This is a genomic window from Pseudomonas sp. E1BtOHC1 (assembly GCF_058744285.1).
This window is the reverse complement of the sequence record NZ_CP196023.1, coordinates 6,132,516-6,243,137: the sequence shown is the minus strand read 5'-3', so window position 1 is coordinate 6,243,137 and position 110,622 is coordinate 6,132,516. Positions and strand designations below refer to the sequence as shown.

Here is a 110,622-nt window from a genome sequence, read left to right as displayed (position 1 = left end):
AAATGGCCGCCGCCCGGAAGATCACGTTCTGCAATTGCCGTACGTTGCCCGGCCAACGGTTGCCCAGCAGGGCGGGGTAGGTGCCCGGGGTCAGGCGACACACTGGGCGCTGGATCTGCGCGCAGGCCTGCTGCATGAAGTAGCGGGCCAGCAGCAGGATGTCCTGGCCGCGTTCGCGCAGCGGCGGCACTTCGACATTCAATACGTTGAGGCGATAGAACAGGTCTTCGCGGAAGCTGCCTTCGCCGACCATCTTTTCCAGGTCACGATGGGTAGCGCTGAGGATGCGCACATTGACCTTGATCTCGCGATCGCCACCGACCCGACGAAAGCTGCCGTCGTTGAGAAAACGCAGCAGCTTGGCCTGCAGGTAAGGCGACATCTCGCCGATTTCATCGAGAAACACCGTGCCCTGGTTGGCCAGCTCCATCAGCCCCGGCTTGCCGCCGCGCTGGGCCCCGGTAAAGGCCCCGGGGGCGTAGCCGAACAGTTCACTCTCGGCGAGGTTTTCCGGCAGCGCCGCGCAGTTCAGGGCCAGGAAGGGCGCGCTGTGCCGGGTGCTGATGGCGTGGCAGGCACGAGCCACCAGCTCTTTGCCGGTGCCGGTTTCCCCCTGGATCAACAGCGGTGCATCCAGGGCCGCGACCCGTTGGGCCCGAGCCTTGAGCGTGCGAATTGCCGGGGATTCGCCGAGCAGCGCATCGAAGCCTTCGGCATGATCGTGGTGCAGGGCCGAGAGTCGCTCACCGATGCGGTTGGGTTGATACAGGGTCAGCAGCGCGCCGGCGTCGGTAATGGGGGTGGCGTCCAGCAGCAGTGTCTGTCCGTTGACCATGATTTCCCGCAGCGGCAGGCGAAAGCCGTTTTCCAGCAGGGCCTCCAGCAGCGCGGCATCGGCAAACAGTTCGGCGACGCTTTCTCCCGCCGGTTCACGGCCATACAGGGCAATCAGCGCCGGGTTGGCCAGCAATACCTTGCCGGCGCTGTCCAGGGCCAGCACCGGATCGGTCATGGCCGCCAGCAAGGCGTCCAACTGCAAGTGGCGACGCTGGCCGGGCAGGATGTCGACCACCGTTACCGCCTGCACGCCCTGTACGTTGAACAGCGCATCGCGCAACTCTTCCAGTACCTGGGGGCTCAGGGTCGGGGCGTCGATATAGACGTTGGGCGGCACCATTTCCACCGCATCCAGGTTGAGATTGCGTCCGCCCAGCAGGGCCAGGACTTCCTGGGTAATGCCGACGCGGTCGATGAAGCTGACGTGGATACGCATGGGGAGGCAGAGGCTTCTGGAACACTGAAGGGCGCCAGTATGCCTTGGGCGATGGCCTTAGTCGAAATCGGTGGGGCTGTTGTAGGAGCCGGCCTGACGGCGAAGGCGGACCAGATCCCCAGGCATGGCGCTGGTCATTTCGCCGGCAAGCTGGCTCCTACAGAAGGGGGGAGGTCATGCCAGGTGTTCGGGGTTTATCGGGTCGCCGGGCTTGACGTTCAGTTGCTTGCGTACGTCTTCGAACATCTCGTCGTAGTACTTGTGCATGGAGGCAATACTGGCGCTCTTGGGCAAGCCGTACTGTTGGGCGATGCGGGTCGCGTGACGGGCGAAGTCAAAGGCCAGGTCCTTGGCCAGGAAGAACTGCTCTTTCAAGGATTTGTCTTCAATGGTGCCGTGCAGGGTGAACAGCATGCCATGACCCTCCTTGGGGTCCTGGGCCAGTTCGTAGTCGATGCACAGGTTGTAGCTGAAGTCGTCCTTGCTCAGCGCATGGCGCTCTATATGCAGGTGACCGGGCTCAAACATGGCCATAGGCGTCTCTCCTCCAGGGCTTTGAATGAGGGCAGGCACCGGGCCCGCCCCGTGTTCTCACAGCAAGCGTCTTACAGGTAGCTGATGCCGGTTTTTGCCGTGCTGATGCGGGTGCCGGCCTTGCCCTGGACGATCGCTTCGATGTCCGAGAGTGAACCGATCACCGCGACTTTGCCAGTGTGCCGGGCAAATTCGCAGGCGGCCTGGACCTTCGGTCCCATGGAGCCGGCGGCAAAGCCCAGCTTCTCCAATTCATCCGGATGGGCCTGGGCAATGGCCTTCTGGGTGGGTTTTCCGAAGTCGATGAATGCTGCGTTGACGTCGGTGGCGATCACCAGCAAATCGGCTTCGAGTTGCTCGGCCAGCAGCGCAGAACACAGGTCCTTGTCGATCACCGCCTCGATGCCCTTGAGCTTGCCGTCCTCGCCGTACATCGTCGGAATGCCGCCACCGCCGGCGCAGATCACGATGCTGCTTTTTTCCAGCAGCCACTTGATCGGGCGGATTTCGAAAATGCGCTTGGGCTTGGGACTGGCCACCACTCGACGGTACTTGTCGCCGTCCGGGGCAATGGCCCAGCCTTTTTCCTTGGCCAGCTTCTCGGCTTCTTCCTGGCTGTAGACCGGGCCGATGGGCTTGGTCGGGTTCTTGAAGGCCGGGTCCTTGGCGTCCACTTCCACCTGGGTCAGCAAGGTGGCAAAGGGCACCTCGAAGTCCAGCAGGTTGCCCAGTTCCTGTTCGATGATGTAGCCGATCATGCCTTCGGTCTCGGCGCCGAGCACGTCCAGCGGGTAGGGCGAAACCTGGGTATAGGCGGCTGCCTGCAACGACAGCAGGCCCACTTGTGGGCCATTGCCGTGAGCGATCACCAACTGGTTGCCGGGATGGATCTTGGCGATCTGTTCAGTGGCGATGCGGATGTTGGCGCGTTGGTTGTCCGCAGTCATGGGTTCACCACGGCGGAGCAGGGCGTTACCGCCCAGTGCAACGACGATACGCATAATGCAGTCCTTCTAGAGGCTCTGTAGGAGCCGGCTTGCCGGCGAACAGCAGTTCGCTGGCAAGTCAGCCCCGGCAGGGGGAGGCGAGTTAGAGGTCGGCCAGGGTCGAAACCAGGATCGCCTTGATGGTGTGCATGCGGTTCTCCGCTTGCTCGAAGGCGATGCAGGCCGGGGACTCAAACACGTCGTCGGTGACTTCGATGCCGTTGGCCAGATGCGGATACTGCTCGGCGATCTGTTTGCCCACCTTGGTGTCGCTGTTGTGGAAGGCCGGCAGGCAGTGCATGAACTTGGTCCGAGGGTTGCCGGTGGCTTTCATCAGTTGGGTGTTGACCTGATACGGCAGCAGTTGCTCGATGCGCTCGGCCCAGGCTTCCACCGGTTCGCCCATGGAGACCCAGACGTCGGTGTGGATGAAGTCCACGCCTTTGACTGCGGCCTTCGGATCTTCGGTGAGGGTGATGCGGGCACCGCTTTCTTCGGCGTATTGCTTGCAGCGCTGCACCAGGTCGTCATGGGGCCATAGGGCCTTGGGCGCGCAGATGCGCACGTCCATGCCGAGCTTGGCGCCCACCAGCAGCAGCGAGTTGCCCATGTTGTTGCGGGCGTCCCCCAGGTAGGCGTAGCTGATCTCGTGGATCGGCTTGTCGGCGTGTTCACGCATGGTCAGCACGTCGGCGATCATCTGGGTTGGGTGGTATTCGTCGGTCAGGCCGTTGAACACCGGAACCCCGGCGAACTTCGCCAGTTCTTCGACGATTTCCTGCTTGAAGCCGCGGTACTCGATGGCGTCGTACATGCGCCCCAGCACTCGGGCGGTGTCCTTCATGCTTTCCTTGTGGCCGATCTGCGACGAGTTGGGGTCGATGTAAGTGACGTTGGCGCCCTGGTCATAGGCGGCCACTTCGAAGGCGCAGCGGGTACGGGTGGAGGTCTTTTCGAAGATCAGCGCGATGTTGTTGCCCTTGAGGTGCTGCTGCTCGGTGCCGGTGTACTTGGCGCGCTTGAGGTCGCGGGACAGGTCCAGCAGGTAGCGCAGTTCGCGTGGGGTGTGGTGTTCCAGGCTCAGCAGGTTACGGTTGTGGATGTTGAACGCCATGATTATTTTCCTCGGATTCGGTAATCGGTCCGACCGGCGCCGGGTAGGCGCGGTCGGAGAGCGTGTCGTCTAAAGGCTTAGTAGTCGATCGGATCGCGAATGATCGGGCAGGTCATGCAGTGGCCGCCGCCGCGGCCCCGGCCCAGTTCGCCGGCGCTGATGGTGATGACCTCGACCCCAGCCTTGCGCAGTAGGGTATTGGTGTAGGTGTTGCGGTCGTAGCCGATGACCACGCCCGGTTCCACGGCCACCACGTTGTTGCCGTCGTCCCATTGCTCGCGTTCGGCGGCGAAGCTGTTGCCGCCGGTTTCCACCACGCGCAGGGCCTTGAGGTTGAGGGCCTTGGCCACGGTATCGAGGAAGCTGGCTTCTTCGCGGCGCACATCGATGCCGCCCGGTTTGCTTTCGTCAGGGCGCAGGCTGAAGGCGACGATCTGACTCACCACTTCCGGGAAGATCGTGACCAGATCGCGGTCGCAGAAGCTGAATACGGTATCCAGGTGCATGGCCGCGCGGGACTTCGGCAGGCCGGCGACGATCACACGCTCCACGGCCTTGTGCTTGAACAGGTTCAGTGCCAGTTGACCGATGGCCTGGCGCGACGAGCGTTCACCCATGCCGATCAGGACCACGCCATTGCCGATAGGCATCACGTCGCCGCCTTCCAGGGTGGCATTGCCGTGCTCCTGATCCGGGTCGCCGTACCAGATCTGGAAGTCGGCGTTGGTGAACTCGGGGTGGAATTTGTAGATGGCGGTGGTCAGCAGGGTTTCCTGACGTCGCGCCGGCCAGTACATCGGGTTCAGGGTCACGCCGCCATAAATCCAGCAAGTGGTGTCGCGGGTGAACTGAGTATTGGGCAGCGGCGGCAGGATGAAGCTGGAGTGGCCGAGGAAGTCGCGGAACATCTCGATGGTCTTGCCGCCGAAGCTGCTGGGCAGGTCGTCGGCTGAGACGCCGCCGATGAGGAATTCGGCAACCTTGCGTGGCTCCAGGCTGCGCAGCCACGAGCCGACTTCGTTGACCAGGCCCAGGCCCACCTGATTGGCGGTGATCTTGCGCTCCAGGATCCAGTCCAGGGCTTCGGGGATGGCAACGATGTCGGTCAGCAGGTTGTGCATTTCCAGCACATCAATGTCCCGCTCGCGCATCTTGGTGACGAAGTCGAAATGGTCGCGTTTGGCCTGGGCCACCCACAGCACATCATCGAACAGCAGTTCGTCGCAGTTGTTCGGGGTCAGCCGCTGGTGGGCCAGGCCTGGGGAGCAAACCATGACTTTGCGCAGTTTACCGGCTTCGGAATGGACGCCGTACTTAACTTTTTCCGTGGTCATTACTGTGATCCTCCAGAGACAAAACAATCAGGGGTGTTGCTTGAAAGGCGGTGTTACAGGGTCAGGAAGCCGTCGTAGAGACCGTAGGCCGCCACCAGGGCGCCTATGACCACTGCGGCAAAAATCAGCTTCTCGACGTTGGTGAAAATCGGTTTGTGCAGTTCCATCTTGGCCTTGGCGAAGAGCACCACGCCGGGGGCATAGAGCAGGGCTGACAGCAGCAGGTACTTGACCCCGCCGGCGTACAGCAGCCAGATCGCGTAGAGCAGGGCGATGCCGCCGATGATCAGGTCCTTCTTGCGTTCGGCCAGGGCCTGTTCGTAGCTTTCGCCGCGCACTGCCAGCAGGACCGCGTAGGCCGCCGACCACAGGTAGGGCACCAGGATCATCGAGGTGGCGAGATAGATCAGCGACAGGTAGGTGCTGGCCGAGAACAGGGTGATGACCAGGAAGATCTGCACCATGGCATTGGTCAGCCACAGGGCGTTGGCCGGTACGTGGTTGGCGTTTTCCCGGCGCAGGAACTCCGGCATGGTGTGGTCCTTGGCTGCGGCGAACATGATCTCCGCACACAGCAGTACCCACGACAGCAGCGCCCCCAGCAGCGAGATGATCAGGCCGACGCTGATCAGCACCGCGCCCCAGTGGCCCACCACATGTTCCAGTACCGCCGCCATGGAGGGGTTCTGCAGCTTGGCCAGTTCCGGCTGGGTCATGATCCCCAGGGACAGCACGTTCACCAGCACCAGGAACAGCAGTACGGTGATGAAGCCAATGACGGTGGCCTTGCCCACGTCCGAGCGTTTTTCCGCCCGAGAGGAGAAAATGCTCGCGCCCTCGATGCCGATGAACACCCAGACGGTGACCAGCATCATGTTGCGCACCTGGTTCATCACGCTGCCCAGGTCCGGGTTCTTCACCCCCCAGATATCAGCGGTGAAGATATCCAGCTTGAAGGCGAACAGCGCGATCAGCACGAACAGCAGCAGCGGCACCACTTTGGCAACCGTGGTCACCAGGTTGATGAAGGCGGCTTCCTTGATCCCGCGCAGTACCAGAAAGTGCACGGCCCAGAGCAGGATCGAGGCACCGATCACCGCGGCCGGGGTGTTGCCCTCGCCGAAGATCGGGAAAAAATAACCCAGGGTGCTGAACAGCAGGACGAAGTAGCCGACGTTGCCCAGCCAGGCGCTGATCCAGTAGCCCCAGGCCGAAGAAAAGCCCATGTAGTCGCCGAATCCGGCCTTGGCGTAGGCATATACACCACCGTCCAGATCAGGTTTGCGATTGGCCAGGGTCTGGAAGACAAATGCCAGGGTCAACATGCCGACAGCGGTAATTGCCCAACCAATAAGAACTGCACCGACATCGGCACTGGCTGCCATGTTTTGCGGTAAGGAAAAGATCCCGCCGCCAATCATGGAACCCACTACCAGGGCGACTAAGGCGCCCAGTCTTAGTTTACCGGGGGATTCAGACATTGCATGACTCCAATGCAGGAGAAGAGAGACGTCAGAGTAAATCTGCTTGCAATCCGAACAGCTGACTTAGATCAGTTCATCGCTGCATTCCGTTGTGAATGAATGACTTAAGATTTATTGCGAGAGGTAGAATGCTGCCCTGAGAGGGCCATTCCAGAGGCTTTTTGATCTCCTGATCAATAGGGATTCTCATTGCCAGCGACGTTTGAAGCTAGACCGTTTTGAAGAATGTGCAAATCTTCACGCGTGTTCGATTAATCACTTGGTAGTGATGGCACTTAGTACATTTACATAACAAAACAGTCGGTTATTCAGTGCCTTCTGCAGGGTATCTAAAGCCTGTGCGGATAAAGGATGATTAATTGACTGTTACTGTTAGACGCACATTTGTAGACGTTATTTAATAAACTGTAGGTTTATCGCCAGATCGACTCACTGAGGCAGAGGTAGGAATGACACAACCGGCGCAGAAGCTTCAACTCGGTGCACTGATCGCTCTAGTCGTGGGCTCGATGATTGGCGGTGGGATTTTTTCCCTGCCACAGAACATGGCCGCCCGTGCCGATGCCGGTGCGGTGCTGATCGGCTGGGGGATCACTGCGGTGGGCATGCTGACCCTGGCGTTCGTTTTCCAGACCCTGGCCAACCGCAAGCCGGAGCTGGATTCCGGAGTCTATGCCTATGCCAAGGCGGGGTTCGGCGACTACATGGGCTTCTCGTCCGCCTGGGGCTACTGGATCAGTGCCTGGCTGGGCAACGTCGGCTACTTCGTCCTGCTGTTCAGCACCCTGGGCTATTTCTTCCCGGTGTTCGGCCAGGGCAATACCCCGGTGGCCATCGGTTGTGCGTCATTGCTGCTGTGGGCCGTGCATTTTCTGGTGCTGCGCGGGATCAAGGAGGCGGCGTTCATCAACCAATTGACCACGGTGGCGAAGATTGTGCCGCTGGTGATGTTCATCGTCATTGCTGCCGTGGCGTTCAAAGCCGACATCTTCACCCGCGATATCTGGGGACGCAGCAATCCGAATTTTGGCGGGGTGATGGATCAGGTGCGCAACATGATGCTGGTCACGGTGTTCGTGTTCATCGGCATCGAGGGCGCCAGCGTGTATTCGGCTCGGGCGCAGAAGCGCGCGGATGTCGGGCGGGCCACGGTGATCGGCTTCCTCGGAGTGCTGGCGTTGCTGGTGCTGGTGAACGTGCTGTCTCTGGGGATCATGAGCCAGCCGGAATTGGCCACGCTGCAGAACCCCTCCCTGGCGGCGGTGCTGGAACACATCGTCGGCCCCTGGGGCGCCTTGCTGATCAGCATCGGCCTGGCGATTTCCCTGTTGGGGGCGCTGTTGTCCTGGGCCCTGCTGTGCGCGGAGATTCTCTATGCGACGGCCCGGGACCGGACCATGCCGGCTTTCCTGAAGAAGGAGAACGCCAACCATGTGCCGGTCAATGCCCTGTGGCTGACCAACGTGATGATCCAGATCTTCCTGTTGATCACCCTGTTTTCCGCGGGCACCTATACCAGCCTGATCTATTTGGCATCGTCGATGATCCTGGTGCCCTACCTGTGGTCGGCGGCCTACGCGGTGTTGCTCAGCGGCCGTGGGGAAACCTACGAGCAAGCCTCTCGGGAGCGGATGAAGGACCTGTTCGTCGCCGTCGTGGCCCTGAGCTACGCCATCTGGCTGCTGTACGCCGGCGGCTTGAAGTACCTGCTGCTGTCGGCCCTGTTGTATGCGCCCGGGGTGATTCTGTTCGCCAAGGCCAAGCGCGAGCAGGGCGAGCCGTTGTTCACGGCGCTGGAGAAGCTGATCTTCACGGCGGTGCTCATGGGGGCGTCGCTGGCGGCTTACGGGCTGTACAGCGGCTTGCTGAAGTTGTGATTCAACAGTCGCGGTATCGATAATCTGTGGTGATCGGCAGCGCCTCTGACCGATGTCGCGAGGTCAGAGGCCTGCTGGGTGTTACACCCGGAACTGATCCATCAGTTTCATCTGCTGAGTCGCCAGGGCGTTCAGTTGGCTGCTCACCTGAGCCGATTCGCTGGCCTGTTCGGTGAGGGTTTCGGTCACGCTGCGGATCGCCGAGACGTTGCGGTTGACCTCTTCGGCCACCGCGCTCTGTTGCTCGGCGGCGCTGGCGATCTGCAGGTTCATGTCGCTGATTACGGTGACCGCGTCGCTGATCTTGCCCAGGGCCTGGACCGCCTGCTGGATCTGTCCGGCGTTGTTCTGCGCCTGGCTCTGGCTGGCGTGCATGGTGGTCACCACGTCACGGGTGCCGCTCTGGATGCGTTCGATCACCACGCGAATTTCTTCCACCGAGTCCTGGGTGCGCTTGGCCAGGTTGCGCACTTCATCGGCCACCACCGCAAAGCCGCGACCGCTTTCGCCGGCACGGGCCGCTTCGATGGCCGCATTGAGGGCCAGCAAGTTGGTTTGCTCGGCGATGCTGCGGATCACTTCCAGCACCGAACCGATCTGCTCGCTGCTCACCGCCAGGGCTTCGACTTCACCCACCGCCTTGCTCACCTCGTCGGCCAGCAGGCTGATATCCCGGGTGCTGCGTTCGATGATGGTCATGCCTTCCTTGGCCGACTGGTCGGCGCCACGGGCGGCCTGCGCGGCATTGGAGGCACTGTTGGCGACATCGTGGGCGGTGGCGCTCATTTCGTTGGACGCGGTGGCCACCTGGTCGATCTCGCGGAACTGCACTTGCATGCCTTCGCTGGTCTGGCGGGCGATTTCCGAAGACTGGTCGGCGGTGCCGCGGGCCTCGGTGATGCTTTGCTTGATCTGGGCAATGGTCGGTTGCAGCTTGTCGAGGAAGCGGTTGAACCAACTCACCAACTCGCCCAGTTCATCTTTCTTGCTGTAGTTCAGGCGCTGGGTCAGGTCGCCGTCGCCGCTGGCGATGGCCTTGAGCATCTCGGCTACGCTGTTGATCGGCCGGGTCACGCCGGAAGCGCTGAGCCACATCAGCAGCAGGCCCAGCAGGCCGGCACCGACGGCGACCAGCAGGGTCTTCAGGGTGCCGCTGGTCTGGGCTTGATCCAGCAGGGTCTGCAGTTTGACCGAGTCCGCCAGCAGCACCTGTTGTGGTAGGTCGATGGTCACGCCCCAGGCCTTGGCATCGGCAATCGGACTGAAGGGATAGACCGCGCGGATCAAGTCGCCTTGCTGCAGGACTTTCGATTGGCTGCCGGCGAGCGTCGCGAGGATGTCCTTGCCCTGGGCACCAAAGGTTTCATTGATGTTCTTGCCGACCTGGCCGGCATCAGCGCCGACAGCGGCCAGCAGCCCACTGCCGGCCAGGATCATCATGTGCCCGGCCCCGTCGAACAGGTCCCGCTGGGCCTCGACAGCGGCGGCTTGCAGGGCGTCCAGGGCGATGTCGACGCCAATCACGCCCAGCACCTTGCCGTCCACCAGCAGTGGCAGGGAGATGGTGGTCATCAGCACTTGCTTCTTGTCCTGGCCGATGGTGTCGGCATAGGGATCGAGCAGGCAGATGCGTCGGCTGTCCCGGGGGCAGGTGTACCAGATGTTGTAGGGCGTGCCGCTGAGGTTGAGGGTGGTCTTGGTCATGTCCTCCTCAGCCATCACGGTATTGAGTTGCTGGCCGCCGGCGCGACTCCAGTAGGTGGCGAAACGTCCGCGTTCGTTGGAGGCGCGGGTGGCGTCGTTGGCGAACTCGCTGTCCTTGCCGTCCAGGGCGTTGGGCTCGTAGGCGAGCCAGATGCCGAGCACCTTGGGGTTGCGCTCGAAGGCGGTTTTCAGGCTGCGGTTGAGTTCTTCACGCAGGGCCGGGGCATCCAGGCCGCGCTTGTTGGCCAGGTCTCGCAGGTCCCGGACTTGATCCGCCAGGGCGGTGATCACCAGCTGGCTTTCGCCGAAGGTTTTCTGAATGCGCGCGGCTTGTTCGGCTGCCTTGGCCTGCAGCAGGTCCTCGACTCCGGCTGTCAGCATCCGCGTGCTGGACGTGTTCACCAGTTGGTTGTTCTGCTGGCTCTGATAGAGGTTCATGCCGACGATCAGCGCCACCACGCCCAACAGGCACAGTCCGGACAACAGCACGATTTTCAGGCGGATGGAGAGAGAGTCGAACATGGGGCGATCTCGCGAAAGGACGGATGGAAAGCACGGAATCGGCTGATTCCGGTCGCCAAGTCCATTCAGCGCCATGTCCGGAACATCGGCTTGGCCTGCTTTTGCGTGAGTTTTAGCCGACGAACGGTAGGGCGCAGGCCTTCGTCGTGCAGGCGCCGGCTTGCCGGCGAAGAGGGCCGCCAAGTTGATGCATATTCTCAGGTGGCTTTCGCCGGCAAGCCGGCTGCTACAGGGGCGGGGGGCAGGTTTGCGGCAAGGCTTCGGGGCGCGACCAGATCCACAGGTTGCCCAGGGTCATGCCGGCGATGGCGGCGTACATCGTCCAGTGATGGTTGAGCAGGGTCAGCATCAGGCCGGCACACAGCAGCATGCTGAGGGTGGCGCTGATTTTGGCCTTGCGGCTGACAATCCGGCCGTTGCGCCAGTTGCTCAGGATCGGGCCGAACAGCCGGTGGCTCTCCATCCAGGCACTCAGGCGTGGCGAACTCTTGGTAGCGGCCCAGGCGGCCAGGAGGATGAATTCGGTGGTGGGCAGACCCGGTACGACGATGGCGATCAGGCCGATAGCCAGGCTGATGTAAGCCAGCGCGCCAAACAGCAGGCGGGATATTTTCGACGAGGAGGGGCGAGTGGGGGTCATGGCTTCGATGATGAGGTAACGCGCCGTACGGCTCAATCCGGGAATGGCAGTGGCCGACAAAATACCGCTGCAGGCAGGGGGCACGCCTGGCGCGCCACCTGCTCGCAACTACAGGAGGTCAGGCCGGTTGTGCAGCGCTGGAGTAAGCCTGTTCCAGCAGTACGGTGAAGCGGTTGAAGGCATCCAGGGCGCCTTTCTCCGCTGCGGCTTCTTCTTCGGCGGTGAATTCCAGGCCGTCGAGGATGCGGGTGAAGGTCTTCCAGCCTTCGGCACGACCGCCAGCCGGCTCGCCCAGGTGCCGGGCACCGAAGGTTTCGCTCAGGCCCAGGCCCACGGCGCGCTTGATCAGGAATGCGGCGCCGAGCTTGGAGCCTTCGGAGACGAAGATCCAGCCCAGGGCTTCGGCCTTGCTCGGGTTGCGCACTGCGCCGGCTACCGGTGCCGGGACCTCGGTGTCCAGGTCTGCCAGGTCGGCCTTGGCCGCTTCGGCGCGGCAGCGCTCGGCCAGATCGGGGACGATCTTGATCAGCTCGGCATCGTTGTACAGCTCCACCAGCTCCGACTGGAACAGGTACTGGGCTACCACGAAGCGAGCGAAGGCACCCTGGGTTTCAAACGGTGCGTGGGCCTTGACCAGGGCGTCGAGCTTGGAATGGGGCTCGTGGGTGATCTGGTTCAGACGCTGGGAGCGCAGATGATGACGCTGGGAGGAATCCTGGGAGGTCATGCAGATGTCCTTGAGAATGAGAGGCACTTAGTGACTAGACGAACAAGAAGACGCGACACAGTAAAAAATCCTCACTGCCCTGGATGAAAAAGAGCAGTGAGGCGGTTTGGCGTCAGATATCCCACACCAGGTTGACCGAGAAGTTGCGGCCGGGCTGGGTCAGGCGGTCGAGGTTGGCGGGTGCGGTCTGCCCGGCTTCACCGACACTGTCGTAGCCGCGCACGTCATCCCAGTTCCAGTATTTCTTGTCGGTCAGGTTGTACAGGCCGGCGTTCACGGTCAGGTCGTCGGTGACCTTGTAGAAACCGCTGAGGTCGAGGATGCCGTAGCCCGGTGTCTTGAACTGGCCGCTGGTGGTGCGGCCATCCGGGGCCTTGAAGGTGCTGTTGTCGACCCGGTCCTTGCGTTTGACCAGGGTCCAGCTCAGCAGCGCGCCATAGTTGTCCTGGTCGTAGCCGAGGCCAAACACGCCCTTGAGCGGGTTGACGCTGTTGATCGGCTCGCCGTTGTCATTGTTGCGACCGTAGGCGTAGGCCAGCGAGCCGATGCTGTACAGGCCCTGTGGTGCACCGAAGGCATCGAGGTTGAGACGGCCCCTGGCTTCGGCGCCCTTGATGGTGGCGTGTTTGATGTTGTTGCTCTGGATCACCGATTGCAGTGCGCCGGCGGTGATGGCGTCTTCGTTGATGAAGTCGCGGTACTGGTTGTAGAACACCGAGACATCGAAGGAGCCGGCGTCGAAATTGCCTCGCAGGCCGGTTTCGTAACCTTTGCTGGTTTCTGGCTTGAGGTTGGAGTTGGGCTCGACGATGTACCCGGTGGTGATGTTTTCAAAGCGGCCGTAGAGCGCCTTGGCCGACGGCGTGCGGAAGCCCTCGGAGTACTGGCCGTAGGCGGTGTAGTGCTCGTCGAAGCTGTAGGTCAGGCCGAACTTGGGCGAAACCCGATGCCAGGTCTTCTTGTCGTCGCTGACCGGAAAGTTGCCGGTGGGGTTGGCGACATTGAGGAACTCCTGCGTCAGTTTCGGCTTGAGCTGGGTGTAGTCGTAGCGCAGGCCAGGGGTGAAGGTCCAGGCGTTCCAGCTGATCTGGTCCTGGGCGAACAGGCTGTAGGTGTTGATGGTCGGGTCCGGGAAGTCGCTGGACTTCTTTACGCTGTCGCCGGCGGAAGGGCTCGGCGCGCCAACCGCGGTGCAGCCGGCACCGACGGCCAGGCAGCTGGCGGTGCCATAGCGCGAGCCTGTGACTTTCTGCTGCTTGAGAGTGGTGCCGTAGGTCAACTGGTGATCGGTTTCACCCAGGGCGAAGGCCTTGTCCAACTGAGCGTCGAACACCCATTGTTTTTCCTGGTACAGGGTTTTCCGCTCGCGCTGCACGTCACGGGCCACCGGGCTGAAAATCGACACCGGGTTATAGCGTTCGGAGGTGGTCTGGTCGGTCTTGGCGATCTGGTAGTTCAGGCTCCACTTGATCCGATCGGCGATGGGCGACTCCAGGGCAAAGCTGTTTTCCAGGCCGAAGCGTTCGCGGCTGATGGTGTCGTTGCCGACGCGCGAGCGATACCAGTTCTGGCCAACACCATTGAGGAACAGGCCGCCCACCGCACTTTTCTGGTTGGTGTCGCGGTCGTCCTTGTACTTCTCGTAGGTCAGGCCCAGGCGTGCGTCGTCCGCATAGTTCCAGCCGAGCTTAGCCAGGACGTTGGTGGTGCGGGCGTCTTCCGGGTTGGCGGCAGTGCGGTTCAGACCGGTGCCGTTGTTGCTGCCATAGGACTCGGTTTCGTGGCCGTCGCGCTGGCTCAGGTGCAACAGGCCGTCGAAATCGCTGGCCCGGCCGGCGACGGTGGCGGATTTCAGCCAGCTTTCGTCCGCCGAGCTGTAGCCGGTCTTCAGGCGCGCACCAAAATCCTGGCCGGGCTTGATGATGTCGTCGGCGTCCAGGGTGTAGTAGCTGACCGCGCCACCGATGGCGCTGCTGCCGTAGAGCACCGAGGCCGGGCCACGGAGGATTTCCACGCGCTTGACGATTTCCGGGTCGACGTAGTTGCGGTTGGTCTTGGCATAAGGGCCGCTGAAGAAGTGATCCGGCACTTCCACGCCGTCCACCTGGGTGAGAATCCGGTCGCTGTCGATACCTCGGATGTTGTAGCCGCTGATACCGGCGCGCTGGCCTGCACCGCCCACCGAAACACCAGGCTCGTAACGCACCAGCTCCTTGATCGTGTTGACGTTCTGGCGGTCGAGTTCTTCCCGGGTCTGCACGCTCACGGTGCTGGGTACCGAGCTGATGTCCTGTTCCTGGCGGGTGGCGCTGATGGTCACTTGCTGCAGGTTCACCACGTTGGCGCCGCTGCGTTTCTCCAGAACGATGCTGTTGTTGCCCAGCTTGCGGTAGCTCAGGTTGGTGCCGCCGAGCAGCCGATCCAGGGCCTTTTCCGGCGGCAGCGAGCCGCGTACGCCGGGGGAGGCAACGCCGGCAGCCAGCTCGGCGGGCAGGCCCACTTGCCAGCCGGTGACTGCGGTAAAGGCATTGAGCGCCGAGACCAGCGGTTGTTGGGCAATGGCGAAGTTGTAGTTGCCCATGCGCTGGCTGGAAGGCGCCGGGGCATCGGCCGCCATGACAGGAGTGGCGTGAGCGCCGGCCAGCAGGATCGCCGCGGTGAGCAGCGACAGGGTGCAGTTCTGCAGGCGGGTACAGGGAACAGAGGATCGGCTGTTGAGGCGAGGGGACATCGAGAGCGCTCCGGGTCGCACGAATCTTATAGGTGCAGATACGCATTCAAAATGCGAATCAGTTGCATTGGCTATAACGAGACGTATGACCCCTGGCTATCGCGTAAAAATAATTATTCTCAGTTGAGAATCACCAGCGCCGGGAATTCCGAGAGCTGCGCCGAGGTGATATGGGCCAGGGAGCGCAACACATCCAGGGGCTGGTCCAGGCGGTAGTTGCCGGTGACGGCAACATTCGCCAGCTGCTCGTTGTTATTGACGATCCAGCCCGGGTAATAACGTCGCAGTTCCGCCAGCACCTGGTTGAGGGGGCAGTTCTCGAACACCAGGCGACCCTCGACCCAGGCCAGGTCCTTGCCGGCATCGAGCTTGGCCGGGTGCTCAAAACCCTGAGGGCCAACGCGTACGCTTTCTCCGGCCTTCAGGCGAATGCGCTGGTCGGCATGGGTCGCCCGCAGGTCGATATCGCCGCGCTGCACCTGGACCTGGGCGACGCCGTCCAGATAGCGCACGGCAAAGGCGGTGTCGCGCACGCTGGCCCGGACCGGACCAGCGTCCAGTTCCAGGGGCAGGCCGAGCGTGGCCGGGATCTCAAAGAAGGCTTCGCCCTGGTACAGCCGGGCCACACGCTGGTGATCGTCGATCTGGCTGGAAAACGCCGAGTTGGTGTTGAGCAGGACCTTCGAGCCGTCTTCCAGTTGCAGGCGCTGGCGTTCACCGACCAGGGTCAGGTGGTCGGCCTGCAGGCGCAGGGGCAGGTTGCTGAAGCTGAACAGCCCCAGCACCAGCACCGCGGCAGTGGCCAGTGGCTTCCAATGAGGGCGCAGGCGGGCCAGGCGTGAAACCTTCGGCGCGGGGGTGGCCAGGGCCTGGGCACAGAGTGCCACTTGGGGGCCGTTCCAGATGGCCTGGGCCTTCTCGAAGGCCTGGGCATTGAGCGGTGAAGCCGCCAGCCACTGGTGAAACTGGCGCACTTGTTCCTCGTTCGGATGTTCCAGCTCGATCAGCCAATCCAGCGCCTGATCCATGGCAAGGGTGCTTGAGTGCGAGCCGGCAGGGTTGGGCGGCTCGGCGCTGTGAAAATCCGTCACGGGTGTTCCTCGGCGGCGTCTGTGCGCAGCTGTTTTTTCAAGAGAGAGCGAAAGCCGGCCAAGGTTAACAAAGGCCTGGGGCTGACGCAGTCATTCTGCTCAGCGGTTGAAACTCACTGGCCGTCGAGACGTTCGGCGACGCCGATGCAGATGGCCATGATCAGTTTCAATTCCTTTTGCACCGTGCTCAGCGAAACCCCGAGCTCATCGGCGATCTCCTGATAGCTGTGGCCGTGCAGGCGGCTGAGGATGAAGATCTGCTGCTGGCGCGGGCTGAGCTGGCCGAGGCTGAGGTTCAGGCGCTCCAGCAATTGTTCGGCGTGGGCGGCGTCTTCGGCGCTGCTGACGGGCGCGGCGACGTTCTCCACCACCTCCGCCGGCACATCTTCCATAAGGGTGCGGCCCTGGATGCGTCGCGCCCGCAGGTGGTCGAGCGCCAGGTTGCGTGCGGTCTGGAACACGAAAGGCTCAAGGTGGGTGATCGGTCGCTCGCTGAGCGCGCGGGTCACTCGCAGATAGGTTTCCTGCAGTAGGTCTTCGGCGGTGCTGTGGTTGTTGACCATCCGCTCCAGCGTTCGCAGCAGAGAAATTCGTTGAGTGAGGAAGACGTGGTTGAAGTGCGATTGACTCACAGCAAGGCCTGATCCATTTTTTGCAGCAGATGATAATGATTGTCATCTACGTCAATGGTCAAGCCTTGTGTGATTTTATCCCCGAGCGGCCAGGTACGCCTGGTAGTCGGGAATCCGGTGTTCGTGGGCCTGGCTCATCAGTGGGCTGCTGAGCAGGTAGTCGGCGCTGCACTCGTTGCAGGCCACGGGAATGTTCCATACCGCCGCCACGCGCAGCAGGGCTTTGATATCCGGATCGTGAGGCTGGGGTTCGAAGGGGTCCCAGAAGAACACCAGCAGGTCGACCCGCTGTTCGGCGATCTGCGCGCCCAACTGCTGATCGCCGCCCAGAGGGCCGCTGATCATGCTTTCCACCGGCAGTCCCAGGCGTTTGCTCAGCAGCAGCCCGGTGGTGCCGGTGGCCAGCAGTTCATGTTCGACCAGTCGTGACTTCTGTCGCTCGGCCCAGTCCAGCAGAAAGACCTTGCAGTGGTCGTGAGCGACCAGGGCGATGCGCTTGCGCGCCGCCATGGTCTTTTGCGTGAAACTGATACCGATCATCGACGAATATCCGTTTTATTCCGCGTTGCACAGGGCCAGGCAGTTATCCAGCATACGGTTGGAGAAGCCCCACTCGTTGTCGTACCAGGCCAGTACCTTGAGCAAGCGACCGCCGCTGACCTTGGTGTGGTTGGCGTCGAAGATCGACGACAGCGGGTTGTGATTGAAGTCGCTGGAGACCAGCGGCAGGGTGTTGTAGCCGAGGATCTTCGAATGCTGGCTGGCACTCTTGAGCAGGGCGTTGACCTCTTCGGCCGTGGTGTCGCGCTTGAGGGTCACGGTCAGGTCCACCAGGGATACGTTGATCACCGGTACCCGTACCGCCATGCCGGTCAGCTTGCCCGCCAGTTCCGGCAGTACCAGGCCGACGGCTTCAGCGGCGCCGGTCTTGCTCGGGATCATGTTCTGGGTGGCCGAGCGGGCGCGATAGGGGTCGCTGTGATAGACGTCGGTGAGGTTCTGGTCGTTGGTGTAGGCGTGGATGGTGGTCATCAGGCCGTTGTCGATCCCCAGCTCGCGATGCAGCACCTGGGCCACCGGGGCCAGGCAGTTGGTGGTGCACGAAGCGTTGGAAATGACCTGGTGCGACTGGCGCAGAATGTCGTGGTTGACCCCATAGACCACGGTGGCGTCGGCGCCTTTGGCCGGGGCCGAGATGATCACTTTGCGCGCGCCGGCAGTAAGATGGGCGGCAGCCTTGGCACGGTCGGTGAACAGGCCGGTGCATTCGAAGACCACGTCGATCTTTTCCGCGGCCCAGGGCAGTTCGGCCGGGTTGCGGATGGCGCTGACGGCGATGCGGTCGCCGTTGACGGTCAGGCTTTCCTGGTCGTGCTGGACTTCGGCGTCGAAAGTGCCGTGGACGGTGTCGTATTTCAGCAGGTGGGCATTGATCGCGCTGTCTCCCAGATCGTTGATGGCGACGATCTGCAGATCCTGACGATAGCCTTGGGTATAGAGTGCGCGCAGGACGTTACGGCCAATACGGCCAAAACCATTGATTGCGATTCGAAGAGTCATGTGCAAACGCCTGTCGTTAAATTTGTTGTTGGAATTACAAGATTATTCGCATAGAAATAGAAAACAAGCCTTTTTAGTGGCAATATTTTGTCTTATCTACAACGAGTGACCTGAATCAACTGGTCCAAATGGTCAGGAAAGTCCTCCGCCGTCCCTGGTTGGCGACGCTTCTGATCAGCATAGACAAACAGGTCGCCACATCCGTTAGCCTGGAGTTCTACACATGCATCCCCGCGTTCTTGAGGTCACCGAACGGCTTATTGCCCGCAGTCGCGCCACTCGCCAGGCCTATCTCGCTTTGATCCGGGGCGCCGCCAGCGACGGCCCGCAGCGGGGCAAGCTGCAGTGTGCGAACTTCGCCCATGGCGTGGCCGGTTGTGGCGCCGACGACAAACACAGCCTGCGGATGATGAACGCGGCCAATGTGGCAATTGTTTCGTCATATAACGACATGTTGTCGGCCCACCAGCCTTACGAACATTTCCCCGAGCAGATCAAGAAAGCCCTGCGGGAGATCGGTTCGGTGGGCCAGTTCGCTGGCGGCACCCCGGCCATGTGCGATGGCGTGACCCAGGGCGAGGCGGGCATGGAACTGAGCCTGCCGAGCCGTGAGGTGATTGCGCTGTCTACCGCAGTGGCGCTGTCCCACAACATGTTCGACGCCGCGCTGATGCTGGGGATCTGCGACAAGATCGTCCCGGGCCTGATGATGGGGGCCCTGCGCTTCGGTCATCTGCCGATGGTCTTCGTTCCGGGCGGGCCGATGGTGTCGGGGATTTCCAACAAGCAGAAGGCCGATGTGCGCCAGCGTTATGCCGAAGGCAAGGCCAGCCGCGAGGAGCTGCTGGAGTCGGAAATGAAGTCCTACCACAGTCCGGGCACCTGCACTTTCTACGGCACCGCCAACACCAACCAGTTGCTGATGGAAGTCATGGGCCTGCACTTGCCGGGCGCCTCGTTCATCAACCCCAACACGCCGTTGCGTGATGCGCTGACTTACGAAGCTGCGCAGCAGGTCACGCGCCTGACCAAGCAGAGCGGCAGCTTCATGCCCATCGGCGAAATCGTCGACGAGCGTTGCTTGGTCAACTCCATCGTTGCCCTGCACGCAACGGGCGGTTCCACCAACCACACTCTGCACATGCCAGCCATCGCCCAGGCGGCAGGTATCCAGTTGACCTGGCAGGACATGGCCGACCTGTCCGAGGTGGTGCCGACCCTGTCCCACGTCTATCCCAACGGCAAGGCCGACATCAACCACTTCCAGGCAGCGGGCGGCATGTCGTTCCTGATCCGCGAGCTGCTGGAAGCCGGCCTGCTCCACGAGGACGTCAATACCGTGGCCGGCCCCGGCCTGAGCCGCTACACCCAGGAGCCGTTCCTCGATAACGGCAAACTGGTATGGCGCGACGGCCCGATCGAAAGCCTCGACGAAAACATCCTGCGGCCGGTGGCTCGGGCCTTCTCCCCGGAAGGCGGCTTGCGGGTCATGGAAGGCAACCTCGGCCGCGGGGTGATGAAAGTCTCCGCGGTGGCTCCCGAGCATCAGGTCGTCGAAGCCCCGGCCGTGGTGTTCCAGGACCAGCAGGACCTGGCCGATGCCTTCAAGGCCGGACTGCTGGAGAAAGATTTCGTCGCGGTGATGCGCTTCCAGGGCCCGCGCTCCAACGGCATGCCCGAGCTGCACAAGATGACGCCCTTCCTCGGTGTGCTGCAGGACCGAGGCTTCAAGGTCGCGCTGGTCACCGACGGGCGTATGTCCGGCGCCTCGGGCAAGATCCCGGCGGCGATCCATGTCAGCCCGGAAGCCCAGGTGGGTGGGGCCCTGGCTCGGGTGCTGGATGGCGATATCATTCGTGTGGATGGCGTCAAGGGCACCCTTGAGCTTAAGGTGGACGCCGCAGAATTCGCAGCTCGCGAGCCGGCCAAGGGCCTGTTGGGCAACAACGTCGGTACCGGCCGCGAACTCTTCGCTTTCATGCGCATGGCCTTCAGCTCGGCAGAGCAGGGCGCCAGCGCCTTTACCTCTGCTCTGGAGACGCTTAATTGAAACTGGCCCTGGTCGGTGACATCGGTGGCACCAACGCGCGGTTCGCGTTGTGGAAGGACCAGCAACTGGACGCGATCCAGGTCCACGCAACGGCGGACTATCGCTGCCCGGAAGACGCCATCAAGGCGTACCTGCAAGACCAGGGCCTGGCCCTGGGTTCCATCGGTTCGGTATGCCTGTCGGTGGCCGGTCCGGTCAGCGGCGACGAGTTCCGCTTTACCAACAATCACTGGCGCCTGAGCCGCCAGGCGTTCTGCCAGACCTTGCAGGTGGAGCAGTTGCTGCTGGTCAACGACTTCTCGGCCATGGCCCTGGGCATGACCCGCTTGCAGCCCGATGAGTTTCGTGTGGTCTGCGAAGGAGTCGCCGAACCCTTGCGTCCGGCGGTGGTGATAGGGCCGGGCACTGGCCTCGGGGTGGGCACCCTGCTGAATTTCGGTGACGGCCGCTACATGGCCTTGCCGGGGGAGGGCGGCCATGTCGACCTGCCCTTGAGCAGCCCGCGAGAAACCCAACTGTGGCAGCACATTCACGATGAGATTGGCCATGTCAGCGCCGAGACCGCTCTGAGCGGCAGTGGATTGCCTCGGGTGTACCGGGCGATCTGCGCGGTGGACGGCCATGAGCCGCGCCTCGATACCCCGGAAGCCATCACCGCTGCCGGGCTGGCCGGCGACCCGATTGCCCGGGAAGTGCTGGAGCAGTTCAGCTGCTGGCTGGGGCGGGTGGCGGGCAACAATGTACTGACCACGGGCGCTCGGGGCGGGGTGTATATCGTCGGCGGGGTGATTCCCCGTTTCGCCGACTTCTTCATCCACAGCGGCTTTGCCAAGAGTTTTGCCGACAAGGGCTGCATGAGCGATTACTTCAAGGGCATCCCGGTGTGGCTGGTGACCGCGCCCTATTCCGGGCTGACCGGCGCCGGCGTGGCGTTGGAACAGGCCCAGGGTTGACGCCTGGCAGCAGGGTGTAGGAGCCGGCTTGCCGGCGAAGAGGCCGTAACAGGCCTCCCACCATCAGGCATAATCGCGCTCCCTGCCTAACAATAAGGACGGCCCCGGTGAGTTCAGTCAGTAAGTCGATTTTGTTGGTTGACGACGATCAGGAAATTCGCGAGCTGCTGGACACCTACCTCAGCCGCTGCGGTTTCCAGGTGCGCACCACCGCCGATGGCGCCGGCTTTCGCCAGGCCCTGAGCGAGGCGCCCAGCGACCTGGTGATCCTCGACGTGATGCTGCCCGACGAAGACGGCTTCAGCCTGTGCCGCTGGATTCGCCAGCATCCACGGCGCAGCCAGGTGCCGATCATCATGCTCACCGCCAGTTCCGACGAGGCCGACCGGGTCATCGGCCTGGAGCTGGGGGCCGACGACTATCTGGGCAAACCCTTCAGCCCCCGCGAACTGCAGGCACGGATCAAGGCCCTGCTGCGCCGCGCCCAGTTCGCTCAGGAGCGGGTTGCCGGCGAAGTGTTGTGCTTCGACGAGTGGCGCCTGGATGTGATCAGTCATCGGTTGTTTCATAACGACGGCGAGGAGGTGATCCTCTCCGGCGCCGACTTCGCCCTGCTCAAGCTGTTCCTCGACCACCCCCAGGAAATCCTCGATCGCGACACCATCGGCAACGCCACCCGCGGGCGCGACCTGATGCCCCTGGACCGCATCGTCGACATGGCCGTCAGCCGCCTGCGCCAGCGTCTGCGGGACACGGAAAAGCCGCCGCGGCTGATCCGTACCGTGCGTGGCAGTGGCTATCAATTGGCAGCCAATGTGGTTGCCGGCAATGGTCACTGAGGCGTTGCGCGGGGTATTGCGACGGGTGCCGATGCCCCGCTCTCTACTGGGGCGCATGCTCCTGCTGACCTTGCTGGCGGTGTTGTTTGCCCAGGCCCTGTCCAGCGTGATCTGGGTTTCACAATTGCGCGCCACCCAGCTCGAGGGCCTGGTGACCAGCGCCCGCAGCCTGGCGCACTCGATGACCGCCAGCGTCAGCTACCTGCGTTCGCTGCCGGTGGCTTATCGCCCCTTGGTGCTCGACCAGTTGCGCAGCATGGGCGGTACTCGTTTTGTCGTGACCCTCAATGACAAGCCCCTGGGCATGCAGGTGCTGCCCGCCACCCCGCGTAAAGAGGCGGTATTGCAGGCGGTGGAGCAAGTGTTGCGCCAGTCCCTGGGCAACGACGCGGACATTTCCGTGACCTTTGTCAGCCCCGATGATCTGCGGATCTTCAATGGCGGCCTCAAACTCGACGAACTGCCCCGCTCCTGGGCCCATTACGCCCTGACCCTTGAGCCGGTGAACCCACCGGTGCTGGTGACCCAGATCCAGATGGCCCCGGGAGAATGGCTGTACATCGCCTCGCTCCTGCCCGAACCCTACACCAGCCTCGAAGAACAGGGCCTGCCGGCGCAGCAAGTGTGGTTCATCCTTCTTACCAGCGGTTTTCTGCTGCTGTTCATCGGCCTGCTGGTGCACTGGCAGAGTCGGCCCCTCAAGCGCCTGGCCCGGGCGGCTCGGGACATGTCCCTGGGGGCGGATGTCGAGCCGGTAGCGGAGGGCGGCGGCAGTGAAGTGGTGGAGGTGGGCCGGGCCTTCAACAGCATGCGCGAACGCATCAGTCGCTACCTGACCGAGCGCAGCCAGCTGTTCAGCGCCATCTCCCATGACCTGCGCACCCCCATTACCCGCCTGCGCCTGCGGGTGGAACTGCTGGAGGACGAGCAACTGCAAACCAAGTTCGGTCGCGACCTGGACGAACTGGAGCTGCTGGTCAAAGGCGCGCTGCAATGCGTCAAGGACACCGACATCCACGAGAACATCGAACCGGTGGACCTCAATCAGGTACTCGACTGCCTGGTAGAGCCTTATCTGGCACCCAACGGCAATGGCCGCGTGACCCAGCAGGGCCGGGCCCTGGCCAGCTACCCGGGCAAGCCCCTGGCGCTCAAGCGCTGCATGGGTAACCTGATCGACAATGCCCTGAAGTACGGACAGAACGCTCACCTGCACATCGAAGACGACGACAGCGGCTTTGTCCTGCATGTCGACGACGAAGGCCCCGGCGTACCGGAGCAACGTCTGGAGCAAGTCTTCGAACCGCACTTCCGTCTTGCCGGCCAGCAGCAGGGCTACGGCCTGGGCCTGGGTATTGCGCGCAACATTGCCCACAGCCATGGCGGCGAAGTCAGCCTGCAGAACCTGCGCGAAGGCGGCCTGCGGGTAACCCTGTACCTGCCCCGGACCTTCGACTGACCTACCGGCCGGTGTAAGTGCTGGCTTGTGTAGGAGCTGGCTTGCCAGCGAAGGCGTCCTCAAGGGCGCTACAGCACTCAAGGGCCTTTTCGCCGGCAAGCCGGCTCCTACGGGACGGAGGGTAATGTCACCGTTTGGTGACATTGTGCGGGCCCTTCGTTACCTGCGGTTGCCGGCGGCTTGATTAGACTCAAGCCTTCGATAAAAACAACAACAGGTCACCCATGGACTCTCTTCCCCTGCCGCTGCGCAGTTGGCTGAACGCGCCCGCTCACCATTCCTGGCTCGCCGCCGAAGGCCTGCGCCTGCTGGATTTCGCCAAGGTTTCACGGCTCGCCGAAGGCTTCGGCAACCTCGATGCCCAGGGCTGCCTGCCCGTCGGCGCCCTGGCCGAAACCATGAACACCGCGCGCATGACCCACAGTTTTGCCATGGCCCATATCCAGGGCTTGCCGGGTTACGCCGGGCTGGTGGACCACGGCATCGCCGCCCTCATGGGCCCGTTGCGTGATGCCGAGCACGGTGGCTGGTTCGCCGTGGCCGGTCACGCGGATGGCAACAGCACCAAGGCTGCCTATCTGCATGCCTTTGTCGCCCTGGCCGCCAGCTCCGCAGTGGTGGCGCGGCGGCCCGGTGCCGAAGCCCTGCTCGCGGAGGCGATCCGGGTCATTGACGGGCATTTCTGGAGCGAGGAGGAGGGCGCCATGGGCGAGTCCTTCAACCGCGACTGGAGCGAGCAGGAAGCCTATCGCGGCGCCAACAGCAACATGCACGCCACCGAGGCCTTCCTGGCCCTGGCCGATGTCACCCAGGACCCGCGCTGGCTCAACCGCGCGCTGCGCATCGTCGAACGGCTGATCCATCAGCACGCCGCAGCCAATGACTTCATGGTGATCGAGCATTTCGATCCGTCCTGGCAGCCTGTGCGGGACTACAACCAGGCCTGCCCCGCCGACGGTTTCCGTCCCTTCGGCACCACGCCGGGCCACGGTTTCGAGTGGGCGCGCCTGCTGTTGCACCTGGAGGCATCGCGGGTCCAGGCCGGCATGTTGACTCCGGGTTGGCTGGCGCTGGATGCGCAGCGCTTGTTCGAGAGTAACTGTCGCTACGGCTGGGACGTGGACGGTGCCCCGGGCATTGTCTACACCCTGGACTGGGACAACCGGCCGGTGGTTCGCCAGCGTCTGCACTGGACTCACGCCGAGGCCAGCGCCGCCGCCAGCGCCTTGCTCAGGCGCACCGGCCAAGAGCAGTACGAGACCTGGTACCGGCTTTTCTGGGAGTTCTGCGAAGCGCACTTCATCGATCGCCAACAGGGTAGCTGGCATCACGAACTGGGCAGCGACAACCGCCCGGCCGCCGAAATCTGGGGCGGCAAGCCGGACCTCTATCACGCCTGGCAAGCCGTGCTGATTCCGCGTCTGCCCCTGGCGCCGAGCATGGCCTCGGCTTTGGCCCAAGCGTCTGTTCCGGGCCTTGTGTAACCATGTCGTGACATTTCCCCGTCGCTTCGTTACCCGAACGTTCGACTAGGCTGTTTAGACTCGTGTGCAGCGCAAGCACCAGACTTGCATGCATAACAACAAGAAAGGTACTTCAAATGAATGCGATTTCTCGCCTCGCCACTGTCATTTCCCTTGCCTCTCTGTTTCCCCTGAGTGCCCTCGCCGCCGATTCCAAAGGTTCCGTGGAAGTCGTCCACTGGTGGACTTCGGGTGGTGAAAAAGCCGCCGTCGATGTGCTCAAGGCCCAAGTGGAAAAAGACGGTTTCACCTGGAAGGACGGCGCCGTCGCCGGTGGTGGCGGTTCGACCGCGATGACCGTGCTGAAAAGCCGCGCCGTGGCCGGCAACCCACCGGGTGTGGCACAGATCAAGGGCCCGGACATCCAGGAGTGGGGCAGCACCGGCTTGCTCAGCACCGACACCCTCAAGGACGTGGCCAAGGCGGAAAACTGGGACGGCCTGCTGTCGTCCAAGGTGGCCAATACCGTCAAGTACGAAGGTGACTACGTCGCGGTGCCGGTGAACATCCACCGGGTCAACTGGCTGTGGATCAACCCTGAAGTGTTCAAGAAGGCCGGGATCGACAAGGCTCCGACCACCCTCGAAGAGTTCTATGCCGCTGGCGACAAGCTCAAGGCTGCGGGCTTCATTGCCCTGGCCCACGGAGGTCAGCCGTGGCAGGACAGCACCGTATTCGAAGATGTGGTGCTGTCGGTGATGGGCCCTGAGGGCTACAAGAAAGCCCTGGTGGACCTGGACCAGAAAACCCTCTCCGGCGCGCAAATGACCAAGGCCTTCACCGAGCTGAAGAAGATCACCGGCTACATGGACCCCAACCGCGCCGGGCGTGACTGGAACATCGCTGCCGCTGACGTGATCGGCGGCAAGGCCGGCATGCAGATGATGGGCGACTGGGCCAAGAGTGAATGGACGGCGGCGAAGAAAGTCGCCGGCAAGGACTATCAGTGCGTGCCGTTCCCGGGCACCGACAAGGCTTTCACCTACAACATCGACTCCCTGGCGGTGTTCAAGCTCAAGGCCGATCGCAAAGGTGATATCGCCGCTCAGCAAGACCTGGCCAAGGTCGCCCTGGGCAAGGACTTCCAGAAGGTCTTCAGCATCAACAAGGGCTCGATCCCGGTACGTACCGACATGCTCAATGCCATGAGTACCGAGGGCTTCGACTCCTGTGCGCAAGCCGCGGCCAAGGATTTCCTGGCCGACGAGAAGACCGGCGGCCTGCAGCCGAGCATGGCGCACAACATGGCCACTTCCCTGGCGGTGCAGGGCGCGATCTTCGACGTGGTGACCAACTTCATGAACGACAAGGATGCGGACCCGGCCAAGGCCAGTGCGCAACTGGCCTCGGCGGTCAAGGCCGCGCAGTAAGGTCTGGCGCCGCAGGTTCGCCTGCGGCCCGTTGTCCACCTCTCCCTGTGTAGGAGCCGGCTCGCCGGCGAAGCGCCGTGCCCGGTACATCGTGTCGTGCCGTTCGCTGGCGAGCCGGTTCCTGCAGGCAGAGGTTCCATTTCTTCAACCGGGTTATTGCGATGAGCTCTGTGGCGGTTTTCAGCAAGGCCTCACCCCTGGACGCACTGCAGCGCTGGCTGCCCAAGCTGGTGCTGGCGCCAAGCATGGTGATCGTGCTGGTGGGGTTCTATGGCTACATCATCTGGACGTTCATTCTGTCCTTTACCAATTCCAGCTTCATGCCGAGCTACAAGTGGGTCGGCCTGCAGCAGTACCTGCGCTTGATGGACAACGACCGCTGGTGGGTGGCGAGCAAGAACCTCGCGCTCTTTGGCGGCATGTTCATCGCCATCAGCCTGGTGCTGGGGGTGTTCCTGGCGGTGTTGCTGGACCAGCGCATCCGCAAGGAAGGCTTCATTCGCACCGTGTACCTGTACCCCATGGCACTGTCGATGATTGTTACCGGCACCGCCTGGAAGTGGCTGCTCAACCCTGGCCTGGGTCTGGACAAGATGCTCCGTGACTGGGGCTGGGAAGGCTTTCGCCTGGACTGGCTGGTGGATCAGGACCGGGTGGTCTATTGCCTGGTGATCGCTGCCGTGTGGCAGGCCTCGGGCTTTGTCATGGCGATGTTCCTGGCCGGCCTGCGGGGTGTCGACCAGTCGATCATCCGCGCTGCCCAGGTGGACGGTGCGAGCCTGCCGACCATCTACCTGAGGATCGTCCTGCCGAGCCTGCGCCCGGTGTTCTTCAGTGCCTTCATGATCCTCGCCCACATCGCCATCAAGAGCTTCGATCTGGTGGCGGCGATGACCGCGGGTGGCCCGGGTTACTCCTCCGATTTGCCGGCGATGTTCATGTATTCCTTTACCTTCAGCCGTGGCCAGATGGGCATCGGTTCCGCCAGTGCCATGCTGATGCTGGGGGCCGTGCTGACCATTCTGGTGCCGTACCTGTACTCCGAACTGCGAGGCAAGCGCCATGAATAACTCCCTCGCCAAGCCAACCCTGAATTTCAGTCGGATCGCCATCTACGCCACGCTGTTGCTGGCGGCGGCGGTGTACCTGATTCCGTTGGTGGTGATGCTGCTCACCAGCTTCAAGACCCCGGAAGACATCCGCACCGGCAACCTGCTGAGCTGGCCTCAGGTGGTGGACGGCATCGGCTGGATCAAGGCCTGGGACACCGTGGGCGGCTACTTCTGGAATTCGGTGAAGATCACCGTGCCGGCGGTACTGATCTCCACGTTCATCGGTGCAATGAACGGCTACGTGCTGTCGATGTGGCGTTTTCGCGGCTCCCAGCTGTTCTTCGGCCTGCTGCTGTTCGGCTGCTTTCTGCCGTTCCAGACTGTGCTGCTGCCGGCCTCGTTCACCCTTGGCAAGTTCGGCCTGGCCAACACCACCACCGGTCTGGTGCTGGTGCACGTGGTCTACGGCCTGGCCTTCACCACGCTGTTTTTCCGCAACTACTACGTGAGCATCCCCGATGCCCTGGTCAAGGCGGCGCGCCTGGACGGCGCCGGGTTCTTCACCATCTTCGGCAAGATCCTGCTGCCGATGTCGGTGCCGATCATCATGGTCTGCCTGATCTGGCAGTTCACCCAGATCTGGAACGACTTCCTGTTCGGCGTGGTGTTTGCCAGCGGCGACGCGCAACCGATCACCGTGGCCCTGAACAACCTGGTGAACACCAGCACTGGGGCCAAGGAATACAACGTTGATATGGCGGCGGCGATGATCGCCGGGCTGCCGACACTGCTGGTCTACATCTTCGCCGGCAAGTATTTCCTGCGCGGGCTGACGTCCGGCGCGGTCAAGGGGTAAAGCATGGCAACTCTCGAATTACGCAACGTCAACAAGACCTACGGTGCCGGCCTGCCGGACACCCTGAAGAACATCGAGCTGAAGATCGACGACGGTGAGTTCCTGATCCTCGTCGGCCCGTCCGGCTGCGGTAAATCCACCCTGATGAACTGCATCGCCGGGCTGGAGAACATCAGCGGCGGGGCGATCCTGGTGGATGATGCCGACATCAGCGGCATGAGCCCCAAGGACCGTGACATCGCCATGGTGTTCCAGTCCTACGCGCTGTACCCGACCATGAGCGTGCGCGACAACATCGCCTTCGGCCTGAAGATCCGCAAGATGCCCAGCGCCGAGATCGACGCGGAGGTGGCGCGGGTGGCCAAGCTGCTGCAGATCGAGCACCTGCTGACCCGCAAGCCGGGCCAGCTCTCCGGTGGCCAGCAGCAGCGGGTGGCCATGGGCCGGGCGCTGGCGCGGCGGCCGAAGATCTACCTGTTCGACGAACCGCTGTCCAACCTCGACGCCAAGCTGCGGGTCGAGATGCGCACCGAAATGAAACTGATGCACCAGCGCCTGAAGACCACCACGGTCTACGTCACCCACGATCAGATCGAAGCCATGACCCTGGGTGACAAGGTGGCGGTGATGAAGGACGGGATCATCCAGCAGTTCGGGACCCCGAAGCAGATCTACAACGACCCGGCCAACCTGTTCGTGGCGAGCTTTATCGGTTCGCCGCCGATGAACTTCATCCCCCTGCGCCTGCAACGCAAGGAAGGCCGCCTGCTGGCCCTGCTGGACAGTGGCCAGGCCCGTTGCGAGCTGCCTCTGGGCATGCAGGACGCGGGGCTTGAAGACCGTGAAGTGATCCTCGGCATTCGTCCGGAGCAGATTTCCCTGGCTCCCGCCGAAGCCAACGGTTTGCCGACCCTGCGCGCCGAGGTCCAGGTGATCGAGCCCACCGGTCCCGACACCCTGGTGTTCGTCACGCTCAATGGCACCAAGGTCTGCTGCCGCCTGGCTCCGGATCAGGCGCCCGAGGCCGGGGAAACCCTGACACTGCAGTTCGATCCGGCCCGAGTGCTGCTGTTCGATGCCCAGAGTGGCGAGCGCCTGGGAACGGCCGGCGCGCCTGTGTCCGAGTCCCGTAGCGGCAACGTGGCGCAGTTCAAGGGACGTTGAATCCGTGGCGGATGGCCTGTCATCCGTCGCACCCGCTGTAAACCGCGTTGGATAAATCGTTAATAACAATAAAGACGAGGATGTAGGGATGAAAAAGCAACACAGCAATACCCGGCTGCTTTGCCAGTTGTCAGCGGCTGCGGCATTGGTCCTGTCGGCCCATGCCATGGCTGACGAGGCGTTCAGCGCCGACTCCAAGTGGATGACCGGCGACTGGGGCGGTGAGCGCACCAAGCTGATCGAACAGGGGATCGACATCAAGGCCGACTACGTCGGTGAAATGGGCGCTAACCTGCATGGCGGCTACAACGACGACAAGACCGGGCGCTACAGCGACCAGTTCGGCCTCGGCGTGGCGTTCGATCTGCAGAAACTGCTGGGTTGGGACAACACCCAGGCCAAGATCCAACTGACCAACCGTAACGGTCAGAACATTTCCAACGACCGCATCGGCGACCCGCGTGCCGGCACCCTGAGCTCTTCCCAGGAGGTTTACGGTCGTGGCCATATGGTCCGTCTGACCCAACTGTGGATTCAGCACCAGTTCCTCGACGGCAAGCTGGACGTCAAGGCCGGTTACTTCGGCGAAGGCGAAGACTTCAACACCTTTCCCTGCGATTTCCAGAACCTGGCCTTCTGTGGCTCCCAGGTGGGCAACTGGGCCACCGGCATCTGGTACAACTGGCCGGTCAGCCAGGCGGCCCTGCGCATCAAGTACCACATCACTCCCGAGCTGTACGCGCAGATCGGCGCCTACAACCAGAACCCGTCGCAGTTGGAGCACGGCAACGGCTTCAAGCTCAGCGGCAGTGGTACCAAGGGCACCGTATTGCCGGTGGAACTGGTCTGGTCGCCCAAGCTCAACAGCCTGCCGGGCGAGTACCGCGTCGGTTACTACAAGAGCACGGCCGATGCCAATGATGTGCGCAAGGACGTCAACGGTCAGGATGCCGCGGACACGGGTGATGCCTATCGCGTGCACAACAGCAAGCACGGCTACTGGTTCGTCGGGCAGCAGCAACTCACCACGCACAATGGTGATGCTTCCCGTGGTCTGAACATCGCCGCCAACGCCACTTTCCATGACAAGGACACCAACGTCGTCGACAACTACCAGTCGTTGATGTTCGTGTACAAGGGGCCGTTCGATGCGCGTCCGAAGGATGACGTGGGCATCGGTTTTGCGCGTATCCACGTCAATGACGATGTGCGCAAGAACGCCCAGTTGATCAACGAGGACAACGGCATCAGCAACTATGACAATGCGCTGTACATGCCGCTGCGCGACACGGAATACAACTACGAGATCAACTACGGTTTCCACGTCACCAACTGGCTGACCGTGCGCCCCAACCTGCAGTACATCACTCACCCGGGCGGTGTGGATGAAGTGGATAACGCGTTGGTGGCCGGTCTGAAAATTCAGTCGGTGTTCTAGGGCTGTTGCGATAAGCTCCTTCTCTATGTGCGCATTTTGCGGATGGCCTGGGCCGTCCGCTTTTTTTTGTGGGGATGGCGCAGTCCCCCTGATGAATATCGAGACAGCAGTGATTTTCAGGACCGCGGCCCATGCATGAGCATCCGCTACAACGCTTTTTCAAATCCTTGCGCGAACGCCCGGTGTTCGCCTGGGAGCGCTATCAGCTGCGCGATGTGCTGGTGATCGATCATCCGCTGTGCCAGGCGGTGTTCAGTCGCCAGGGCGCACAGCTGCTGCACTTTCAGCCGGCCGGGCAGAAGCCCTGGCTGTGGTGCGCTGCGAAGTGGCCGCAAGTGGGGGCAATTCGCGGTGGGGTGCCGGTCTGCTGGCCCTGGTACGGGCGCCATCCCAGCGAAAATGCCTGGCCGTCCCACGGTTGGGCGCGGCTGTTGGACTGGAAGTTGCTGGACAGCAGCAGCGCTGACGACGGTGTGCGCCTGCACTGGCAATTGCAGTTGTGCGACTGGAAGGTCGACCTGCACGCGCACTTGGGGCAAAGCATGGATCTGCGTCTGAGCACCGAGCATCAGGACAGTGAACCTTGTCAGTTGAGTCAGGCTTTGCACGCCTACTGGCGTATTGGTGATGTCGGCGAGGTAGCGCTGTCTGGGCTTGATGGTGCCCAGGGGTACGACCAGTTGAACCGCCAGGTCTGTCAGCAGCAGGGCGAGTTGCGGGTCGAGGGCGGGTGCCAGCGGGTGTTCCAGCACGAAGGGGAGTTGCAGCTCAAGGATCACGCCTGGCAGCGTGAGTTATGCATTGATACCGGTGACGATGCCGACACCGTGGTCTGGCATCCCGGCACTCGGCCCTTGCTGGGGGTGAGCTGGAACGAGGTGTCGCGGTTCGTCTGTGTCGAAGCGGCTGCCGGGGGCACCGACAGCCTATGCCTGGCGCCGGGGGAGCAGGCGCACCTGAGTCTGCAGGCGCGCGCTGCGGTGTAGGAGCCGGCGAACGGAACTACCTCAATTGAACTCGTCGCCCACCGGATAGCGGCTGGCGTTGAGGCTTTCCTTGATCTTGCGCAGGTGCGGCTGGAAGTCCACGCCGCGGCGCAGGGTCATGCCGGTGGCCAGCACATCAAGCACGGTGAGCTGGATGATCCGCGACGTCATCGGCATGTAGATGTCGGTGTCTTCCGGTAGCGGAATGTTCAGGCTCAAGGTACTGGCCTTGGCCAGCGGCGAGTTTTCCGCGGTCAGCCCCAGCACCGAAGCGCCGTTTTCTCGGGCAATGCGCGCCACTTCCACCAACTCTCGGGTACGGCCGGTGTAGGAAATGATCACGAACAATTCGCCGGTGTGGGCCACCGAGGCGATCATGCGCTGCATCAATACGTCGGCATGGGCCGTCACTGCCAGGTTGAAGCGGAAAAATTTGTGCAGTGCATCCATGGCCACCGGGGCCGAGGCACCGAGGCCGAAGAAGTGGATCTGCCGAGCCTGAATCAACAGGTCAACGGCCTTGCTGATCAGGTTCGGGTCCAGGGCCTGGCAGGCGCTGTCCAGGGAGGCGATGGCACTGCCGAAGATCTTTTGTGTGTAGGCTTCCGGGTTGTCGTCGGCCTCTACGGCGCGGCTGACGTACGCGGCGCCGCTGGCCAGGCTCTGGGCCAGTTGCAGCTTGAGTTCCGGGTAACCGCTGACACCGAAGGAGCGGCAGAAGCGATTGACCGTCGGCTCGCTGACCGAGGCGGCCTGGGCCAGCGCAGCGATGCTGAAGCGAGTCGCCTGCTGCGGGTTGAGCAGGATGACTTCAGCGACTTTACGTTCCGCCTTGTTCAGTTCTTCAAGGCGGTTCTGGATCTGCTCCAGAAGATTTCGCACTCGGTCCATTAAAGTTTCCTAGATCGGCTAGTCAGGCGCAGCGGCAGAGCCGCGACAAGCGCCTGCAATGCGAAGTTGAGAGGTGGCCTATCCTACTGATGGCCTGGATCGACCACCACCTGGAATCTGTATTTTGTAAAAATGTTGTGTTTATTACTACATTTTTCCTTGAGTGATGCCTTGAAAAAAGGTATTTGTAGCTTAACTTGATAAAAGAACAAACATCATGCCTTCGATAACGGTTGAACCCTGCACTTTTGCCTTGTTCGGCGCGCTGGGCGATCTGGCGCTGCGTAAGCTGTTTCCTGCCTTGTACCAACTCGATGCCGCCGGTCTGTTGCATGACGACACGCGGATTCTGGCCCTGGCCCGTGAGCCGGGCACCGAGCAAGAGCACCTGGCGAATATCGAAACCGAGCTGCGCAAGTACGTCGGCGACAAGGACATCGATAGCGCCGTCCTGCAGACTTTTCTCGCTCGCCTGAGCTACCTGCATGTGGACTTCCTCAAGGCCGAGGACTACGTGGCCCTGGCCGAGCGCGCTGGCAGCGAACAGCGCCTGATCGCCTACTTCGCCACCCCGGCGGCGGTGTATGGCGCGATCTGCGAGAACCTGTCCAGGGTCGGGCTCAACCAGCACACTCGCGTGGTCCTGGAAAAGCCCATTGGTTCAGACCTGGATTCGTCGCGCAAGGTCAACGACGCGGTGGCCCAGTTCTTCCCGGAAAATCGCATCTATCGGATCGACCACTATCTGGGCAAGGAGACGGTGCAGAACCTGATCGCCCTGCGTTTCGCCAACAGCCTGTTCGAAACCCAGTGGAACCAGAACTACATCTCCCACGTGGAAATCACCGTGGCCGAGAAGGTTGGCATCGAAGGCCGTTGGGGCTATTTCGACAAGGCCGGCCAGCTGCGGGACATGATCCAGAACCACTTGCTGCAGTTGCTGTGCCTGATCGCCATGGACCCGCCGGCCGACCTGTCCGCCGACAGCATCCGTGACGAGAAGGTCAAGGTGCTCAAGGCCCTGGCGCCCATCAGCCCGGAAGGCCTGACCACCCAGGTGGTGCGTGGCCAGTACATTGCCGGTCACAGCGAGGGCCAATCGGTTCCGGGTTACCTGGAGGAAGAAAACTCCAACACCCAGAGCGACACCGAAACCTTCGTTGCCCTGCGAGCCGATATCCGCAACTGGCGTTGGGCCGGAGTGCCGTTCTACCTGCGCACCGGCAAGCGCATGCCGCAGAAGTTGTCGCAGATCGTCATCCACTTCAAAGAGCCTTCGCACTATATCTTCGCCCCCGAGCAGCGCCTGCAGATCAGCAACAAGCTGATCATCCGCCTGCAACCGGACGAAGGTATTTCCCTGCGGGTGATGACCAAGGAACAAGGCCTGGACAAGGGCATGCAACTGCGCAGCGGTCCGTTGCAGCTGAATTTTTCCGATACCTATCGCAGTGCGCGGATTCCCGATGCCTACGAGCGGTTGTTGCTGGAAGTGATGCGCGGCAATCAGAACCTGTTTGTCCGCAAAGATGAAATCGAAGCCGCGTGGAAGTGGTGTGACCAGTTGATCGCCGGGTGGAAGAAATCCGGTGATGCACCCAAGCCCTATGCGGCCGGGTCCTGGGGGCCGATGAGCTCCATTGCACTGATCACGCGGGACGGGAGGTCTTGGTATGGCGATATCTGATTTGCAACTGCCGGCGGGTGTAGCAACCCACGAATTCCGCAGCCCGACCCTGTTGGCTGAAGGCCAGGCACTGAGAGTGGCCGAGCTGCTGCGCGAGGCTATTGCCGTCCGTGGCAACGCGACCCTGGTGGTGTCCGGTGGCCGTAGCCCGGTGGGTTTTTTCCAGGCCCTGGTGAAGCAGGAGCTGGACTGGTCCAAGGTGCTGATTACTCTGGCGGACGAGCGTTGGGTGCCGGTGGAACATGCCGACAGCAATGCCGGCCTGCTCAAGCGCTATCTGCTCCAGGGGCCGGTGGCCAAGGCCAACTTCCTCAGCCTCTATAGCGCTGCGGCCAACCTGGAAGAAGCGGCGCGGCAGGCGGATCGTCTGTTGTCCGAGTTGCCGGGTATCGATGTGCTGGTGCTGGGCATGGGCGATGACGGTCATACCGCCTCGCTGTTCCCCAACAGCCCGAACCTGGCCGAAGCGCTTCTGGTCGATGGCACCCGTCGCTGCTGGCCAATGCTGGCACCGACCGTGCCCCATCAGCGCCTGAGCATGAGCCGGGCCTTGCTGGCGTCGGCCCGCAATCAGCTGTTGTCGATTTCCGGTCAGTCCAAGCTGACCACCCTGAGTGCCGCACTGGCCGGTGACGCTGTTGCCGAAATGCCGATTCGCGCCTTCCTGCAAACCCCGTTAGAGATTTACTGGTGCCCATGAGCCAAGGATCAGCCGCTATGACAAACCTACCCCCGACCGTTTCCATGGCGGACAAAGTTGCCCTGATCGACAGCCTCTGCGCCAAGGCGCGGATTCTGCCGGTGATCACCATTGCCCGTGAGCAGGATGTGCTGCCACTGGCAGACGCCCTGGCGGCAGGCGGCCTGACGGCCCTGGAAGTGACTCTGCGTTCGCAGTTCGGCCTCAAGGCCATCCAGATCCTGCGCGAGCAGCGTCCGGAACTGGTGACCGGTGCCGGCACCGTGCTCGATCCGCAGATGCTGGCAGCGGCCGAAGCGGCGGGTTCGCAGTTCATCGTCACCCCGGGCATCACCCGTGACCTGTTGCAGGCCAGTGTGGCCAGCCCGATCCCGCTGTTGCCGGGGATCAGCAATGCTTCCGGGATCATGGAGGGGTATGCCCTGGGTTATCGCCGCTTCAAGCTGTTCCCGGCTGAAGTCAGCGGTGGCGTGGCGGCGATCAAGGCCCTGGGCGGTCCGTTCGGCGAGGTGAAATTCTGCCCGACAGGCGGCGTCGGCCCGGCCAATATCAAGAGCTACATGGCCTTGAAGAATGTGATGTGCGTGGGCGGTAGCTGGATGCTCGATCCCGAGTGGATCAAGAACGGCGACTGGGCACGGATTCAAGAGTGCACGGCCGAGGCCCTGTCTCTGCTGGACTGAAGTCTTTACCCGATTCGTTGGTGTGTTCTACGGCTTTACGGTGCGCTTGGTCGGTGCACCGTTTTTTTTTGCCTGGAGAAAAACTCCCCCCTTCGCGCAAGGGGGAAGAGTCATGGGTTGGCCAATTCGCCCAGGGCTTCGATCAAGTGCTGGATATGCTCAATAGGTGTCACCAGCCCCGGGGTGATGCGGATGCAGGGGCCAAAACCGGCACCGGTGCGGGTCACGGCGAACAGGTTGTAGTCGCGCAGCAGGCGCTCCACCAGGGCTTGCTGGTTGGTGTGGCGGGTAAAGCGCAGGGCGCTGATGGCGCAGCACAGGCGCGGATCTTGCGGGGTCAGGATTTCGATCCCTGGCGTCTCGCGGACTGCTTCGGTCCAGGTCGCGCGCAGGTAGTTCAGGCGTGCGCCCTTGGCCGCGGAACCGCCCATGGCTCGATGTTCCTCGAACACCAGGGGCAAGGTCATCAGCGCCGGGATGTTGGGTGTGCTGTAGGGCGTTCGAGCCCGGATGTCGTCGGCGGGGAAGTGGAACTCACCCATGTCCGGGTCGATATCCTCCAGGCGTTCCGGGTGGATATAGATAAAGCCCAGGCTCAGTGGCGCACCGATCCATTTGTGCAGGTTGAAGCCGGCAAAGGCGATGCCCAGCCGGGGCAGGTCGAATTCGATCTGCCCCAGGGCATGGGCACCGTCGAGAATGATGTCGACCTGGTGTTCCCAGGCGGCGGCGGCAATGGCCTGGACTGGCATGACCAGTCCGCTGCGATGGGTGACATAGGTCAGCGGCATCAGCTTGAGTCGCGGGTAACGTTCGAACGCGCTTTTATAGGTGTCGAGCAGGCTGTCAAAACTGGCAGGGTGCTGGTGCTCGATCTCTATCACTTCCACACCCCGGTGACGGGCCAGCCAGCGCATCGCGCTTTTCACCGTGTCGTACTCCAGGTCGCTGAGCAGCACCTGGTCGCCGGGTTGCAGGCGGTTGTAGTTGCGGATCAAGGATTGCAGGGCGTCGGAAGCACAGCGGGTGAGGGCCACGGCATTCTCCGGGGCTTCCAGTAGGTCTGCCAGTTGGCTACGGATCTGCAGGGCCTCGATCTGTTCGAAGCGCTGACGGACATGCACCGAGTTGCTGCGGTTCACCCACTGGATATTGTGTTGATACTCCTCGGCCACCTTGCGAGTCATGCGCCCGAAATAGCCGTTCTCCAGATTGATCGGTCCGGGGTCGATGTCGAATTGCCGGGCGATCGCGCGCCAATGGTCTTCGTCGTGGGCAAGCGTTGCTGCAGTCCTTGGCATGGTGGGCTCTTTTTCAGTGACGGGGCTTGGGTTTGCCGTGTTTGGCGCGCAGCGGGTCCAGCAGGTCGGACAGGCCGTTGTGATCGATCTCCTGCATCAGGGCCAGCAGGCCGCCAAGCTCGCCCTTGGGAAAGCCTTCGCGGGCGAACCAATTCAGATAGGGGCCGGGCAGGTCGGCCAGGATGCGGCCCTTGTACTTGCCGAAGGGCATTTCCCGGGTGATCAGCAGTTCAAGTGTCTCGGGGGTCATGGCGCAACTTTCGTGTGATTCGAACGCCTTGGAAAATACAGGCATTCTGCATGCAGGCCAAATGACAGATCATGCAAATAACGCGGATACAGATTTTTCAATAAAAATTAAGTTATTGAAAATTAAGTAAAAAATATAAATTCAAAGTCTGGCATGGCGGGTGCAACGGTTAGCTCAGCAGTTAACTCAGTAGTTGACTCAACTCTCCTAACCCGCAAGGAACCAGAAAATGACTGACTTGAATAAAGAAGCAATTTCGGTGCTCAACAGCCTGATCGAGACCAGTAAGGATGGTCAGGAGGGGTTCAAGACCTGTGCCGAAGACATCAAGCACCCAGAACTCAAGGCGCTGTTCATCAAGCGCTCCACCGATTGCGCTACAGCCGCGGCAGAACTGCAGTCCGTGGTGCGTTCCATGGGCGGCGATCCGGAAACCTCCACCAGCGTCAGCGGCGATCTGCACCGTCGTTGGGTCGACCTCAAGTCACTGGTGACCGGCAAGGACGAGGAGTCGGTGCTCAACGAGGCCGAGCGTGGTGAAGACCATGCCTTGAAGTCCTATAAAGAGGCGCTGGAGAAAATCAGCAAGCACAACCTGGTGGGTATTCGTGATGTGGTGGAGCGCCAGTACCACGGCGTGCAACGCAATCATGATCAGGTCAAAGCCTTGCGCAACCAGGCCCGTGCCCGTTCGTAACCGTTAAAGCCTGTCAAAAACGCCAGCCAGTCTGGCGTTTTTTTATGCCCACGATTTAGTGCTGGACGTGAATTAGTTAGCTAGCTAATAATTAGCTCGCGCCCACTCGTGGCGATCCCGACTATGGTTATTCAGTCCCACCGAGAGTCCTTGTTCGTGCCCATTACCTTGCAGGCCTTGCTTGCTCCCAGCCTTGCTGCCGTGCAGTTCGCGATCAAGACTCTGCTTGGTGGCGGCCTGGCGCTGTGGCTGGCGTTGCGTTGGGGCCTGGAGCAGCCGGCCTGGGCCCTGATGACTGCCTTCATCGTTGCCCAGCCGTTGTCCGGGATGGTGCTGCAGAAGGGCCTGGCACGGCTGCTGGGAACCCTGATTGGCACCCTCATGTCGGTGCTGTTCATGGGGCTGTTCGCCCAGACTCCCTGGCTGTTTCTGCTGGCCCTGGCGTTGTGGCTGGGCGTGTGCACCGCCAGTTCGACCCTGTTGCGCAGTGCCTGGTCCTACTCCTTTGTGCTGGCCGGCTACACCGTGGCGATCATTGCCTTGCCTGCCATCAGTCATCCTTTGGGGGTGTTCGATCAGGCGGTGGCCCGTTGCACGGAGATCTCCCTGGGGATCATCTGCGCCACTGCCAGCAGTGCCCTGATCTGGCCGATGCGGGTAGAGCGCCAACTGGCCGAGCAGGCCCGCAGCGCCTGGCAGAGTGGCATGCAGGCAGCCCGCGCGACCCTGGCCGGCGATGCCCTGGCGCGCAAGGGCCTGCTGGAAATTCTCGGGCGCATCGTCGCCGTGGATTCCCAGCGTGAACACGCCTGGTTCGAAGGCCCTTTGGGGCGACAGCGCGCTCGGGCCATCAGCGGCCTGAGCCAGAAGCTGCTGATGCTGTTGCGGATTTCCCGTTCGGTGCGGCGCCAGTGGAAACAACTGGACGCCGACGAAGCCCGGCAACTCCAGCCCTGGATGGATCAGGTTCAGCAGGCCCTGGCGGCGGCCGACAAAGCTGATCTACAGGCGCTGCGTCCACGCCTGCAGGAGGCTTCCCATGATCTTCAGGTCAGTCCGGCGCAGAGCTTTTGCCTGGCGCGTTTTGCCTTGTTGCTGGACACCGCCCTGGCGGCAACCCATGCCCTGGACGCGGTGCAGGAGGGGCGGGCGCCGGTGGAGCAACCGGCAACCCTGACTCCCCATCGTGATCTGTCGCTGGCCCTGGTATTCGGTGCCCGCAGTGCCTTGGCGTTTCTCACGGTGGCCAGCTTCTGGATGGCCACTGCCTGGCCTGCAGCCTCCGGGGCCATGCTCCTGACGTGCGTGGTCTGCAGCCTGTTCGCCAGCCGTGAGAACGGCGCGCAGATTGGCATGAGCTTCATGCGCGGAATCTTCCTGGCGATTCCGGCGGCGTTCCTGGTAGGGCAGATCCTCCTGCCTCAATGGAGCGGCTTTGCGATGTTGGCCATGGCCATGGGCGTGCCGCTGTTCTTCGGCACCTTGGGCATGGCCAAGCCACAGATAGGCGCCACTGCCACTTCGTTCTGCCTGCATTTCATCGTGTTGATTTCGCCGATGAACCGCATGAGTTTCGATGTCGCCAGCTTCTTCAATAACGCCCAGGCCATGGTGCTGGGGGTGGGCGCTGCGGTCCTGGCCTTCCACCTGTTGATCCTGCGTAACCCGGCCTGGCATGGCCGGCGCCTGCTGGCGGCGACCCTGAGTGATCTGGTGCGTTTGACCCGGCGCAACCTGCGAGGCGCGGAAAGCTGGTTCGGCGGGCGCATGGCCGATCGCCTGCTGCAACTGGCCCGGCATTACCCGGAGTTGCCGGAGCCGGCCCGCAGTCGCTGGGACGATGGTCTGTTAGGCCTGGACATCGGCGATGAACTGATGCATTTGCGCCTGAGCCTGGCGGTGGCCCAGGTGCCGGTGAGTGCGGCGCAACGGGAGTATTTCGAGCAGTTGCAACGCATCCTCGAAGAGGGCCCGGCCGGTCGGCGCCAGGAAGCCCTGGCGGCGCCCAGTGCGGCCTTGCTCGAGGCTTTGGACCGGCAGCCACCCAGTGACGCGCTGAAGCTGGCCAAGGGTGCGGTGCTGCAATTGCAAAACAGCTGGCGCAGTTGGTGCCGGCAGCAGGAGGACAGTCATGGGGCTGCGTGAGTGGTCGTTGGGCGGGGTGCTGCTCAGCCCGTTCCTGATTTATGTGGTGCTGGCGCTGGTGGTCACTGGCGTCCTGCGGGTGCTGGTGCGGGTCACTGGGCTGGGGCGCTGGATCTGGCATGAAGCACTGTTCGATTGTGCCCTTTACGTCTGTGTGTTGACGGTGATCACTGTGGTCCTGGGACCTTTATGAGGAGTTGATTATGCGTACACCTGTACGTGTCGTGTTTACCCTGTGCCTGGTGGCGGTGGCGATCTTCGCCGGTTATCACCTGTGGCAGTACTACATGCTTACGCCCTGGACCCGGGATGCGCGGATTCACGCCGACGTGGTGATCGTGGCCCCGGACGTATCCGGCTGGGTGCGCGAGCTCAAGGTGGCGGACAACCAGCAGGTGAAGGCCGGAGACTTGTTGTTGAGCATCGACCGCGACCGGTTCGAGGCGGCCCTGGAAAAGGCCCAGGCCGTGGTTCAGACCCGTCAGCAGCAGTTGAGTCTGCGCGAGCACGAGGCCAGTCGCCGTGCAGCCCTTGGTCCGCAGGCCATCAGCGCCGAGCTGCGGGAGAACGCCCAGATCAACGCCGGCATTGCCCGGGGTGAACTGCGTCAGGCCCAGGCCGAGGCCAAGGTCGCAGAACTCAATCTGGCCCGCAGTCAGGTGCACGCGCCCCGTAACGGACATATCACCAACCTGCGCCTGGCCGAGGGCAACTACGTCAATGCCGGGCAGCCAGTGATGGCACTGATCGATGATTCGACGTTCTACGTCCAGGCGTATTTCGAGGAAACCAAACTGCCGCGAATCCAGGTCGGCGACCCGGTAAAGGTCTGGCTGATGAGTGCCGGCGATGCCCTGCAGGGCCATGTGGAAAGCGTCAGCCGGGGGATCACCGACCGCAACGCCACCCCTGACGGGCAACTGCTGGCGGAAGTGGAGCCGACCTTCAACTGGGTGCGCCTGGCCCAGCGGATCCCGGTGCGGATCAAACTGGACAAGGTGCCTGAAGGCATCAACCTGAGCGCCGGCATGACCGCCAGCGTGCAGGTCGAGGAGGGCAGCAAACGGTAGGAGCTGGCTTGCCGGCGAATGTACTGGCAAGCCATGACACGAGCAAAGCCTTCGCCGGCAAACCGACTCCTGCGGGATTGCGTGGGGCGGGGTTTAGCCGATGGTGATGGCCGGCAGGGTCGGCAGGGTCACGGTCTGTTGCTTGCGTGGGGCGAGGATCTCGGCTTCGCCGTCCACCACCAGCTCGTCGCGCTGGTTGAACACGCGGGTGGCGATGCGTACACGGAATTTCGGCAGTTTCTCGAGGATTTCCAGGCGTACGGTCAGGGTATCGCCAATCTTCACCGGCTTCTGGAAGCTCATCTGCTGGCCGATGTAGATGGTGCCCGGGCCAGGCAGTTCGCAGGCCACGGCGGCACTGATCAGGGCGCCACTGAACATGCCGTGGGCAATGCGCTCCTTGAACATGGTGGCGGCGGCGAACTCGGGATCCAGGTGCACCGGGTTGTGGTCGCCGGACATGGCGGCGAACAGCTGGATGTCACGCTCCTCGACGGTCTTGCTGTACTGGGCGGTCTGACCGACTTCCAGGGCTTCGTAAGGGGTGTTGGTAACCTGGGTCATGTTGCTGAAATCCTCTGACAGGTAGATGAACGCACTGACCGCGCCGTCGCTTACTCCGACCGGGGAGGCCGGCGGTGTTGCAGCGCTTGGTCCAGCCAGGCCAGTACGTCGTGGGTCACTTGATCACGGTTGCTTTCGTTGAACAGCTCATGACGTGCCTGCGGGTAGATATTGAGCTGCAGGCACTGGCTGCCGGCCTCGCGCAATGCGTTGGCCAGATCCTTGAGACGCTTGCCATCGCTCACCGGATCACATTCTCCACCCATGACCAACAATGGCAGGCCGGGATCGATCTGCGTCAGATTGGAAATCTTGCTGATTTGCTGCAGGCCACCCAACAGGTCGATCCACAGCTGGTTGGTGCAGCGATAGCCGCACAGCGGGTCGTTCACGTACTTGTCGACTTCGTCCGGATCGCGGCTGAGCCAGTCGAAGGCCGTGCGATTGGGTTTGAAGGCCTTGTTGAAGGAGCCGAACGACAGCCACTCGATCAGTGCGCTGCGTCCCTGGCCGCCCTGGCGCCAGCGTTCGAGCCGCGCGATCAGGTTGGCGGCGCGGTACAGGGCCACCGGCTGGAAGTTCGAGCCGCTGAGAATCGCCCCGTGGAGGCTGGCGCTGTGATGTTGCAGGTAGGCCTGGGCGATGTAGCTGCCCATGCTGTGGCCCAGCAATACGATGGGCGTGCCGGGGTGTTGCTGGCCGATGTGCTGGTTGAGACTGGCCAGGTCGCCGACCACCTTGCTCCAGCCACCCTGGTCCGCATAGTGGCCGAGGACGCCGTGTTCCGCGGTTTTACCGTGGCCGCGCTGATCCGGGGCATAGATTCCATAACCCTCGGCGCACAGGGCAGTGGCCAGGCGGGCATAACGCCCGCTGTGCTCGGCCATGCCGTGGGACAGCAGGATCACCGCCTTGAGCGGACTCTCGGGCAGCCATAGGTTGACGAAGAGGCGTTGGTGATCACTCGTGGTCAACCAGAACGTGTCGTGGGTCATGGCGATTCCTTTGCACGAAGACGCTGCACTTTATAGCGTATCGCCGCGTGTGCGTCTGATTCGCCGGCCTGTTGGAAGCAAGATTCACAAAATTAATGACACACTTGCGCATATTTGCCTGAATCGCCATAGCTGCTAACGTCCGAGGAGCCCCGCCGCTGACAGCGTTACAGAGGCGGCCCGGACCGTTCAGGTAATGAGAGGACAAGAATAATGCAACCTGATTTCTGGAATGATAAACGCCCCGCCGGCGTCCCCAACGAGATTGACCTGGGGGCCTTCAAGTCGGTGATCGAGGTGTTTGAGCGTTCCTGCAAGAAATTTGCTGATCGCCCGGCCTTCAGCAATATGGGGGTGACCCTGACCTACGCCGAGCTGGAACGCTACAGCGCGGCCTTTGCCGGATATCTGCAAAGCCATACCGATCTGGTTCCGGGGGATCGTATTGCGGTGCAGATGCCCAACGTCCTGCAGTACCCGATCGCGGTCTTCGGTGCCCTGCGGGCCGGTCTGGTGGTGGTCAACACCAACCCGCTGTACACCGCCCGTGAGATGCGTCATCAGTTCAAGGATTCAGGAGCCCGGGCCCTGGTCTATCTGAATGTCTTCGGGCAGAAGGTCCAGGAAGTCCTGGGGGATACCGAGATCCAGTTCCTGATCGAGGCCAAGATGGGTGACCTGATGCCCACCGCCAAGGGCTGGTTGGTCAATACAGTGGTGGACAAGGTCAAGAAGATGGTTCCGGCCTATCACCTGCCTCAGGCCATTTCCTTCAAGAGTGCCCTGCGTCTGGTGCGTGGCCAGGGAATCAAGCCGCTGCAGGTGGGGCTCGATGATGTCGCCGTGCTGCAGTACACCGGCGGTACCACCGGTCTGGCCAAAGGCGCGATGCTGACCCACGGCAACCTGGTGGCCAACATGCAGCAGGCCCGGGCCTGCCTCGGCCAGCACGGGCCCGACGGTCATACCCAGTGGCGTGAAGGGCAGGAAGTGATGATCGCGCCGCTGCCGCTGTACCACATCTATGCCTTCACCGCGAACTGCATGTGCATGATGGTCACGGGCAACCACAACGTGCTGATCAGCAATCCGCGGGATATCGGTGCCTTTATCAAGGAACTGAAGAACTGGCGTTTTTCCGCCTTGCTGGGGCTCAACACGCTGTTCGTGGCCTTGATGGATCATCCGGAGTTCAAGAACCTGGACTTCTCCAACCTCAAGCTGACCAACTCCGGTGGCACCGCGCTGGTCAAGGCCACGGCTGAGCGCTGGCAGAAACTCACCGGCTGCCGGATCACCGAAGGTTACGGTCTTACCGAGACCTCGCCGGTAGCTTGTACCAACCCCTATGGCGACCGATCGCGCCTGGGCACCGTGGGCCTACCCGTTCCGGGTACTACCCTGAAAGTCATCGACGACCAAGGGGTGGAGCAGCCGCTTGGCGAGCGTGGTGAGCTGTGCATCAAGGGGCCACAGATCATGAAGGGCTACTGGAACAAGCCGGAAGCCACGGCCGAAGTGCTGGATGCCGAGGGTTGGTTCAAGTCCGGCGATATTGCGGTGATCGATCCCGATGGTTTCGTGCGCATCGTCGATCGCAAGAAGGACATGATCATCGTCTCGGGTTTCAACGTTTACCCCAACGAGATCGAGGATGTGGTCATGGCTCACCCCAAGGTCGCCAACTGTGCGGTGATCGGGGTGCCGGACGAGCGTTCCGGCGAGGCGGTGAAGCTGTTTGTGGTGCCCCGTGAGGCGGGGGTCAGCCTTGAAGAGCTCAAGGCCTATTGCAAGGAGAATTTCACGGGTTACAAAGTGCCCAAGCACATCGTCCTGCGTGAGTCTCTGCCGATGACGCCTGTGGGCAAGATCCTGCGTCGCGAGCTGCGCGACATCGCCTGACCCTGGATTTCTACATCGCGGGCAAGCCTGTTGGCTCAACGGGCTTGCCCGCGATGCATTCATGGGGCGCAAAGCCCCGTGCCAGAGCGGAATTCAAGGTTGTAGAATTTTTACTCTAAAAATGACTATTAAATGGTCTTGAGTCAAAAATGTGACTATTCAGGCCTTCTTTGGCTCTAGGCGGCCTTTTCCAAAGCTGCTACTCTCGGCGCGCTTTGTGACTTCTCGGCCTAAGTAAAAGCCAGACTCACCAACAATAGACACCAATAAAAAACACAGACAAATAATAATCGCATCAAATGCGGTGATGAATTCGCGTTGCTGAGGAGTGGGCTTCCATGATCGAAGACTTTTGGAAGGATAAGTACCCAGCTGGGATTGCTGCCGATATCAATCCTGACGAGTATCCGAATATTCAGGCGGTGTTGAAGCAATCCTGCCAACGTTTCGCTAACAAACCGGCCTTTAGCAACCTCGGCAAGACAATCACTTACGGTGAGCTGTACGAACTGTCCGGGTCCTTTGCCGCGTACCTGCAACAGCATACCGATTTGCAGCCTGGCGATCGAATCGCCCTGCAATTGCCCAATCTGTTGCAATACCCGATTGCGGTATTCGGTGCTATCCGCGCCGGCCTGATCGTGGTCAACACCAACCCGCTGTATACCGCGCGGGAGATGGAGCACCAGTTCAACGACTCCGGAGCCAAAGCCCTGGTCTGCCTGGCCAACATGGCTCACCTGGCAGAGACCGTGGTCCCCAAGACCGGGGTCAAGCACGTGATCGTCACCGAAGTGGCGGACCTTTTGCCGACCTTCAAGCGTGTGCTGATCAACAGTGTGGTCAAGTACGTGAAGAAGATGGTACCGGCTTATCACCTGCCTCAGGCCGTCAAGTTCAATGATGTGCTGAGCAAGGGCCACGGCCAGCCAGTACAGGAAGCCAACCCTGCCAGCGGCGACGTGGCGGTTCTGCAATACACCGGCGGCACCACCGGCGTGGCCAAGGGCGCGATGCTGACCCACCGCAATCTGGTGGCCAACATGCTGCAGTGCAAGGCGCTGATGGGCTCCAACCTCAATGAAGGTTGCGAGATCCTCATCACTCCGCTGCCGCTGTACCACATCTATGCGTTCACCTTCCATTGCATGGCCATCATGCTCATGGGCAACCACAACATCCTGATCAGCAACCCGCGGGACCTGCCGGCGATGGTCAAGGAACTGTCGAAGTGGAAGTTCAGCGGTTTTGTCGGTCTTAACACGCTGTTCGTTGCCCTGTGCAACAACGAAGCGTTCCGTAAGCTGGATTTTTCCGCGCTCAAAGTCACCCTGTCCGGGGGCATGGCCCTGCAACTGGCGGCCGCCGAGCGTTGGAAGTCGGTCACCAATTGCCCGATCTGCGAAGGCTACGGCATGACCGAGACCAGTCCGGTGGCCACGGTCAACCCGATCCAGAACATCCAGATCGGTACCATCGGTATTCCGGTGCCTTCAACCCTGTGTCGGGTGATCAACGACGCCGGCGACGAGCTGCCCCTGGGGGAAGTGGGTGAACTGTGCGTGAAGGGCCCGCAGGTAATGAAGGGCTACTGGCAGCGTCAGGACGCCACTGACGAAGTCCTCAGCGAAGGCTGGTTGAAGACCGGTGACATCGCCCTGATTCAGCCGGATGGCTATATCCGCATCGTCGACCGCAAGAAGGACATGATCCTGGTCTCGGGTTTCAACGTGTACCCCAACGAGCTGGAAGACGTGTTGGCTTCCCTGCCGGGCGTCCTGCAGTGCGCGGCGATCGGCGTACCGGACGAAAAGTCCGGCGAGACCATCAAGATCTTCATTGTCGCCAAGCCAGGGGTCACCTTGACCAAGGAGCAGGTGATGGAACATATGCGCGCCAATGTCACCGGTTACAAGGTGCCCAAGGCGGTGGAGTTCCGCGATGCCCTGCCGACCACCAACGTCGGCAAGATCCTGCGTCGCGAGCTGCGGGATGAAGAGTTGAAGAAGCTCGGCTTGAAGAAATAATTCTCAGCCCCCATGAAAAAGCCCCGCCAGTGCGGGGCTTTTTCATGGGGCGTGAGTTGCGCCGGCTTACTGTTGGAACTGGGAGAAGTCCACGCCGGTGCCGGCCGGGCGCACGTCCTTGAGGAAGGAGTCCTTGTCGGCACTCAACTCCAGGCTCAGGGCGGCCTTGCGCTTGCCTTCATTGCGGATCACCAGGCCTTCCATCTTTTCCCGCAGGAATACGGTCGGCACTTTCAGGTGCAGCAACTGGTTGGTGTCCGGGGTGTGCAGGAGCAGGTGCACCCATTCGTACTGACCAATGGCCAGGCGGGTCACCAGGATATCGAACCACCAGATATTGCGATTGCGGTTCAGCTCCGCGAAATGGCAGTTGTTGACGCCCAGCACCGCACCGCCCAGTTCCTGGTTTCTACGGGCAATGGCCTGCTTTTTATCGAGTTTCATAACATTCCTACGGGGATTGGATCTTCAGTGCTTGGCCTGAACAGGTCGAGCATTCTCCCGGGTTGCCCGACAAACATAAAGGGCAACCTCGGGCCTGGGATGAAATGCCCGACGAAAAATAATTGAAACTCTGCGCAACGGCCACGAGTCAACCTTGGGTAACGACGTAAATCCTCTTTGTTCGATCAATGAATGTTCTACGGAGAAATACCATGGGCAGCACAGCGGATAAGGCAAAAGGTCTGGCCAACGAAGCCATCGGCAACGTCAAGCAAGGTGTCGGCAAGGCCACCGACAACACCAAGCTGCAGGCAGAGGGCAAGCTGCAGGAGAAGAAAGGCGAAGCCCAGCAAGCCCTTGGCAAGACCAAGGATGCAGTGAAAAAGACCATCGACAAGGCCTGAGTACGAGGCCCACGATGATGCACCGCAGCGGCCATCCACGGATGGCCGTTTTCATGTGTGCGCTGCTGTCGAGAACCCGTAATCAGCCCGTCCGAATGGTTGCGGTTCGCCAACTAGGCTAATTTGTTGTAGAAAACGCCCCCTGAGTCGCTATCGACTTCAACCTTTTTGCGGCGAAAGGAGACGCTATGATTTTTCCGGACCTCAAAGGTTTGCCCTTGCACCGTGTGCTGATCCGCACGGTCAATGAATTCATCGCGGACGAGATGTCCACCTATGCCTCGGCGCTGGCCTACCAGATGCTGTTCTCGCTGTTCCCCTTCATCCTGTTTCTTATTGCCCTGATCGGTTTCCTGCATCTGCCGGACTTCTTTACCTGGCTGCGCCTGCAATCGGAGCTGGTGCTGCCGCCCCAGGCCCTGGAGCAGGTGAATCCGGTGATCGATCAACTGCAACAGTCCAAGGGCGGATTACTCTCCGTGGGTATCGTCATCGCCCTGTGGACCGCCTCGGCGGGCGTGCGCCTGATGATGAGCGCAATGAACGCTGCCTACGATGTGGTCGAGGGCCGGCCGATCTGGAAGCGCTTCCCGCTGTCGGTGTTCTACACCGTGGGCATTGCCGGCATGCTTCTGGCCGCTGCGGCCCTGATGGTACTGGGGCCCCAGGTGATGACCTGGCTGGCCGGGCAGGTGGGCCTGGAAGAGTTCATCGTCACCTTGTGGACCATCCTGCGCTGGCCGGTGATCGTGCTGCTGATGATGGTGGCGGTGGCCCTGATGTATTACGTGATGCCCGATGTGAAGCAGAAGTTTCGCTTCATCACGCCGGGCTCGGTGCTGGCGGTGGTGGTATGGATTGTCGCGTCCCTGGGCTTTGCCTACTACGTGAAAACCTTCGCTAACTACAACGCCATGTATGGCAGTATCGGCGCGATCATCGTGTTGCTGCTGTACTTCTACATCTCTGCTGCTGTGCTGTTGCTGGGGGCGGAGATGAACGCGGTGATCGAACACATGTCGGCCGAAGGCAAGGAACCTGGCGAAAAGGACTTTGACGGGCCCGGCGATAAACAACACGTATCGGGACTGGGCCGGGACCACTCGCTCCATCCGACCACTGACGAAGCCTGAACATGATCCGTGAAATCCTCAAAATGGGCGATGAACGCCTACTGCGTATTGCGCCCCCGGTGCCGCCCGAGATGTTCGACAGCCCGGAGTTGTGGCAACTGATCGACGATATGTTCCAGACCATGGAAAGTGTCGGTGGCGTTGGCCTGGCAGCACCGCAGATCGGTGTCGATCTGCAACTGGTGATCTTCGGCTTCGAGCACAGCGAACGTTATCCGGAGGCGGAGGCAGTGCCTCAGACCATCCTCATCAATCCCTTGATCACGCCCTTGAGTCCGCAACTGGAAGAGGGCTGGGAGGGCTGTCTCTCGGTGCCAGGGCTGCGGGGCGCGGTGCAGCGCTACCAGCATATTCGCTATGAAGGCTTCAGCCCCAAGGGCGAGCCTATCGTGCGTGTGGCCTCGGGCTTTCATGCCCGGGTGGTGCAGCATGAATGCGATCACTTGATCGGGCGGTTGTACCCGTCGCGGATCACTGATTTCAGCAAGTTCGGTTTCACCGAGGTGCTGTTTCCCGAGCTCGATCCCAACACTGACGAGTAACGCCCAAGCCTACGGGCCCAGGCGGCCGCTGTCGGTCCCCATGGCCAGCAGCGGTTTGCTGCGTTGGTAGCGAGCCAGTCGTTCGGCCAGGGGCTGGGGTAATCGGGTATCGGTGGAAAAACTCATGCGCTGATACAAAGTTTCCAGGTCCGGGTGGCAGAACAGCCAGACCGGTCCTTCGACCTGCCTCAGGGCCTGCTCCACCAACTGCCCGGCCAGCCCTTGGCCGCGTCGCTCGGGGGCGACGAACAAACCCGTCAGCCAATGCCCCTGGGCCACCGGGGTCAGGCTCATCCCGGCGACGATCCCATCGTTCTTGACCACCCAGAGCTGACCTGCGGACGAGGCCCGCATGGGCGACTGGTGCTGGCGATAGAACTTGTTCAGCAAGGGGCGCGCGGCCTCGGCAAGGCGGCTGATCTGGAGGCTGGACATGGGCTTTCCGGGTTTGCAACAGGGAGCGGCAGATTATAAAGGAACCCCCGGCAGCTATAGGTGCTATACCTGAATCCTATCCCGCAACAGTGGAGTGAAGATCATGTCCAAAGGTATGAACGCCAAGAAAAATGCCAAGAAGAAACCGGCAAAGAGCGCTGACGAGAAACGCGCCGAGAAAAAGGCCAAAAAAACCGAAGTGAACATCTTCGGCCATTGATCAATTTGACGAAGCCCGCAGCGCGGGCTTCGTTTTATCCCTTCTAAAATGGCAGGCGCGCGTTCTGTCTGCTCAGCGCGACTTCTCCATTTCTTGTACCGAACCTACGCCAGCTCTATTGCCAACGCCTCCCGCACCGCCGGCCGCTGCTCGACCCGAGCCTGGAACTTTACCAGCGCCGGCCAGGCTCCCAAATCGATGGCAAACAGCGCAGTCCAGCGCAGCACGGTGAACAGATAGGCATCGGCGATGCCGAACTGACCGCCTTGCAGATAATCCTGGCGCTCCAGGGTCTGCTCCAGCAGGGCAAAGCGTTTGAACAGCTTCTGCCGGAACACCTCCTTCACGCTGTCATCGAGCCCTGGGTTGAACAGCCAGCCCATGATCCCGTGAACTTCGCTGGTGATGAAGTTCAGGGTTTCCTGCAGGCGTACCCGTTGCCAGCTGCCATTGGCCGCCGCCAATCCGGCCTCGGGCTTGAGGTCGGCCAGGTATTGCAGGATTGCCGGGCCTTCGGTGAGCACTTCGCCGTTGTCCAGTTGCAGGGCGGCCACGTAGCCCTTGGGGTTGATGACGAGGAAATCCTGAACGTCGGCGGTGCGCTTGCTGCGATTGTCGACACGGATGGCGTCGAACGGCAGTTGCAGTTCCCGCAGTACGATATGGGAGGCCAGGGAGCAGGCTTGAGGGGCGTAGTAGAGTTTCATCGGCAGGTCTCTGGTGAGTGTTGGAGCCAGTGTCGGGGCGACACCTGCATGGGTAAAATTAATCTTTCAGAAAATCGCCATAAGGATAGCTACTGCCATGATGAACCTGATGCATTGGCGCCTGCTGGTGGCGATAGCCGAATGCGGCACCATCACCCGGGCCGCCGAGCAGGTGGGCATGACCCAGTCCGGGGCCAGTCAGGCCTTGGCCCAGATGGAAGACATGCTGGGCGTGCAACTGTTCATCCGTGAAAGCCGCCAGGCGCTGCCCACGGCAATCGGCCTACAGGTGCTGGAGCAGGCCCGGGTGATGCTCGGAGCCCTGGCCCAGGTTCGCCGGCAAGTGGACACGGCCCGGGGCATCCTCCAGGGCAGTTTGCGCCTGGCGGGCTTTCCCATGGTCCTGGCGAGCTTCCTGCCACCGGTGCTGCGACGTTTCAAGCAACTGCACCCGGGGATCGAGGTGGTGCAACTGGAGGTCAGCGACGATGAAGTCGAAGCCCTGTTGGAGGCGCAGTTGGTGGATCTGGGAGTGGTACTGAATCCGGCGCCCGAGCGTCGTTCGTGGGTGCTGGGTGTCGATTCGTGGGTGGCCGTGCTGCCTCAGGACCATCCTTGGCAGGCCCCGACCATCGAGCTTGAAGCCTTGCTGACGCAGCCCTTTGTCCTGGCCACTGGCGGCTGCTCGGTGAATGCCCGCAGCCTGGCGGTCGAAGCCGGAATGCCGTTGGCAGATGTGCGGATCGAAGTGCGCGAGTGGAATAGCGCATTCAGCCTGGTGCGCGAACGCTTGGGGGTGACCCTGGTGCCGGAGAGTACCTTGCCGGAACAGCGCCAGGGATTGCGAGTGCTGCCTTTGAGTTGCCCGATCGAGCGGCAGTTCGCCCTGGTAGCGGCGCCGGGGCGGGAGTCACACGGGCTGGTTCAGGCCTTTGTACAGATGCTCGCTCGGGTCTAGTCGGCGAACTGTTCCTGGCGAGTCATATTTATGTCTTGCTTGATACTTTTCGTGAAGGCTGAGAAGCATTTAAAAGTTGTGAAAACAGACTGACTGGTGGCCTTGCATAGAGTTGGCGGCTGTCTATGCTCAATTGTGAAAAAGCGTATCGGGCGCTTTGTGAGCCACGGTCTCGTGATGTTTTCAGCCTTATAACGGGTGTTTGTGGAATGTTCATCCGAGCACGAAATTGAATTCATGAATAAAGACGAGAGTGCGCAACTAGAGGCACCGCAGGATCAGGAGCATTTAATTAGATGGAGTTTCTTTTCTTTGTTAGGTCGGACCCGGCAACGGGTCATCAAGAAAAGGATGGCTTGATAAGAGCGTTGCAACATGGACTCTCCGATTAAACATCATTTATCACCTGACACTTCCTTTCTCACATGGAGAGAGGCGCTTGCCCTGTTTATGGAACGTTGTGGTGGCTCAGTTGAAAGACTAGAAACTTCCGTCAATCAAAAGACAGCGTTGAAGGTGATACAACCATGTTTAACCTACATCACAAGGCTGACCTGCTAGAGATCGAGCGCTTTAATTGTGCGTTGACCGAGGCCAATGCCAAGTTGGCGGCGATCAGCCATTCCATGGCGATGATCGAGTTCTCTCCCGATGGCATCGTGCTCGACGCCAACGATAATTTTTGCAAGGCCATGGGCTATTCCGTGGAGGAGATACGCGGCAAGCATCACCGGATCTTCTGCGAGGAAGAGTTCTATCGCAGTGAGGAGTACGCCAAGTTGTGGCGTGATCTGGGCCGGGGTGAACCTGTCAGCGGCACCTTCCTGCGGCTGAACAAGCGCGGCCAGGAGATCTGGCTCGAAGCCAGCTACATGCCGGTGTTCGATGCCGACCGTCGGGTCAGGAGTGTGATCAAGGTGGCCTCGGACATCTCCGAGCGCATCCATCTGGAACATGAAAACCAGAGCCTGCTGAACGCCATTGGCCGTTCCATGGCAATCATCGAATTCACCCCGGACGGCAAGATAGTTGCCGCCAACGACAACTTCCTCAAGACCATGCAGTACTCCCTGAACGAGATCCTCGGTCAGCACCACAGCATGTTCTGTCATCGCTCTGAAGCCGAGTCTTCGGAGTACAAGCAGTTCTGGGCCTCGTTGAACCGTGGCGAATACCACTCCCACCGTTTCGAGCGGGAAAACAAGTACGGCCAGACCGTGTTCCTCGAGGCTTCCTACAACCCGCTGTTCGACACCAAGGGCCGCTTGTACAAGGTGGTCAAGTTCGCCAGTGATATCACTCAGCAAGTGACTACCCTGCAGTCCGCCGCCGAATCGGCCCACAGCACCTCGGTGCAGAATGATGCCTGCGCCCAGAAGGGGTCGGAGGTGGTGCAACAGACGGTGGAAATCATTCAGCAGATTTCCCACGACCTGAATGAAGCCGCCCGCAGCATCGATGCGGTCAGCAAACAGTCGGAGATCATCGGCACCATCGTCCAGACCATTCGCGGGATTGCCGACCAGACCAACCTGCTGGCGCTCAATGCGGCCATCGAGGCGGCCCGGGCCGGCGAGCATGGGCGGGGGTTCGCGGTGGTGGCGGACGAGGTGCGCAGCCTGGCGGCACGCACCAGCCAGGCAACGGTGGAGATCGTCGAGGTGGTGCGCAAGAACCACGACCTGTCCATGAGCGCGGTCACCAGCATGCAGTCGAGCCTGAGTCGCACCGGACTTGGGGTCGAGCTGGCCAATGAGGCGGGGGAGGTGATCCTGGAGATTCAGCAGGGCTCAAGGCATGTGGTGGATGCCATCAGCCAGTTCAACTCGACCTTGCAGTTGTAGTCGCGGTTTTACCTCGGACACAAAAAAGGGTTCCCATGGGAACCCTTTTTTGTTGTCACTGTTACAACGACGCGAGGAACTTCTCGTCGATCGGTTTGGCGCTGTTCTTGGCCTCTTTCTCTTCCTTGGCCAACTGCATCTTGTCTTGCAGGCGCTGGGCAATTTCCTGGTTGATCGTCAGTTGCCGCTCAGGTGGCAGGTTCTTCAGATCTTCTTCGGTCAGACCCATATCCTTGAGGATACTGTCACGCAGACGCTGTTCGGGCGTCTTGCTCATGTAGTCCTTGAACTCGCTCAGGGCACCGGTTTCCGTGGCGCTGTTGGCCTGTGGAGTGCTGGTGGCGGGCGGCGTGGCCTGGAGCAGGACACGGGTCTTGGCGAACGCTGCATTGACGTTGTCGTCCACGGTATTGCCTTGCAGGCTGGACTGGGACGTCGGCACGGTCACGGAGTTCTGGGCCTGCTGCAGCATGCCGCTGTACAGCGCGCTGGCGGCAGCGGTGGTCGGGTCCATATCGGTGCGCGAGGTGGGCTGCACCGAAACGGATTTCTGGGCGTTGACCAACATGATCGGGAACCTGTGTGAGAGAACTAGACTGAAGTTTTAGCAAGTTTCATGCCGATACTTTGGTCCATGAATATCAATGGGTTAGGAGAATAACTGTCGGCGGGTGGCCAGTAAGCGGACAAGTCTTGCCGCTTCCTGGCAATTGCCGCCCGCCTGTTTGCCGAGGGGGGGGCGATCAGTGTCTCAGTAAGTGATGGGAATGCCGAAATGCTCCTGGAAGGCATCGTCCACCGGCTGGTACCCCAGGACCCGGGTGGTTTCGCTGAGGTCCAGGCGCTTGAAGCGGTTGTTGGATATGCCATGGCCGATCAGGTACTGCACCCCAGGGGTTTCCACCGCTCGCTGTAGCAGTTGCACGGCGTCCCGAGGGCTGAGCCAGGCGCTCAGGTCGCGGGTGGTGGTCAGTTCGTGGTGTTGCGGGTCCTCGAACGCACCAATGCGCAGGGCGATGCAGGACAGCCCGCGCCGGGCCGCATAAAAGGCGCACAGGGCTTCGCCATAGCATTTGCTCACGCCGTACAGGTTGGCCGGCATCACCGGCATGCCCGGGGTGATCTGCCGGTCCACCGGGTAGCCCTCGATGGTCTGGGCGCTGCTGGCGAACACCAGGCGCTGGCAACCAGCGTTCACTGCTGCCTCGAACAGGTAGGTGGTGGCGAGGATGTTGTTGGGCAGCAGTTCGTCGAAGCTGGCACTGGCGTGGGGGATGCCGGCCAGATGCACGATCACGTCGATCCCTGGCAGCAGGCGGCCGATGGCTTGCGGGTCATCGAGGTCCAGGCGTACGAAGCGGTGGGGGGCGGGGATGTCGAAGTCCGGTTCGACGCGGTCGGTGAGGGTGAAGCGATGGCGTTCCTGGGAACCCTGGAAAAACACTTTGCCGATCCTGCCGCAGGCGCCGGTCAGTAGTACGTTGAGTCCATCCATGTCGAGTCTCCGGTGGGCTGAGAAGGGGTGGCCTAGGGGGTGCCGTTGCGTCCATGCAGCAGGAAGCCTGGACGCAGGCTGAGGCGTTCGTAGTAGGCGGCCACAGCGGGGAAGTCCGGGTGTTCCATGGGGGTCATCTTCCAGCGATTGACCGAGAGGCCAAGGACGATGTCCGCCAGGCTGAAGGCTTCACCGAGCACATAGGCCCCGGTGCTTTCAAGCTGCTGTTCAAGAATTGCCATCTTGCCGTTCCAGGCCAGCAGGCTGGCGCCGATGCGCCGGCTGTCCTGGCAGTCTGGATGCTGGCGCACCAGGCCCATGAAGGCGTAGCTCCAGGCCGGATTGAGTTCGGTGGCCTGCCAGTCCATCCACTGTTCCACCAGGGCCCTGGCCCGCGGGGCGAGGGGCAGCAGGCCGCTGCCGGGATGCAGATTGGCCAGGTAGCGGCAAATGCTGTTGGACTCCCACAGGGCCCCGGCGTCATCGATCAGCACTGGGACCTGGGCGTTGGGGTTGAGGGCGAGAAATTCGGGACTGTGGGTCGACTGGAAGCCGCTGCCCCAATCTTCCTGCTGGTAGGAAAGGTCCAGCTCTTCACAGGTCCACAAGACTTTCCTGACGTTGATGGACGAGGCTTTACCGAGAATTCTATAGGGGGTTCCCATGACGCTTCCTTGTTCGTGGCACAGGTTGGCCATGGGAATCTATCAGTGAGCCAGGTTCTCGGCGACGGTCAAATTGCCTCCAGGGGTGTTTTGCTTGGCTTCAGGCCGGATCGGGCAGGGCCGAAGCCGGCAGACCGAAAACCCGGTCGAACAGCCAGTTGAAGGCGAAGGTGTAGCAGGGGATGAACAGGATCAGCGCCAGGTCCAGGAGAAAGGCCTGCACCAGGCTGATGTTCATCCACCAGGCGATGAGCGGGATCAGGAACACGATCAGGGTCAACTGGAAGCCCACGGCATGCGCGATGCGCCGTTTGACGGTGCGGGTGCGTGACGGCTGGCGGCTTTCCCAGCGTTCGAACAGGGTGGTGTAGATGAAGTTCCAGGTCACCGCGATGCTGGTGATGACCACGGCCAGCGGCCCGGTGCTGCTGGGGGATGTGCCGGACAGCAGGGCCAGGCCGAGGGCCGAGAAGGTCATGCCGAATACCTCGAACAGGGATACGTAGACCAGTTTGCGTTTGACGCCTTGCATGGAGACTCCTCGGTGTTGAATGTCAATGGCCAGGGCTGGACTGGCGCAGGGCGCGAAAGATAGCTTCAATGGCGATGACAGAAAAAGTCGGAAGCTTTCAGTTTTGCTGATAGGTTGCACCCATGAATTTCTCCAGTGACAGCATCCAGTTGTTTCTCGCCGTGCTCGAGCGCGGTTCCTTTTCTGCGGCGGCCCGCTCCTTGGGCAAGGTGCCTTCGGCGGTGAGCATGGGCATTGCCAACCTTGAGGCCGAACTGGGTTATGCCCTGTTTGATCGCAGCCATCGCGAGCCGGTGCCGACGCCCCTGGCCCTGTCTCTGGCGCCCCATGCGCGGCTGATCGCCGACCAGCTCAAGCAGTTGCAGGTGCACGCCATCGAGCTGTCCCTGGGCCTGGAGAGCAAGCTGTCGATCGCCGTGGTGGATGACATCGACAAGCAGCGAGTACTGGCCGCCATCAAGCTGATTGCCGAGCGCTATCCGCTGCTGGAGGTGGAGGTGCTCAGTGCCCCCCAGGATGATGTGCTGCAGCTGCTGCACAGTGGGCGGGTGAGTGTGGGCGTGGCTTTTGCCGGCTTGAGCGTGAATGCCCTGGAGTATTTCCAGTACATCGGCAGTGAGCGGGTGATTGCCTGTATCTCGCCGCGACATCCGGTGTTTGTGGCCAGCGATGGCTCGTTGTACCTGGAGGAACTGATCCGGGTCCGTCAGGTCGTGGTGGCCAGTCGCGACCTGCCCATCAGCGATACCCGGCCCTTGGTGGGCGAGTCGCTGTGGCGCACCGACAGCCTGGCCATGGCCCTGCACATGGTGGAAGCCGGCATCGGCTGGGGCAATTTCCCCTTGTCGGTGATCCAGCCGCTGCTGGCGGCCGGGCGCCTGCAGCGGCTGAAGTTCAAGAACCTCGACAACGGTTTGTCATTGCCGGTGCATGGGGTGTGGCTGAAGAACCGACCTTTGCAGAAGGGCGCGCTGGCCCTGGTGCAGTTGCTCAGTGGCGAAGATCCGGCGCTGGGGCCGCTGCCCGACCCCGGGGTTTAGCCCAGGGCCTGTTCACGCAACCAGCGCAGCAGGTGACCGGCCGCTGAATCGTCGCTGATCGCCTGGGCGGACAACAGGTAATAGGCGCTGCCATCGGCGACGAAGTCGAAAGGGGCGCAAAGCAATCCTCCGGCCAGATCATCGCGCACCAATTGCCAGGGGGCGATGGCCAGCCCCAGGCCCGCCACCGCCGCTTGCAGGCTGAAGTAGAAATGCTCGAAGACTTGCTCCTGGGGAGCCAGGGAAGCAGGCAGTTGCCGCCGTTGCAGCCACTGCTCCCAGGCTTGCGGCCTGGTGGCGCTGTGCAGGCGCGGGGCGTGTTCCACCAGGGTCGGCTGGCCGTCTGGCGAAGGGGCCCAGTCAGGCTGTTTGTCCGGTCGGCAGACGGGGCCAATGGCTTCGTCGAACAGCCAGTGAGCCTGGGTTTCGTCGTTCCAGGCGAAATCGTTGCGGCGAATCGCCAGGTCGATGCCGGTGTTGAACGAGAAAGGCCCGCCGCCGGCCAGCAACTGGATCGATATCTCCGGGTGGGCGGCCTGGAACGCCGGCAGGCGTGGGATCAGCCAGCGCATCAGCAGGGTCGGTTCGCAGGACAGCACCAGCGGCGCCTCGGGGTTCGGTGCCCGCAGGCGGCTGGCAGTGTTCTCGATCAGGTCCAGGGCCTGGGTCACGCTGTGCAGCAGTTCGGCTCCGGCCGGCGTCAGAAATACCCGATGGCTGCGGCGTTCGAACAACGCCGTGCCCAGGTCCTCTTCCAGGGCGCGCACGGCGCGGCTGATGGCGCCATGGGTCAGGTGCAGAGCGGTGCCGGCCCGGGTGAAGCTTTCCAGGCGTGCCGCCGCTTCGAAGCAGCGCAAGGCGCTGAGGGGAGGCAGGCGACGGCGTGATGTCTGTGAGTTTTTATCACTGAGAGTGTCAGTTTTCATCGTTGGCTGTTCCCGTGCCGATCCCCATACAGTAGCGCCTGATTCTATAACCAAGGCGTATGCAACGTGACTGAACTGTTAGTCGTAATCACCATCACCATTCTGGCGGTGCTCAGTCCCGGAGCCGATTTTGCCTTGGTGACGCGCAACAGCCTGATGCTCTCGCGCCGCCACGGCGTGTTCACCGCCCTGGGGATCGGGCTTGGGGTCATGCTGCATATCGGCTACAGCCTACTGGGGGTGGGGGTGCTGTTGCAGCAGTCGCTGCTGTGGTTCACCGGGCTGAAGATTGCCGGGGCGGTTTATCTGATCTATCTGGGGGTCAAGCTGTTGCGCGGTTCTGACCAGGGGCCGCAAGAGGCAGGGACGGCGAGTCTCGAGATATCGTCCTGGGCGGCTCTGCGCAGCGGCTTTCTGACCAATGCGCTGAACCCCAAGACGATGATTTTCGTTCTCAGCCTGTTTATGCAGGTGATCCAGCCGGGCACGGTGTTGCCGGTGCAGATCGGCTACGGCGCAATCATTGTCCTGGCCCACGTATTGTGGTTCGTGGCGGTGGCGCTGTTTTTCTCGGCACCGGCCATAGCCAGGCGATTGTTGGGGTACAAGCGCCGTATCGATCAGGTATTCGGTGTGGTGCTGGTGGGGTTCGGGCTGTTGCTCAGTGTCCTGAGCATGCAGCCCTGAAACGCCTCAGGTGCTTTCCCGTACCCGCAGCTCGAAGCCCATGTCCACCACGGGCTCGGCCACGCTGTTGCCGGCCAGCAGGGTCAGCATCTGCTCGGCTGCGCGGCGGCCAATGGCTTCCCTTGGGGTGCTGATGCTGCTCAGGCGCGGCACCATGTGCTCCGAGGACGGTAGGTCGTTGAAACCCAGCACCGCGACTTGTTCCGGGACCTTGATCCCGCAGCGCATGGCTTCCAGTAGCGCGCCCTGGGCCAGGTCGTCGTTGCCGAAGAAGATGGCGTCGACCTGCGGCTGGCTCTGCATCAGTTGCAGGAACAGTTCGCCGCCCAGGCCCACGGAGGATGGGCGAGGGGTCAGCAGTTCCAGATCGGGGTTGTACAGCCCGGCCTCTTGCAGGGCGCGACGGAAACCTTCGCCCCGCAGCAGGGTGCGTTGATCCAGTTGTGCGCCGACGTAGGCCAGGTGCTTGCGGCCACGGGAAATCAGATGCTGGGCGGCGGTCTCGCCGGCGTTCAACTGGGAAAAGCCCACGCAGTTGAGTCCGGCACCGGAGTCCAGGTCCATCATGTAAACGCAGGGGATGTTGTTGGCCTCGATCATCCGCCGGGCGCTCTCGGTACGGTCGAAACCGGTCAGCAGCAGACCCCGGGGCTGGTAGGTCATGTAGTTGCGTAGCAGGTTCTCTTCTTCATCCCTGGAGTAGTGGTAGTTGCCAATCAACACTTCGAAGCCCTTGGGTCGCAGGACCTGATGAATGGCTTCCAGGGTTTCGATGAACAGCAGGTTGGACAGCGACGGCACCAACACCACCACCGATTGGCTCTGGGCCGAGGCCAGGGCGCGGGCGGCGGAGTTGACCACGTAGTTCAACTCCAGCGCGGCCTTTTGCACCTTTTCCACCAGTTCGGTGGCCACGCTGCTGACACCGCGCAGGGCGCGTGAGGCGGTGATCGGACTGACACCGGCCAGTCGTGCCACTTCGTTGAGGGTAGGGCGCCCCGTGGTACGGGAGTTTTTATCGTTTTTATGAGTGGTCATCAGACGGCTTGCCAAACAAAATTCAAGTCACTAAGGTAGCGCTGTCCTGAAACAGCTGCAATGCGTGAGCGAGGTGTGCCTGACCCTCGCTCTTTGGTTTGGCGGACTATATAAGCGGCAACCCACAAAAATGACAAGAAGGCGTCGGCAGACACTGTTTTTGTACTAGAACTAGAACTAGCGAAGGTAGCGCTGTCTGCGCGCTGAGGTGTTACATGAGTCAATCTATTACCGCCCTGGTCATCATGGGTGTTGCCGGCTGTGGCAAATCCAGCGTCAGTCAGGCCCTGTGCCAGCGCAGCGGCGCCACGGCCATTGAAGGCGATACGTTCCACCCTGCCGCCAATATTGCCAAGATGAGCGCCGGCATTCCCCTCGACGACGACGACCGTGCCGGCTGGCTAGACAGCCTCTGCGATGAATTGCGTCGTACCCTGGCCGCCGGTCAGCGTCCGGTACTGACCTGCTCGGCCCTGAAGCGCAAATACCGCGAGCGCCTGCGCGCCGCCACCCCCGGCCTGGGCTTTATCTTCCTCGAACTGACACCAGCAGTGGCCGCCGATCGCGTGGCACACCGGCCGGGGCATTTCATGCCTTCGACTCTGATCGACAGTCAGTTCGCCACCCTCGAATCCCCCGTGGGGGAGCCGCTCACCCTGGCCCTGGATGCCAGCACCTTGAGCGTCCAGCGCCTGGCCGAACTGGCCAACCAATGGTGGCTGGAGCATGGCCTTGAACCTTCACATTAAGTGCTGGCTCGAAATAGGTAGCGCTATCCCACTCGGCCCTTGTTTTTAACGCTTTAATAAAAACAACAAACCGGAGGCAATCCCATGTTTGGCATGTCCCAAGAGACCTATCTGCTGGTTGATGCAGTGGTCACTATCATCGGCCTGATCGTACTGATCACCCGATTCAAGCTGCATCCCTTTATTGCCCTGACCATCGCTGCGGGGTTCCTTGGCCTGACGTCGGGCATGCCGGTGGACAAGATCATCAAGGCGTTCCAGGACGGTTTTGGTGGCGTGCTCGGTTTTGTCGGCATCATCCTGGCCCTGGGTACCATGCTCGGCAAGATGATGGCCGAGTCCGGCGGCGCCGATCAGATCGCCCAGACCCTGATCCGTTCGTTCGGCAAGGAGCGGGTGCAGTGGGCGATGATGTTCGCCGCGTTCCTGGTGGGCATCCCGCTGTTCTTCGAGATCGGCTTCGTGCTGCTGATCCCGCTGGTGTTCATTGTGGCCCGGCGCACCGGGGTGTCGCTGATCAAGATCGGCATTCCCCTGCTGGCCGGCCTCTCGGCGGTCCATGGCCTGGTGCCGCCGCATCCGGGGCCACTGCTGGCCATCGGCGTGTTCGGCGCCGACATTGGCAAAACCATTCTTTACGGCCTGATCGTTGCCCTGCCGACCGCCATCATTGCCGGTCCGATCTACGGCACCTTCATCGCCAAATACATCCCGGGTCATCCGTCCCAGGAGCTGGTCGACCAGTTGGCCCGTGAAAATACCTCGCAGAACCTGCCGAGCTTCAGCGTGACTTTGCTGACCGTGCTACTGCCGGTGTTCCTGATGCTGCTCAAGACCTTCGCCGACGTGGCGCTGCCGGACGGGCATTTCTTCCGCATCTGGATGGACATGATCGGCCACCCGATCAGTGCCTTGCTGCTGGCCTTGCTGCTGTCGCTCTACACCTTTGGCTACAAGCAGGGCATCGGCTCCAAACAGATCCTCGGCCTGCTCGACGCCAGCCTGGCGCCTACGGCCGCGATCATCCTGATCATCGGTGCCGGCGGCGGCTTCAAGCAGATGCTGGTGACCAGCGGCGTGGGCGATGTGATCGGTCATATGGCGGTCAACGCGCAGATCTCGCCGATCCTCCTGGCGTGGCTGGTGGCGGCGGTGATTCGTATTGCCACCGGTTCGGCCACTGTGGCGACCATCACGGGCGCGGGCATCGTGGTGCCGGTGGTGGGGATGATCCCCGGGGTCAACCGCGAACTGCTGGTGCTGGCCACCGGCGCCGGCTCGCTGATCCTGTCCCACGTCAACGACGCCGGATTCTGGCTGGTGAAGCAGTACTTCAACATGACCGTAGCCGAGACCTTCAAGACCTGGACGGCGATGGAGACCATCCTCTCGGTGGTGGGGCTGATCTTTATCCTGCTGTTGTCGTTGGTGGTTTAAACGGCTTCGCCGGCAAGCCGGCTCCTGCAGGGAGCAGGTTGTCGGTGAAACGCGAGTACAAAAAAACCGCATCACTGCGGTTTTTTTGTGGCTGAAAGCATCTCAGCTTTTCTGCACCAGCCCGTCGGCGCGGAACATGCCGCGAATACCACGCACCGCTTGGCGAATCCGGTCCTGGTTCTCGATCAACGCAAAGCGCACATGATCGTCGCCGTATTCACCGAAACCCACCCCCGGGGACACGCAGACCTTGGCTTCGGCCAGCAGCTTCTTGGCGAACTCCAGGGAGCCCAGGTGCGCGTAGGCCTCGGGAATCTTGGCCCAGACGTACATCGAGGCCTTGGGGTTCTCCACCATCCAGCCCAGCTCATGCAGGCCCTTGACCAGCACGTTGCGCCGTTGCCGGTACTGCTCGGCAATGTCGCGTACGCACTGTTGGTCGCCTTCAAGTGCCGCGATTGCTGCTACCTGCAGTGGGGTGAAGGTGCCGTAGTCGTGGTAGCTCTTGATCCGCGCCAGGGCGCTGACCAGCTCCGGGTTGCCCACCATGAAGCCAATACGCCAGCCAGCCATGTTGTAGCTCTTGGACAGGGTGAAGAACTCCACCGCGATGTCCTTGGCCCCGGGCACTTGCATGATCGACGGGGCTTTCCAGCCGTCGTAGACGATGTCGGCGTAGGCCAGGTCGTGGATCACCAGCACGTCGTACTGCTTGGCCAGGGCGATCACCCGTTCGAAGAAGTCCAGCTCCACGCATTGGGCGGTGGGGTTGGAGGGAAAGCCGAGGATCATCATTTTCGGCTTGGGGATCGAACCGCGAATGGCCCGCTCCAGCTCGGCGAAGAAGTCCACCCCAGGCACCAGCGGCACCGAGCGCACCTGGGCGCCGGCGATCACCGCGCCGTAGATGTGGATCGGGTAGCTGGGGTTGGGCACCAGCACCGTGTCGCCCTGGTCCAGGGTGGCGAGCATCAGGTGCGCCAGGCCTTCCTTGGAACCGATGGTGACGATGGCTTCGCTTTCCGGGTCGATATCGACCTCGTAGCGATCCTTGTACCAACGGGAAATCGCCCGGCGCAGCCGTGGAATGCCTTTGGAGGTGGAGTAGCCGTGGGTGTCCTCACGCTGGGCAACGGTAACCAGTTTTTCGACGATGTGCGGCGGAGTCGCGCCGTCGGGGTTGCCCATGCTCAAGTCGATGATGTCTTCGCCGCGCCGACGCGCAGCCATCTTCAGCTCGGCAGTGATATTGAAAACGTAAGGGGGGAGACGATCGATGCGCGCAAAGCGGCGCGGCGAACCTTGTTCGGCCATTGTTGCCTCGAAAAGACGTAAGCGCCCGGAACCGTCCGAGCGACGTTGGCCACTGCGGTGGCCTGCGGGGCAGACGATAAAGGCGCTGGCGCGGGCTTGTCCAGAGGAGCGGAAAAATATTTTTGCGCTCCGGGCGGTTTGCCGGGCTGTCGGGTTTGCCGCTATAACGTGCACGCTTTTTGCCTGCAAGGACGGCGCCCGGCCTCTGCCTGATCCGTTCCGGCGGATCTGATGCCGCGCGGCAGCTCTTCGAACAACAGCGTCAAACGGGATGAATGATGGAGTTTACCAGCGGCTTTTTGCTGAGCCTTTCGCTGTGCCTGGACATCGGCGTGGCCAATATCGCGATGATCACCCTGGCCATGCAGCGCGGCTATTTTCAGGGCTTTTGCCTGGGCCTCGGGACCTGCGTCGGAGACTTGATTTATGCGCTGCTGGCCCTGGCCGGAATGACCGTGCTGCTGCAGTACGAAACGGTGCGCTGGGTGCTGTGGATCGGTGGTTCGGCGCTGCTGGTGTATTTCGCGGCGAAGATGATTTATGCCGCCATTCATCACAGCGCGACATTGGCCACGGCTGGGGAGGCGGACCGCGGTTCGCCGCGCAAGGAGTTCTTGCGCGGGATCTTCCTGGCCATGTCTTCCCCCAGTGCGATCCTCTGGTTTGCCGCCGTGGGAGGCACCCTGATTGCCCGATCCGGTGGTGGCACGGTTGCCGACTCCGGGTTGTTCCTGGCTGGCTTCTTTTGCGCCGGGCTGGTCTGGACCCTGGGCCTGTGCCTGGCCGCGACCCAGGGCGGCAAGTTGCTGGGGGACAAGCTGTTGCGCTACTCCTATCTGGCATCTGCAGCGATCTTCTGCTATTTCGCGGTGTACGTGATCCTATCCGGTTATCAGGAGTTCATCCTCGGCGCCGGGGTGGCCGACCTTCCGGCGCTCTGATCCTGGCCCTGACGATTGGCTTCTATACTTGCTGCCGAACCCATCTTTTCTGCGGCAGGAGTGGCATTCATGGATGAGCAAAAACAGGGCACGGGTCCAGAACCGCGCTTCGAAAGAGAGCGTTTTCTGCTGATCGCCGGCTTCAGCGAGCGGTTTACCCCTGGTGCCGGCCAGGACATCGGCCAGCTCTGGGAGCGCTTCATCCCCCACATCGGCAAAGTGCCGGGGCAAGTGAATGAGTTGACCTACGGCGTCTGCTGCAACCCCGATGGCCAGGGCAGCTTCGAATACCTGGCCGGGGTCGAGATCAGCAAGCTCGACGACCTGCCCGAGCGTTATCGCTGGATCGAGGTGCAGCCGCAGAACTATGCGGTGTTCGAGCACGGCGGTTCCTTGCAGGACTTGCCACAGACCTTCAACTACATCTGGAAGACCTGGCTGCCCCAGTCCGGTCGCGAAGCGGCCGATGCCCCGGAATTCGAGCGCTACAGTGCCGATTTCAACCCTGATACCGGCAGCGGTGTGGTGGAGGTCTGGCTGCCGCTCAAAAGTGAATGATCCCCTCGGGGGCGCTGGCCGGCCCCCGATTCTCCCTGCCTTGGCCGCAATCTATACGCCGTCTTAACACCGTCCCCTGCAATCAGTGTCCGACCTTGATACGCCCTCACCTAACCTGCGTGGCGCAGAGGAGAGCGGAGGACGGCTCGTTCCCGACTCCCTGCCGGCGCCCATTGCCGGGCGCCTGACCGGTTGCGCCCCGGGCCGCTGTCTGCGGTTGCGGCGCCGCCTCAATGGGTTAAGGGGAAAAGCCTTGCTGACACTGGAATTCATCTACGGCGCCAGCGGTTTTTGCGCCGTGCTGCTGTTCGTCTACCTGGGTTACGCGCTGATCCGTGCCGAGAAATTCTGATGACCGCACCCAGCGCTACCCCGGCATTTTCATTCGCCCGTCCGGGCACTCTCGAGAAAGGAAACCAGCCATGTACGACCTGATCTTCGTGGGCCTGTCCCTGGGGTTCTTTGTACTGACGGCCCTGGTCATCGTCGCCATGGGCAAGATTTGAACGGAGCATCGACATGTTGAGTACTGTGCTGGAATACGCGGTGATCCTCGGGGTAATGACCGGGCTCGCCGTACTCATGGGCAAATGGCTGACCCGGGTCTTCAATGGCCGTGGCCACGCGTTGCCCGAGCGGGCCACCTACCGTCTGTTGGGGATCGACCCCGGCGAAACCATGGGCTGGGCCCGCTATGGCTCGGCGCTGTTGCTGTCCAACGCGGCGATGATGCTCCTGGGCTACCTGGTGCTGCGCCTGCAAACCGTCATGCCCCTCAACCCCCTGGGGTTGGCGGCGCAGACCCCGGACCTGGCGTTCAACACCGCCGCGTCCTTTATCACCAACACCAACTGGCAGGCGTACTCGGGAGAAAGCAGCCTGTCGAACTTCAGCCAGATGGCGGTGATCACCTTCCTGATGTTCGTCGGCGCTACCGCAGGCGTTGTCGCCGCGGCTGGTTTCATTCGCGGCCTGAGCCGTTCCAGCTCGGCGGATATCGGCAACTACTGGGTGGACTTCACCCGCACCCTGTACCGGGTGATGCTGCCGCTGTGCCTGGTCATGGCCCTGGTCTATGTCTGGCAGGGCATGCCGCAGACCCTCAACTCCCAGGCCCTGGCCACCACCCTGGAAGGCGCCCAGCAGCAACTGATCGTCGGCGCTGTGGCCAGCTTCGAGTCAATCAAGCACATCGGCACCAACGGTGGCGGCTTCTTCAGCATGAACGCCGCCCACCCGTTCGAGAACCCGACGCCGCTGACCAACGTCCTGCACATCCTCAGCATGTTGCTGATCCCTTCGGCACTGACCTACACCTTCGGCAGCATGCTGTTGCGTCGGCGTCAGGGCTGGGTGTTCTTCGGCACCTTCCTGGTGATGTTCGTCGGCTTCCTGACCATTGTCTTCACCGCGGAGCAGGGTGGTAATCCGCTGCTGACCCAGGTCGGTGCCGACCAGCAACTGTCGGCAACCCAGAGCGGCGGCAACATGGAAGGCAAGGAACTGCGCTTCGGCATCGCCGACACCGCGCTGTTCGTTACCACCACCACTGGCGCCACCACCGGTTCGGTGAACGCCATGCATGACTCGCTGACCCCTATGGGCGGCTTCGTGCCCCTGGCGCAGATGATGCTCAACTGCGTGTTCGGCGGCGACGGCGTGGGCTTTATCAACCTGATCCAGTACGCCCTGCTGACGGTGTTCCTGGTGGGCATGATGATCGGCCGCAGTCCGGAATTCCTCGGCAAGAAGATCGAGGCCCGGGAGATCAAGCTGGTGATGCTCTCGGTGCTCGCGCATCCGATCTGCATCCTCGGCTTCACCGCCCTGGCCGCGCTGTGGCCGGACACCCTGAACAGCCTCAACAACCTTGGCCCCCATGGTTTCAGCGAGGTGCTCTACGCCTACGCCTCGGGTACCGCCAACAACGGTTCGGCGTTTGCCGGGCTGAATGCCAACACGCCGTTCTTCAACACCACCATCGGTCTGGCCATGCTCATGGGACGCTTCTTCACCATGTTGCCGATGCTGGCCGTGGCCGGTTCGCTGGCGGCGAAAAAGAACATCCCGGCCGGTGCCGGCACCATTCCCACCGCTACACCGCTGTTCATGTTCCTGGTGGTGTTCGTGGTGCTGGTGGTCGGTGGCCTGACTTTCCTGCCGGCCCTCGCGCTCGGCCCGCTGGTGGAGCAACTGCAGTTGCTGGCCGGCCAGACCTACAAGTAAGGGGTTGTGATGACGACGCAAATGCAAACCCAAGGCGCCACTGCGGTGCTGTTCAAGGGCCTGTTGCGGCCAGTGCTGGTGGCAGCGGTGTTTTTCATGCTGCTGACCGGGCTGGCCTATCCGCTGGCTACCACCGTGCTGGCCAACCTGCTGTTCCCGTTCCAGGCCCAGGGCAGCCTGGTGCAGCGTGACGGCCTGGTGGTGGGCTCAAAACTGATCGGCCAGTCCTTCAGTCGCCCGGAGTATTTCCAGGGCCGGCCGAGCATGACGCTGGGCAGCGATCCGCTGGACCCGAGCAAGAGCGTGCCCCAGCCCTACAACGCCGGGGCCAGTGGTGCCAGCAACCTGGGCCCTACCAGCCAGAAGCTGCTGGACAGCGTGGCCGCAAGGGTCAGCGCCTACCGCCAGCTCAACGGCCTGAAAGCGGACATGCCGGTGCCGGTGGACGCGGTGACCGCCTCGGCTTCCGGCCTGGACCCGCACATCTCCCTGGCCAACGCCCAGCTGCAACTGGACCGGGTCGCCCGTCTGCGGCGCATGCCCCTGGCCGATCTGCAGGCGCTGCTGCAAGACCACAGCGAAAGCCGCACCTTCGGTCTGTTGGGCGAGCCCCGGGTCAATGTGCTGCAACTCAATCTCGCGCTGGATGCCCTGGCACCCGTGCATGCCTCGCCCCTTGCGGTCAGTGAGTAAGAGATACCGATCATGAGTAAGAACCCTCGTATAGCGTTGTTCGACCGTGGGCTGTTGCTGACGGCGTGCCTGGATGCGGTGAAGAAGCTGCTGCCCCAGGCGCAGTGGAAGAACCCGGTGATGTTCGTGGTTTACCTGGGCAGCATTCTCACCACTCTGCTGTGGTTCCAGTCCCTGGGCGGTGAAGGCGAGGCCTCCAGTGGCTTCATCCTCAGCATCACCCTGTGGCTGTGGTTCACCGTGTTGTTCGCCAACTTTGCCGAAGCCCTGGCCGAGGGCCGCAGCCGGGCCCAGGCTGCAAGCCTCAAGGGCATGAAGCGCCAGACCCTGGCCAAGCTGTTGCAGCAGCCCAAGCATGGTGCTGCCTGGCTGCCCATGGCCGCCAGCGAACTGCGCAAGGACATGGTGGTGCTGATCGAAGCCGGGGATCTGGTGCCGTTGGATGGCGAGGTCATCGAAGGCGTGGCCACGGTGGATGAGAGCGCCATCACCGGCGAATCGGCGCCGGTGATCCGCGAGGCCGGGGGCGACTTCTCCTCGGTCACCGGCGGCACCAAGGTGCTTTCCGACTGGCTGGTGGTGCGCATCAGCGTCAACCCCGGCGAGTCGTTCCTGGACCGCATGATCTCCATGGTGGAATCGGCCAAGCGTCAGAAGACCCCCAACGAAGTGGCCCTGACCATTCTCCTGGTGGGACTGACCCTGCTGTTCCTGCTGGTGATCGTGACCCTGAGCCCGTACTCGATCTTCGCCGTGGCCATGAGCGGCACCGGCAGCGTGATCAGCGCCACGGTGATGGTGGCGTTGCTGGTGTGCCTGATCCCCACCACCATCGGCGGCCTGTTGTCGGCCATCGGCGTGGCAGGCATGAGCCGGATGATGTCGGCCAATGTCATCGCCACCTCGGGACGCGCCGTGGAAGCCGCCGGGGACGTCGACGTGCTGCTGCTGGACAAGACCGGCACCATCACCCTGGGCAACCGTCAGGCCAGCGCCTTCCTGCCGGCGCCGGGGATCAAGGACAGCGAGCTGGCAGACGCCGCGCAACTGGCCTCCCTGGCGGACGAAACCCCTGAAGGCCGGAGCATCGTGGTGCTGGCCAAGCAGAAGTTCGACATTCGTGGCCGTGACATCAACGCCCTGGGCGCCAGCTTTGTGCAGTTCACTGCCCAGACCCGCATGAGCGGCGTCGACCTGCCGGACGGACGCAGCATCCGCAAGGGCGCCGCCGATGCCATTCGCCGGCATATCGAGGCCTTGGGCGGCAGCTTTCCACCGGCCTTGCAGGCCAAGGTCGATGAAGTCTCCCGGCGCGGCAGCACGCCGCTGGTGGTCAGCGACGGCGCCCAGGCCCTGGGCGTGGTGGAACTCAAGGACGTGGTCAAGGGCGGGATGAAGGAGCGCTTTGCCGAACTGCGGCGCATGGGCATCAAGACCGTGATGATCACCGGCGACAACCGCCTGACCGCGGCGGCGATTGCCGTGGAAGCCGGGGTCGACGACTTTCTCGCCGAGGCCCGTCCCGAGGACAAGCTGCAACTGATCCGCGACTATCAGGCCAAGGGCAAGCTGGTGGCCATGACCGGCGACGGCACCAACGACGCTCCCGCCCTGGCCCAGGCCGACGTGGCGGTGGCGATGAACAGCGGCACCCAGGCGGCGAAAGAAGCGGGCAACATGGTCGACCTCGACAGCAACCCGACCAAGCTGATCGAGGTGGTGGAAGTGGGCAAGCAGATGCTCATGACCCGCGGCGCCTTGACCACCTTCAGTGTGGCCAACGACGTGGCCAAGTATTTTGCTATCGTACCGGCCGCTTTCGTCGCTACTTACCCGCAGTTGGCGGCGTTGAACGTGATGCACCTCAACAGCCCGAACTCGGCGATCCTCAGCGCGGTAATCTTCAACGCGTTGATCATCGTGTTCCTCATCCCCCTGGCACTCAAGGGGGTGAAGTACCGATCCATCGGCGCGGCGGCCTTGCTTAACCGCAACCTGCTGATCTACGGACTGGGCGGGGTGCTGGTACCCTTTGCCGGGATCAAGCTGATCGACATGCTGCTGGCCGGGCTCGGCCTGGTTTGACGCAAGGACTGGCAATGCGGCGCTCCCTGGGGGCGCCGCATTGTTCATTTAAGGAAGCTCATGACTGTGCTTGATGCAAGTCCCCCGCCCCGCGACGGGCGCCCCGATCCCGATGCGCTGCTGGAAAAGCTGCAACAGGACGAACAGGCGGCCCAGCGCGGCAAGCTGCGGATCTATTTCGGTTCCAACGCCGGGGTCGGCAAGACCTGCGCCATGCTCACCGCCGCCCGCAGTGAGGTGGCCCTGGGCCGCGACGTGGTGGCCGGGGTGGTGGAAACCCATGGCCGGCGGGAAACCGCCGATTTGCTGCAAGGTTTGGAGGTGCTGGAGCGCCACAGCCTGATGCACCGCGACTATGCCTTGCCCGAATTCGATCTGGACGCAGCCCTGGCGCGGCGTCCCTCGGTGTTGCTGGTGGACGAGCTGGCCCACAGCAATGTCCCCGGCTCGCGCCACCCCAAGCGCTGGCAGGACGTGGAAGAACTGCTGCGGGCCGGGATCGATGTCTGGACCACCCTCAACGTCCAGCATCTGGAAAGCCTCAACGACATCGTCAGCGGCATCATCGGCATCCGCGTGCGCGAGACGGTGCCGGATCACCTGTTCGATGAAGCACACGAAGTGCTGGTGATCGACCTGCCGCCGGATGACCTGCTACGCCGGCTCAAGGACGGCAAGGTCTACATGGGGCCCCAGGCTGAACGTGCTTCACGCAATTTCTTTCGCAAGGGCAACCTGTTGGCCCTGCGCGAGCTGACCCTGCGCCGCACCGCCGACCGGGTCGATGCGCAAATGCGCGACTACCGCCGCGAGCGTTCGATCAATGCCCTGTGGCCGGCCCGGGAGCGGCTGCTGGTGGGGATCGCCGGTGATCCGGCGGACGAACGCCTGGTACGCGAAGCGGCGCGCCTGGCGCAGAAGCTCGAGGCCGATTGGATCGTCGTGCATGTGGCTTCGGCGCAACGCCGTGGCCACGGCGCCAGCCGTTATGCGGCGGCGATGAAGACCCTGGCCCTGGCCGCCGAGTTCGGCGCCGAGACCGCGACCCTGCCTGGCATGGACGTGGCCGAGGCCTTGGTGGCCTGCGCCCGTGAGCACAATGCCAACCGCCTGGTGCTGGGCCATTACCCGCGCAAGGTCTGGCAGTTCTGGCATCAGTCGGTGAGCGATCGCATCAGCCGCCAGCATCCGGAAATCGACCAGATCGTGATCGCCAACGGGCCCTTGAGCCGGCGCCCGGTACCTGCCGACAAGCCAGAGGCCGGATTGTCCCCGAGTCGAGCGCCGGCCTATCTGTGGGCCAGCCTCGCGTGTTTCGCCGCCACCGCAGTGGCGGCGCTGCTGCTGAAGGTGTTCGACCCGGCCAACGTGGTGATGCTGTTCCTGCTCACTGTGGTTCTGGTGGCCCTGCGTTTCGGGCGTGGCCCGGGTGTCTGGGCGGCGATGCTGGCGGTGCTGTGTTTCGACTTCTTCTTCGTCCAGCCGGTGTGGTCCTTCACCGTCAACGACACCCAGTATTTCTTCACCTTTGCCCTGATGCTCGGCATCGCCCTGATCACCGGCCAGCTCACCGCACGCTTGCGCCACCAGGCACGCACCGCCGCCGAAGGTGAGCGCCGCGCCACCTCCCTGGCCGGGCTGGCTCGGGAGCTATCGGCGGCACTGACCGAGGAGCAGATCTGCGCCGTGGCCCTGCGCACCTTCAGCGGGGTGTTCGAGGCCCGGGTCGGCTTGGCGCTGCCGGATGCGGACAATCGCGTGCGAGCCTTGAATGCCAATGCCCTGGCGATCGATGAAAGCATTGCCCAGTGGGCCTATGACCACGATCAGCCGGCAGGCAGCGGCACCGATACCCTGGCGGCGGCCAAGGGCTGCTACCTGCCGCTCAAGGCGCCGATGCGAGTGCGCGGTGTGCTGGTGCTGGAGCTGGCAGACGCCGAACGCCTCAAGGAACCCGAGGAACAGCGCCTGCTGGAGGCCTGCATGAGCCAGTTGGCAATCGCCCTGGAACGGGTGCATTACGTCGAAGTGGCGCAGAGCACCGTGGTGCAAATGGAAGGCGAACGCATGCGCAACACCTTGCTCGCCGCCATTTCCCATGACTTGCGCACGCCGCTGACCACCATCATCGGGGCCGCCGATGCCGCGTTGCCCCATGCTCCGAATGGTCCGTTGCCCGAGCTGTTGCATGGTATCCATGATCAAGCCACTTCCATGCAGCGCCTGATCGAGAACCTGTTGGACATGGCGCGAATGCAGGAGCGCGGGGTGCGCCTCAAGCGTCAGTGGAACTCTCTGGAGGAGATTGTCGGCAGCGCCCTGCGCCAGTTGCGCGAGCCCCTGGCCGGACATGAACTGCGGGTGACCATGGCGCCGCATCTGCCTCTGGTGGACGTGGACGCACTGTTGCTGGAACGGGTGCTGGTGAACCTGCTGGACAATGCTGCCAAGTACACCCCGGCCGGGACCCTGGTGCAGATCACTGCCCGCCAGGTGGACCAGCAGATCATCCTGCAGGTCAGCGACTGCGGTCCGGGCTGTCCCAAGGGCAGCTCCCCGGACAGCCTGTTCGAGGCCTTCAGCCGTGGCCAGCAAGAGTCCGCGGTGGCCGGGATCGGCCTGGGGCTGGCCCTGGCCAAACGTATTGTCGAAGCCCATGGCGGGCGTATCGAGGCCCAGCCTCACGCCGACGCCGGGCTGAGTTTTGTCATCACCTTGCCGGCGGGACAACCGCCATCGATGGAAGCCCTATGAGCAGCCCACGCATCCTGATTGTCGAGGACGAAGCCAATATTCGCCGTTTTGTCGGCATTGCCCTGGAGGACGAAGGTTTCCAGGTGTTCGAGGCCGACAGCGTCAAGCGCGCCCTGATCCATGCCGCCAGTCGCCAGCCGGACCTGGTGATCGTCGACCTGGGCCTGCCGGACGGCGATGGCAAGCAACTGATCAGTGAACTGCGAGGCTGGCTGGCGGTGCCGATCCTGGTGCTGTCGGCCAGGGACCGCGAAGACGAGAAAGTCGCCGCCCTGGATGCCGGGGCCGACGACTATCTGGTCAAACCGTTCGGCGTGCCGGAGTTGCTGGCGCGGATTCGTGCGCAACTGCGGCGCCATGGCCAGAGCGGCGCGGCGGCGGCCACCAGCAAGGTGGCCTTTGGCACCATCGAAGTCGATCTGGCCACCCATGAGGTGCGCCGCGAAGGGCAGTTGGTGCACCTGACCCCCATCGAATACCGTCTGCTCTGCGCCCTGATCCGTGGCCAGAGCCGGGTACTGACCCATCGTCAGTTGCTGCTGGAAGTCTGGGGCCTGGACTATGTCGACCGCGCCCATTACCTGCGGGTGCACATGGCGCATCTGCGGCAGAAGCTGGAGGCCGATCCGGCTCAGCCCCAGCATCTGATCACCGAGTTGCAGGTGGGTTATCGCCTGGTCGGGCTGTGATCCTGCCTTGTGGTGCCGCTCAGGGCTTTTTTGCCGCGGCGCCGCTCATGCACAAAATCGATGTACAAGGTAATGCAGCCGAAGGCGGTGATGCTGAACAGCACAAGAAGGCCGATCTGAATGTTGCTCATGGGGAAGGTCCTGTGGGCAAGACGCGGCAGGACCAGCTTGATGGGGCCGGTCGGAGGCGTCGGGGATCAGATAGATAATCCCTGGGCGCCGCCCTTGCCAGGGTTTATATGAAAGCTTTACGGCGGCCCCGACTATCCCTATGCGGGGCATACGCAAGACTCCCCATAACGCCACTCTTGCTAGAATCGGCCATCCTTCACCGTCTTCAGGTTACCGCCCATGACTGCTTCGACCCCACTGATCCGTACCGTCCTGCCCACCGACCTGGATGCTTGCTTCGCCATCGAGACCCTGGCCTATGAAGGCGACGAAGCCGCGACCCGGGAAAAGATCGCTACCCGCATCGCTACCTGGCCCGAGGGTTTTATCGTCGCCGAGGTGGATGGCGCAGTGGCCGGCTTCATCAATTCCGGTGCCACCTTCGAGGTGCAGATGGCCGACGAAGCCTTCAAGGAACTGATCGGCCACGACCCGGCCGGCTCCGAAGTGGTGATCATGTCGGTGGTGGTGCATCCCGATTTCCAGGGCCAGGGCTTGTCCCGGCAACTGTTGCAAGCCTTCATTGCACGCATGACCGAGCAGGGCAAGGCGCGCATCCACCTGATGTGCAAGGAACGCCATGTGCCGCTCTATGAGCGCTTTGGCTTCGTCTACATCAAGGCTTCGGCGTCGGACCACGGCGGCATGGCCTGGCATGAGATGGTGCGGGGGTTGTAAGTCCCAGGCATACCCCTGATGAACAAGGGGCGCCTGCGTAGGGTCTTTTCAGGGGGCTGCCAAGCAGGAGTGCCCTTGAGTTGAAGTGCTGAACTCAAAACGCCAGAACCATCCTGCGCTCATATCCCATCCGGCCTTTGCAGGCCTTGCCATTTTCGACCCAGCCCAGCTTGAGATAGAGCTGGAGTGCGGCCTGGTTGTCGGCATCCACCGCCAGCATCAGGCCCTTGAGCTGCGGCCACTCCTGGAGCGCGGCGCCAGGCAGGGCTTGCAGGCAGGCGGTGCCCAGTCCCTGGCCCTGGAGCGGCAGGTCCACTTGCAGAGCGTGCAGGGTGGCGTGGTCGGTCTCGGCCCAGGCCGGCAGGCAAGGCGCGTGCTTGAGCAGCAGGAAAGCCACCGGCCGTTCGTCGCTGAGCAGGGCGAAGCCTTTGATGGCGCCTGCCGGTGCGTTGCCCAGGGTGTACAGCGCGCCATGGATATCCCCGGAAAACGCCCTCTGTTCAGGCCGTACTTCAAGGCTCAGCAGTTGGGCACGCTGATGGCTGTCGAGCTGTTCATAAGGCACGAGACGAGTGGTCACTGGGGAGACTGTCCAGGGGAGGGAAGGGGGCGGATTCTAGCGATTTTGATTCAGCGGGAAAATTTTTTGTCGAGGTTGTCGATTGTCTGGGTGGCCAGACGACTAAGGGTGAACCGAGCATTCAAGTGCGCTCTTGCAGGGGCTGCCCGGTGCCGGTTGATTCCACCCTTGAGGAGTTTTTGCCATGCACAACCCATCCAGTGAAGCGCAGATCCGCAGCCTGATCGACCATTGGCAGCAGGCGGTGCTCGCCAGGGACATCGAGCGTATCGTCAGTTTTTACGCCGAGGACATTGTCTCTTTCGACGCCGTCGGCGCCCTGCAGTATTCGGGCAAGGCCGCCTACCGTGAACATTGGCAAGCCTGCATGCAGGCCTGCCCGGGCCCGGGCATCTTCGAGTTCCACCAACTGCGGGTGCGGGCCGCCGAGGAGCTGGCGTTCGCCCATTGGCTGGCCCATTGCGGGGGCACCGATGCCCAAGGGCAGACCAAGGCCTGCTGGATGCGGGTGAGCGCCGCCTATGAGCTGCGCGGCGGGCAATGGCAGGTGGTGCATGAACACTGGTCGGCGCCGTTCGACATGCTGACCGGGACCACCCGATTCGATTTGCAACCCTGATGATCGGGCGGTTCGCCAAAGGACAAAACAGCAACCATAGTTGATCAGCCCGAACCCGGAGACACCCATGAAATACCTCTGTCTGGTCTACAGCGATGAACAGTTGTTGCACAGCCTGCCCGAGAGCCCCAAGGACGCCGAGTGCCTGGCCTATGCCGAGTCGGTCCAGGGCAGCGGGCGGATGCTTGCCGCCGAGGCGTTGCAATCGATACAGACCGCCACCACGGTGCGCATGCGTGGCGGCAAGCTCTCCATCACCGATGGTCCGTTCGCCGAAACCAAGGAGCAACTGGCCGGTTTCTACCTGATCGAGGCCAGAGACTTGAATGAAGCGATCCAGGTGGCGGGGAACATTCCGGCGGCCCGGGTCGGCAGTGTCGAAGTGCGTCCGGTGCGTGAACTCAATCCCTGATAACAAGCATAAGCAGGAGTTTGCCAATGACCTTTTCAACAGTGGGCCGCCAGGCCGCCGAGCATGAACTGTCCATCAGCCGCTTGATCGATGCGCCACGGGCCAAGGTGTTTCGCGCCTGGACCGAGCCGGCGTTGCTGGCGCAATGGTGGGGGCCGCACGGCATGACCACCCCGGAGTGTGAAATGGACCTGTGGGTCGGTGGCCAGTTTCGCACTTTGATGCGGGCGCCGGACGGCACCGAATACCCGACCATGGGGGTGTTCCTGGAGATCCAGGCACCGTCGCGCCTGGTGTTCACCGATGCCTATGTGCCTGGCTGGATTCCTTCGGGCAAGCCGTTCATGACCGCTGAAGTGACCTTCGAGGAGCAGGACGGCAAGACGCTCTACACCGCCCGCGCCATGCATTGGAGTGAAGCCGATCGGCAGGCCCACGAAGCCATGGGCTTTCATCAGGGGTGGGGGGAGAGCCTGGAGCGTCTGGTGGCCCTGGTGACCCAAGGCATGCCGGACTGATGCCGGGTCAATCCGGTGAGGCCGTGCAGGTCCTGGTGGCGCGGGTCTACCGTGAGGAATCGCGGCGCATTCTCGCCACCCTGATCCGCCTGCTGGGGGATTTCGACCTCGCTGAAGAGGCCTTGCACGAGGCCTTCTTTGTCGCCGTGGAGCGTTGGCAAGGGGACGGCGTGCCGGACAATCCTCGGGCCTGGCTGGTGTCCGTCGGACGTTTCAAGGCCATCGATGCCTTGCGCCGACGGGCGCGTTTCGCCGCTTCCCAGGCGGCGCTGGTCAACCAGCTGGAGCAACTTGAACAGCACGACTGGAGCGGTGAGGACGTGCAAGACGATCGCCTGCGGTTGATCTTCACCTGTTGCCACCCGGCGCTGGCGGCAGACGCCCAGGTGCCGCTGACCCTGCGGGAAATCTGCGACCTGAGCACGGAGGAAATCGCCCGGGCCTTTCTTGTCACGCCGGCCACCATCGCCCAGCGTATCGTGCGCGCCAAGGCGAAGATCCGCGACGCCGGGATTCCCTATCAGGTACCGGCGCTGGACGAGTTGCCCGAGCGCCTGGACAGTGTCTTGCGAGTGATCTATCTGGTGTTCAACGAAGGCTATTCGGCGTCCATGGGGGCCGAGTTGACCCGTGAGGACCTGACCTGTGAAGCGATACGCCTGGGACGCCTGCTCCTGGAACTGTTACCGGAGGCGGAAGTACTGGGCCTGCTGGCCCTGATGCTGTTGCACGAGTCCCGACGTGGGGCGCGACTCTCCAGCACTGGCGAGTTGATCCTGCTGGATGAGCAGGACCGCTCCCTGTGGCAGCGGGCCTTGATGGACGAAGGCTGTGCCCTGGTGGAGCGCGGGCTGCGCAGCGGACACGGCGGGGCCTATTGCCTGCAGGCGGCGATTGCAGCGGTGCATGCCGAGGCTCCCAGCGCCGAACAGACCGATTGGCCGCAGATCGTCGGTCTGTATGACGTTTTGCTGCGGCTGCAGCCTTCGCCGGTGATCGAACTCAACCGTGCCGTGGCCCTGGCCAAGCGTGATGGCCCCGCGGTCGGCCTGGAGCAGGTGGAGGCCATTGTGCGGCGTGGCGACTTGCAGGATTACCATCTGCTCCACGCCGCCCATGCCGACTTCTGCCGGCAGTTGGGGCAGGTCGAGGCGGCGCGGGAGTCCTACCTAAGAGCCTTGGCCCTGACCCGGCAAGCTCCGGAACGGCGTTTTCTCGAAGCTCGCCTGGCCCAGTTGGCCCCCAGCTCGGTGTAGTTTTGCAGGGGCGCTCTACAGGGGCGCAGACTCGAACTGCCTCACTCCAGCATCCGCCCCAGTAGCCAGCTCCCTGCCGGCCCGGGCGGATGCAGGCGCGACCAGAGGGCATCCACCGCCACCGTGCGCGGCCAACCGCGTACTTTCAGTTCCTGCAATTTACCGGCGCCAAAGCCGTCCACCAGCCAGCTCGGCAACGGCGCCCAGCCAAAACCGCCCTGGGCCATTTCCAGCAGCATCAGGTAGCTGGGCGCTGACCAGACCCGTCCCTGGGTGCGGCTGTCGTAGGGGTTGAGCACTGTTGCCAGGCGCAGTTCTCGGTGCTGGCGCAGGGCTTCCTGATCGACGTGCTCCAGTCGGGCCAGAGGATGCTTGCGGGATACGTACAGGGACATTTCACCCTGTTCATCCAGGGTCTTGTGTTCCAGGTCCGCCGGGTAATCGGCCTGCATCTCGGCAAAGGCGATGTGCGCCCGGCCACTTTGCACCAGGGCGATCAGGTCTTCGCATTCGGCGATCAGGCATTCCAGTTCCAGGTCCGGGTAACGCTGCTCGAAGGCGCTCAGGCAGCTTTCAAAGCGATCCGACTGATAGGTGTCGGACAGGGCCACGGTGAGTTTCGCCTCGACTCCCCGGGACAATTGGCTGGCGGCCATTTCCAGGCGGCTGGTGGCCGCAAGGATCTCCTCCGCGCGCTGCAGCAGCACATGCCCGGCGGGCGTCAGGCCGGGCTTGCGACTGGCCCGATCGAACAACTGCACATTGAGGTCGATTTCCAGGCTGGCCACCGCCGCGCTGATGGTGGACTGGCTCTTGCCCAGCTTGCGGGCGGCGGCGGAAAAGGAACCCTGGGTCGCTGCCTGGACGAACGCCAGCAGCACTTCGTGTGAGGCCATGAACTATCGCCTTGGTCGATGGTTATTGATTATGAAGTATCGGCCTGATCCTGGAAGATCGCCAACACATTCACTCAAGGAGCACGGCAATGAGCCTGCACAAATCCCTTACCGAACGTATTTTCCAGGCTGTAGGTTTTGAACTGCTGGCCGTGCTGATCTGCACGCCGCTGCTGTCCTGGATCATGGACAAACCCATGGCTGACATGGGCCTGGTGACTATCGGCATCGGCCTTTTGGCGCTGATCTGGAACGTGGTGTTCAACGGTCTGTTCGATCGTCTGCTCAAGCGTCTGCAGCTTGCACACAATGGCTGGACCCGGGTCCTGCATGCCCTGCTGTTCGAAGGCGGTCTGGTGGCGGTGGGTGTACCGCTGATTGCCTGGTGGTTGAATATTAGCCTGTTGCAGGCGTTCATCCTCGATATCGGCGTGCTGTTGTTCTTTCTGCCCTACACCTACCTCTACCACTGGAGCTACGACGTACTGCGGGACAAGTGGCTGCAACAGCGTCTGGCTCATTGAGCCGAAGGTCTCGGTGATAGTCGCCGGCCCAGGTTGTGGCCGGCGAAAACCCACGGGGGGCCTATTATGGCGTAGAGGTCTGCGACCTGATTTCAGACAGAACTGGACACCGTCCTCGAGTTTTTCTGAAAATGTGCGTCCGCTGGAGGCCGTCACTGAACCTGCAGCCCTCCCGACTATCTGAAGACCATGACTATTTCCCGCAACTGGATCATCTGCGAACACTGCGATTCGCTGTACGAATCCGTGCCGCTCGGCAAAGGCCAGGCCGCTCAGTGCTCGCGCTGTGGCGCGGTGCTGGCCCGTGCCCGCTACATGAACGTGCAGCAGCTGTTCGCCCTGTCGATTACCGCCGGGTTGTTGTTCGTCTTCGCCAATCTGTTTCCGGTGATCAAGATCAGCCTCGAAGGCCTGAGCAACGAAGCGACCCTCTGGCAATCGGTAGAAGCCTTGGCTCAGGGTCGCATCAGCCTGATTGCGGCGATCACTGGCCTGACCATCATCCTGGCGCCGTGCCTGCAGATCATTCTGCTGTGCTGGGTGCTGGGGTTCGCCAATTTCGATCGCGCCGCGCCAGGCTTCAAGGCCTGCATGCGAGCCCTGGAGCACCTGCGGCCGTGGAGCATGCTCGAGGTGTGCCTGCTGGGAATTCTGGTGGCCATCGTCAAGCTGGCAGGCATGCTCGATGTGCACCCTGGCCTCGGGCTCTGGGCCCTGGCCATGCTGACGGTGCTGATCATCCTGATTTCCGGCAAGGACATCCGCTATCTCTGGGATGACCTGGAGGGGCGCTACTGATGAGTCCGCCCCCTTACGCCCGGGACTATCAACTGATGCTCTGCCACACCTGCGGCCAGGTCTGCGAGCAATCCGAGCACCAGTGCCCCCGTTGCGACTCCGTGGTCCATGCGCGCAAGCCCAACAGCCTGGCGCGAACCTGGGCCTTTCTCGTGGCCAGCCTGATCTTCTACATCCCGGCCAACCTATTGCCGGTGATGCACACCAGTATTTTTGGCAGTGCCAGTGAAAACACCATCATGAGCGGCGTGGTGGAGTTCTGGAAGCACGGCTCCTGGGACATTGCCCTGTTGATTTTCATCGCCAGCGTAGTGGTGCCCTGCATTAAATTCTTTGTCCTCGGCACCTTGCTGGTGACCTGCCAGCGCCGCAGCCTCTGGGCCCAGCGCGAGCGTGCCAGGCTGTACCGTTTTATCGAGGTGATCGGCTATTGGTCGATGCTCGATGTGCTGGTGGTGGCCCTGGTGGCGGCCCTGGTGCAGTTTCGGGCCCTGAGTTCCATCGATCCGCGGATGGGCATTCTGTTTTTTGGTTTGGTGGTGGTGCTGACGATGTTGGCGGCCATGAGTTTCGATCCCCGGCTTATCTGGGATGTAGAGGTTGAAGATGTCTGATCATCCAGGTTCCAAGACTGCAGGTTCCCAGCCGGCTCCCGGCGCTCCGGCGCTGCGTACGCGGCGTTTCAATGTCTCGCTGGTGTGGTTGGTGCCCATTGTCGCGGCTTTGGTGGGGCTGTCGATGGTGGTCCACAACTCGCTGTCGGCCGGGCCGGAAATCACCATCAGCTTCCAGACTGCCGAGGGCCTGGAAGCCAACAAGACCCAGGTCAAGTACAAGAACGTGGTGATCGGCAAGGTGACCTCCATCGCCTTGAGCGATGATCGCCGCAAGGTGCTGGCCAAGGTCGAGCTGGACCAGTCCGCCGAACCTTTCACCGCCGACGACTCGATGTTCTGGGTGGTGCGCCCGCGCATTGGCGCCAACGGCGTTTCCGGGGTCGATACCTTGCTCTCCGGGGCCTTTATCGGCGCCGATGCCGGCAAGTCGGAGAAGCGCAAGGACAGCTTCAAGGGCCTGGAAACCCCGCCGCCCATTACCTACGGGCAAAAGGGCAAGCGCTTCACCCTGCACACCGACGACCTCGGCTCCCTGGACATCGGTTCGCCGGTCTACTACCGGCGCATCGAGGTGGGGCAGGTGGTGTCCTACCAGTTGGCCAACAGCGGCAAGGGCGTGGACGTGAAGATCTTCGTCAACTCGCCCAATGATAAGTACGTCACCACCGACAGCCGATTCTGGAACGCCAGCGGGGTGGATGTGACCCTGGGCGCCAACGGCTTGAAGGTCAACACCGAGTCGGTGTCCTCGATCCTTGCCGGCGGCATTGCCTTTGTCGAACCCAAGTACAGCCCCAACGCCAAGCCGGCCGAGGAGAATGCCGAATACACCCTGTTCGGTGACCAGGATACGGCGCTGGCCCCGCCGGACGGTGCGCCCTATTACATCCGCATGCGCTTCGACCAGGCCCTGCGTGGCCTGTCGCTCAATGCCCCGGTGGAATTCCTCGGGGTGAACATCGGCAAGGTGGTGTCCATGGACCTGGACTACGACGAACAGCGCAAGTATTTCCCGACCCTGGTAGGGGCGGTGATCTATCCCGAGCGCCTGGGCAAGGCCCATGAAAAACTGGTGAAGCAGACCGGCGGTGAAGACGACGCCCGCTCCGCGCAACTGATCGGCGCCTTCGTCAAGAACGGCCTGCGGGCCCAGCCCCGCAGCGGCAACCTGCTGACCGGCCAGTTGTACATCTCCCTGGATTTTGTCGCCAACGCCAAGCCGGTGGCCTACAACCCCGCCGCACGGCCGCTGGAGATCCCCACCATCCCGGGCAGCATGGACAAGTTGCAGGAACAACTGCAGGCCGTGGTGGACAAGATCAGCAAGCTGCCGATCGACTCCATCGCCGCCAACCTCGACGGCAGTCTGGCGGAGATGCAGAAGACCCTGAAACAGGTCAACGGCCAAGTGCTGCCGCAGATGCGCGACACCCTGGAGCAATCGAAGAAGACCCTGGCCAGTGCCAACGAGAGCTTCTCCGAGGACTCGCCACAGCGGCAAAAACTCAGCCAGGCCATGGAGGAAGTGCAGCGCACCGCCCGTTCGGTGCGGGTGCTCAGCGACTTCCTCGGCCGTCATCCTGAAGCGTTGATTCGCGGTCGCCTCAAAGACAACCAACCGGATGCCTACCAGTCGCCATCCTCCTCTGTTCGCGAATCCGCACCGGAAGCCCAGCCATGAAAAAACCTGCCTTGTTGTTGAGCCTGACCCTGGGACTTGCCGCTTGCAGCTCTGCGCCTACCCATTACTACACCCTGATGCCGCCGGTGGCTGAAGGCAGCGCTGCGGCACGCAACACAAGCCTGCAGTTCGAGATGTCCACGGTGCGCATTCCGGTCCAGGTGGATCAGCCGCAGTTGGTGGTGCGCCAGGACAGCGGCACCCTGGCGATCCTGGAAACCCAGCGCTGGAGCGCGCCCCTGGTGGATGAGTTCCACGACGCCCTGGCCAGCCAGATGGAGCAGAAGCTCGGCACCCGCAACCTTGAAGGCTTGCCCAAGCAACCCGGGCGCCCGGTGCTGTCGTTGCAGACCGATGTGCGGCGTTTCGAATCCCTGCCCGGGCGTTACGCGCTGATCGATGTGGTCTGGAGCCTGCGCTTGCGGGGCGAGGGCGGTCCGGCACGCAGCCTGACCTGCAGCAGTCAGATCCGCCAGCCGGCGGGTGTCGAACTGGGCAGTCTGGTGCAGGCTCATCAACAGGCCATCGCCCAGTTGGCCGGACAGATCGCCAGCACCGCGCAACGCTGGACCTGCCCTTGAGTAAACGTGTGTAGTCACTGCGGCAGGCGGCGTCGCTCTTGGATCACTACAGGTCCTGTGGCCCTTTTCGCAGCTGCACGGGCTCGGTAGCTGTTACAGACTGGGCAAGACCTCAGCGCCGGGCCGAGAGTTGCTGGGGCGCCAGGAAGGCGTCGTGAAAGTAGTCGCGCAAGGCTTGCATCGCCGGGGTGAAAGTCCGTTCGCGGTGCCAGGCCAGGCCCACGCTCATGGGGGTCACCGCGTCGCTCAGGCTCAGGGTCTCGATGCGCTTGCCCTCCAGGGACCAGGGCCGGTGCACCAGGTCCGAAAGAATCGCCACGCCGCTGCCGTTGGCCACCATGCTGCGCACGGCCTCCACCGAGCTGGTGCGCACCCGCACATTGGGCTGCTGGCCGGCCTGTTCCCAATAGCGCATGGCACTCTGTTCGGCTTCGTCGACGGTGAGCAGGATGAACGGCTCTTCAGCCACGTCCGCCAGGCTGACGCTGGCCCGTTCGCAGAGCCGATGGTGCGCCGGCAGCCACAGCCGGCGCTCGGAGTTGAACAGGGTTTCCGAGACGATGTCCGGGTGGGTCAGGTTGGCGGTGAGCACCACCGCCATGTCGAAACGCCCCTCCAGCAACCCTTGCTCGATAGCCTGGCGCTCCTGCTCGTGGAGTTCGATGGTGACGTCCGGGTGCCAGTGCTCCAGGCGTTGCAGGTGGTGTGGCAGGAAGTAGCCGATCACCGTGTAGCTGGCCGCCAGGTGCAGCACACCGCTGGCCCGGTAGTCCGGCAGCGGGCTGTTCAGCGCATCCTCGACACTGCGCAAGATCACATAGGCACGGTTGAGAAAGTGCCGCCCGGCGTCGGTCAGGTTCATGCCCTGGGCCGAGCGCACGAACAACTGCACCGCGAGCATCGCTTCAAGCTCCTTGATCGCGGTGGTCACCGCCGACTGGGAGATATTCAAGTGGATCGCCGCCTGGGAGATCTGCCCGATCTCCGCAGTGGCCACGAAGTAGCGCACCTGGCGCAAGGTCAACGACATGTTCCATTCCCCATCACCTCTGTAGGAGCCGGCTTGCCGGCGAAAGCGACCTCGCTGCCGGCTGCCCGCTCCTAACAAAGCTTTATCTGTTTTTCAGAAGATGCTCTATCTGATAATAGATCTTCCCAAGGGGTCAAGGCCGCTCTAATTTTCACTGCACGAAGTCACAAGAGTTGGAGCAACAGTGATGCAGGCAGTGGATTTCAATTCGGACATGGGCGAGAGCTTCGGTCCCTGGACCATCGGCGACGGCGTCGACAACGAGCTGATGGGCTATATCAGCTCGGCCAATATCGCCACCGGTTTTCACGCCGGCGACCCCGGTACCATGCGCCGCACCATCGAACAGGCCAAGCGCCTGGGGGTCGCTATCGGTGCTCATCCGGGGTTCCGCGACCTGGTGGGTTTCGGCCGCCGGCACATCAACGCACCGGCCCAGGAACTGGTGGACGACATGCTCTATCAGCTTGGCGCCCTGCGGGAAATGGCCCGGGTGCAAGGTGTGAAGTTGCAACACATCAAGCCCCACGGTGCGCTCTACATGCACTTGGCCCGGGACGAGGAAGCGGCGCGGTTGCTGGTGGAAAACCTGCGCAAGCTGGAGCCCGAGCTGCTGCTGTATTGCATGCCCAATTCGGTGATCTGGCGCATCGCCCAGGAGCTCGGCCAGCCGGTGATCCGCGAGTTCTACGCCGACCGTGATTACGACCTCAGCGGTTCCATCGTCTTCACCCGCCAGGTGCGCGCCCTGGACCCGGCGGCCGTGGCGGCCAAGGTGCTGCGCGCCTGCCAGACCGGCCTGGTGCGTACCGTCGAAGGTGAGGATCTGTTCCTTGAGTTCGACTCCATCTGCCTGCACAGCGACACCCCCGGCGCCCTGGATCTGGTGGAGGCCACCCGCACGGCGCTGGATCAGGCCGGCATCGAGGTGCGCGCACCGCGCTGAGGCGCATCGACACGAAGCACCGCGCGCAGACGCGGGTTTCATCTGGTTTTGATTTTTTTGCCTGCCTTTCTACAACTATTCCAAAAGGAACAGACATGGCCGAATACAGTGTTATCACCCCCTTGCCGGGCACCTTCTATCGCAAGGCCACCCCGGAGTCGGCGCCTTTCGTCGAGGTCGGCGATTCCGTCAGCGCCGATACCGTGATCGGCCTGATTGAAGTCATGAAGCAGTTTTCCGAACTGACCGCCGGGAGCGCGGGTCAAGTCAGTGCCTTTTTGGTGGAAGACGGTGATCCGGTGGAACCGGGTCAGGTCGTCGCGACGCTCGAACAGTGAGGGCCGGGGCATGACTGGATCAATCAACAAATTACTGGTGGCCAACCGTGGCGAGATTGCCGTGCGCATCATTCGTGCGGCCAAGGCCCTGGGGATTCCCACCGTTGCCGCGTGCAGCGAGGCAGATGCCGATTCCATGGCCGCACGCATGGCCGATGAAGTGCAGATCATTGGCCCGGCCCGGGCCGACAAGAGCTACCTGAATGTCCAGGCCCTGCTCGGTGCCTTGCAGGCCAGCGGTGCCAATGCGGTGCATCCGGGCTATGGCTTTCTTTCCGAGAACGCCGACTTCGCCGAGGCGGTGGTCAAGGCCGGAGCAATCTTCGTCGGGCCCAGCGCCGAAACCATCCGCCGCATGGGCGACAAGGCCGAAGCCCGGCGCACCGCGCAGGCGGCGGGAGTGCCGGTGGTACCGGGCTCCCCGGGTGAACTCTTCGACCTGGACGCCGCGCTCAAGGCCGCTGAAAACGTGGGTTTTCCGCTGTTGATCAAAGCCAGTGCCGGCGGTGGCGGGCGGGGGATTCGCCTGGCTCAGGATGCGGCGCAACTGGCCGAGGAATTCCCTCGGGCGCAACGGGAAGCCCAGACGGCTTTCGGCAATGGCGCGGTGTACCTGGAGCGTTTCATTGGCCGTGCGCGGCACATCGAAGTCCAGGTGTTGGGCGATGGCCAACACGCGGTGCACCTGTTCGAGCGCGAGTGCTCGCTGCAACGGCGGCGGCAGAAAATCTTCGAAGAAGCACCGTCGCCGGTGCTCAGCGCCGAGCAGCGTGAGCAATTGTGCAGCAGCGCCGTGCGCCTCACCGAAGCCTTGGGCTACCAAGGCGCCGGCACCCTGGAATACCTCTACGACGACAGCACCGGCGAGTTCTTCTTTATCGAGATGAACACACGGATTCAGGTGGAACACCCCATCAGCGAACTGATCACCGGCATCGATCTGGTCCAGGCCATGTTGCGCATCGCCGGGGGCGAGCCCCTGGGCCTGCGCCAGAGCGATATCCAGCTCAATGGCGCGGCCTTGCAGATGCGCCTGAATGCCGAAGACCCGGCGCGGGATTTTTTCCCCAGCCCGGGCAAGGTCGAGCAACTGATCTGGCCGCAAGGGGCGGGGGTGCGGGTCGATAGTCACCTGTACCCGGGCTATGCTGTGCCGCCTTATTACGACTCGCTGTTGGCCAAGCTGATCGTCCACGGGCGTGACCGCGGCGAGGCCCTGGCCCGGGCGCGGCTGGCCGTGGAACACACCACCTTGACCGGCATGGCCAGTACCTTGTCGCTGCACCGTGAACTGCTGGCCGAACCCTGGTTGCAGCAGGCCGATTTTCACACGGGAACCCTGGAAACCTGGCTGGCCGAGCGCCGCGCCGGAGGTGTCGCATGAGCCAGCCGATCCGCTACAGCTTTGGTGCCGACGAGCACCTGTTCGCCGAAGTCAGCGACAGCATGTCCCTGGAAGCCTTCTTCAAGGGCATGGCGGTGACCCGCGCCGTGGAGCGCCTGGAGTTGGATGGGGTGCTGGATGTGTGCCTGGCCAATGCCTCGTTCCAGATCCGCTTCGACCCGGACCGCATCGCCCCCCACACCCTGCTGGAGGCGGTGCAGCAGGCCGAGGCCGGGGCGGTGGCCGAGCGCAGCCTGCACACCCGGATCATCGAGATCCCGGTGCTCTACAACGACCCCTGGACCCATGAAACCCTGATGCGCTTTCGTGACCGGCACCAGGACCCCAGCGCCACGGACCTGGAGTACGCAGCGCGGATCAACGGTCTGGCGGACGTCGATGCCTTTATCGCCGCCCACAGCGGTGCGCCCTGGTTCGTCTCCATGGTGGGGTTTGTTGCCGGGTTGCCGTTCATGTTCCAGATGGTTGAGCGTGAGCGGCAGTTACAGGTGCCCAAGTACCTGCGGCCGCGCACCGATACGCCAAAACTGACCCTGGGTCATGGCGGCTGTTTCGGCTGCATCTACTCGGTGCGCGGTGCCGGCGGCTACCAGATGTTCGGCGTCACCCCGGCCCCCATCTACGACCCGCAGCAGCAACTGGCTTACCTCAAGGCGCACATGGTGTTCTTCCGCCCGGGGGACATCGTGCAGTTCAAGCCCATCGACCGCGAGGCTTACGATCAAGCGGTGGCCGAAGTCGAGGCCGGGCGCTTCGACCTGCGTATTCGCGAGGTGGAGTTTTCCCTGGATGCCTTTCTAGCCGACCCGGTCGGCTATCCCAAGTCGCTGCAGGAGGTGCTGGCATGATCAAGGTCATCAAACCGGGCCTGGCCACATCGGTGCAGGACCTGGGTCGCGAAGGTTTCTATCACCTGGGGATTCCGCCGTCTGGCGCCTTGGACCAGTACGCCCTGAGCGCGGCCAACCAGTTGGTGGGCAACCCGGCAGGCGCGGCCGGGCTGGAGTGCACGCTGCTCGGGCCGGAGCTTGCGTTCAGCGCCGATGCCCTGGTGGCGGTTTGCGGCGCCCATATGACGCCCAAACTCGATGGCGTGGACATGCACCTGGACACCGCCTTTGCGGTCAAGGCCGGGCAAGTGCTGCGTTTCGACTTTCCCAAGGCCGGGGCCCGAGCCTACCTGGCGGTGGCCGGTGGCATCGATGTGCCGCTGGTGCTGGGCAGTCGTTCGACCTATGCCCTGGGCGCCCTCGGTGGTTTTCAGGGCCGGCGTTTGGCGGCAGGGGATGAGCTGCCGGTGGGCGTCGCCAGCGGCAAAAGCCGTCCCGGTGCCAGCTTGCCTATGGCGTTGCGCCAATCCCTGGGGGGCGAAATCAGCCTGCGGGTGGTGCCGGGCCTGTACTACGAACGCTTGAGCGACGCGGCCAAGGTCAGCTTCTTCGCCGAACCCTGGACCGTGGGTTCGGAAGCCGACCGCATCGGCTATCGCTTCAAGGGCGGTAGCGCCCTGAGCTTCCAGCCGCGGGAGCAGCCGTTCGGTGCCGGTTCCGATCCGTCGAACATCGTCGACAGTTGCTACCCCATCGGTTCGATCCAGGTGCCGGCAGGGCTTGAACCCATTGTCCTGCACCGGGACGCGGTGTCCGGTGGCGGCTACGCCATGATCGGTACGGTGATCAGCGCCGACCTCGACCTGATCGGCCAGATGCAGCCCAACCAGAAGGCCCGCTTTGTGGCGGTGACCCTCGAAGAAGCGCTGCAAGCCCGGCGCTCCTATAAGAAAAAGCTCAGCTGTCTGAGCAAGCTCTTCCCTTCCTGATTCTGCCCGCCGCATCGCGCGGGCCATGCCAAAAGGTAAGCCAACGCCGCACTTCGGTGCGGTGACGGCTGCCCGCGCTTCAACCCTTGATTGGTTCTGGAGTTCACGCCAATGGCAGCTTTATCGCAATCGAATCAAACCGGGCAGGCCCCGGCCAGCGTTGCCGTCCCAAGCGAAGCGCGTATGGGACGACTGTCCCTGACCATGGCCTGGTGGGCGGTGTGCAGCGCGATGTTCTACATCGTCGTCGGCGCTTCCCTGGCCCTGTCTTACGGCACCCGCAATGCACTGATCGGCATGCTCCTGTCGGTGCTCAGTTATGGCCTGGTGAACACTGTGCTCAGCCGCTTCGCTATGCGCAGCGGGCTCTCGGTGGCGCTGTTTTCACGGTTGTTGTTCGGCAGCACCGGAGCCTGCCTGGCGACCCTGATTTTCTTCTCCACGGCGATCTACTACGCAGTGTTCGAAGGGTCGGTGATCGCCGTGGCCCTCAACCACCTGTACCCGCAACTGCTGTATCCGCTGGCGGCGCTGGTGGTGGTGCTGTACAGCGTGCCGCTGATCCTGGGCAGCGTGCAGCACTGGCTGGACAAGCTCAACGGTGTGCTGTTGCCGGTGTATCTGGGGGGCTTGCTGTTCGCCGTGGGCCTGTCCATCAGCCGTTATGGCTACCAGCCGCAATGGCTGGATTTCGGCCCGGCCAATCCCAGCAGCACAGGCTGGTGGGATTGCTTCGTAGCCTACATGGGGGTGTGGATCCTGATGCTGTTCACCTTCGACTACGCACGTTTCGGCAAGCCGGCAGACGCCGCTTATCACGGTCGCTGGAGCTTCGGCATGCCGTTCTACGCGGTGACCTTTTTGCTCAACGGCGCGGCGGGGATCTACCTGGTGAGCAGCATTCCCCATGACGGCGCGCTCAATGAAGTCTCGGTGGTGATGGCGATCTTGCAGTTGATGGGGCTCTGGGGGCTGTTGTTCGTCTGGGCCACGCAAACCCGGATCAACACCGCCAACTACTACCTGGCGACCTTGAACATGCAGGCGTTCTTCGGTCGTTTCGGTCTGCGCGGTTCCTACCTGATGTGGGCGGTGGCGGTGGGGATCATCGTCTACGGCCTGATGCTGGCGGATGTGTTCGCCTACCTGCTCAAGGCCCTGGCCTATCAGGGGATCTTTGTCGTGGCCTGGGTCGGCGTGGCCCTGGCGCAGATTCTCCTGGGGCGTACCGACGTGGCGGCGATTGATCGCGTGGCGGCCTTCAACCCGGTGGGGCTGACGGCCTGGTTCGGTGGCACGGCCCTGGGGCTGATGCTGATGTGGGCGGGGGGCGGCCTGGCCAGTTTCTCGGCACCGCTGACCGGGGTCCTGGCGTTTGCCTTGCAGGCCGGGCTGGCCAGTCGCTTGCGGGGCCGCTTGCCCGCCGTCGGCTGACAGGGCGGCGGGCAAGCGGGCGCTGATCAGAACAGTTGGGTGAACAGCCAGTACAGGCTGCCCGACAGCAGGATCGCCGCCGGCAAGGTCAGGACCCAGGCCATGGCCAGGTTGCGGATGGTGCGCATCTGCAATCCGCCGCCATTGGCCACCATGGTTCCGGCCACCCCCGAGGACAAGACGTGGGTGGTCGATACCGGCAGGCCGAACATGTCCGCCGCGCCGATGGTCAGCATGGCCACGGTTTCTGCCGAGGCACCCTGGGCGTAGGTCAGGTGGGTCTTGCCGATCTTCTCGCCGACGGTGACCACGATGCGTTTCCAGCCGACCATGGTGCCCAGGCCCAGGGCGATGGCCACGGCAATCTTCACCCACAGCGGAATAAAGCGCGTGGCGTTGTCGATCTGCTGCTTGAACAGTTGCAGCTTGTCCCGGGTGTCCTGGTCGAAATGGCCGACTTGGTTCTTGTCCATCAGGCGGATGGCTTCGCTGGTCAGGTACATGTCGTTGCGCACGTTGCCCATGGCTTCGGCGGGAACCTTGGCCAGCGAGCCGTAACCCTTGACCTCGGCGCCGATGGCGCCGGTCAGGGCGGCCAGGGCCGGAACCAGTTCAGGTGTCGCCTCTTTGCTGCGCATGTACTCTGAGAGCACGGCACGAGGGTCGGTGGGTGCCGCTTGCGGTGCGCTTTTCACCAGGGCTTGCTGGGTGACTTCGGCCACTGCGGCGAACTGCAGCGATTGGTCGGCGGGCATGGTGCGGTTCAGGGCATAGGCCATGGGCAAGGTGCCCACCAGGATCAGCATGATCAGGCCCATGCCTTTCTGGCCGTCGTTGGAGCCGTGGGCGAAGGACACCCCGGTGCAGGTCAGGATCAGCAGCCCGCGAATCCACCACGGCGGTGGCGCGTCACCCTTGGGGGCCTTGTACAACGCGCGGTTCTTGACGAACAGGCGCAGGGCCAACAGCAGCAGGGCGGCGAACACGAAGCCGATCAGTGGCGAGAACAGCAAGGCGTAACCGACCTTGGTGGCCTGGCTCCAGTCCACGCCGCTGGTGCCGTCGCGGCCGTGCATCAGGGCGTTGGCCACACCGACGCCGATGATCGACCCGATCAGGGTATGGGACGAAGAGGCTGGCAGCCCGAGCCACCAGGTGCCCAGATTCCACAGGATGGCGGCGATCAACAGGGCAAAGATCATGGCGAAGCCGGCCGAGGAGCCCACCTGCAGAATCAGTTCCACTGGCAGCAGGGCGATGATGCCGAAGGCCACCGCGCCACTGGACAGCAGCACCCCGAGGAAGTTGAACATGCCGGACCAGACCACCGCGAACTGCGGTGGTAGCGAATGGGTGTAGATCACCGTGGCCACGGCGTTGGCGGTGTCGTGGAAGCCGTTGACGAACTCGAAGCCCAGTGCGATCAGCAAGGCCACACCCAGCAGCAGGAACGGGGTCCAGGTGGTGACCGTGGTGCCCAGTTCGTGCATGTCATGCACCAGGCTGTAGGCGGTGAACAGCAAGCCCATGGCCAGCACTGCGAAAAACACTACCAGGGTGAAGGGGCCGGGTTTTTTATCCAGTTGCGGTTTGACGTCGAGGCTGGGGGAAGCGGCAGTCAGGGAAGGGGTGGCCATTACTGGACAATCCTGTTGCGGGAGAGAGTGTCGCCCATGATCGTTGCCAATTGTTACAAGGAGACTGCCTCAGGTCATGGTTTGCGCGATTGAGTGGCTCCGTTGATCCGTTCGAGTCCGCCGCCATCATCGCGGCCATCGCAATCATCGCGTAGGCGCTGGCTTGCCAGCGAAGAGGTCCCTGAGCCAGCCGTCGACCTTGGGCGCGCCTTCGCCGGCAAGCCGGCTCCTACAGGGAGTGTTTCAGTAGTCCTGGCGTTTACGGAAGGCCCAGCGCCCGGCGATCACGGTGAAGGTGGCCACCAGCGCCACCAGAATCCAGAAGCCCTCCGGGTCGCCGGAAAAGGGAATGCCACCCACGTTCATGCCGAAGAAGCCGGCGATGATGTTGATCGGCAGGGCCAGGACCGTGACCACGGTCAGGGTGAACAGGGTGCGGTTGGTCTGTTCATTGAGGTTGGCGGCGATCTCTTCCTGCAGCAGTTTGATCCGCTCCCCGAGGGCGGTGAGGTCGTTGATGATCAGGGCGAACTCTTCGGTGGACTTGCGCAGCTCCTTGACGTCTTCCTTCTGCAACCATTGCGGCGGCCGATTGAGCAGACGCAGCAGGGAGCCCGGTTCCAGGGCCAGCAGCCGTTGCAGACGCACCAGTACCCGACGCATGGCCCCCAGTTCGGCTCGGTTGCTGGAGACCCGGGCCGCCAGCAACTGGTCTTCGATCTGGTCGACGCTGAGGCTGGTTTTACGCACGATCTGGGTCAGCACTTCGCCCTGGTCGCGCAGCAGGTGCACCAGCAGTTCCAGGGGCGAGCGAAAGCGTTCGCCGGCCTTGACCGAGGAGCGCAGCTTGTCCACCGAGTGCAGGGGTTGCAGGCGGGCGCTGATGATCAGGTTGCTGCGTACGCAGACCCACAGGGTGGAGATGTCCGAGGACACCATGCTGCTGAAGTTGAACACCACATCGTTGACCACCGCCAGCAGCGCCGAGTCGACGTGTTCGATGCGGGTCGAGCGCGACCCTTCGTGCAGGGCTTCGAAGAACTCCTCGGGCAATTGCAAGTGGGCCTTCATCCAGCGCTCGCAGGCGGCGTGGGCCAGGTTCAGGTGCAACCAGAGGAATTCGTCGCTGTTGCGCGGCTGTTGCAGGGCTTGCAGGGCCTTGGCTGAATCCAGTTCATGACCCCGTTCGCCGGGCCGAAAGCTAAAACCGTAGAGCAGGCCAAACAGATCGGAATCGCGGTGACTCTGGTCGATGCTGTGGTTCATGGGGTCTCGCAGGAGGGACAGTACCTGGCGCGGGTTTTACAGGTTCACTTGGGCCTCATCATGGCAAGGCTTTTTGACAGTTTTGTGACGTTTCAAAGTGCACAATCCGCGGCGCCATACCAGTGGTCGGCAGCGCTCAAGAATGGATCGCGGATGCCGATCACGCTCACATGCAATACGCATTCGATTTTCCTCGAATGCTCCTGACAGGGAAGTTCGGACCTACGCATGCCCTTAGTGGGCCTGCTCTATCCCTGCCATGAGATCTTCTCGATGTTTTTGCAAAAATCCCTGAGAGCGCAAATTCTTGCCCTGCTGAGCGGTAGCCTGTTTGCGATGCTGTTGATCGCCCTGGCGTGTTTTCACTTGCTGTCCGGTGGCGTGCAGAGCTATCGCGAGCTGATCGAAGGTCCGCTGCGCAGTTCGCAGCTGATCGACGAGGCCAACCTGCAGTTCAAGAGCCAGGTGCAGGAGTGGAAGAACGTGTTGCTGCGGGGCAAGCAGCCCCAGGAACTGAACAAGTACTGGCAGCAGTTCGAAGATCGTCAGCGGGATGTGCAGAACATCCTCGGCCAGTTGGCCCAGACGCCTGGCCTGGATTCGGGCCTCAAGAACCGGGCACAGCGCCTGGCCGAGGAGCACCGTTCGCTCGGCTCGGCCTATCAGAAAGGCCGTGACGCCTATGTGGCCGCAGGCGCCGACCCGAGTGCCGGCGACGCTGCGGTCAAGGGCGTGGACCGTGCCACCAGCGAACAGATGAGCGAGTTGGTGACCGAGTTGCGCAAGCACAGTGACCAGCAGTCCCGGGACATCAGCTCGGCGGCCGATCGTACGGTGTGGCTGGGCATCCTGGTGATGCTGGCTTCCGGTTTGCTGATCGGCCTGCTCAGCCTGTGGCTGGTGAACCGCAGCCTGGTGCAGCCGATCCGCCAGTTGATCGACTACGTCGCCCAGCTCAGCCGTGGTCAGTTCGCCGACCGGGTGGCCAGCGATCGCCAGGACGAACTGGGCAGGCTGGCGGCTGCTGCCAACACCCTGCGTGACTTCCTGGCCCAGACCTTCAGCAGTCTGCAGCGCAGCGCTTCGGACCTGGACAGCTCCAGCGGCGAGCTCAACTCCATTGCCACTTTGATGTCCCAGGGCACCAACGAGCAGTTCAACCGCACCGATCAGGTGGCGACGGCGATGAACGAGATGTCCGCCACGGCCCAGGAAGTGGCGCGCCACGCTGCCGATGCTGCGCGCGCCGCGGATGATGCCGACCAGTCGGCGCAGCAGGGCGAGCAGGTGATGCAGAGCACGATCCACAGCATCACCCAGATGCGTGGCGAGATTGCCAACACGGCCACGGTGATCCGCCGTCTGGAGGCCGACAGCGGGCGTATCGGCAAGGTCCTGGAAGTGATCCAGGGGATCGCCGAGCAGACCAACCTGCTGGCGCTCAACGCTGCCATCGAAGCGGCCCGGGCCGGTGAGGCGGGGCGCGGTTTTGCCGTGGTCGCCGATGAGGTGCGCAGCCTGGCCCAGCGTACTGCGGCGTCCATCATCGAGATCAACCAGATCATCCAGAGCGTGCAGACCGGTGCGGTGGATGCGGCCCAGGCCATCGAGAGCGGCCAGTCCCGCAGCGAGCAGAGTGTGCAGCAGGTGACCGAGGCCGGTGCAATGCTGGAGCGCATCACCGAAGCGGTGGAAGCGATCCGCGACATGAATCGGCAGATCGCCACTGCCGCCGAGGAGCAGACGTCGGTGGCCGAGGACATCTCGCGCAACCTGACCGAGATCACTTCGATTGCCAGTACCAACCTCGACAACGTCCAGCGTACCGAAGCGGCGAGCCGCAACCTGCACGGCCTGTCGGGACAGTTGAACGAAGTCACGGCGCGTCTCGGCGCCTGAGGTCGCTCACCCTGTATGCGGGCCCCAAAGCACAAGGCCGCGCTCCCGAAACGGGGCGCGGCCTTGTGCTGTGTGCGGGGGCTTACTTGTCTTGCTTGTTGCTCAGAACCTTGCCGGTCTTGGCGTCCAGGTCCACGTCCCACTCGATGCCTTTGCTGTCACGCAGTTCCACCTGGTAGACGTAGGCGCCTGTCGCGGTCTGCTCCAGCTCGGTGTCGGTGATGCTGGCGGCGGTGGTGCCCGGGTGCTGGGCCAGGGCCGCCTGGTTGAGTTTTTCCAGGTCCATGATGGCGCCGGATTTGAGCAGGCCCGGGATCAGGTCCGGACGGACATCGGCCTGGGCCAGGCCGGCGGTCAGGGTCAGGGCGGCAGCGGCGAACAGAGCGGAGAACTTGGTCATGGGTTGATTCCTTGGGGTGATGGGTTTCGATGGACACAGGTTAGCCACTGCAACTTAATTCACCCTTAATTCAGGTCAGTGGTTGCGCCGTTTGTTCAAGCCAGAGGGCGGGGGCGGGGCCCAAGCTGGTGTCTCCCTTCTAGGAGACTCAGTGAATGAAACGATGGCTTGCGTGGTTGTATGCCCCCTTGTTCTTTGGTGGATTCATCGGTGGTGCGGTGTGCTGGATGAGTGCGGGAGAGGCTTCTGCGAGTGGGTTGCTGGTGCTGTTTGCGGCTGCGCTCCTGGTGTCTTTCCTGGTGGAGTGGGTCCTGCCTTATGAGCCGGCATGGAATCGCTCCCAGGGTGACCGCCTGCGGGACAGTCTGCATGCCCTGGTCAATGAGGGTCTGAATGCCCTGGGCCTGCTCGCATTGCCGGGGCTGGTGGCGCTGTTGGCCCATGACGGCCTGTGGCCTGGGGACTGGTCGCTCTGGGGCCAACTGTTGCTGGCAATAGTGATCGCCGATTGCGGGATCACCCTGGCTCATTACGCCAGCCATCGCTGGGCCTGGCTCTGGCGCCTGCATGCGGTGCACCACAGTGTGCTGCGCATGTACGGTTTCAACGGTCTGCTCAAGCATCCCCTGCACCAACTGCTGGAAGCGACGGCGGGGTTGCTGCCGTTGTTGGTACTGGGCATCCCGCTGCCAGTGGCAGAGTTGCTGGCCCTGGCCATCGCCATTCAGTTGCTGTTGCAGCATTCCAATGTCGATATGCGCTTGGGATTGCTGCGCCTGGTGTTTGCCTGGGCGCCGGTGCATCGCTTTCACCATATGAAGTACGGCCGCGCCGGTGACGTGAATTTCGGTCTTTTCTTCAATCTCTGGGACTGGCTGTTGGGAACCGCGTTCTATCGGCATGACTACCCGATGCGCCAGGGCGACCTGGGCATCGGTAGCCGTCCGGACTATCCGGTGGATTACTGGCCGCAGTTGCTGGAGCCATTCAAGGCCCAACGCTATGCCGCCGAGCCCAAGGTGCCCGAGGCGTTGCGGCGCCCGGTCAATCCAGCAGGCGGGGCCTGAGGGTTTTCAGGGCCTGCCCGGCGGTGACGCCGAACAGTGCCTTCAAGGTGCGGGAGAAGTGCGCGGTGTCGGCGAACCCGGCGCCGTGGGCCGCCTGGGCCATGGCCTGCCCCTCCAGCAACAGGGCCATGGCCAGACGCAGACGTCGCCACAGCACCAGGCGCCGTACCGGCAGGCCTACATCACGGGCGAACAGCCGTTCCAGCTGGCTCAGAGACACATGGGCCTGGGCTGCCAATTGCGTCGCTGCCACCTTGCCCTCCAGGGCGGCGTCCAGGGCCAGCAGCGCCCGTGCCACACGACGGTCGGCAATGGGCTGGCGCGGACAACTGCGCAGCGCCGCTTCCAGGCCGGGCATTGACGGCTCGATACGGCTGACGCAGAGCTGCAGGTCCCGGGCCGCGATGCGCAGTGGCTCGGCGTAGACCGTGAAGGCCCGGTCGGGGGCCTGGATGATGGCGTGGCGGCGCAGGGCCTGGATCAACAGGAAGTGACCACTGAGCCGGACACCGTCCAGTTCCACGGTGACCGGCTGTTGGGGGGCAATGATCAGTTGATGGGCATAGTGAGCGTGGGGCGTGGTGCGCCCCATCACCCCGTGGATCAGACCGAAGTCATGGCCCAGCCAGAGTTCGCCGCTCCAGTGTGAAGCGGACATTCAGTAACCGCTGGCCTCCAGCAACTGGGCCACGCTGGCGCTGGCCGGCCGCTTGAAATACTTGAGCAGTTCGGCGCTGCGGTTGGTGAAGATGCCATCGACCCCGGCCTCCATGACCTTGTTGAAATCCACCGGTTCATCGATGGTGTAGACGTGCACCAGCAGGCCCTGGTCGTGGGTGTACTGATTCATCCAGGGTTGCACCAGATCCGCATAGCTCTGATCGCCGCCAGCCGTCAACGCTGCGCAGGGACCGGTGCCGATGGCACCCTGGGTCTTGGCGAAGTCGACCCAGCGCTTGAACTCGGCCTGGTCCTTGGGTTGCTGTTTGGCATAAAAAGCGGCCTTGTCGGTTTCGCCGCTGCTGGCGAAGGTCTGCCCGGAGGCTGGCTCGATGCTGCCGGGAGCCACCCACAGCAACAGGATTTTCGGCACCTTGGGCATTTCCTTGTGCAGCAACTCCAGGCTGTGTTTGTCGAAGGTCTGCAGCACGACCTTGCCTTTGCCCTGGCCCACTGCCAGCTCGCTTTTCGCCAGCTTGGAGCCCGCCGGGCTCAGCCAGCCACGGTCCTGGAGTTTTTCCTTGAGATCGTGCTCGATGCCGGGGAACAGCTGGGGCTCCTTGGTCTCGATGTAGAGTCCGGGTTTGTGTTGTGGATTGCCCAGGGCGATGTCGATGATCTCGTCCAGGGTGAGGATCTTCAGGCCGGCGAAGCCCGGGCGGGCGCGGTCCGGATGGGCCTGGTTGAACCAGCTGCCGGCGTCGAGGGTTTTCAGTTCGGCCATGGTGAAGGCGTTGGCCGGGCTGTCCTTGCGTTCGGGGAATTTCTGCGCCACGTCGGTAGTGCGTTGCAGGTTGTTGTCATGCAAGACGAAGAGCACACCGTCCTTGCTGCGCTGCAGGTCCATCTCCAGGTAGTCGGCGCCCAGGTCCCGGGCCAGCCTGTAGGACGCCGCGGTGGACTCGGGGGCATCGAAAGACGCACCACGGTGGGCGATCACCGCCGGCTGCGGGATCCCCTGGCGAGCGGCAAGCGCGTCTGGATCGGGCTGTTCAGTGGCCTGGGCCAGGCCGCAACCGAGCATCAGGGCCAACATCAGGGCACAAGGGGGGAAGGTCGCTGGCATGCTCGAAATCCTTTCGTGGAGGCAAGTACAAGGAGATATCTTTTAGCAACTCAATGACGCTTGTGCTATCTCCAGAGCGACATAAATCCTTCTCATACGCATCTTTCGCGGTTTTCTCCGGTGCTTTGCAGTACTCTTGGGCGCTGCAGTTTCCCCATCAGAGGGAAGCCCGAAAACAGCCCCTTCCTTGCCTCGCGTGTAGACCATCGATCACCCGTCCCATGGGACTTACAGTGAGGTTTACCATGAGCATCACCTCCGAACTCATCTGCCAGGCTGCCGATCAGCTCAAGGGCTTTGTCGGCTTCAATCGCAAGACCGGTCGCTACATCGTGCGTTTCAGCGAAGACTCCTTCGGCATGGATGTGGCGGATGACGCCATAGTGCCGGCCAATGAATTTGTCTGGGCGCCGGTGTCCGATCAGGCCATGAGCCTCAAGCGCGAGCAGATCCAGTTGCTGCTGGATCAGAACATCGACGACCGGATCAACATCAGCGAACCGCTGCGGGTTTACATGCGTCGCAGCGATCTACCGGAAATCCAGGCGGTGCGCAGCCTGCTGTCGACCGCCCAGGGCTGACCCGTGCTTGCCCTGAGCCGCATCCGGAGCGGCTCAGGGGCTTGCTTCAAATGCCGAAGCTGTAGGCCCGCTCCACCTTGCTTACCCGGGTATGAAAGTACCGGTACCAGTCGTTGCGACCACGCTCGCGGATGGCGCGGTGTTCGGTGTGTTGTTTCCAGGCCAGGATCGCCGCCTCGCAGGTCCAGTAGGACACGGTGATACCGAAGCCATCCTCACCCCGTGCCGATTCGGCCCCAAGGAATCCCGGTTGTTGGCGAGCCAGCTCGACCATGTGTTCGGCCGCCTGGTCATAGGCGGGATCGGCTTCACGGCGCTGGGAACTGAAGATCACTGCGTAATAGGGTGGGGCGGGCGTCTGGCCGATCATCCTTACGCCTCCAGGCAAGCGTTGAGCAGGGCTGTCACCAGGGGCGGCGTACGGCCTTGGAGGGCGGCGCGCTCGGGCTGGAACAGTGTGGCAACGAAGAATGGATGCCCCTCCAGTTCCACGGCGCGCAAGTCGCCGTCGCTGTCGTGGCCGGTAGGGCGCAGCGCACCACTGAGCAGCGGGGCCGCAAAGTCCGGATTGACCCCATAGCGGCAGCGATAACCTTCCTCGATGCTCGGAGTGCCGTAGGCCTGGGCGATCCGGCTGCCGCTTTGCAGCTGGATTCGGTCGTGGGCTTCCACCAGGGCGCAGCTCAAGGGGGTGAGCACCGCGCGCTGGGCATGAGGGGTGATCTCACCGTGCTCGGCGTCGCTCCAGCCCAGCACGTTGCGGGCATATTCCAGCACTGCGTGCTGAAAGCCGCCGCAGGTGCCGAGGAAGGGCCGTTGCTGTTCCCGGGCCACACGGATCGCCAAGAGGGCACCGTCGATGTGGCGGTAGGGACTGCCAGGCACGCACCAGATTCCGTCGAAGCCGTTGAGCTGTTGCTCGTGGGTCAGCTCCGGCGTGGCCAGCCATTGGTAGTCCACCCTGACCCCGCTATCGGTCGCGGCGCGCTCCAGGGCCAGGGGAATGGCCTGGTGTGCGGTGATCTGTGGGTCGTAATCCCCTACCAGGGCGATGCGGATGGTGGCTGTAGATCGGGCTGGGTGCATGTGGCCTCTCCGGTTGTGGCGCTGACTTGTCGACTGCCTGGAGCCACTATAGATTGGCGATCATGCAATCAATATTGGCGTTTCACCAAGTGATCAATGCAGCCGTGCACTATCAGCTGGACTATCCCGACCTGTCACTGATTCTCGCCCTGGTCCGTGGCGGCTCCCTGGCTCGCGCCGCGGCCCTGCTCAAGGTGGATGTTTCCACGGTGTTTCGTGCGGTGCGCCGGCTGGAGGCCGGGCTCGGGCAGCAGTTGTTCGACAAGAGCCGCGCTGGCTATCTGCCCACCAGCCTGGCTCAGGCCCTGGCACAGCAGGCTGAACAGGCGGAGCAGGCCTTGGAGGCCGCGCGGATCGGCGTGGCCCAGGGAGGAGAGGTGATCAGCGGCACAGTGCGCCTGACTTGCACAGATTCGGTGTTGCAAGGTCTGCTGCTGCCGGCCCTGGCGCAATTCATGCCGAACTACCCGGCGCTGGTGATCGAACTCTGTACGTCCAATGATTTCGCCAACCTCAATCGGCGTGATGCGGACATAGCGGTGCGTCTGACCGCAACACCTCCGGAACATCTGGTGGGACGTTGCCTGGGAGCGGTGTCGTATCGGCTGTGCGCGAGCCCGGCGTACAAGCAACGGGTGGACTGTAGCGACCTGTCGAAGGTGGCCTGGATCGCCCCGGATGATTTTCTCCCCGACCATCCCACCGTGGCCTGGCGCCGTCAGCGCTGGCCTGGTGTGCAGCCCAGCTATCGCTGCAACAGCATGCTCGCGGTGACCGAACTGGTAAGGGCCGGCCTCGGCGTTGCAGCCTTGCCGGATTTTCTCATGGGCAGTGGCGGTCTGGAGGCGTTGAGTGAACCCTTGGGCCATGACACAGCTCTGTGGCTGCTGACCCGTCCGGATTGCCGGGCCCTGCGTTCGGTGGTGACTCTGTTTGATGAACTGGCGCGCCATCTGCGCTGGCCATGAGCGGGGCTCAGGTGTCGGGCTGATCCTTGTGCACAAAGTGCGCGTGCATCTCGCTGGTCAGGTTCTCGATGCGTTCGGTCAGTTGCTTGGTCATTTCCGTGAGCCGGGTGTTCTGCTCCAGCAACTCCAGCAGTTGGCTGGTGGTCTGCGCGGCCTGGGCCTGGCGTTCACTGTTAGCGATGGCCAGGGCTTCGCGGTGCTGGGCGTCTGCGTCCGATTGGGCCTTGTCCCGTGCGGCCTGGCGGGTCTGGGCCAGGAGGATCAGCGGTGCGGCGTAGGCTGCTTGCAGGCTGAAGGCCAGGTTCAGAAGGATGAAGGGGTAGACATCGAACTGGGTCACGCCAGTGAGGTTGAGGGCAATCCAGATCACGACGATCAGGGTCTGTGCTCCGAGAAAGGTCGGGGTACCAAAGAACCGGGCAAAGGCTTCCGCCTTCAAGGCAAAGGTGTCGTTGCCAAAGGTCGGAGCGAGGTGGGCGTGGGCACGGTGAAAGCGCAGATGGTCGACGATTGGGGTGGTTTTTTCCGGGGTGTCGCTGGAACTCATGATGGCCTCCGCCAGGCGTTGGGACGTCAGGCCACTATAGTCCTCAAGGCCAGGCCCGACGTCATTATCGACGTCGGGAAAACCACCCTCAGAGCACGTCGCGTTCGTTGGCGAACATGCTGACCGCTTGCACCGCGTCACTGGCGCCATCGCGAATCTGCAGGATCACGGTCCCGGCCTGATCCGCCAGTTGCACGCCCTTGGCGGCTCGTTCACGAGTGCCGTCCATGCTCTTGATCGCTTGCTGCGTTTCGTTCTGGATCATGTCGATCATGCTGGAGATTTCCGCCGTCGAGCCGCTGGTGCGTGCCGCCAGTTGCCGGACTTCGTCGGCCACCACGGCAAAACCTCGGCCCTGTTCTCCGGCCCGGGCGGCCTCGATGGCAGCGTTGAGGGCCAGCAGGTTGGTCTGATCGGCAATCCCGCGAATAGTGTTGACGATGGCGGTGATTTGCTCGGAACGTTCGCCGAGGCGGGCGATCAGCGAGGAAGAGTCCTCGATGTTATGGGCGATCTGGCGCATCTCGCTGGCAGCCTGCTGGATCACCCCGGTGCCTTGTTCGGCGACTTTCCGGGTCTCCACCGAGATGTGATACGCCTGGCTCGCACTCTGGGCGTCCTGCTCATGCTTCTCTACCTGCTGAGTCACGTCTGCAGCGTACTTGACCACCTTGCACAGGCGTCCGCTGGCGTCATAGACCGGGTTGTAATTGGCTTCCAGCCACAGCGTGCGCCCATGCCTGTCGATCCGCTCGAAGCGGCCGTTGAAGAACTCCCCCCTGTTCAGGCGATTCCAGAAGTCCTGGTAGGCGCTGCTGCTGATCAGCTCGGGTTTGCAGAACATCCGGTGATGCTTGCCCTTGATCTCCGCTAGGCTGTAGCCCATACGGCTGAGGAAGTTGGCGTTGGCGCCAATGATGCTGCCGTCGAGGTTGAACTCGATGACCGCCATGGCCCGGTCGATGGCCTCCAGTTTGTTCCGGGCCTCGACTTCCTCTTGCACCCTGGCGGTGACGTCAAGGGCGTACTTGACCACTTTGTACACCGTGCCGGAGGCATCGCGGATCGGGTTGTAGCTGGCTTCCAGCCACAGGCTCTGGCCCGCGGCGCCAACCCGCTCAAAGGTGCCGGACTCGAACTGGCCATTTTTCAGGCGGGTCCACAATTGCTGGTAGTCGGCGCTGCGAGCGTATTCCGGGAGGCAGAACAGTCGGTGAGACTGGCCGATCACCTGATCTTGCCGATAGCCCAGAGTCTTCAGGAAGTTGTCGTTGGCTCGGAGCACCGTGCCCTGGAGGTCAAACTCGATCACCGCCATGGAGCGGTCGATGGCGTCCAGAAGGTGGGATTGTTCGGCGATGGTCTGGTTCAGGGAATCGATGGTCTTGTTGTGACGGTTGAATAGCATGTTGGCAGGTGCTCTGTGGGAGAAACGTCGCGTCGATCCCTATGGAGTGCGCCGGTATGCCGAAAGCTCCCCGGCGATCGGCATTATCTGCTCAATGTCAGCGTTCCATGACTGACAGATAATTTCGCAGCGGTGAAGCGGGCGACATTTCGGGCGAACGTCGCTGGCCGCATCAAGAGGATACGTAACGGCTGCGAATCGATTTAGTTGGATTGGATGACTTGGCTGGCAGCGGTGCCGCGGGGGTTATCCGCTGCTGCAAAGTGGCGGCATTATGATGTCAGTCACGAAGAAAAATCCAAATAAACTTGTACAGAAATATTTTTTACTTCCTTTTTGTATAAGTTTTGGCGGTTTTTATGCCATTTGCGCGGGAGAGAAATGGGCTTCGCTGTCATTGCTGGCAGTACGGTTGCGCCCGCTGTTCTTGGCTAGATACAGGGCCTTGTCCGCCGCATCGAGCCAGCCTGCAGGGTCTGGAAAGCTTGAGTCGAAAGCCGCCAGGCCGATACTCAGGCTGACCTTCAGTTCCTGCACTTCTGGATGCCGGTACTGATTGAAGACCTGGCGCAGGCGCTCCATCACATCAAGGGCCTGTTGCCGGCTCATGCGTGGCAGGATCACGCAGAACTCGTCGCCACCGTAGCGACCGGCGAGATCGTCATGGCGCAGGTTGCGGCGTAGTTCATTGCTCAAATGGCGCAGCACTGTATCGCCGACAATATGCCCGTAGGTGTCGTTGATCGCTTTGAAGTGGTCGATGTCGATCAAGGCGATGCTGGCTTCCATCTGCTGCTGCTGGCACTTGTGGAACTTGATGTGCAACAGGTCTTTCCACGAGCCGTGGTTGAGCAGGCCGGTAAGGCTGTCGGTGCGGCTCAGGGCGCTGAGGGCGCGCTTGTGTTCGGACAGTTTGATCGCCAGTCGATAGCAGACCATGCCCACGGCCAGGGGGTAGAGGGTCAGCATGGGCAGGCAGGCATAGATCTGCAGCGGGCTGATCTGCGCACTGAAGTTGGCCCCGATCAGCGCCCAGGACAGCAGTATCCCGGCACATTGGGCCAGGCCGCCACGAATGAACAGGCGCAAGCCGCCTGCGGCGACGTTGTTCATGGTCATCATCGAGAGGATGGTGACTGCCGGCAGGGGATTGAATTGCATGGTTGCCGCCCAGAATCCCCCCAGCAGTGAGTCATACAACAGGTTGCGGCGTTCTGCCCGGTAGGGAAAGTCCGAGCGGGTGGAAAGCTGATACGCCAGATGGGGCCAGATCAGGCCGTGGAACAACAGCAGGGCCCATATCCAGTCAGGCGGTGCCAGGGGGTAAAGTGCGGCCAGGACACTGATGCCGCCGATACTCAGGCCGATGATCCTTGGCCAATAGATGCGTCGGGCAAATGACAGCCCCTTGCCGCGTTGGTTTTCCATAAATTCCTGCACCGGATTCTGTACTGAAACACCTTGTGGTGTTTTTTGCGGCTTGGCCGTTTATCGGATCAGTTTGGTGAATATTGTCATTTATTCCAGTGGGAATAATCAGTGTCCTTCGAAGCCATTTAACAGTGGCCGGGAACGTCGTGTGACAGGAGCGCAAGCAGGGTCATGCCTGGTAGTGAGTCAGGAACATGTCCAGCGCCGACTCGATGACCCGGGTTTGCATGTCCTCTGTCAGGGTCGGCTGGCCCATGGTGATCTGCGGCCAGAAGGCAAAGCTCTTGAGCAGCCCGTGCATCTGTTGCGCGGCGAACTCCGGGTCCAGGGGCTTGAGGCGGCCGTCAGCCAGCGCCCCGCGGATCCACAGGGTCAGGCCTTCTTCCCGTTCGCCGAGTCGCGCCACCATGTTCTGTGCTCGCTCGGGGGAGTGGATGGTGGCGGCGATGGCGACTCGGGCCAGGTCGAGGAAGTTGTTGTCGGCCAGCAGTTGCAGCTTGGCTCGCAGAACGTTTTGCAACTGCTCGCGCAATGGCTGGTCGCTGCGGTAGCTGACCTCCGATTGGGCGCTGGTGCTGGTCCAGAGCTTATGCAGAATTTCGGCGAACAACTCTTCCTTGCTGGGGAAGTGGTTGTACACCGTACGCTTGGAAACCCCGGCCGTGGCGGCGATCTTGTCCATGCTGGTGATTTCGAAACCGCTGGCGCGGAATTCGCTGATCGCCGCCTGGATGATGGCATTGCGTTTGAGGTCGGTGAGGCGCTTCGGGGCTGTCATAAGTTGGGTTCGGTCAGGGTAGGCGTTGAAATCAGTCGGCAGTCTACTTCGTCTTAATCCTGTTGCAATGTAGAAACTACACTGTGTAGTGTAGTTCTTCTTGAGAACGATGATTGGCGGCTGATGCTTGCGTGCCTTGGCCAGTAGATCGTCCCGCAGAACAACGTCGGAACCTGCCGCATTCCAATGGAGTCATTTCAATCATGGCCACTGTTTCGTCCAGCGTCACACGCCCCCCCCGCCAGGAAACTTCCCGCCAGGAACAGGGCGCCTTTCGTAACCATGCTCCGGTACATCGCGCCGGTTTCGGTAAAACCCTGCAGATTTTCTGGAACATGCTGTTCCACAAACCGCGTAATACCCGTCCGGCCGGAGCTATCCCTGTACAGCCGCTGACCCGCGAGCAACTGCAGGCGGCCCCCAATCACAGCGTGTTTCGTCTTGGGCACTCCACGGTGCTGTTGAAGATGCGTGGCAAGTTCTGGATCACTGACCCGGTGTTTGCCGAACGTGCGTCCCCGGTGCAATGGGCCGGTCCGAAGCGTTTTCACCAGCCCCCCATCAGCCTGGAGGCTTTGCCCGAGATCGAGGCGGTGATCCTGTCCCATGACCACTACGATCACCTGGACCACCAGACAGTACTGGCTCTGGCAGCCAAGACCCGGCACTTCCTCACCCCGCTGGGAGTGGGAGATACCCTGATCAAGTGGGGGGTACCCGCGGCGAAGGTCCGGCAGCTGGATTGGTGGCAGGGGTGCGAAGTCGAGGGCATCCGCTTTATCGCTACGCCGTCGCAGCACTTTTCCGGTCGCGGGTTGTTCGATGGCAACCACACCTTGTGGGCGTCCTGGGTCATGATCGACGCCGCGACGCGGATCTTCTTCAGCGGCGATACCGGTTATTTCGACGGTTTCAAGCGTATTGGTCAGCAGTACGGGCCCTTTGATCTGACGCTGATGGAAACCGGTGCCTACAACGTCGAATGGCCCCATGTTCACATGCAGCCGGAACAAACCCTGCAAGCTCACATCGACCTGCAGGGGCGCTGGTTGCTGCCAATCCACAACGGCACCTTTGACCTGGCCATGCATGCTTGGCATGAACCCTTCGACCGTATCCTGGCCCTGGCCTGGGAGCGCAGTATCAATATCACCACGCCGCAAATGGGCGAAGCCTTCAACCTGGCTCAGCCTCAGCGGGGCGGGGCCTGGTGGTTGGAGGTGGAAGGCGCCCCCGAACAGGCGGCTGTCGAATCCGCGTAATCATTTCCTGATCCATGTCCGGCTCCCTTTGTGGTTGGGGGGATGTGCTGATCCCCAGTTTCAGTCTGGCGGTCTTTGTGCAACTGGACCCGGAGGTTCGCTTGCAGCGCTTGCGTGTCCGGGAATTCCAGCGCTACGGCGAGCAGATTTTCGAGGGGGGCGAGCGTCATGCCGCGACCCAGACTTTTCTCACCTGGGCCGCCGGCTAAGACGAGGGTGGTCACGGAACCCGCAGTCTGCGGCGCCATGAAACCTGGATCAAAACCCTGGGCTGTCCGCTTGTTCGCCTGGATTCGACCCAGCTTTCAGTGCCGGACTTGTGCGGGCAACTGCTCAAGGCACTGGATCACTCGATCATTGCGTAGTCAGGGCGTTCCATGGGATTGGGGGTAGCGCCCTTGATATTCATGCCGCGGCCGGGAGTGAAGCCGGGAAAGAACACCAGCCCTTGAGCTTCAAGGCAGAACGCCAGTGCCAGGCGGGTCACGTCACGCACCTCGTAACCGGCTTCGAAGCGCTGGATGGCTTGCACCGAGACTGCGGACTCACGGGACAGTCGATCCATGTCCCAATCCAGCATGTCCCGGGCTTGGGCACAGTGCTGCGGAGTGAATTGATAGAGGGCGATACGTTCCAGGGTGATTTTCATCGCTAGAGAGGCCATGGTTTTCTCCGGGAGGTTAGGCAGGAAGTTGGCTTTATACTGGTTATTTGTACAGTTGTTTTATTCCCGGATCAAACTGATTTTTGCTCTCGGCACGCGCCTTTGGTCACAAGGTTTTTCCCGGGGGCGGGTCCGCCCTGTTCAGGTAGGTACTGGGGGACTGTCCCAGCACTCGGCGGAACATGGTGGAGAATGCACCGGGGCTGTCATAGCCGAAATCCAGGGCGATGCGTGTCACGGGCTCCGCGGCTGCCAGCCGCGCCAGGGCCAGGATCACGCAGGCTCGTTGTCGCCATTGAATGAAGCTCATACCCGTTTGCTGGCGGAAGACGCGATTGAAAGTGCGCAGGCTGACGTGCAACCGATCCGCCCAGTGCTCCGGGGATTGGTGAATATCGGGCTGTCCGAGAAAGGCCTGGCACAACTCCAGTAGCGGGCCATCAGCCGGCAGGGGGATATGCAGCGGTAGCGCAGTGCTGCGTTGCAGTTCATGCAGCAGCAGCTCGACCAGCAATCCGTCACGCCCGCCCTGATCGTATTCCAGGGGAATCTCTACGGCCTCCAGAAGCAGTTGGCGCAACAATGGCGAGACGCTGACGACTCGACAGCCGCTGTTATCCAGGGGCGCCGCGGCAGGTTCGATATACAGGCTGCGGGTACTGACTCCGAGCATCAGCACCTCATGCTCCACCCCGGACGGGATCCACACCGCATGTTGCGGTGGTACTACCCAGTTGCCCTGATCGGTACCCACCTGCATGACCCCGGTAGCGCCATACAGCAGCTGTGCCCGCCGATGGCGGTGGCGGGGCAGGCGTTGGCCGTCGGCGTAGTCGGTTCCGATGGCCAGTACCGGACGCGGTGTCTGATCCAGTTGATCGATGGAGATGTTGCGCATGCCGAGTCGTTCCGTGTTTGGCGTAAACGCAAACATTATTGGCTGACTTGCTGAAGTCGGCCAAGCGGTGAAGCTCTATCGTCCAGGTCTTCTGCAAAGACGAGCGTGGTCCGATGTTCTATCTACTGCTGGCATTTTTTGGTTGCATGACGGGCATCAGCGCCGTGCTGTTCGGCTTTGGCGGCGGATTTGTAGTGGTGCCGCTGCTGTACTGGATGTTGCTGGGCAGCCAGGGCGCGGACTCGGCAGCAGGGCAGTCGGCGATGCATGTCGCGGTGGCTACCTCGACTTGCGTGATGATCGTCAATGCCCTGGTCGCTAGCCGTCGACATCAGCGTGCGGGCAATCTTGTTCGCCACTATCTGTGGCCTCTGGGGGGCTATATAGGTCTGGGGGCGATCTTGGGGGCGGCGGCGGCCATGTGGGTCAGTGGCGAAGTGATTCGTTATGCCTTTATCGCCTATCTGGGGATCACCATTGCCGACTGCCTGCTGCGACGCGGTTTTCTTGATCCGTCGCAAGGGCAGAAAGCGCGCCTCCTTGGCGCCCGCGAAACGCTCTTTGGCGGTGTAGGAATAGGTGTTGTCGCCACCTTTCTCGGCGTAGGCGGCAGTGTCATGACGGTGCCACTATTGCGCCGTTGCGGTCTGACCATGACCCAGGCCACCTCAATGGCCAATCCTCTGAGCGTGCCTGTGGCGTTGGCGGGAACTGTCACCTACATGGGCCTGGCCCGTTTCAGCCCGTTCGATTTCGGACCCTGGTTCGTCGGTTATGTGGATCTGCTGGCGTTCTCGGTACTGACCCTCGGCTCGTTGCTGGGCATCCGCCTGGCCACTCCCTGGATTGGCAGAATTCCCGACCGTATGCATGCCCGGGTGTACATCGGCCTGTTGTTGCTGGTGCTGCTCAGCATGTGCCTGAAGTGATAGGAGCATCACGCTTGGTGGCTCGCCTGTCCTTGGCCGCAGGTCCAAATTGCCCGATGCGCAACGCTGGCTCTGGCTTGGATGAGCGCGTTGCCGGCTTTTTCATACAAGGGAGTTCCCATGTTCAACGGATTGATATGCCAGATCTTCGGCGTCCTGTGGCTTTCGATCTATCTGTCGGCTGTGCAGGCTGCAAGTTCTCGCGAAGTTTTCAGCGCAGCCCTGGGCAAGATGCCGATTGTGCTGGAGATCAGCGCCCACTCTCCCCAGGAGGTCACGGGGCGTTATGTCTACCAGAAATTGCATCGTGACCTGGCGCTCAACGGGACGCTCCAGGGGCCTGCGATGGCACGGAGTGGTCGGTGCTGCGGTATGAGGTGCTCAGGAAGCATCCGAGGGAGTGGCCCTGGCGTTGCCCAAGCGGTGAAACCGCAGGGGGCTATTTCGCTTCCAGGCCTGGTGCCTCGCGAATCACGAAATGGTCCAGGTTCTCGATATTGGCGCTGAACACTCCGAAGGTTGCTTCGGGATTTTTCTTGCTCGGCACCTGCTTGAGTGTCGGGGTGACGCCATAGAAGAAGCAGTACAACTCACGCTGGCTGTCGATGGCGCCCTTGAGCTCTTCGAGGAAGGCTTTGCGCTTGCGGTAGTTGTCGACCAGTTTCTTGCTCAGGTAGACGTTGACTGAATAGGGCTTCTTCTTGGCTTCGCCCTCTTCCTTGAACCAGACCTTGTGCTCGAAGTCGATGCGAAAGCTCTGGGTGTAGTCCTTGATTTCCTTGATCCTGCCCCAGTAGATCAGCCCCTTGTTATCCAGCAGGTACTCGATTTTCTTGAAGAACGAGGCGTAGGACGCGGTGTGCTCGCCGATCTTCAACGGCATGCGCTTGAGCAGTTCCTTATCGTCGATATTCGATACGAAGCATTCCACCGGGTGGGCGAAGACGCTGGTCTTGTCCGGGGTTGTATCGCGCCCGGCGTGGGGCGTTTGCAAGCTGGCAGGCGTCACTGACGGGTTGTTTCCAGGCGTCTGCGGTGCTGCTGCAGGGGTGGCCGGTCGGCGCAGGTATTCGCGGCGGGTCAGCAGCAGCTCCGAAGGGAAGTGCTCCTCGCGATCATCCTCGACTGCAGCTCCTTCGATGCTGCCAGGGCTTTTGCTGATCCCGTAAGGGCAGCCTTGTATATGAAGAGTGCTGGGCAGGTTCTTGAAATGCGGGGTGCGGATGTAATTGACGTTCTTGGCATTGAAGGTGCCCAGTTGATTGGCGGCATCGAACGCTGCGCGACAGTCATCGTTGGGGCACTGGAAACTTTCCTTGGCCGAGTCGAAGACCAGGGTTTCATCGAAGTTCAGATCCCGCACGTCATAGATCGACAACTTTTCGTCGAGGCTGATGCAGTAGGCGGTATCGAATTTCATGAGCGCTTTGATCCTTAAGCGGGGGAGGGGACTTTATAACGGTAGGTCTTGGAGCCTGCACGTACTTTAATGAACCGGGTTTTGTACAAGAAGCGGGTGCGGATTTGCGCGGCCAATAAAAAAGCCCTGACCAAGTCAGGGCTTCTTGTTTGTTTCATCGATCCGGGAATCAATCCCAGCTCAATGCACCGCCAGTCTGATACTCGATCACGCGGGTCTCGAAGAAGTTCTTCTCTTTCTTCAAGTCCATGATCTCGCTCATCCATGGGAACGGGTTGGTGGTACCTGGGTACTCTTCCTTCAAACCGATCTGCGACAGGCGACGGTTGGCGATGAACTTGAGGTAGTCCTCCATCATGGCCGCGTTCATGCCCAGTACGCCGCGCGGCATGGTGTCGCGAGCATATTCGATTTCCAGTTGGGTGCCCTGGAGGATCATCTGGGTGGCTTCTTCCTTCATCTCGGCATCCCACAGGTGCGGGTTTTCGATCTTGATCTGGTTGATCACGTCGATGCCGAAGTTCAGGTGCATGGATTCGTCGCGCAGGATGTATTGGAACTGCTCGGCGACACCGGTCATTTTGTTGCGGCGACCCATGGACAGGATCTGGGTGAAGCCGCAGTAGAAGAAGATGCCTTCCAGAACGCAGTAGTAGGCGATCAGGTTACGCAGCAGTTCCTTGTCGGTGTCGACGGTGCCGGTTTCGAACTTCGGATCGGAGATCGAACGGGTGTACTTCAGGCCCCAGGCAGCTTTCTTCGCGACCGATGGAATCTCGTGGTACATGTTGAAGATCTCGCCTTCATCCATGGCCAGCGATTCGATGCAGTACTGATAGGCGTGGGTGTGGATCGCCTCTTCGAACGCCTGGCGCAGGATGTACTGGCGGCATTCCGGGTTGGTGATCAGGCGGTACACGGCCAGTACCAGGTTGTTGGCAACCAGGGAGTCGGCGGTGGAGAAG

Annotated in this window: 109 protein-coding genes and 3 pseudogenes (2 of these 112 running past the window's edge); 63 read left to right on the top strand and 49 right to left on the bottom strand. The window is 62.1% G+C overall.

All coding sequences use genetic code 11. The features are described 5' to 3' along the window. The 6 genes from gcsR to arcD (ACSSVC_RS28140) form a co-directional block, all read right to left on the bottom strand. Positions 1-1,273, bottom strand: the 5' portion of a protein-coding gene (gene gcsR, locus ACSSVC_RS28165; protein ID WP_404937530.1) for a transcriptional regulator GcsR. The gene continues 236 nt to the left of window position 1, outside the view; 1,273 of the gene's 1,509 nt are visible here — the first part of the coding sequence; the start codon lies at positions 1,271-1,273; the stop codon falls past the left edge of the window. 174 nt (positions 1,274-1,447) lie between these two features. Continuing rightward, positions 1,448-1,807: a DUF5064 family protein gene (locus tag ACSSVC_RS28160; protein WP_102860580.1), complete on the bottom strand. Its 360-nt coding sequence runs from the start codon at positions 1,805-1,807 to the stop codon at positions 1,448-1,450. 71 nt (positions 1,808-1,878) lie between these two features. Further along, a complete protein-coding gene (gene arcC, locus ACSSVC_RS28155; RefSeq protein ID WP_346632420.1) occupies positions 1,879-2,808 on the bottom strand; it encodes a carbamate kinase in 930 nt (309 codons plus the stop codon). Between the two features lie 88 nt (positions 2,809-2,896). Next, the gene (locus ACSSVC_RS28150) at positions 2,897-3,907 is read right to left on the bottom strand and encodes an ornithine carbamoyltransferase (protein WP_123726158.1); all 1,011 of its coding nucleotides are present in this window, start codon (positions 3,905-3,907) and stop codon (positions 2,897-2,899) included. 77 nt (positions 3,908-3,984) lie between these two features. Next, complete coding sequence (gene arcA / locus ACSSVC_RS28145) at positions 3,985-5,241, bottom strand: arginine deiminase (protein ID WP_123726159.1); 1,257 nt, start codon at positions 5,239-5,241, stop codon at positions 3,985-3,987. A gap of 53 nt (positions 5,242-5,294) precedes the next feature. Continuing rightward, complete coding sequence (gene arcD / locus ACSSVC_RS28140) at positions 5,295-6,722, bottom strand: arginine-ornithine antiporter (protein WP_221811109.1); 1,428 nt, start codon at positions 6,720-6,722, stop codon at positions 5,295-5,297. A gap of 452 nt (positions 6,723-7,174) precedes the next feature. Here arcD (ACSSVC_RS28140) and arcD (ACSSVC_RS28135) point away from each other — a divergent pair, with 452 nt between their 5' ends. After that, positions 7,175-8,602, top strand: a complete 1,428-nt coding sequence (gene arcD / locus ACSSVC_RS28135) for an arginine-ornithine antiporter (protein WP_346632419.1) — start codon at positions 7,175-7,177, stop codon at positions 8,600-8,602. A gap of 81 nt (positions 8,603-8,683) precedes the next feature. Here the strand turns inward: arcD (ACSSVC_RS28135) and ACSSVC_RS28130 are convergent, their stop codons facing one another. The 8 genes from ACSSVC_RS28130 to gap all read right to left on the bottom strand — a co-directional run bounded on the left by ACSSVC_RS28130 (position 8,684) and on the right by gap (position 18,209). Further along, positions 8,684-10,828: a methyl-accepting chemotaxis protein gene (locus tag ACSSVC_RS28130; protein ID WP_346632418.1), complete on the bottom strand. Its 2,145-nt coding sequence runs from the start codon at positions 10,826-10,828 to the stop codon at positions 8,684-8,686. A gap of 226 nt (positions 10,829-11,054) precedes the next feature. Further along, the gene (locus ACSSVC_RS28125; protein WP_346632570.1) at positions 11,055-11,468 is read right to left on the bottom strand and encodes a YbaN family protein; all 414 of its coding nucleotides are present in this window, start codon (positions 11,466-11,468) and stop codon (positions 11,055-11,057) included. A gap of 118 nt (positions 11,469-11,586) precedes the next feature. Further along, on the bottom strand, positions 11,587-12,195 hold the full coding sequence (locus tag ACSSVC_RS28120) for a biliverdin-producing heme oxygenase (RefSeq protein WP_346632417.1): 609 nt from the start codon (positions 12,193-12,195) through the stop codon (positions 11,587-11,589). A gap of 112 nt (positions 12,196-12,307) precedes the next feature. Next, positions 12,308-14,926, bottom strand: coding sequence for a TonB-dependent receptor (locus ACSSVC_RS28115; RefSeq protein ID WP_346632416.1), 2,619 nt, complete (start codon positions 14,924-14,926; stop codon positions 12,308-12,310). A gap of 119 nt (positions 14,927-15,045) precedes the next feature. Then, positions 15,046-16,017 (bottom strand): FecR family protein, encoded by a 972-nt coding sequence (locus ACSSVC_RS28110; RefSeq protein WP_404937528.1) that lies wholly within the window; start codon positions 16,015-16,017, stop codon positions 15,046-15,048. A gap of 113 nt (positions 16,018-16,130) precedes the next feature. Further along, positions 16,131-16,649, bottom strand: coding sequence for an RNA polymerase sigma factor (locus tag ACSSVC_RS28105; protein WP_346632414.1), 519 nt, complete (start codon positions 16,647-16,649; stop codon positions 16,131-16,133). Between the two features lie 75 nt (positions 16,650-16,724). Continuing rightward, positions 16,725-17,189 carry a methylglyoxal synthase gene (locus ACSSVC_RS28100; protein WP_346632413.1) on the bottom strand — a complete coding sequence of 155 codons (465 nt, stop codon included), beginning with the start codon at positions 17,187-17,189 and terminating at the stop codon, positions 16,725-16,727. A 15-nt stretch (positions 17,190-17,204) separates the two neighbouring features. Then, entirely contained in the window at positions 17,205-18,209 is a 1,005-nt protein-coding gene (gap, locus tag ACSSVC_RS28095) for a type I glyceraldehyde-3-phosphate dehydrogenase (RefSeq protein WP_102880664.1), read from the bottom strand. Between the two features lie 223 nt (positions 18,210-18,432). Between gap and edd the strand changes: the two genes are divergently transcribed. The 11 genes from edd to ACSSVC_RS28040 all read left to right on the top strand — a co-directional run bounded on the left by edd (position 18,433) and on the right by ACSSVC_RS28040 (position 31,899). Then, positions 18,433-20,259 carry a phosphogluconate dehydratase gene (gene edd / locus ACSSVC_RS28090; protein ID WP_346632412.1) on the top strand — a complete coding sequence of 609 codons (1,827 nt, stop codon included), beginning with the start codon at positions 18,433-18,435 and terminating at the stop codon, positions 20,257-20,259. After that, entirely contained in the window at positions 20,256-21,212 is a 957-nt protein-coding gene (locus tag ACSSVC_RS28085) for a glucokinase (RefSeq protein ID WP_346632411.1), read from the top strand. The genes edd and ACSSVC_RS28085 overlap by 4 nt, the downstream gene beginning before the upstream one ends. A 107-nt stretch (positions 21,213-21,319) precedes the next feature. Next, a complete protein-coding gene (locus ACSSVC_RS28080; protein WP_346632410.1) occupies positions 21,320-22,051 on the top strand; it encodes a response regulator in 732 nt (243 codons plus the stop codon). Further along, complete coding sequence (locus tag ACSSVC_RS28075) at positions 22,041-23,510, top strand: ATP-binding protein (protein ID WP_346632409.1); 1,470 nt, start codon at positions 22,041-22,043, stop codon at positions 23,508-23,510. The genes ACSSVC_RS28080 and ACSSVC_RS28075 overlap by 11 nt, the downstream gene beginning before the upstream one ends. Positions 23,511-23,734: 224 nt before the next feature. After that, a complete protein-coding gene (locus ACSSVC_RS28070) occupies positions 23,735-24,994 on the top strand; it encodes a D-mannose isomerase (RefSeq protein WP_492611740.1) in 1,260 nt (419 codons plus the stop codon). 116 nt (positions 24,995-25,110) lie between these two features. Further along, on the top strand, positions 25,111-26,403 hold the full coding sequence (locus ACSSVC_RS28065) for an ABC transporter substrate-binding protein (RefSeq protein WP_346632407.1): 1,293 nt from the start codon (positions 25,111-25,113) through the stop codon (positions 26,401-26,403). A gap of 161 nt (positions 26,404-26,564) precedes the next feature. Beyond that, a complete protein-coding gene (locus ACSSVC_RS28060; RefSeq protein WP_346632406.1) occupies positions 26,565-27,473 on the top strand; it encodes a carbohydrate ABC transporter permease in 909 nt (302 codons plus the stop codon). Continuing rightward, entirely contained in the window at positions 27,466-28,311 is an 846-nt protein-coding gene (locus ACSSVC_RS28055; protein ID WP_346632405.1) for a carbohydrate ABC transporter permease, read from the top strand. The genes ACSSVC_RS28060 and ACSSVC_RS28055 overlap by 8 nt, the downstream gene beginning before the upstream one ends. Positions 28,312-28,314: 3 nt before the next feature. Then, positions 28,315-29,475 carry an ABC transporter ATP-binding protein gene (locus ACSSVC_RS28050; protein WP_492611739.1) on the top strand — a complete coding sequence of 387 codons (1,161 nt, stop codon included), beginning with the start codon at positions 28,315-28,317 and terminating at the stop codon, positions 29,473-29,475. An 88-nt stretch (positions 29,476-29,563) separates the two neighbouring features. Next, positions 29,564-30,913 carry a carbohydrate porin gene (locus ACSSVC_RS28045; RefSeq protein ID WP_346632403.1) on the top strand — a complete coding sequence of 450 codons (1,350 nt, stop codon included), beginning with the start codon at positions 29,564-29,566 and terminating at the stop codon, positions 30,911-30,913. A 131-nt stretch (positions 30,914-31,044) separates the two neighbouring features. Beyond that, the gene (locus ACSSVC_RS28040; protein ID WP_346632402.1) at positions 31,045-31,899 is read left to right on the top strand and encodes a D-hexose-6-phosphate mutarotase; all 855 of its coding nucleotides are present in this window, start codon (positions 31,045-31,047) and stop codon (positions 31,897-31,899) included. Between the two features lie 21 nt (positions 31,900-31,920). On the opposite strand, the gene ACSSVC_RS28035 is transcribed toward ACSSVC_RS28040, so the two are convergent. Next, positions 31,921-32,781 (bottom strand): MurR/RpiR family transcriptional regulator, encoded by an 861-nt coding sequence (locus ACSSVC_RS28035; protein ID WP_170001736.1) that lies wholly within the window; start codon positions 32,779-32,781, stop codon positions 31,921-31,923. A 226-nt stretch (positions 32,782-33,007) separates the two neighbouring features. Here ACSSVC_RS28035 and zwf point away from each other — a divergent pair, with 226 nt between their 5' ends. From zwf to ACSSVC_RS28020, 3 genes are read left to right on the top strand one after another with little or no spacing between them, the layout of a single operon-like run. Then, a complete protein-coding gene (gene zwf, locus ACSSVC_RS28030) occupies positions 33,008-34,477 on the top strand; it encodes a glucose-6-phosphate dehydrogenase (protein WP_346632401.1) in 1,470 nt (489 codons plus the stop codon). Next, a complete protein-coding gene (gene pgl / locus ACSSVC_RS28025) occupies positions 34,464-35,177 on the top strand; it encodes a 6-phosphogluconolactonase (protein WP_492611738.1) in 714 nt (237 codons plus the stop codon). Before zwf ends, pgl begins: the two co-directional genes overlap by 14 nt. A gap of 17 nt (positions 35,178-35,194) precedes the next feature. Continuing rightward, on the top strand, positions 35,195-35,860 hold the full coding sequence (locus tag ACSSVC_RS28020) for a bifunctional 4-hydroxy-2-oxoglutarate aldolase/2-dehydro-3-deoxy-phosphogluconate aldolase (protein WP_042940567.1): 666 nt from the start codon (positions 35,195-35,197) through the stop codon (positions 35,858-35,860). A gap of 110 nt (positions 35,861-35,970) precedes the next feature. Here the strand turns inward: ACSSVC_RS28020 and ACSSVC_RS28015 are convergent, their stop codons facing one another. After that, positions 35,971-37,161, bottom strand: a complete 1,191-nt coding sequence (locus tag ACSSVC_RS28015; RefSeq protein WP_492611737.1) for an aminotransferase class V-fold PLP-dependent enzyme — start codon at positions 37,159-37,161, stop codon at positions 35,971-35,973. 13 nt (positions 37,162-37,174) lie between these two features. After that, positions 37,175-37,411, bottom strand: a complete 237-nt coding sequence (locus tag ACSSVC_RS28010) for a DUF3820 family protein (protein ID WP_025126856.1) — start codon at positions 37,409-37,411, stop codon at positions 37,175-37,177. A 229-nt stretch (positions 37,412-37,640) separates the two neighbouring features. Between ACSSVC_RS28010 and ACSSVC_RS28005 the strand changes: the two genes are divergently transcribed. The 4 genes from ACSSVC_RS28005 to ACSSVC_RS27990 all read left to right on the top strand — a co-directional run bounded on the left by ACSSVC_RS28005 (position 37,641) and on the right by ACSSVC_RS27990 (position 41,323). Beyond that, on the top strand, positions 37,641-38,108 hold the full coding sequence (locus tag ACSSVC_RS28005; protein WP_346632397.1) for a ferritin-like domain-containing protein: 468 nt from the start codon (positions 37,641-37,643) through the stop codon (positions 38,106-38,108). A 156-nt stretch (positions 38,109-38,264) separates the two neighbouring features. Then, positions 38,265-40,253 (top strand): FUSC family protein, encoded by a 1,989-nt coding sequence (locus ACSSVC_RS28000; RefSeq protein ID WP_492612593.1) that lies wholly within the window; start codon positions 38,265-38,267, stop codon positions 40,251-40,253. Further along, a complete protein-coding gene (locus tag ACSSVC_RS27995) occupies positions 40,240-40,446 on the top strand; it encodes a DUF1656 domain-containing protein (protein WP_102860611.1) in 207 nt (68 codons plus the stop codon). Before ACSSVC_RS28000 ends, ACSSVC_RS27995 begins: the two co-directional genes overlap by 14 nt. Positions 40,447-40,456: 10 nt before the next feature. Then, the gene (locus ACSSVC_RS27990) at positions 40,457-41,323 is read left to right on the top strand and encodes an efflux RND transporter periplasmic adaptor subunit (protein WP_492611736.1); all 867 of its coding nucleotides are present in this window, start codon (positions 40,457-40,459) and stop codon (positions 41,321-41,323) included. A 93-nt stretch (positions 41,324-41,416) separates the two neighbouring features. Here ACSSVC_RS27990 and ACSSVC_RS27985 read toward each other — a convergent pair whose 3' ends face one another. Together ACSSVC_RS27985 and ACSSVC_RS27980 are read right to left on the bottom strand one after the other, a co-directional pair. After that, entirely contained in the window at positions 41,417-41,887 is a 471-nt protein-coding gene (locus tag ACSSVC_RS27985) for a MaoC family dehydratase (protein ID WP_011062855.1), read from the bottom strand. 50 nt (positions 41,888-41,937) lie between these two features. After that, positions 41,938-42,882, bottom strand: a complete 945-nt coding sequence (locus ACSSVC_RS27980; RefSeq protein WP_346632394.1) for an alpha/beta hydrolase — start codon at positions 42,880-42,882, stop codon at positions 41,938-41,940. Between the two features lie 213 nt (positions 42,883-43,095). Between ACSSVC_RS27980 and fadD2 the strand changes: the two genes are divergently transcribed. Further along, a complete protein-coding gene (gene fadD2, locus ACSSVC_RS27975) occupies positions 43,096-44,784 on the top strand; it encodes a long-chain-fatty-acid--CoA ligase FadD2 (RefSeq protein WP_492611735.1) in 1,689 nt (562 codons plus the stop codon). Positions 44,785-45,122: 338 nt separating this feature from the next. Continuing rightward, positions 45,123-46,811: a long-chain-fatty-acid--CoA ligase FadD1 gene (gene fadD1 / locus ACSSVC_RS27970; RefSeq protein WP_346632392.1), complete on the top strand. Its 1,689-nt coding sequence runs from the start codon at positions 45,123-45,125 to the stop codon at positions 46,809-46,811. 66 nt (positions 46,812-46,877) lie between these two features. Here fadD1 and ACSSVC_RS27965 read toward each other — a convergent pair whose 3' ends face one another. Then, entirely contained in the window at positions 46,878-47,255 is a 378-nt protein-coding gene (locus tag ACSSVC_RS27965; protein WP_123726253.1) for a hypothetical protein, read from the bottom strand. A gap of 212 nt (positions 47,256-47,467) precedes the next feature. On the opposite strand from ACSSVC_RS27965, the gene ACSSVC_RS27960 reads away from it, so the two are divergent. The 3 genes from ACSSVC_RS27960 to def all read left to right on the top strand — a co-directional run bounded on the left by ACSSVC_RS27960 (position 47,468) and on the right by def (position 49,334). Then, complete coding sequence (locus tag ACSSVC_RS27960; protein ID WP_102860617.1) at positions 47,468-47,659, top strand: CsbD family protein; 192 nt, start codon at positions 47,468-47,470, stop codon at positions 47,657-47,659. Positions 47,660-47,847: 188 nt separating this feature from the next. Next, positions 47,848-48,792, top strand: coding sequence for a YihY/virulence factor BrkB family protein (locus ACSSVC_RS27955; RefSeq protein ID WP_346632391.1), 945 nt, complete (start codon positions 47,848-47,850; stop codon positions 48,790-48,792). Positions 48,793-48,794: 2 nt separating this feature from the next. Further along, positions 48,795-49,334: a peptide deformylase gene (def, locus tag ACSSVC_RS27950; protein ID WP_346632390.1), complete on the top strand. Its 540-nt coding sequence runs from the start codon at positions 48,795-48,797 to the stop codon at positions 49,332-49,334. Positions 49,335-49,343: 9 nt separating this feature from the next. Here def and ACSSVC_RS27945 read toward each other — a convergent pair whose 3' ends face one another. Together ACSSVC_RS27945 and gstA are read right to left on the bottom strand one after the other, a co-directional pair. Beyond that, positions 49,344-49,769: a GNAT family N-acetyltransferase gene (locus ACSSVC_RS27945; protein ID WP_492611734.1), complete on the bottom strand. Its 426-nt coding sequence runs from the start codon at positions 49,767-49,769 to the stop codon at positions 49,344-49,346. A 324-nt stretch (positions 49,770-50,093) separates the two neighbouring features. Continuing rightward, positions 50,094-50,696, bottom strand: a complete 603-nt coding sequence (gstA, locus tag ACSSVC_RS27940; protein WP_492611733.1) for a glutathione transferase GstA — start codon at positions 50,694-50,696, stop codon at positions 50,094-50,096. A 97-nt stretch (positions 50,697-50,793) separates the two neighbouring features. Between gstA and ACSSVC_RS27935 the strand changes: the two genes are divergently transcribed. From ACSSVC_RS27935 to ACSSVC_RS27925, 3 genes and pseudogenes are all read left to right on the top strand, one after another. Beyond that, the gene (locus tag ACSSVC_RS27935) at positions 50,794-51,654 is read left to right on the top strand and encodes a LysR family transcriptional regulator (protein WP_492611732.1); all 861 of its coding nucleotides are present in this window, start codon (positions 50,794-50,796) and stop codon (positions 51,652-51,654) included. Between the two features lie 527 nt (positions 51,655-52,181). Then, positions 52,182-52,958 (top strand): annotated as a pseudogene (locus ACSSVC_RS27930) (PAS domain-containing protein); the annotation flags it as partial. A 3-nt stretch (positions 52,959-52,961) separates the two neighbouring features. After that, a complete protein-coding gene (locus ACSSVC_RS27925; RefSeq protein ID WP_430962714.1) occupies positions 52,962-53,498 on the top strand; it encodes a methyl-accepting chemotaxis protein in 537 nt (178 codons plus the stop codon). A 61-nt stretch (positions 53,499-53,559) separates the two neighbouring features. Here the strand turns inward: ACSSVC_RS27925 and ACSSVC_RS27920 are convergent, their stop codons facing one another. The 4 genes from ACSSVC_RS27920 to ACSSVC_RS27905 form a co-directional block, all read right to left on the bottom strand. Beyond that, positions 53,560-54,066, bottom strand: a complete 507-nt coding sequence (locus tag ACSSVC_RS27920) for a hypothetical protein (protein ID WP_346632385.1) — start codon at positions 54,064-54,066, stop codon at positions 53,560-53,562. 183 nt (positions 54,067-54,249) lie between these two features. Further along, positions 54,250-54,993 (bottom strand): NAD-dependent epimerase/dehydratase family protein, encoded by a 744-nt coding sequence (locus ACSSVC_RS27915; protein WP_346632384.1) that lies wholly within the window; start codon positions 54,991-54,993, stop codon positions 54,250-54,252. A 32-nt stretch (positions 54,994-55,025) separates the two neighbouring features. Next, positions 55,026-55,658, bottom strand: coding sequence for a glutathione S-transferase family protein (locus ACSSVC_RS27910; protein WP_346632383.1), 633 nt, complete (start codon positions 55,656-55,658; stop codon positions 55,026-55,028). A gap of 100 nt (positions 55,659-55,758) precedes the next feature. Continuing rightward, a complete protein-coding gene (locus ACSSVC_RS27905) occupies positions 55,759-56,190 on the bottom strand; it encodes a PACE efflux transporter (protein WP_102860627.1) in 432 nt (143 codons plus the stop codon). Between the two features lie 122 nt (positions 56,191-56,312). On the opposite strand from ACSSVC_RS27905, the gene ACSSVC_RS27900 reads away from it, so the two are divergent. Next, complete coding sequence (locus ACSSVC_RS27900; RefSeq protein ID WP_446439209.1) at positions 56,313-57,230, top strand: LysR family transcriptional regulator; 918 nt, start codon at positions 56,313-56,315, stop codon at positions 57,228-57,230. On the opposite strand, the gene ACSSVC_RS27895 is transcribed toward ACSSVC_RS27900, so the two are convergent. Then, entirely contained in the window at positions 57,227-58,156 is a 930-nt protein-coding gene (locus ACSSVC_RS27895) for a LysR family transcriptional regulator (protein WP_446439210.1), read from the bottom strand. The two genes, ACSSVC_RS27900 and ACSSVC_RS27895, sit on opposite strands and share 4 nt — an antisense overlap. Positions 58,157-58,222: 66 nt before the next feature. On the opposite strand from ACSSVC_RS27895, the gene ACSSVC_RS27890 reads away from it, so the two are divergent. Next, positions 58,223-58,843: a LysE family transporter gene (locus ACSSVC_RS27890; protein ID WP_404937525.1), complete on the top strand. Its 621-nt coding sequence runs from the start codon at positions 58,223-58,225 to the stop codon at positions 58,841-58,843. A 6-nt stretch (positions 58,844-58,849) separates the two neighbouring features. Here ACSSVC_RS27890 and gntR read toward each other — a convergent pair whose 3' ends face one another. Then, complete coding sequence (gntR, locus tag ACSSVC_RS27885; RefSeq protein ID WP_148059758.1) at positions 58,850-59,881, bottom strand: HTH-type transcriptional regulator GntR; 1,032 nt, start codon at positions 59,879-59,881, stop codon at positions 58,850-58,852. A gap of 215 nt (positions 59,882-60,096) precedes the next feature. Here gntR and ACSSVC_RS27880 point away from each other — a divergent pair, with 215 nt between their 5' ends. Both ACSSVC_RS27880 and ACSSVC_RS27875 read left to right on the top strand, forming a co-directional pair. Next, positions 60,097-60,630 (top strand): gluconokinase, encoded by a 534-nt coding sequence (locus ACSSVC_RS27880; RefSeq protein WP_102860632.1) that lies wholly within the window; start codon positions 60,097-60,099, stop codon positions 60,628-60,630. An 84-nt stretch (positions 60,631-60,714) separates the two neighbouring features. Then, positions 60,715-62,067 carry a GntP family permease gene (locus ACSSVC_RS27875; protein WP_047305702.1) on the top strand — a complete coding sequence of 451 codons (1,353 nt, stop codon included), beginning with the start codon at positions 60,715-60,717 and terminating at the stop codon, positions 62,065-62,067. A 102-nt stretch (positions 62,068-62,169) separates the two neighbouring features. On the opposite strand, the gene alaC is transcribed toward ACSSVC_RS27875, so the two are convergent. After that, complete coding sequence (gene alaC / locus ACSSVC_RS27870; RefSeq protein WP_123726204.1) at positions 62,170-63,381, bottom strand: alanine transaminase; 1,212 nt, start codon at positions 63,379-63,381, stop codon at positions 62,170-62,172. Positions 63,382-63,659: 278 nt separating this feature from the next. Here alaC and ACSSVC_RS27865 point away from each other — a divergent pair, with 278 nt between their 5' ends. The 9 genes from ACSSVC_RS27865 (at position 63,660) to ACSSVC_RS27825 (ending at position 73,327) form a co-directional block, all read left to right on the top strand. Next, complete coding sequence (locus ACSSVC_RS27865) at positions 63,660-64,322, top strand: LysE family translocator (RefSeq protein ID WP_346632379.1); 663 nt, start codon at positions 63,660-63,662, stop codon at positions 64,320-64,322. A 69-nt stretch (positions 64,323-64,391) separates the two neighbouring features. Next, complete coding sequence (locus ACSSVC_RS27860; RefSeq protein WP_492611731.1) at positions 64,392-64,880, top strand: GyrI-like domain-containing protein; 489 nt, start codon at positions 64,392-64,394, stop codon at positions 64,878-64,880. Positions 64,881-65,133: 253 nt separating this feature from the next. Further along, positions 65,134-65,232 (top strand): K(+)-transporting ATPase subunit F, encoded by a 99-nt coding sequence (kdpF, locus tag ACSSVC_RS27855; RefSeq protein WP_016968152.1) that lies wholly within the window; start codon positions 65,134-65,136, stop codon positions 65,230-65,232. Further along, on the top strand, positions 65,216-65,386 hold the full coding sequence (locus ACSSVC_RS27850; protein WP_162884082.1) for a hypothetical protein: 171 nt from the start codon (positions 65,216-65,218) through the stop codon (positions 65,384-65,386). The genes kdpF and ACSSVC_RS27850 overlap by 17 nt, the downstream gene beginning before the upstream one ends. Before the next feature lie 13 nt (positions 65,387-65,399). Continuing rightward, entirely contained in the window at positions 65,400-67,106 is a 1,707-nt protein-coding gene (kdpA, locus tag ACSSVC_RS27845; protein ID WP_346632376.1) for a potassium-transporting ATPase subunit KdpA, read from the top strand. A gap of 9 nt (positions 67,107-67,115) precedes the next feature. Beyond that, the gene (gene kdpC / locus ACSSVC_RS27840; protein ID WP_346632375.1) at positions 67,116-67,799 is read left to right on the top strand and encodes a potassium-transporting ATPase subunit KdpC; all 684 of its coding nucleotides are present in this window, start codon (positions 67,116-67,118) and stop codon (positions 67,797-67,799) included. A gap of 12 nt (positions 67,800-67,811) precedes the next feature. After that, positions 67,812-69,884 (top strand): potassium-transporting ATPase subunit KdpB, encoded by a 2,073-nt coding sequence (gene kdpB / locus ACSSVC_RS27835; protein ID WP_346632374.1) that lies wholly within the window; start codon positions 67,812-67,814, stop codon positions 69,882-69,884. A gap of 60 nt (positions 69,885-69,944) precedes the next feature. Continuing rightward, positions 69,945-72,638, top strand: coding sequence for a DUF4118 domain-containing protein (locus tag ACSSVC_RS27830; RefSeq protein ID WP_346632373.1), 2,694 nt, complete (start codon positions 69,945-69,947; stop codon positions 72,636-72,638). After that, positions 72,635-73,327 (top strand): response regulator, encoded by a 693-nt coding sequence (locus ACSSVC_RS27825; RefSeq protein WP_123726209.1) that lies wholly within the window; start codon positions 72,635-72,637, stop codon positions 73,325-73,327. Before ACSSVC_RS27830 ends, ACSSVC_RS27825 begins: the two co-directional genes overlap by 4 nt. Here the strand turns inward: ACSSVC_RS27825 and ACSSVC_RS27820 are convergent. Further along, positions 73,306-73,458, bottom strand: coding sequence for a hypothetical protein (locus ACSSVC_RS27820; RefSeq protein ID WP_346632372.1), 153 nt, complete (start codon positions 73,456-73,458; stop codon positions 73,306-73,308). The two genes, ACSSVC_RS27825 and ACSSVC_RS27820, sit on opposite strands and share 22 nt — an antisense overlap. A 220-nt stretch (positions 73,459-73,678) precedes the next feature. On the opposite strand from ACSSVC_RS27820, the gene ACSSVC_RS27815 reads away from it, so the two are divergent. After that, entirely contained in the window at positions 73,679-74,176 is a 498-nt protein-coding gene (locus ACSSVC_RS27815; protein ID WP_123726210.1) for a GNAT family N-acetyltransferase, read from the top strand. A gap of 94 nt (positions 74,177-74,270) precedes the next feature. On the opposite strand, the gene ACSSVC_RS27810 is transcribed toward ACSSVC_RS27815, so the two are convergent. Next, positions 74,271-74,756 carry a GNAT family N-acetyltransferase gene (locus ACSSVC_RS27810; protein WP_492611730.1) on the bottom strand — a complete coding sequence of 162 codons (486 nt, stop codon included), beginning with the start codon at positions 74,754-74,756 and terminating at the stop codon, positions 74,271-74,273. A 184-nt stretch (positions 74,757-74,940) separates the two neighbouring features. Between ACSSVC_RS27810 and ACSSVC_RS27805 the strand changes: the two genes are divergently transcribed. From ACSSVC_RS27805 to ACSSVC_RS27790, 4 genes are all read left to right on the top strand, one after another. After that, a complete protein-coding gene (locus ACSSVC_RS27805; protein ID WP_404937520.1) occupies positions 74,941-75,375 on the top strand; it encodes a YybH family protein in 435 nt (144 codons plus the stop codon). A gap of 67 nt (positions 75,376-75,442) precedes the next feature. Next, complete coding sequence (locus ACSSVC_RS27800) at positions 75,443-75,787, top strand: YciI family protein (protein ID WP_346632369.1); 345 nt, start codon at positions 75,443-75,445, stop codon at positions 75,785-75,787. 26 nt (positions 75,788-75,813) lie between these two features. Then, complete coding sequence (locus ACSSVC_RS27795; RefSeq protein ID WP_346632368.1) at positions 75,814-76,305, top strand: SRPBCC family protein; 492 nt, start codon at positions 75,814-75,816, stop codon at positions 76,303-76,305. Beyond that, positions 76,305-77,561 (top strand): RNA polymerase sigma factor, encoded by a 1,257-nt coding sequence (locus ACSSVC_RS27790; protein WP_492611729.1) that lies wholly within the window; start codon positions 76,305-76,307, stop codon positions 77,559-77,561. The genes ACSSVC_RS27795 and ACSSVC_RS27790 overlap by 1 nt, the downstream gene beginning before the upstream one ends. A gap of 41 nt (positions 77,562-77,602) precedes the next feature. On the opposite strand, the gene ACSSVC_RS27785 is transcribed toward ACSSVC_RS27790, so the two are convergent. Beyond that, the gene (locus tag ACSSVC_RS27785) at positions 77,603-78,457 is read right to left on the bottom strand and encodes a LysR family transcriptional regulator (RefSeq protein ID WP_346632366.1); all 855 of its coding nucleotides are present in this window, start codon (positions 78,455-78,457) and stop codon (positions 77,603-77,605) included. An 89-nt stretch (positions 78,458-78,546) separates the two neighbouring features. On the opposite strand from ACSSVC_RS27785, the gene ACSSVC_RS27780 reads away from it, so the two are divergent. The 5 genes from ACSSVC_RS27780 to ACSSVC_RS27760 all read left to right on the top strand — a co-directional run bounded on the left by ACSSVC_RS27780 (position 78,547) and on the right by ACSSVC_RS27760 (position 82,658). Continuing rightward, positions 78,547-78,981: a multidrug/biocide efflux PACE transporter gene (locus tag ACSSVC_RS27780; RefSeq protein ID WP_446439215.1), complete on the top strand. Its 435-nt coding sequence runs from the start codon at positions 78,547-78,549 to the stop codon at positions 78,979-78,981. A gap of 189 nt (positions 78,982-79,170) precedes the next feature. After that, positions 79,171-79,779 (top strand): paraquat-inducible protein A, encoded by a 609-nt coding sequence (locus tag ACSSVC_RS27775; RefSeq protein ID WP_207166411.1) that lies wholly within the window; start codon positions 79,171-79,173, stop codon positions 79,777-79,779. Beyond that, positions 79,779-80,393, top strand: coding sequence for a paraquat-inducible protein A (locus tag ACSSVC_RS27770; protein WP_346632364.1), 615 nt, complete (start codon positions 79,779-79,781; stop codon positions 80,391-80,393). Before ACSSVC_RS27775 ends, ACSSVC_RS27770 begins: the two co-directional genes overlap by 1 nt. After that, positions 80,386-82,077, top strand: a complete 1,692-nt coding sequence (locus ACSSVC_RS27765; protein ID WP_346632363.1) for a PqiB family protein — start codon at positions 80,386-80,388, stop codon at positions 82,075-82,077. The genes ACSSVC_RS27770 and ACSSVC_RS27765 overlap by 8 nt, the downstream gene beginning before the upstream one ends. Beyond that, positions 82,074-82,658 carry a PqiC family protein gene (locus tag ACSSVC_RS27760; RefSeq protein ID WP_346632362.1) on the top strand — a complete coding sequence of 195 codons (585 nt, stop codon included), beginning with the start codon at positions 82,074-82,076 and terminating at the stop codon, positions 82,656-82,658. Before ACSSVC_RS27765 ends, ACSSVC_RS27760 begins: the two co-directional genes overlap by 4 nt. Positions 82,659-82,770: 112 nt before the next feature. On the opposite strand, the gene ACSSVC_RS27755 is transcribed toward ACSSVC_RS27760, so the two are convergent. After that, complete coding sequence (locus ACSSVC_RS27755; protein WP_123726221.1) at positions 82,771-83,688, bottom strand: LysR family transcriptional regulator; 918 nt, start codon at positions 83,686-83,688, stop codon at positions 82,771-82,773. 187 nt (positions 83,689-83,875) lie between these two features. On the opposite strand from ACSSVC_RS27755, the gene ACSSVC_RS27750 reads away from it, so the two are divergent. From ACSSVC_RS27750 to ACSSVC_RS27725, 6 genes are all read left to right on the top strand, one after another. Next, positions 83,876-84,634 carry a 5-oxoprolinase subunit PxpA gene (locus ACSSVC_RS27750; protein ID WP_404937518.1) on the top strand — a complete coding sequence of 253 codons (759 nt, stop codon included), beginning with the start codon at positions 83,876-83,878 and terminating at the stop codon, positions 84,632-84,634. A gap of 95 nt (positions 84,635-84,729) precedes the next feature. Continuing rightward, positions 84,730-84,972, top strand: coding sequence for an acetyl-CoA carboxylase (locus tag ACSSVC_RS27745; RefSeq protein ID WP_011062806.1), 243 nt, complete (start codon positions 84,730-84,732; stop codon positions 84,970-84,972). A gap of 10 nt (positions 84,973-84,982) precedes the next feature. Continuing rightward, the gene (locus ACSSVC_RS27740; protein WP_492611728.1) at positions 84,983-86,356 is read left to right on the top strand and encodes an acetyl-CoA carboxylase biotin carboxylase subunit; all 1,374 of its coding nucleotides are present in this window, start codon (positions 84,983-84,985) and stop codon (positions 86,354-86,356) included. After that, positions 86,353-87,225, top strand: coding sequence for a 5-oxoprolinase subunit B family protein (locus ACSSVC_RS27735; RefSeq protein WP_402885421.1), 873 nt, complete (start codon positions 86,353-86,355; stop codon positions 87,223-87,225). Before ACSSVC_RS27740 ends, ACSSVC_RS27735 begins: the two co-directional genes overlap by 4 nt. Then, positions 87,222-88,196, top strand: coding sequence for a 5-oxoprolinase subunit C family protein (locus ACSSVC_RS27730; protein WP_346632358.1), 975 nt, complete (start codon positions 87,222-87,224; stop codon positions 88,194-88,196). The genes ACSSVC_RS27735 and ACSSVC_RS27730 overlap by 4 nt, the downstream gene beginning before the upstream one ends. Positions 88,197-88,379: 183 nt before the next feature. Beyond that, complete coding sequence (locus ACSSVC_RS27725; protein ID WP_446439218.1) at positions 88,380-89,630, top strand: purine-cytosine permease family protein; 1,251 nt, start codon at positions 88,380-88,382, stop codon at positions 89,628-89,630. Between the two features lie 26 nt (positions 89,631-89,656). Here ACSSVC_RS27725 and ACSSVC_RS27720 read toward each other — a convergent pair whose 3' ends face one another. After that, the gene (locus ACSSVC_RS27720) at positions 89,657-91,267 is read right to left on the bottom strand and encodes an inorganic phosphate transporter (protein WP_346632356.1); all 1,611 of its coding nucleotides are present in this window, start codon (positions 91,265-91,267) and stop codon (positions 89,657-89,659) included. Positions 91,268-91,510: 243 nt separating this feature from the next. Continuing rightward, positions 91,511-92,533: a transporter gene (locus ACSSVC_RS27715; protein WP_346632355.1), complete on the bottom strand. Its 1,023-nt coding sequence runs from the start codon at positions 92,531-92,533 to the stop codon at positions 91,511-91,513. A 273-nt stretch (positions 92,534-92,806) separates the two neighbouring features. On the opposite strand from ACSSVC_RS27715, the gene ACSSVC_RS27710 reads away from it, so the two are divergent. Continuing rightward, the gene (locus ACSSVC_RS27710) at positions 92,807-94,432 is read left to right on the top strand and encodes a methyl-accepting chemotaxis protein (RefSeq protein WP_346632568.1); all 1,626 of its coding nucleotides are present in this window, start codon (positions 92,807-92,809) and stop codon (positions 94,430-94,432) included. Between the two features lie 82 nt (positions 94,433-94,514). On the opposite strand, the gene ACSSVC_RS27705 is transcribed toward ACSSVC_RS27710, so the two are convergent. After that, on the bottom strand, positions 94,515-94,832 hold the full coding sequence (locus ACSSVC_RS27705) for a PepSY domain-containing protein (RefSeq protein WP_011062798.1): 318 nt from the start codon (positions 94,830-94,832) through the stop codon (positions 94,515-94,517). Positions 94,833-94,987: 155 nt separating this feature from the next. Here ACSSVC_RS27705 and ACSSVC_RS27700 point away from each other — a divergent pair, with 155 nt between their 5' ends. Further along, positions 94,988-95,899 carry a sterol desaturase family protein gene (locus tag ACSSVC_RS27700; protein ID WP_492611727.1) on the top strand — a complete coding sequence of 304 codons (912 nt, stop codon included), beginning with the start codon at positions 94,988-94,990 and terminating at the stop codon, positions 95,897-95,899. Here the strand turns inward: ACSSVC_RS27700 and ACSSVC_RS27695 are convergent. Continuing rightward, complete coding sequence (locus tag ACSSVC_RS27695) at positions 95,877-96,557, bottom strand: helix-turn-helix transcriptional regulator (protein WP_492611726.1); 681 nt, start codon at positions 96,555-96,557, stop codon at positions 95,877-95,879. The genes ACSSVC_RS27700 and ACSSVC_RS27695 overlap by 23 nt on opposite strands. Beyond that, positions 96,558-97,685, bottom strand: a complete 1,128-nt coding sequence (locus ACSSVC_RS27690) for a glycerophosphodiester phosphodiesterase (protein WP_346632351.1) — start codon at positions 97,683-97,685, stop codon at positions 96,558-96,560. Between the two features lie 245 nt (positions 97,686-97,930). On the opposite strand from ACSSVC_RS27690, the gene ACSSVC_RS27685 reads away from it, so the two are divergent. Then, positions 97,931-98,266 (top strand): DUF2025 family protein, encoded by a 336-nt coding sequence (locus ACSSVC_RS27685; RefSeq protein ID WP_102860665.1) that lies wholly within the window; start codon positions 97,931-97,933, stop codon positions 98,264-98,266. A gap of 46 nt (positions 98,267-98,312) precedes the next feature. On the opposite strand, the gene ACSSVC_RS27680 is transcribed toward ACSSVC_RS27685, so the two are convergent. Continuing rightward, positions 98,313-98,636: an antibiotic biosynthesis monooxygenase family protein gene (locus tag ACSSVC_RS27680; protein ID WP_492611725.1), complete on the bottom strand. Its 324-nt coding sequence runs from the start codon at positions 98,634-98,636 to the stop codon at positions 98,313-98,315. Between the two features lie 2 nt (positions 98,637-98,638). Next, a complete protein-coding gene (locus tag ACSSVC_RS27675) occupies positions 98,639-99,352 on the bottom strand; it encodes a CTP synthase C-terminal region-related (seleno)protein (protein WP_446439221.1) in 714 nt (237 codons plus the stop codon). A 62-nt stretch (positions 99,353-99,414) separates the two neighbouring features. Here ACSSVC_RS27675 and ACSSVC_RS27670 point away from each other — a divergent pair, with 62 nt between their 5' ends. After that, the gene (locus ACSSVC_RS27670; protein WP_492611724.1) at positions 99,415-100,320 is read left to right on the top strand and encodes a LysR family transcriptional regulator; all 906 of its coding nucleotides are present in this window, start codon (positions 99,415-99,417) and stop codon (positions 100,318-100,320) included. Positions 100,321-100,327: 7 nt separating this feature from the next. Here ACSSVC_RS27670 and ACSSVC_RS27665 read toward each other — a convergent pair whose 3' ends face one another. The 5 genes and pseudogenes from ACSSVC_RS27665 to ACSSVC_RS27645 all read right to left on the bottom strand — a co-directional run bounded on the left by ACSSVC_RS27665 (position 100,328) and on the right by ACSSVC_RS27645 (position 104,484). After that, the gene (locus ACSSVC_RS27665; RefSeq protein ID WP_346632347.1) at positions 100,328-100,867 is read right to left on the bottom strand and encodes a DUF1003 domain-containing protein; all 540 of its coding nucleotides are present in this window, start codon (positions 100,865-100,867) and stop codon (positions 100,328-100,330) included. Between the two features lie 88 nt (positions 100,868-100,955). Continuing rightward, a pseudogene (locus tag ACSSVC_RS27660) lies at positions 100,956-101,393 on the bottom strand (methyl-accepting chemotaxis protein); the annotation flags it as partial. A 108-nt stretch (positions 101,394-101,501) separates the two neighbouring features. Then, a pseudogene (locus ACSSVC_RS27655) lies at positions 101,502-102,275 on the bottom strand (PAS domain-containing protein); the annotation flags it as partial. A gap of 357 nt (positions 102,276-102,632) precedes the next feature. Next, complete coding sequence (locus ACSSVC_RS27650; protein ID WP_446439223.1) at positions 102,633-103,703, bottom strand: diguanylate cyclase; 1,071 nt, start codon at positions 103,701-103,703, stop codon at positions 102,633-102,635. A 172-nt stretch (positions 103,704-103,875) separates the two neighbouring features. After that, complete coding sequence (locus ACSSVC_RS27645; protein WP_346632344.1) at positions 103,876-104,484, bottom strand: TetR/AcrR family transcriptional regulator; 609 nt, start codon at positions 104,482-104,484, stop codon at positions 103,876-103,878. A gap of 203 nt (positions 104,485-104,687) precedes the next feature. On the opposite strand from ACSSVC_RS27645, the gene ACSSVC_RS27640 reads away from it, so the two are divergent. Continuing rightward, on the top strand, positions 104,688-105,746 hold the full coding sequence (locus ACSSVC_RS27640; RefSeq protein WP_346632343.1) for an MBL fold metallo-hydrolase: 1,059 nt from the start codon (positions 104,688-104,690) through the stop codon (positions 105,744-105,746). A gap of 14 nt (positions 105,747-105,760) precedes the next feature. After that, entirely contained in the window at positions 105,761-105,955 is a 195-nt protein-coding gene (locus ACSSVC_RS27635) for a hypothetical protein (protein ID WP_492611723.1), read from the top strand. Between the two features lie 137 nt (positions 105,956-106,092). Here ACSSVC_RS27635 and ACSSVC_RS27630 read toward each other — a convergent pair whose 3' ends face one another. Together ACSSVC_RS27630 and ACSSVC_RS27625 are read right to left on the bottom strand one after the other, a co-directional pair. Beyond that, on the bottom strand, positions 106,093-106,410 hold the full coding sequence (locus tag ACSSVC_RS27630) for an XRE family transcriptional regulator (protein WP_346632342.1): 318 nt from the start codon (positions 106,408-106,410) through the stop codon (positions 106,093-106,095). A 106-nt stretch (positions 106,411-106,516) separates the two neighbouring features. Then, positions 106,517-107,308, bottom strand: a complete 792-nt coding sequence (locus ACSSVC_RS27625) for an AraC family transcriptional regulator (protein WP_346632341.1) — start codon at positions 107,306-107,308, stop codon at positions 106,517-106,519. A gap of 113 nt (positions 107,309-107,421) precedes the next feature. Here ACSSVC_RS27625 and ACSSVC_RS27620 point away from each other — a divergent pair, with 113 nt between their 5' ends. Beyond that, positions 107,422-108,237 (top strand): sulfite exporter TauE/SafE family protein, encoded by an 816-nt coding sequence (locus ACSSVC_RS27620; protein WP_492611722.1) that lies wholly within the window; start codon positions 107,422-107,424, stop codon positions 108,235-108,237. Between the two features lie 439 nt (positions 108,238-108,676). Here the strand turns inward: ACSSVC_RS27620 and ACSSVC_RS27615 are convergent, their stop codons facing one another. Next, complete coding sequence (locus ACSSVC_RS27615) at positions 108,677-109,657, bottom strand: hypothetical protein (protein WP_492611721.1); 981 nt, start codon at positions 109,655-109,657, stop codon at positions 108,677-108,679. A 169-nt stretch (positions 109,658-109,826) separates the two neighbouring features. Beyond that, a protein-coding gene (locus ACSSVC_RS27610; protein WP_011062780.1) for a ribonucleotide-diphosphate reductase subunit beta crosses the window boundary here: on the bottom strand, positions 109,827-110,622 show its 3' portion. Its footprint extends 452 nt past the window's final position; 796 of the gene's 1,248 nt are visible here — the last part of the coding sequence; its start codon lies off the right edge, out of view; its stop codon occupies positions 109,827-109,829.

What these genes read in the sequence shown, in the direction of transcription:
- ACSSVC_RS28160 (WP_102860580.1), bottom strand. Translation starts at nt 1,807, where the DNA reads ATGGCCATGTTTGAGCCCGGTCACCTGCATATAGAGCGCCATGCGCTG.
- arcC (WP_346632420.1), bottom strand. Translation starts at nt 2,808, where the DNA reads ATGCGTATCGTCGTTGCACTGGGCGGTAACGCCCTGCTCCGCCGTGGT.
- ACSSVC_RS28150 (WP_123726158.1), bottom strand. Translation starts at nt 3,907, where the DNA reads ATGGCGTTCAACATCCACAACCGTAACCTGCTGAGCCTGGAACACCAC.
- arcA (WP_123726159.1), bottom strand. Translation starts at nt 5,241, where the DNA reads ATGACCACGGAAAAAGTTAAGTACGGCGTCCATTCCGAAGCCGGTAAA.
- arcD (WP_221811109.1), bottom strand. Translation starts at nt 6,722, where the DNA reads ATGTCTGAATCCCCCGGTAAACTAAGACTGGGCGCCTTAGTCGCCCTG.
- arcD (WP_346632419.1), top strand. Translation starts at nt 7,175, where the DNA reads ATGACACAACCGGCGCAGAAGCTTCAACTCGGTGCACTGATCGCTCTA.
- ACSSVC_RS28130 (WP_346632418.1), bottom strand. Translation starts at nt 10,828, where the DNA reads ATGTTCGACTCTCTCTCCATCCGCCTGAAAATCGTGCTGTTGTCCGGA.
- ACSSVC_RS28125 (WP_346632570.1), bottom strand. Translation starts at nt 11,468, where the DNA reads ATGACCCCCACTCGCCCCTCCTCGTCGAAAATATCCCGCCTGCTGTTT.
- ACSSVC_RS28120 (WP_346632417.1), bottom strand. Translation starts at nt 12,195, where the DNA reads ATGACCTCCCAGGATTCCTCCCAGCGTCATCATCTGCGCTCCCAGCGT.
- ACSSVC_RS28115 (WP_346632416.1), bottom strand. Translation starts at nt 14,926, where the DNA reads ATGTCCCCTCGCCTCAACAGCCGATCCTCTGTTCCCTGTACCCGCCTG.
- ACSSVC_RS28100 (WP_346632413.1), bottom strand. Translation starts at nt 17,189, where the DNA reads ATGATCGGTATCAGTTTCACGCAAAAGACCATGGCGGCGCGCAAGCGC.
- gap (WP_102880664.1), bottom strand. Translation starts at nt 18,209, where the DNA reads ATGACTCTTCGAATCGCAATCAATGGTTTTGGCCGTATTGGCCGTAAC.
- edd (WP_346632412.1), top strand. Translation starts at nt 18,433, where the DNA reads ATGCATCCCCGCGTTCTTGAGGTCACCGAACGGCTTATTGCCCGCAGT.
- ACSSVC_RS28075 (WP_346632409.1), top strand. Translation starts at nt 22,041, where the DNA reads ATGGTCACTGAGGCGTTGCGCGGGGTATTGCGACGGGTGCCGATGCCC.
- ACSSVC_RS28070 (WP_492611740.1), top strand. Translation starts at nt 23,735, where the DNA reads ATGGACTCTCTTCCCCTGCCGCTGCGCAGTTGGCTGAACGCGCCCGCT.
- ACSSVC_RS28065 (WP_346632407.1), top strand. Translation starts at nt 25,111, where the DNA reads ATGAATGCGATTTCTCGCCTCGCCACTGTCATTTCCCTTGCCTCTCTG.
- ACSSVC_RS28060 (WP_346632406.1), top strand. Translation starts at nt 26,565, where the DNA reads ATGAGCTCTGTGGCGGTTTTCAGCAAGGCCTCACCCCTGGACGCACTG.
- ACSSVC_RS28055 (WP_346632405.1), top strand. Translation starts at nt 27,466, where the DNA reads ATGAATAACTCCCTCGCCAAGCCAACCCTGAATTTCAGTCGGATCGCC.
- ACSSVC_RS28050 (WP_492611739.1), top strand. Translation starts at nt 28,315, where the DNA reads ATGGCAACTCTCGAATTACGCAACGTCAACAAGACCTACGGTGCCGGC.
- ACSSVC_RS28045 (WP_346632403.1), top strand. Translation starts at nt 29,564, where the DNA reads ATGAAAAAGCAACACAGCAATACCCGGCTGCTTTGCCAGTTGTCAGCG.
- ACSSVC_RS28040 (WP_346632402.1), top strand. Translation starts at nt 31,045, where the DNA reads ATGCATGAGCATCCGCTACAACGCTTTTTCAAATCCTTGCGCGAACGC.
- zwf (WP_346632401.1), top strand. Translation starts at nt 33,008, where the DNA reads ATGCCTTCGATAACGGTTGAACCCTGCACTTTTGCCTTGTTCGGCGCG.
- pgl (WP_492611738.1), top strand. Translation starts at nt 34,464, where the DNA reads ATGGCGATATCTGATTTGCAACTGCCGGCGGGTGTAGCAACCCACGAA.
- ACSSVC_RS28020 (WP_042940567.1), top strand. Translation starts at nt 35,195, where the DNA reads ATGACAAACCTACCCCCGACCGTTTCCATGGCGGACAAAGTTGCCCTG.
- ACSSVC_RS28015 (WP_492611737.1), bottom strand. Translation starts at nt 37,161, where the DNA reads ATGCCAAGGACTGCAGCAACGCTTGCCCACGACGAAGACCATTGGCGC.
- ACSSVC_RS28010 (WP_025126856.1), bottom strand. Translation starts at nt 37,411, where the DNA reads ATGACCCCCGAGACACTTGAACTGCTGATCACCCGGGAAATGCCCTTC.
- ACSSVC_RS28005 (WP_346632397.1), top strand. Translation starts at nt 37,641, where the DNA reads ATGACTGACTTGAATAAAGAAGCAATTTCGGTGCTCAACAGCCTGATC.
- ACSSVC_RS27995 (WP_102860611.1), top strand. Translation starts at nt 40,240, where the DNA reads ATGGGGCTGCGTGAGTGGTCGTTGGGCGGGGTGCTGCTCAGCCCGTTC.
- ACSSVC_RS27990 (WP_492611736.1), top strand. Translation starts at nt 40,457, where the DNA reads ATGCGTACACCTGTACGTGTCGTGTTTACCCTGTGCCTGGTGGCGGTG.
- ACSSVC_RS27985 (WP_011062855.1), bottom strand. Translation starts at nt 41,887, where the DNA reads ATGACCCAGGTTACCAACACCCCTTACGAAGCCCTGGAAGTCGGTCAG.
- ACSSVC_RS27980 (WP_346632394.1), bottom strand. Translation starts at nt 42,882, where the DNA reads ATGACCCACGACACGTTCTGGTTGACCACGAGTGATCACCAACGCCTC.
- fadD2 (WP_492611735.1), top strand. Translation starts at nt 43,096, where the DNA reads ATGCAACCTGATTTCTGGAATGATAAACGCCCCGCCGGCGTCCCCAAC.
- fadD1 (WP_346632392.1), top strand. Translation starts at nt 45,123, where the DNA reads ATGATCGAAGACTTTTGGAAGGATAAGTACCCAGCTGGGATTGCTGCC.
- ACSSVC_RS27965 (WP_123726253.1), bottom strand. Translation starts at nt 47,255, where the DNA reads ATGAAACTCGATAAAAAGCAGGCCATTGCCCGTAGAAACCAGGAACTG.
- ACSSVC_RS27960 (WP_102860617.1), top strand. Translation starts at nt 47,468, where the DNA reads ATGGGCAGCACAGCGGATAAGGCAAAAGGTCTGGCCAACGAAGCCATC.
- ACSSVC_RS27955 (WP_346632391.1), top strand. Translation starts at nt 47,848, where the DNA reads ATGATTTTTCCGGACCTCAAAGGTTTGCCCTTGCACCGTGTGCTGATC.
- def (WP_346632390.1), top strand. Translation starts at nt 48,795, where the DNA reads ATGATCCGTGAAATCCTCAAAATGGGCGATGAACGCCTACTGCGTATT.
- ACSSVC_RS27945 (WP_492611734.1), bottom strand. Translation starts at nt 49,769, where the DNA reads ATGTCCAGCCTCCAGATCAGCCGCCTTGCCGAGGCCGCGCGCCCCTTG.
- gstA (WP_492611733.1), bottom strand. Translation starts at nt 50,696, where the DNA reads ATGAAACTCTACTACGCCCCTCAAGCCTGCTCCCTGGCCTCCCATATC.
- ACSSVC_RS27935 (WP_492611732.1), top strand. Translation starts at nt 50,794, where the DNA reads ATGATGAACCTGATGCATTGGCGCCTGCTGGTGGCGATAGCCGAATGC.
- ACSSVC_RS27920 (WP_346632385.1), bottom strand. Translation starts at nt 54,066, where the DNA reads ATGTTGGTCAACGCCCAGAAATCCGTTTCGGTGCAGCCCACCTCGCGC.
- ACSSVC_RS27915 (WP_346632384.1), bottom strand. Translation starts at nt 54,993, where the DNA reads ATGGATGGACTCAACGTACTACTGACCGGCGCCTGCGGCAGGATCGGC.
- ACSSVC_RS27910 (WP_346632383.1), bottom strand. Translation starts at nt 55,658, where the DNA reads ATGGGAACCCCCTATAGAATTCTCGGTAAAGCCTCGTCCATCAACGTC.
- ACSSVC_RS27905 (WP_102860627.1), bottom strand. Translation starts at nt 56,190, where the DNA reads ATGCAAGGCGTCAAACGCAAACTGGTCTACGTATCCCTGTTCGAGGTA.
- ACSSVC_RS27900 (WP_446439209.1), top strand. Translation starts at nt 56,313, where the DNA reads ATGAATTTCTCCAGTGACAGCATCCAGTTGTTTCTCGCCGTGCTCGAG.
- ACSSVC_RS27895 (WP_446439210.1), bottom strand. Translation starts at nt 58,156, where the DNA reads ATGAAAACTGACACTCTCAGTGATAAAAACTCACAGACATCACGCCGT.
- gntR (WP_148059758.1), bottom strand. Translation starts at nt 59,881, where the DNA reads ATGACCACTCATAAAAACGATAAAAACTCCCGTACCACGGGGCGCCCT.
- ACSSVC_RS27880 (WP_102860632.1), top strand. Translation starts at nt 60,097, where the DNA reads ATGAGTCAATCTATTACCGCCCTGGTCATCATGGGTGTTGCCGGCTGT.
- ACSSVC_RS27875 (WP_047305702.1), top strand. Translation starts at nt 60,715, where the DNA reads ATGTTTGGCATGTCCCAAGAGACCTATCTGCTGGTTGATGCAGTGGTC.
- alaC (WP_123726204.1), bottom strand. Translation starts at nt 63,381, where the DNA reads ATGGCCGAACAAGGTTCGCCGCGCCGCTTTGCGCGCATCGATCGTCTC.
- ACSSVC_RS27865 (WP_346632379.1), top strand. Translation starts at nt 63,660, where the DNA reads ATGGAGTTTACCAGCGGCTTTTTGCTGAGCCTTTCGCTGTGCCTGGAC.
- ACSSVC_RS27860 (WP_492611731.1), top strand. Translation starts at nt 64,392, where the DNA reads ATGGATGAGCAAAAACAGGGCACGGGTCCAGAACCGCGCTTCGAAAGA.
- kdpA (WP_346632376.1), top strand. Translation starts at nt 65,400, where the DNA reads ATGTTGAGTACTGTGCTGGAATACGCGGTGATCCTCGGGGTAATGACC.
- kdpC (WP_346632375.1), top strand. Translation starts at nt 67,116, where the DNA reads ATGACGACGCAAATGCAAACCCAAGGCGCCACTGCGGTGCTGTTCAAG.
- kdpB (WP_346632374.1), top strand. Translation starts at nt 67,812, where the DNA reads ATGAGTAAGAACCCTCGTATAGCGTTGTTCGACCGTGGGCTGTTGCTG.
- ACSSVC_RS27830 (WP_346632373.1), top strand. Translation starts at nt 69,945, where the DNA reads ATGACTGTGCTTGATGCAAGTCCCCCGCCCCGCGACGGGCGCCCCGAT.
- ACSSVC_RS27825 (WP_123726209.1), top strand. Translation starts at nt 72,635, where the DNA reads ATGAGCAGCCCACGCATCCTGATTGTCGAGGACGAAGCCAATATTCGC.
- ACSSVC_RS27820 (WP_346632372.1), bottom strand. Translation starts at nt 73,458, where the DNA reads ATGAGCAACATTCAGATCGGCCTTCTTGTGCTGTTCAGCATCACCGCC.
- ACSSVC_RS27815 (WP_123726210.1), top strand. Translation starts at nt 73,679, where the DNA reads ATGACTGCTTCGACCCCACTGATCCGTACCGTCCTGCCCACCGACCTG.
- ACSSVC_RS27805 (WP_404937520.1), top strand. Translation starts at nt 74,941, where the DNA reads ATGCACAACCCATCCAGTGAAGCGCAGATCCGCAGCCTGATCGACCAT.
- ACSSVC_RS27800 (WP_346632369.1), top strand. Translation starts at nt 75,443, where the DNA reads ATGAAATACCTCTGTCTGGTCTACAGCGATGAACAGTTGTTGCACAGC.
- ACSSVC_RS27795 (WP_346632368.1), top strand. Translation starts at nt 75,814, where the DNA reads ATGACCTTTTCAACAGTGGGCCGCCAGGCCGCCGAGCATGAACTGTCC.
- ACSSVC_RS27790 (WP_492611729.1), top strand. Translation starts at nt 76,305, where the DNA reads ATGCCGGGTCAATCCGGTGAGGCCGTGCAGGTCCTGGTGGCGCGGGTC.
- ACSSVC_RS27785 (WP_346632366.1), bottom strand. Translation starts at nt 78,457, where the DNA reads ATGGCCTCACACGAAGTGCTGCTGGCGTTCGTCCAGGCAGCGACCCAG.
- ACSSVC_RS27780 (WP_446439215.1), top strand. Translation starts at nt 78,547, where the DNA reads ATGAGCCTGCACAAATCCCTTACCGAACGTATTTTCCAGGCTGTAGGT.
- ACSSVC_RS27775 (WP_207166411.1), top strand. Translation starts at nt 79,171, where the DNA reads ATGACTATTTCCCGCAACTGGATCATCTGCGAACACTGCGATTCGCTG.
- ACSSVC_RS27770 (WP_346632364.1), top strand. Translation starts at nt 79,779, where the DNA reads ATGAGTCCGCCCCCTTACGCCCGGGACTATCAACTGATGCTCTGCCAC.
- ACSSVC_RS27765 (WP_346632363.1), top strand. Translation starts at nt 80,386, where the DNA reads ATGTCTGATCATCCAGGTTCCAAGACTGCAGGTTCCCAGCCGGCTCCC.
- ACSSVC_RS27760 (WP_346632362.1), top strand. Translation starts at nt 82,074, where the DNA reads ATGAAAAAACCTGCCTTGTTGTTGAGCCTGACCCTGGGACTTGCCGCT.
- ACSSVC_RS27755 (WP_123726221.1), bottom strand. Translation starts at nt 83,688, where the DNA reads ATGTCGTTGACCTTGCGCCAGGTGCGCTACTTCGTGGCCACTGCGGAG.
- ACSSVC_RS27750 (WP_404937518.1), top strand. Translation starts at nt 83,876, where the DNA reads ATGCAGGCAGTGGATTTCAATTCGGACATGGGCGAGAGCTTCGGTCCC.
- ACSSVC_RS27745 (WP_011062806.1), top strand. Translation starts at nt 84,730, where the DNA reads ATGGCCGAATACAGTGTTATCACCCCCTTGCCGGGCACCTTCTATCGC.
- ACSSVC_RS27740 (WP_492611728.1), top strand. Translation starts at nt 84,983, where the DNA reads ATGACTGGATCAATCAACAAATTACTGGTGGCCAACCGTGGCGAGATT.
- ACSSVC_RS27735 (WP_402885421.1), top strand. Translation starts at nt 86,353, where the DNA reads ATGAGCCAGCCGATCCGCTACAGCTTTGGTGCCGACGAGCACCTGTTC.
- ACSSVC_RS27730 (WP_346632358.1), top strand. Translation starts at nt 87,222, where the DNA reads ATGATCAAGGTCATCAAACCGGGCCTGGCCACATCGGTGCAGGACCTG.
- ACSSVC_RS27725 (WP_446439218.1), top strand. Translation starts at nt 88,380, where the DNA reads ATGGGACGACTGTCCCTGACCATGGCCTGGTGGGCGGTGTGCAGCGCG.
- ACSSVC_RS27720 (WP_346632356.1), bottom strand. Translation starts at nt 91,267, where the DNA reads ATGGCCACCCCTTCCCTGACTGCCGCTTCCCCCAGCCTCGACGTCAAA.
- ACSSVC_RS27715 (WP_346632355.1), bottom strand. Translation starts at nt 92,533, where the DNA reads ATGAACCACAGCATCGACCAGAGTCACCGCGATTCCGATCTGTTTGGC.
- ACSSVC_RS27710 (WP_346632568.1), top strand. Translation starts at nt 92,807, where the DNA reads ATGTTTTTGCAAAAATCCCTGAGAGCGCAAATTCTTGCCCTGCTGAGC.
- ACSSVC_RS27705 (WP_011062798.1), bottom strand. Translation starts at nt 94,832, where the DNA reads ATGACCAAGTTCTCCGCTCTGTTCGCCGCTGCCGCCCTGACCCTGACC.
- ACSSVC_RS27700 (WP_492611727.1), top strand. Translation starts at nt 94,988, where the DNA reads ATGAAACGATGGCTTGCGTGGTTGTATGCCCCCTTGTTCTTTGGTGGA.
- ACSSVC_RS27695 (WP_492611726.1), bottom strand. Translation starts at nt 96,557, where the DNA reads ATGTCCGCTTCACACTGGAGCGGCGAACTCTGGCTGGGCCATGACTTC.
- ACSSVC_RS27690 (WP_346632351.1), bottom strand. Translation starts at nt 97,685, where the DNA reads ATGCCAGCGACCTTCCCCCCTTGTGCCCTGATGTTGGCCCTGATGCTC.
- ACSSVC_RS27685 (WP_102860665.1), top strand. Translation starts at nt 97,931, where the DNA reads ATGAGCATCACCTCCGAACTCATCTGCCAGGCTGCCGATCAGCTCAAG.
- ACSSVC_RS27680 (WP_492611725.1), bottom strand. Translation starts at nt 98,636, where the DNA reads ATGATCGGCCAGACGCCCGCCCCACCCTATTACGCAGTGATCTTCAGT.
- ACSSVC_RS27675 (WP_446439221.1), bottom strand. Translation starts at nt 99,352, where the DNA reads ATGCACCCAGCCCGATCTACAGCCACCATCCGCATCGCCCTGGTAGGG.
- ACSSVC_RS27670 (WP_492611724.1), top strand. Translation starts at nt 99,415, where the DNA reads ATGCAATCAATATTGGCGTTTCACCAAGTGATCAATGCAGCCGTGCAC.
- ACSSVC_RS27665 (WP_346632347.1), bottom strand. Translation starts at nt 100,867, where the DNA reads ATGAGTTCCAGCGACACCCCGGAAAAAACCACCCCAATCGTCGACCAT.
- ACSSVC_RS27650 (WP_446439223.1), bottom strand. Translation starts at nt 103,703, where the DNA reads ATGGAAAACCAACGCGGCAAGGGGCTGTCATTTGCCCGACGCATCTAT.
- ACSSVC_RS27645 (WP_346632344.1), bottom strand. Translation starts at nt 104,484, where the DNA reads ATGACAGCCCCGAAGCGCCTCACCGACCTCAAACGCAATGCCATCATC.
- ACSSVC_RS27640 (WP_346632343.1), top strand. Translation starts at nt 104,688, where the DNA reads ATGGCCACTGTTTCGTCCAGCGTCACACGCCCCCCCCGCCAGGAAACT.
- ACSSVC_RS27635 (WP_492611723.1), top strand. Translation starts at nt 105,761, where the DNA reads ATGTCCGGCTCCCTTTGTGGTTGGGGGGATGTGCTGATCCCCAGTTTC.
- ACSSVC_RS27630 (WP_346632342.1), bottom strand. Translation starts at nt 106,410, where the DNA reads ATGGCCTCTCTAGCGATGAAAATCACCCTGGAACGTATCGCCCTCTAT.
- ACSSVC_RS27625 (WP_346632341.1), bottom strand. Translation starts at nt 107,308, where the DNA reads ATGCGCAACATCTCCATCGATCAACTGGATCAGACACCGCGTCCGGTA.
- ACSSVC_RS27620 (WP_492611722.1), top strand. Translation starts at nt 107,422, where the DNA reads ATGTTCTATCTACTGCTGGCATTTTTTGGTTGCATGACGGGCATCAGC.
- ACSSVC_RS27615 (WP_492611721.1), bottom strand. Translation starts at nt 109,657, where the DNA reads ATGAAATTCGATACCGCCTACTGCATCAGCCTCGACGAAAAGTTGTCG.